The following is a 111,008-nucleotide window of genomic DNA, read 5'->3' as shown; positions in this document are numbered from 1 at the left end:
GCTGGCCCAGTGGGTCCCGGCGATCGGCTCGGCGCTCATCGCCGTCCCGGTCGTGTTCGCCGTCACCATCGCCGTCTCGATGGCGACCGAGGAACCGCCCGAGGACATCAAGCGCCTCGTCCGGCAGTGTCACAGCCCCGAGCCCATGCAGCAGATGGACTCGGCCGAGGACATCGTCGAGGGCGACGCCCCGGCGGACGACTGATTCACAATGTACGACAACATCCTGATCCCGACGGACGGAAGCGAACCGGCTCGCAGGTCGATACGGCACGGCGTCGACATCGCCGAGCGGTACGGGGCGACCGTACACGCGCTGTACGTCGTCGACCTGCAGGCGACCAACTACAGCCTCGGCACCGAGCAGGTCGAGCGCCTGCGCCAGGGGAAGCTATCCGAGATGCCGGAGGTACAGCAGAAGGCCGAGGAGGCGACTGCCGAGGTCGCCCGACAGGCGGCCGACGCGGGGCTGGAGGCGGTCGAACACGTCGCGGTCGGCAGCCCCCACGACGAGATCGTCGCGTACATCGCGGACAACGACATCGACCTGGCGGTGATGGGCTCCCACGGTCGCTCTGGCATCAGCCGGATGCTGCTCGGCAGCGTCACCGAACGGGTCGTCCGTACGGCGACGATCCCCGTGCTCGTCGTCGACGCGCGCGACGAGGAGGAGTAACCCGCGGCGGAAGCGAAACCCCCTAACCGCTCCCACGCGACCGTTCCCCCATGCAGGGGGAACCCGAGGTCGCCGTGCTGCGGCTCGGCCACCGGCCCGGTCGCGACGGGCGGATGACGACTCATGTCGGACTGACCGCCCGCGCGCTCGGAGCGGACCGCGTGCTCCTGACCTCGTCCACGCAGGCCAAGGAGACGATCGAGGACATCACCGGGCGGTTCGGCGGCCCCTTCTCGGCCGAACTCACCGACTCGCCAAAGGCGACGATCCGGGACTGGCCCGGCGTCGTCGTCCACCTGACCATGTACGGCGAGCGCGTCCAGGACGTGGAAGAAGAGATACGCGAAGCCCACGGGACCGACCCGGTGCTCGTCGTCGTCGGCGCGGAGAAGGTCCCCTTCGACGTGTACGAGGCCGCCGACTGGAACGTCGGCGTCACCAACCAGCCCCACTCGGAGGTCGCCGGGCTGGCCGTCTTCCTGGACCGGCTGTTCGAGGGCCGCGAACTCGACCGCGAGTGGGCCGACGCCGACCAGCGCGTGGTGCCGATGGCGACGGGCAAGCGGGTCGAGTCGGCCGACGACGAGTGAGGGCGGAGCCACGCGTGTCGCGACGGACGCCGGCGGAACGGGGGAAACGCTGACGGCGCTCCGGGCGAACATGCGACCATGTCCCCGAACCGGAACTCCGACTCCGGCGGCATGCCCGGCCGCTCCCGCCGGCGGTTTCTCGCGACCGTCGGCGTGGCGACCGCCGGGTCGCTTGCCGGCTGTGCCGCGGTCGACCTCCCCGGCGGCTCCGAGCGGGAGGGCGAGGGCGACACCGTCGAGATACTCGTCGAGAACAGGACGGCCGACCCCACGCGGATCGGCGTCCGGGTGGAGGACGACGACGGAGCCGCCCTGTTCAGCCGCGTCTACAGCCTTGAACCGGACCACCTCGACCAGTCCGCGGGCGTCGACGCCACGCCGGCGACGGTGCGGGCGTTCACGCCGGACGGCACGGCGGCGACGTGGGCCTATGCGCCCGACGACGACCTGGACTGCGAGGGGAAAGACGTCGGGATCACGCTGACGGAGGAGGGGTTCGAGTCGTGGTACGGCTGTTGAACGGCACGAAGTGAAGTTCCGGAGGTGAGCAGTCCCTCGGGACTGCGAGCCACGAATCACGAACGGAGTGAGTGATTCGGAGGTTTTAAACGCCTGACGGACGCCGTTATTACCAATGGCTTTTGAGGACCTGCTCGAGGACCCCGTCATTCAGAAGTACCTTCACGAGCTGGTCGGACCGAAGGGGATGCCGGTCGCCGCCGCCCCGCCGGACGGCGAGGTGACCGACGAGGAACTGGCCGAAGAGCTGGACCTCGAACTCAACGACGTGCGCCGGGCGCTGTTTATCCTCTACGAGAACGACCTGGCGACGTACCGCCGCCTGCGCGACGAGGACTCCGGGTGGCTCACCTACCTCTGGACGTTCCAGTACGAGAACATCCCGGAGAACTTAGAGGAGGAGATGCACCGGCTGCTGGAGGCCCTGGAGAACCGCGAGGAGTACGAGCGCAACCACGAGTTCTACCTCTGTGAGGTCGACTCCATCCGCTTCGAGTTCGGCGAGGCGATGGACTTCGGCTTCGAGTGTCCCGAGTGCGGCTCGCCGCTGGAGGCGATGGAGAACACCCGGCTCGTCGACTCGATGGAGGACCGCATCGCGGCGCTCCGCGACGAACTGAACGTCGAGGCATAATGGTCGTCCTCGCAACCAAGCTGTACGTGGCGGGCGACGCCCGGGAGCGCGCGGTCGACTCGCTGCGGTCGCTGGTCGACAACGCCCTGGGCGACCTGGACGTGAGCTACGAGGTCGGCGTCCGCCACGACGACTTCCCGTCGGTCACCGTCTCCGGCGAGGACGCCGTCGTCGCGCGGAACCTGCTGCGCGAGGAGTGGGGGGAGATCACCGGCGAGTTCGAGGCCGGCGAGACGTACGTGGGCACGCTGGAGCGGTGGGACGAGGACGGGTTCGTCCTCGACGCCGGCGAGTCGGTCCGGATCCCGGCGGACGAACTCGGCCTCGGTCAGGGCTCGCCCGAGCAGATCCGCGAGCGGTTCGGGCTGGTCCAGCACCTCCCGCTGCGCTTCGTGTACGGCGGCGAGGGGGACGGCGAGGCACACCGCCTCGCCGACGAGGAGCGCGACCGTCTCTACGAGTGGACCCGCGGCGACGGCCGCGTCAACGTCAACAGCGCGACCCGCGCCGAGGTGCGGGCGACGGTCAACCGCGCCGGCCACGCCCGGGACATCGTCACGGTTGAGCGGCTGGGTCTGCTCGAACAGTCGATCGTCTGCGGCGAGGGGACGGACCCGCCGGGGCTGCTCGCGAGCATCGGGGAGCACCTCCCCGCCGAACTCCGCTGTGTCGTCCCATGAACAGGCGACTCCTCGTCGGCGCGGCGCTGGTCGGCCTGCTTGCGGTCACGGCCGGCTGTAGCGTCGGACCGTTCGCCGACGACATCACCGACGAGGAGCTAGACGAGAACGCCGACTACGACTGGGAGACCGACGCCACCGTGACGATAACGATCGAGGGCGCGGAGTATCAGGCGGTGTACGACACCGCCAACCGCTCGCGGCTGTCGGTGTACCAGCAGGGCTTTGCCGGCAACGAGCCGGTGAACGTCCGCGCGGTCAAGTTCCGGTACGCGAACGGGACGTTCGTCAACGGTTCGGCCCTCGACGTCGAGAAGCAGGGCGGCGAGACGGTGATCGACCTCCCGGCCGAGAACGGGACGGTCGCCTACACCGCCGACACCCGGCCCAAGGAGTTCGGGTCGCCGGTGCTCGTCGAGGGGTCCCACGAGGTGATCCTCCCGCCGAACCACCGGACCGGGAACTTCCTCTTTAGCCACGTCAGCCCGGGTAACCCCGAGAAGGAAGTCGTCGACGGCCGCGTTCACCTGCGGTGGGACGACCCCGAGGGCAACGTGTTCGTCCGGTACTACCTCGACCGCGACATCTACATCTTCGGCGGCATCGTCGCCGTGCTCGGGGTCGTCATGGTCGCCGGCCTGATCTACTACCTCCGGCAGATCCGCGAACTGGAGCGCCGCCGCGAGGAGATGGGGCTGGACGTGGAGACGGACGACGACGAGTTCGACGACGAGCCGCCGCCGGGGATGCGGTAGCCCGCGAACTTTTACTCCCGCGGGCGCAATCGACGGCCATGAACGCCGCGGTGGTCACTGTCGGCGACGAACTCCTGTCGGGCGACACGACCAACACGAACGCGACCTGGCTCTGCGACCGACTGGACGGCCGCGGGGTGACGGTCGAGCGGGTGACCGTCGTCCCGGACCGGGAGGCGGACATCGCCCGGGTCGTCAACGAGTACCGCGCGGAGTACGACGCCGTCCTCGTCACCGGCGGGCTCGGCCCGACCCACGACGACGTGACGATGGAGGCGGTCGCGGCCGCCCTCGGCCGGGACGTGGTCGAACACGAGGCCGCCCTGGAGTGGCTCGCCGAGCACGGCGGCTACACCCGCGACGACCTCACCGAGGGGACCGCGGACCTCCCGCGGGGTGCCCGCGTGCTCCACAACGAGGTGGGCGTCGCCCCGGGCTGTGTCGTCGACTCCGTCTACGTCCTGCCGGGCGTCCCCGCAGAGATGGAGGCGATGTTCGAGCGCGTCGCCGACGAGTTCCAGGGGGCCGAAAAGCACGTGACGGTCGTCGAGGCCGACGAGCCGGAAAGCGCCCTGCTCTCGCGGGTCGACGACCTCCGGTCGCGGTTCGACGTGACCGTCGGCTGCTATCCGGGCGACTACGTGCGGGTGAAGATAAGCGGCGGCGACCCCGAGGAGGTGGCCGCCGCGGCCGACTGGATCCGGGAGCGGGTCGAACCGGTCGAGAACTAGCGGTACAGGTACGTGAGCCAGGCGACGGTGATGAGCAGGCTGACTCCCAGCACGCCGTAGCCGACGGCGTCCATCGGCAGCACGGTCTCGGCGAGGATCGTCGTCATACCCGGGCGTTCCGGGGCCGCGCTCTTAACTCTTGACGAACCGGCCGCGGTCGGACCGCTTTTGTCGCCGCGGCCGAACCACCGTCCATGCGACGCATCGGGGTCGTCGTCAACCCGGTCGCCGGTATGGGCGGTCGCGTCGGGCTGAAGGGGACCGACGGGAAGGTCGCGGAGGCCCGCGAGCGCGGCGCGGAGCCGCGCGCGCCGGACCGCGCCCGCGAGGCGCTCGACGCCCTCGCCGACCGGGCCGACGAGGTGGCACTGCTCGCCGCCGGCGGACGGATGGGCGCGGACGAAGCCGCGGCCGCGGGGTTCGACCCCGAAGTCGTCACCCGGCCCGGCGACGAGACGACCGCCGCGGACACCCGCGAGGCGGTCCGGGAGTTCGTCGACCGGGGCGTCGACCTCGTGCTGTTCGCCGGCGGCGACGGTACCGCGGTCGACGTGGCCGCGGCCCTGGACGAGCGCGGCAGCGACGTACCGATGCTGGGGATCCCGGCCGGCGTGAAGGTGTACTCCTCGGTGTTCGGCGTCTCGCCGCGGGACGCCGGCCGGATCGCCGCGACGTTCGAGGCCGCGGCCGACCGCGAGATAAACGACATCGACGAGGACGCCTACCGCGGCGGCGAGGTCGAGACGGAGCTGAAAGCCGTCAGGCCGGTGCCGGTCGCCGACGCGGTGCAGTCGAGCAAGCAGCTCGGCGGCGGCAGCGTCGAGGGGCTCGCCGAGGGCGTCGCCGCGGACGCGGAGCCGGGCACGACGTACGTGCTCGGCCCCGGCAGTACCGTCGGCGCGGTCAAGGCGGCGCTCGGCTTCGACGGGTCGCCGCTGGGCGTCGACGTGTGGCGGGACGGCGAGGTGCTCGTCCGGGACGCCACCGAGGCGGAGATACTCGACGCGCTCGGCGACCGCAACGTCGTCGTGGTCTCGCCGATCGGCGGCCAGGGGTTCGTCTTCGGGCGGGGCAACGACCAGATATCGCCGGCCGTCATCCGGCGCTCCGAGGTCGAGGTCGTCGCGTCGCGGGCCAAACTCGACACGGTCGGCGTCCTCCGGGTCGACACGGGCGACGAGGCCGTCGACGAGTCGCTGCGGGGCTGGCGGAAGGTCCGCGTGGGCCGCGTCGAGCGGCGGCTGTTGCAGGTCGTCTGAGCCGCCCTTCGGCCCCCACGAGTGGGGTTGGCATTATAATATCGTCTCAAGTGTTAATGGGCGTATAGTCAACGTTAAGGTATCCGCTCGCCATTGAACCGCCATGGAAACGCGTAAAGTGCAGCGGTTGGGGCCGTCCACGCTGGCGATGACGTTACCGGCGGAGTGGGCGCAGGAACACGACGTCGAGAAGGGCGACGAGGTGTCGCTCCGGATGGGCGGCAAGGGGACGCTCACCGTCATGCCGGAGTCGGTCAGCACGGGCGACTCGGAGGCGATCATCCACGCCGACGACCTGGACGCCGACGCCGTCGAGCGGGCGATCCTCGCGCAGTACGTGCTCGGGCGGCGGGTCATCCGCGTCGAGCAGTCCTCCGGCGCGCTCGACTCCGACCACATCAACGCCGTCTACAAGGCCGAGACCCAGCTCATGGGGCTTGGCGTCATCGAGGAGACGCCCGAGAGCATCTCGATCCGCTGTTCGGTCGACCCTGAGGACTTCACCCTCGACAACCTGCTCGAACGGCTCGAATCCACCGGCTCGACGATGCGCGGCGAGGCGATCAAGGCGCTGGCCCACGGTAACCCCGACCTCGCCCAGCGGGCCCTGAACCGGGAGCGGCAGGCCAACAAGATCTTCGTGCTCCTCCTGCGGCTGATCTTCACCGCCTACCAGAACCCCAACCTCGCCCGCGCGGTCGGCCTGGGCGACGGCTTCCCGCTCATCGGCTACCGCTCGATCGCCAAGAACCTCGAACTCACCGCGGACAACGCCGAGGACATCGCGGAGATCGTCCTCGAAACCGAGGGGCACAGCCTCGACATCGACAGCGGCACGATGCGACGCATCCGCGAGTTCACCGACGACGTCGACGAGATAACCGCGCTGGCCGTCGAGTCGGCGGTCAAGCGGGACTACGACCTCACCATCGAGGTCCGGAAGCTGTTCCACGACATCGGCGACCGCCAGCAGGAGATCCTCGACGACCTCCCCGAGATGGAAAACGACGCCCTGCTGGAGGTCCGCGAGGTGCTGGTCAGCCTCCAGCAGACCGCCGAGTTCGCCATGCGGAACGCCGAGATCGCCGCGAACCTCGCGCTGAACGAGGAGAGCGAGCACACCACCATCAAGTGAGCCGCGCCCGCCCGGCGCCGCCGGGCCGGCCGGTCCCGCCGCGACTGTTTTACCGCTGTCGTCCGTAATGAGGGACATGTCCGTCTACCGTCGGGAAACGCGGGTCGCCGCGCCGCTGTCGGAGGTGTGGGAGTTTCACTCCCGGGTGTCGGGGCTGGAGGCGCTGACGCCCGGCTTCGCCGGCCTCCGGATCGAGGCGGTCGCGGGGCCGGACGGCGAGCGCGACCCGGACGTGCTGGAAGCGGGGTCGCGGATCCGGATGTCCATGCAGCCGTTCGGCGTCGGCCCGCGCCAGCGCTGGACCTCCGTCATCACCGAGCGCGAGGAGGGGGAGGGGACCGCGACGTTCCGCGACGCCATGGAGGACGGCCCGTTCGACCGCTGGGTCCACACCCACCGCTTCTTCGCGGACGGCGACGAGACGGTCGTCCGCGACCGCGTCGAGTACGAACTCCCCGGCGGACGGCTGGGCGAGGCGGCCGGCCCGCTGGCGTACGTCGGGTTCGAGCCGATGTTCCGGTACCGCCACCGGGAGACGAAACGGCTGCTGGAGGACTGACCATGCCCGGGGGCGACGCCGGCGACGGGACCGCCCCGCCCGAGCGGCGCGCCGCGCTCGGCAACGCGGACGCCGCCCGGGTCGGGACGGTCAGCGGGGTCGACTACCTCACGCTCGTCGTCCACGTCCACGAGAACTGCGAGCGCGGCGACGTTCGCGCCGCGACGGCCGCCGCCCGGACCGTCGTCGAGGGGATGGGCGACCGCGTCGACGGGTACGGCCTCTCGTGGACGCTCGCCGTGCCGACGGCCTGGCCCGCCGACCGGGCGACGCTCCGGCGGGAGTGGCAGTCGGTGGTCGACTCCCGGGGCGGCGACGCGGTCCACCTGTTCCTGGTCAACGCCCCCGGCGACTACGGCAACGGCTACGGCCACCGCATCGAGCGCGTCGGGGACGGCGACGGTGCGACCGTGGCCAACGTCGGGGCCGCCCGGTACTGGGACGGGCCGGCGGTCGCCCGGAACATCGTCGTCCACGAGACCCTCCACGCGTTCGACGCCGACCACCGCGACGGGACGGTCGCCTACGAGAAGGGGGACGACGGGCCGGCGTACGCCGACGTGTCGCCGATGGCGACCGCCTACGTGCGGTACGCCGGCCCGGAGTGCGGCCGGGGCGTGCGGGCGTGTGCCGACACGACCTGGCCCGGGACAGGGCGGCTCCCGGAGGCGTTCTCGGGCGGGACGCCGAACGGGGAACCGGCCGCCGGCGTCCGGGGCCACACCGACCGCGTGGCCGACGCCGCGTGGGGGAGCGTCCGGACGTGGCTCGACGGCGTGCGCTGACCGGAACCGCAACCGGTAAGCGGGGCGAACGGAACCCTCGTGGCATGAGCGAGTCGGTCGCCGACCGCGTCCCGCCGATGGGTGCGCTCGCCGTCGCCGTGGTCGCGGTCAGCACGAGCGCCATCCTCGTCCGCTGGAGCGCGGCGAGCAGCGCCGTCATGGCGTTCTACCGCGTCCTCTTCACCGTGGCGCTCGTCGCGCCGGTCGCGGCGGCGCGCCACGCGGCCGACTTCCGGCGGTTATCGCTCCGGGACGGCGTCGCGGCGGTCGTCGCGGGGGTCGCGCTCGCGGTCCACTTCGCGTCGTGGTTCGAGAGCCTGAACCACACCAGCGTCGCCGCCTCGGTGACGCTGGTCCAGACCCAGCCCGTGTTCGTCGCCGCGGGCGCGGCCGTCCTCCTGAACGAACGCGTCTCCCGGCGGGTCGCCGGCGGCATCGGCGTCGCCGTGGTCGGCGCGGCCGCGATGTCGCTGACCGGCGGCGGGACGGCCGCGGTCGGCGGGCGCGCGACCTTCGGCAACGCCCTGGCGGTGCTCGGCGCGGTGACCGCCGCGGGCTACGTGCTCGCCGGCCGGTCGGTCCGCCAGCGGGTCGCGCTGTTCCCCTACGTCACCGTCGTGTACGCCGCCTGCGCCGCGACGCTGTTCGCGCTGGTCGCGGCGGGCGACGCGCCGCTCGTGGACTACCCACCCCGGGAGTGGTTGCTCTTCGTGGCCATGGCCGTCGGTCCGGGCGTGTTCGGGCACACGGTCGTCAACTGGGCGCTCGAACACGTCGAGTCGAGCGTCGTCAGCGTCTCCCTGCTCGGCGAACCGGTCGGGAGCACGCTGCTCGCCGCCCTCCTGCTCGCGGAGATCCCGTCGGCGGCGACGGCGCTCGGCGGCGCGGTCGTCCTCGCGGGGATCTACGTCACGACGACCGAACGGGCGGGGTCCGCGCCGTAGCGGTCAGTCGATCTGGTCCTGTAGCCGGTTTTTCGCCTCGGAGCGCTCCTTGCGGGTGATCGTCGGGGCGTCACAGGTCAGGTCGACGGTGATCTCGTCCAGCGTCCGGCGGTAGACGTTGGTCCGTCGCCCCTCCTCGGAGAGGTTGCGGCCCTCACACTCCAGTAGGCCGGCCTCGACAAGTTCCTCGATCCGCCGGTAACACGTCGCGATGGGCACGTCGAGTTCTTCGCTCAGCCGCTGAGCCGACGTCGGCGTCCGGGTCGCGTGGAGGATCTCGACGCTGTACTTGCTACCGAGTGCCGCGAGGAGGTCCCGCGACCCGATATCGTCCGTCTTCGTTCGGCTACTCGCCATCCTGTCGAAAGCGTTTCCAATTATCATAATTGAATCTTCCGGCCGACGGATGCGTCAGGCGGCCGTCAGGAGCCGTTGATCGAGTCCGCGTCCACCCAGAGCGCGCGCTCGCCGTCCGCGTCGACGACCCCCTCGACGTGGGGCACCGTGTTCGACGGCCGATCGACGGCCGCGACGTCGATGCGGACCGCGCTGTACACCTCGTCGACCAGCCATGCGTCGACCTCGCCGCCCGTCCGCGAGTCGAAGACGACGACGCGCTCGCCCGGTTCGATCTCCCCGCCGCGGTGGATCTCGACGCTCGCGCCGAACAGACGCTTCAGGTTTACGACCCGTATCGTCTGGCCGTCGGCGTCCAGTCGTCCGGCGACGACGCCGTCCGCGTCGTCCGCGTCGAGCGCGCCGCGTTCGAGGACGTTTCTGACCCTGTCTATCGCGACGCAGTAGCGCTCGTCGGCGAGGTCGAACGGCAGCATCCGGCGGTGTTCGCTCACGCCTTTCGGGTGCGAAGTCCGGCGACGTGAACCTTTCTCAACGGCGAGCGGTCGGCGGACCTCCCGGCGAGGGTGAACGTTTTTGTGCCTGTCCCCGAAAGGCGTCACAACGGATGTCCACCGATCTGCCGGACGAACTGCTCGACATCGACGACGTCGGGTTCGACGAGGAAAAGCGGGACCCGGAGGGCGGCGACGGGGACGACGAACCCGAGGAACAGGAGCGCGTGCTCGTGTTCCGCGTCGGGGACCGGACCTACGGGCTCGACGTGGGGGACGTCCGCAGCATCGTCGAACTCGGCGAGCGGACCCGCGTCCCGCGGTCCGGGGACGCCATCGACGGGATCATGGACCTGCGGGGCGACATCACGGCGCTCATCGACCCACGGAAGCTCCTCCCGGTCCCCGTCGGGACGGCGCCGGAGAACCAGCGGGTCATCGTGTTCGACCGGCCCGCCGACGACCAGAGCGCCGGCATCCGGGTGGACGCTATCGAGGGCGTCAGGTCGTATCCGGTGAGCCAGATACGGCGGGAGGACCCGTCGTTCGAGATGCCCGCGGGGAGCCTCGTGAAGGCCGTCGTCGAGGTGCCGGCCGAGGACGAGGACGCGGCCCCCGAGCGCACGTCGATACTCGACGTGGGGACGCTGCTGGCCGCGGCGAACTGACCGACCCGACGAACTGCCCGGGTCGACGCCCGGACGCCCCGGTTATCGGTTGTGATAACCGGGCGACAGCATTTATGGTCGTACTGCCTGTATCCGACCCTGGTGAAACAAATGTCGACAGGGGTCCTCATCGTGGACGACTCTCATTTTATGCGGAATCTACTGCGACAGATTCTCGAAGACGACTACCACATCGTCGGAGAGGCGTCCAACGGGGCTGAAGCGGTGAAACTGTACAAGGAGAAGAACCCGGACATCGTGATGATGGACATCGTGATGCCCAAATGCAACGGGATCAAGGCGACGGCCGCGATCAAGAAGCTCGACCCCGACTCGCGGGTCATCATGTGTACGAGCGTCGGCCAACGCGAGAAGATGAAGCTGGCGGTCAAGGCCGGCGCGGACGGCTACGTGACGAAACCGTTCGAGGAGCCAAGCGTCAGGAAGGCCCTCACGGACGTCGTTCCGGCATGACGAGCGTTCTCGTTGTCGACGACTCGGAGTTCGTGCGGACGGTGATCGGCAACGCGCTGTCGGACCACGGCTACGAGGTCCGCGAGGCGTCGGACGGCGAGAGCGCGGTCCGGGCGGTCGCCGAACACGACCCGGACCTGGTCACGATGGACGTCGTGATGCCGGGGATGGACGGCATCGAGGCCGTCGACCGCATCATGTCGGCCAACCCGACGCGGATCCTCATGCTGTCGGCCCACACGGAGGCGGGCGCGGACGCGACCCTCGAAGCACTCTCGAAGGGCGCGGTCGACTTCCTCGCCAAGAGCGGCGAGACGGTCCCCGGCGACGCGGGGACGCTGGCCGAGCGCGTCGTCGAGAAGCTTCGGGCGGTCGAGCGGGTCGACCTCTCCTCGGTCATCGCCCAGCGCGCGGCCGACCGCGCCGCGGCGGCCGCCCAGCAGACGGCGGCGGCCGCGTCGGGCGGCACAGCGACCGTCGACGCCCCGGCGGTCGACGGTCCGACGGTCGAACCGACGGCCGAACCGACGGCGTCGCCCCCCACCGTCGACGGCGACCTGTCTGCCGAACTGGCGGGGGACCGACCCGCGACGCCGCCGACCGTCGTCGTCGGGGCGTCGACCGGCGGGCCGAAAGTCGTCGAGCGGATCCTCCGCGAACTCCCGGCCGACCTCGATGCAAGGGTGCTGGTCGTCCAGCACATGCCCGCGAGCTTCACCGGCCGGCTCGCCGCGCGCCTCGACGACCTCTCGACGTACGACGTGCGCGAGGCGGCCCACGGCGACGTGGTCGGCCCCGGCGAGGCAGTCGTCGCGAAAGGCGAGTACCACATGCGCGTGGTCCCCACGGACGGCGACGACCTCCAGCTTCAACTCACCGAGGAAAAGCGCCGCCACGGCGTCCGGCCGGCCATCGACGTGACCATGGAGTCGGCGGCCGACGCGGTCGACGACGGCCTGGTCGGCGTCGCGCTCACCGGCATGGGCAGGGACGGCGCGGCCGGCATCGAAGCGATACACGCGGCCGGCGGGACCACGATAGCACAGGACGAGGCGTCGAGCCCCGTGTTCGGCATCCCACGGAAGGCGATCGAGACGGGGGCCGTCGACGCCGTCCTCGACGCGCGGTCGATGGCCGCCGGGATCGTCGACGCCGCGACAGCGGACGGTGATACCGATGGATGAGTACGTCAGGGACTTCGTACAGGAGAGCGAGGAAGGGATCACGACGCTGAACAACGCGTTGCTGGACCTGGAGAACGACCCGGACGACGACGCCGCGATGGACGAGATATTCCGGACCGCACACACGCTCAAGGGCAACTGCGGCGCGATGGGCTTTACCGACGCGAGCGACCTCGCCCACGCGATAGAGGACCTGCTCGACGCGGTCCGGGCCGGCGACGTGGAGGTCACCCCGACGCTGATGGACCGGGTGTTCGAGGGCGTCGACTCCCTCGAAGCGATGCTGGACGAGACCCGGCGACACGGCGAACCGCAGTCGGACCCGGGGCCGGTCATCGCGTCGCTCCGGGAGTACGTCCCCGAGGCCGGGATCGAAGCGCCGGACGACGACGCCGTGGAGTCGCTGCTCTCGGCGGTCGACGCGCCTGACGACGACGCACACGACGTGTACCACGCCCGCCTCGACATCGCGGGCGGGACCGACTCGGGCGACGGGGTCCTCGTCGTGGAGGCGCTCCGCGACGCCTTCGACCTGCTCGGCACGGACCCGTCCGAGGACGCCATCGCGGACGGCGACTACGACGGGACGTTCGACGCCGCCTTCGCCAGCCCCGTCGGCGAGACGGCGATAAGCGCCGCGCTCGACCCGGTCGGCGCCGTCGAGGCGGCGATCATCACCGACGCGACCGCGGTGGCCGACGACCTCGCCGAGACGGCGGAGCCGACCGACGCCGCACCGACTGCGGAAACCGAGCCCGAGGCGGGCGCGGACGCCGAGCCGGCGGCGGACCCGGAGGACGTGTCCGTCGACGAACTGCTGGACGACGACGAGGTCGACCAGTTCGACGACCTCGACTCGATGGTCGACGAGGTCGGCGAGGTCGAGGGGCTGGACGACCTTGGCGAGGCCGGCTCGTTCGAGGGGATCGACGCCGAACCGGAGGTGTCGACGCTCGACGAATCGGCCGGCGAGGCGGCCGCCGACGATGCAAGCGAAGCGGCCGACGAAGCGGTCGAACCCGCCGAGACGGCGGAGCCGGCGGGCGACGCCGGGACCGACGACGGCGACGACGAAGTCGAGGACGCGTCCTCGACGTTCGCGGAGCTACAGGACGAGGTCGACCCGGTCGGCTTCGACGAACTGCAGGACGAACTCGACGAACTGGAGTTCGACGAGTACGACGACGAGGACGAGGTCGGCTTCGACGAACTGCTCGGCGACGAGGCCGACGTCGACGACGACCCGTTCGAGGACGCGCTGGACGACGTCGACGCGGCGCTGGCCGAGGACGACGCGGCCGACGCGGACGACGGGCTCGAACCCGAGTCCGGCGCGTTCGACGACCTCGTCGACGACGCTTCCGGGGACGACACCGTCGACGCGGACGAAGGCGTCGCCGCGGACGACGCCGGTACCGCCGACCCGTTCGGCGACGCCGTCGCGGAGGCCGACGCCGAGGCGGCGGACGCCGGGAGCGGCGCCGGCACGGCGACCGCGGAGAGCGACGCCGGGGCGGACGCGGACGGCGCGTTCGACGACGTCGGCTTCGGCGACGACGAGGCAGAGACGGGGACCGCCGACACCGGCGGCTTCGGCGACGTCGACCTCGACACCGGGACGACCGTCGACACGGCGACCGACGTCGGCGAGTTCGAGGGGTTCGACGCGCCCGATACGGCCGAGGAGTCCGCGGAGGCCGAGGACGTGGCCGACGAAACCGCCGCGTCGGACGACGCTGCGGCGGCCGACGCCGCCGTGGCAGAGGAGCCGGAAACCGATGCCACCGCCGACGAAGCGGCGGCCGCGTCGACCGGGACCGCGGACGCCGACGCCGGGGACGGCCCCCGGTCGGCCGTCGACCAGAGCGGTCCGACGAGCGGCGGGGAGGAGATCCAGTCCGTCCGCGTCGACGTCGAGAAGGTCGACCGGCTGCTGAACCTCGTCGAGGGGATGGTCACGAGCCGCGTCCGGCTGCGCCGGGCGATAGAGCGGGGCGACTCGCTGGCGCTGCTTGACCAGGAACTGGACGAACTGGAGGACATCACGACGGAACTGCAAGACACCGTGATGGACATCCGGCTGGTGCCGCTGTCGACCGTCACCAACCGGCTCCCTCGGACGGTCCGGGACATCGCCCGCGAGCAGGGCAAACAGGTCGACTTCGAGCTGCTCGGGGGCGACGTGGAACTGGACCGCAGCGTCCTCAACGAGATCGGCGATCCGCTGGTCCACATCGTGCGCAACGCGGTCGACCACGGGGTCGAGCCGCCGGAGGAGCGCGAGGCCGCCGGCAAGGACCCCGAGGCGTCGGTGGAGCTCCGGGCGCGGCGCGAGCGCGACCGCGTCGTCATCGAGGTGGAGGACGACGGGCGCGGCCTCGACCCCGACCGCCTCCGCGAGACCGCCGTGGAGGAGGGGATCCGGACGCGCGAGGAGGTCGAGGGGATGGACGACGAGGCGGTGTACGACCTCGTCTTCACCGCCGGCTTCTCCACCTCCGAGGAGGTGACCGACGTCAGCGGTCGCGGCGTCGGCATGGACGTGGTCGCCAGCACCGTCGAGGAACTGGACGGCGACGTCACCGTCGAGAGCGACCCGGGCGAGGGGACGACGGTCCGGCTGTCGCTGCCGGTGAACGTCGCCATCGCCGACGTGCTGTTCGTCGCGGCCGGCGAGGAGGAGTACGGGATCCCGATCAAGGACGTACAGGAGATCGGGCCGCTCGACGACGTGGCGACGGTCGACGGCCAGCGGGTCGTCCGGCGCGACGGCGAGGAGTACCCGCTGTTGGACCTGGCCGAGGAACTCGACGTGCCGGGGCCGCGGCGGAGCGGGGAGCACATGCTCGTCCGGGTGCGCGACGACATCCGCCCGGTCGCGATAGAGTGCGACGAGGTCCGCGGCCAACAGGAGGTCGTGGTCAAACCCTACGAGGGCGTCCTCGGCGACATACCCGGCCTCTCGGGCGCGACGGTGCTCGGCGAGGGCGACGTGGTCAACATCCTGGACGTGGAGTCACTATGATCCGAGACAGACGGAGGCAACTATGAGCCTGATGGTCGACATCCGGAAGCTGAGCTTCATCAACGAGATGGCGAAGGTCGGGACGAACGGCGTCGCCGACAACATGAGCAAACTCACCGGCGAGGACGCCAAGATGGAGGTGACGAAGACGAACTTCGTCGACGTCGAGGACATCACGGCCCAACTGGACGAGGGCCGTCGCGTCGGCGTCCGCGTCAGGCTCATGGAGCCGCCCCACGGGCACATCCTCATCCTCTTCCCGGAGGCGAGCGCCAAGAAGATCACGGCGCTGATGCTGTCGGACATGGTCGACGACCTCTCGTCGGTCTCCGGCGAGATGGCCAGAAGCGCGGTCGAGGAGCTGGGCAACATGATGGCAAGCGGCTTCATCGACGGCTGGGCGGACGTACTCGGCCGCACGATAGACATCGCGACGCCCCAGCTCGTGTACGCCGAGGCCGACGAGGTCGTCGAGCGCACCGCCGGGCTGGGCGGGGAGGACCTCGCCCTGTTTTTCGACTCGCAGATGCATGTCCCGTCCTACGAGGTCGAGGCGGAGATATACGCGTTCCCGGACCTGGAGGAGTTCGTCGAAATGATCAACAGCATCGAGGCACAACCCGCATGAAGCTGGATGTCAACGCACTCGGCACGTTCTACCGCATGGCTCGCGAAGGGTCGGGGCTGGCCGCCGGCCGCCTGACCAGCATGACCGGCGTCGGCACCCGGGTCGGCGTCACGAAGCTGAACTTCATGCGCGGGTCGGAGATCCGCGCGGAGATAGACGACGGCCGCGAAAAGGTCGGCGTCCGGGTCGAGTTGAGCGCCGGGCTGGCCGGGCACTCGATCATCATCTTCGACAGGGAGGCCGCTGAGGAGATCACCCGGACGCTGCTGCAGGAGCAGGGGACCGGCGACTTCTCGGGGATGGACCAGAGCGCCGTCACCGAGGTCGGCCAGATCATGACCAACGGCTTCATCGACGGCTGGGCGGACGTGCTCGGCACGGTGATAGACGTCTCGACGCCGGAGTTCATCGAGGGGCGGACCGCCGAGCCGTTCTTCGGCGACCTCGACACCGCCCCGAGCGAGGAGGACCTGGCGCTCCTGTTCCGCAGCCAGATCGAGGCCGTCGACACGGAGATCGGCTACAAGCACTACCTGCTGCCCGAGCACGAGTCGATGGCGGAGATACTCGACCGGCAGAGCGACGGCGGCGGCATCGAGTACGACAAACTCGTCGGCTTCGACAAGCTCGCCCAGCAGGGGGCGACGGAGGTGGCAAACGCCGTGACGACGCTGACCGGCATCGAGACGGAGGTCGACATCCGCCGGCTCAACTTCGTCTCGCTGGAGACGATCCCCGAGGAGATATCCGACGAGCCGCTGGTCGGCGTCGCCTTCTCGTTCGACGGGACGCCATCGGGCTATCTCCTCTTCCTGTTCGACGAGTCCTCGGCCCGGGAGGTCGTCGAGGCGACCGTGCCGTCCCCGCCCGAGGACGAGTTCGGCGAGATGGGCACCTCCGCGATCAAGGAACTGGGCAACATCATGGCGAGTGGCTTCCTCGACGGCTGGGCGAACGTGCTCGACACGACGATAGACCACTCGACGCCCGAGTTCGTCCACGACGTCGGCCCGGCCGTCATCGACCCCGTGGTCATCGACCTCGGGGAGAACCAGGAGTACGCCTTCGTCTTCGACACGCAGATCGAGGCCGACGACCGCGAATTCGACTGCGACATCTACGCCATCCCCGACGAGGCGGACCTGGAGCGGGCGCTCAACGACCTCGACGTGGACCGGGTCGAGGACGCGAAGACGACCGCGGAGTTCCCGGTCGACGAGGCCGAGTCGCCATGAAGACCTACGGCAGCGAGCCGGGCGCGCCGACGACGGACCCCATCCAGGTCGGCATCTCGGAGTTCTACGTCACCGGGGAGGACGTGACGCTCAAGTCCTACGGGCTGGGGTCGTGTGTCGCGGTCGCGCTGTACGACGACGAGTCCGGCATCGGCGGGCTGGCACACGTCATGCTCCCGGACGGCGACGCCAACGAGACGAGCGGGGGGAACCCCGGCAAGTTCGCGGACACCGCGATCCGCGCGATGCTCCGCCAGATGGTCGAGTCCGGGGCCACCTACACCGGCGTGGAGGCGAAGCTGGCCGGCGGCAGCGACATGTTCGAGTTCGATAGCTTCGGCGAGGCCGTCGGCAAGCGCAACGTCGACGCGGCCCGCGAGGAACTCGACAAGCTCGGCGTGCCGATCGCCGCCGAGGAGGTCGGCGGCCAGCGCGGGCGCACCGTCGAGTTCGACACCGGCGACGGGACGTTACGCATCCGCACGTCCGACGAGGAAGCGGACGGCATCACCGAACTGTGAGCGCCGGGGACCAGTACGACCGCCTCGTCACCTTCGTCGAGGACGAGATGGGGTTCGCGACGAGCCACTACAACGACAGCTACCTCCAGCGCCGGCTCGCCTCGCGGATGCGCCGCACCGGCTGTGAGTCGTACGACGACTACCTGGGGGCGCTCCGCGGCGACCCGGAGGAACAGCAGGCGCTGCTCGATGCCCTGAGCATCAACGTCACAGGCTTCTTCCGCAACGAGGACGTCTGGGACGGGATCCGGGACGTGCTCCGGGAACTCACCGACGAGTCCGGTCAGACCTCCGTCTGGAGCGCCGCCTGCGCCGACGGCCGCGAGCCGTACTCGCTGTCGATGCTGGCCGCCGACGACCCCCGGATCGACGAGTCGTCGGTGTCGGTGCTGGCGACGGACATCAACGACGCGGCGCTGGCCGCCGCCCGGAAGGGCGTCTACGAGAGCAGCCGCACCGTCGACATCGACGAGCAGTTGAGCTACCTGTCGAACTACCACCGCTTCGTCGACCGGAGCGGCGACACGTTCGCGGTGCGGGACGAGGTCAAGCGCCGGGTCGCCTTCGAGCGCCACGACCTGATCAACGACGGGCCCAAGGAGGGCTTCGACCTCGTCGTCTGCCGGAACCTCTTCATCTACATCGACGACGAGTACAAGGAGCCGATCCTCCGCACGGTCGGCCGGTCGCTCCGGCCCGACGGCTATCTCGTCATCGGGAAAGCGGAGACGATACCGCCGCAGTTGAAGTCCGCCTTCGCCGTCCAGGACGGACGGCTCAGGATCTACCGGCGCGACTAGTCCTCGTTCGGCTCGTCCTGCACGAACGAGAACATGTCGTCCTCGTCGCCGTCGTCGTCGGTCGACTCGTCCTCGTCGTCCGCGCCGTCGTCGGCTTCCTCGGTCTCGGTCGCCTCGAACGACAGTCCGGTAGCGGCGTCGTCCGCGTCGTCGCCGGCGTCGTCGGTCCCGCCGAGCGCCAGCGGGTCCTCCCCGCCGCCCTCATCGGAGTCGTCGCCGGCGTCGTCAGCGCTCCCGAGCGCCAGCGAGTCGTCCCCGTCGGGGGCCTCACCGGAGTCGTCCGCCTCGTCGAGCGGGAACCCGTCGTCGGCCTCACCGGAGTCGTCCGCCCCGTCGAGCGGGAATCCGTCGTCCGCGTCGTCCCCGCCCGCCAGGTCGCCCGTCGGGATGTCGCTGCCGCTCTCGTCGGCCGGCGGCGCGAGCGGGTCGTCGTCATCGTCCGCGTCGTCGCCGGCTGCGAGCGGGTCGTCGCCCGCGGCCGCGTCTGCTTCGTCGTCGAACGAGGCCGCGTTGCCCCCGAGCGAGCCGTCGTCGGCACCGACGCCCTCCGGGAACTCGACGTCGGCGTCTTCGAGGCCGTCGACCCCGGACGCATCGTCCCCGTGGTCGACCCCGGCGGCCGACCCGCCGACGTCGCCGGCCGGCCCGTCGTCGGACACCGGATCGTCGCTGCTCAGCAGGTCGTCGTCGCCGGCTAACTCGTCGCCGGTCAGTTCGTCGTCAACCAGTTCGTCGTCGCTCAGCGGGTCGGCGGCCGCCTCGTCGCCCGACGCGGCCTCACCGGGCTCGTCGCCGAGGAGGTTCCCGGGGTCGCCCATCTCGAAGCTGGAGTCGGCGTCGGTGTCGAAGCGGTCCAGCGCCTCGGAGAGCCGCGACGCCTGCCCGGCGAGGTCGCTCGCGCTGCGCGACACCTCGGTCAGCGCGGTCGTCTGCTCCTCGGCGGCGGCCGCGACGTTCTCGGCCTCGGCGGTCGTCTCCTGGCTGATCGTCGCGGCCTCGTCGACCATGGCGACGACCTGCTGGGTGGAGGCGGCCTGCTGTTCGGTCGCCGCGCTGATCTCCTGAACGCCCGTGTTCGTCTCCTGGGCGTAGCCGGCGATCTCCTCCAGCGCGTCCACCGCGTTCTCCACGGAGTCCGTGTGTTCGGACACCTGGTCGCTGGCGTTCTGGACCTCCTCGGCGGTCCGTTCGGTCTGCTCGCGGATGCTGCCCAGCCGGTCCTCGATCTCCTCGGCGGCGTCTTTCGTGTCCTCGGCCAGGTCCTTGACCTCGCCCGCGACGACCGAGAAGCCCTCGCCGGACTCGCCCGACCGCGCGGCCTCGATGTTGGCGTTCAGCGCGAGCATGTTGGTCTGCTCGGCGATCTCCGCGATGAAGTCGATCAGCTCGTCGATCTGCTCCATCTCGGCCTCCAGGGCCTCGATCTCGGCGACGGCCTGCTCGGACTCGTCCTCGATCTGGCGCATCCCCTCGATGGCGGCCTCCGCGGCCTCGCGGCCCTCGCGGCCGGTCTCGGCGGTGCGCTCGGCGATGTCGGCGACCTCGTTCGACGAGGAGGCGATCTCCTCGACGGTCGTCGACAGCCCGGACATCTCGCTGGACACCGACTGGAGCTGGTCGTTCTGCCGCTCGGCCCCGTCGGAAATCTCCTGGATGGACTCGGTCACCTGCTCGCTGGCCGACCGGACCTCCTCGGAGCTTGCGGTCACTTCCTCGCTGGAGGTTGCGACCTCGTTCGCGAAGTTCTTGAGCTGCTCGGTCGTCTCCTCGATCTGGCCGATCATCTCGTTGAACTCCGCGGCGATGTCGTCCATCGCCTCGTTCGCCGGGTCCGGCTCCATCCGGCGGGTGAAGTCGCCCTCGGCGGCGTCCTGCATGACCTCGCTGTACTCGTCGGCCTTGGATTCGAGGTGCCGGTTCATCTCCTCCGCGCGGGCGCGGGCCTGCTCGGCCTCCTCGCGGGCCATCTGTGCCTCCTGGATCTGTTCTTTCAGGGCGTCGCGCATGTTCGCGAACCCCTGGTACAGCCGGCCGACGTTGTCGATCCGGCTCGTCTCGAACTCGACGTCCAGGTTCCCCTCCTCCATCTGCTCGGTCTTGGTCGTCAGGCGGTCGACCGACGCGGCCGTGTTGCGGCCCAGCACCGCGCCGACCAGACCGATGAGGAGGACGCCGCCGAACGTCGCGTAGGTCCCGTACTCCGAGACGTCGCCCGCGAACCCGTACGCGCTGTCGGTGGACTCGTGAGTGATCAGGACCCACTGGGTGTCGAGGTCGTCGACCTGCGCGTAGCCGACGACGTACTCGCCGCCGTCCATGTCGTAGACGCTAGACGGCCCCTCCTCGCCCCAGTCGATGACCTCGGAGTTCCCTCTCGTGGTCGCACTCGCGAGCAACGAGCCGTCCTCGGAGTACTGCTGGCCGAACGACTGGCCCATCGTGGCGTTGCTCGCGTCGTCGAAGAGGATGCGGTTGTCCTGGCTGGCGACGACGGTCAGCACGTCCTCGTCGTCAGCGCTCTGGAACCGCGTGGCGTAGCGGTCGAGGCTGAAGGTGTAGGCGATCACGTGGTCCGTGCTGAGGGGGACCGACCGGATGTACGTCACTACGCGCGTCGTATCGCCCGCGCCCGTTTGCCGGGTGTACACGTCGGAGATGAGAACGTCGCTCCCCATCCCCGGCGACGCCTCTCGGGTCCACGGCTCGTTTATCTCCGAGAACGTGGTGTTTCGCCGTTCGACGTTCGAACTCGCCTCGATGCGTTCGTCGACGGTGTCGACGTAGTCGATGCTGACGTCCTCACCGCCGACGCCCAAGCGGGTCGTGAGTTCCTGGTTGATGGTCCGCACCTCCCCGCTCTGGACGGCGTCGGACGACGCCGCCGACTCCGTCAGAATCTTGTTCCGCTCGTTCCAGTTCCGGAGGTTCGCCGCCTCCTGCTGGGCCGTGTCCGCGTAGTTCTCGTTGATGTTCTGGGTGATCTCGCCCTGTAGCTGTGCTGTCCCGACGTAACCGATTGCACCGACGGAAAGACCGAGTACCAGAAGCGCTATCCCGAACTTGAGCGCGTATCGCTTCCTGATAAAGGCCGGTACGATCCGACGAAGACCGCCTATCATACCTTCGAACCGATGCTACCTCCACATAAATCCTCACCGACCGTTATCATGTCTGATACCCGGGGACTAGACGCTGATTACAGGGACTGTCCGTGGGGAAAGAGCCGTTTCCGCACCCCATTCCCAGGTGCGACGCGCGGCCGCCACCGCGGGCGCCGGACGGCCGAAGCTATCGGCAGTCCGGGGGGAACGCTTTTGCTGTCCCGCGCCCCAGCAACCGGGGATGACGTTCGTCAACGGTTCGGACTGCCCCGACTGCGGAGCCGTCGTGGAGACGGCGAACGGCACCGACTACGAGTGTCCCGACTGTGGCAGGGCGTTCGACCACGCCGACCTGTTCTACCCGTAGCTTCTACTACGGGCGACCGAAAAGTGGGGACCGATGACCGAACCGGACCTCCGGGAACACGTCGAGCGGGCGCGGGCGGCGGTCGCCGACGCCGGCGACCTGTCGCTGCGAAACACGGAACTCCGGCTCGTGCAGCCGCTGCTCGCCGCCCTCGGCTGGGACGTCCACGGCCCCGCCGTGACGGCCGCGGTCGACGTCGCCGCCGACCGCGACCCCGTGAACTACGCCCTCTCGGTCGACGGCCGGCCGGCGGTGTTCGTCGACGTGGTCGCCTGCGGGGAGCCGCTGCGGGAGGCCGACGTCGACCGGCTCGACGCGGCGCTCGCCGCCGCCGGGGTCGACCGCGGCCTCCTCACGAACGGCCGGTCGTTCGTCTTCGTCGGCCGCGACGGGAGCCGCGAGGAGTGCCGGCTCGACGACCTGCCCGACCGGCCCGACGCGGTCGCGCCGTACACCCGTTCGGCCGCCGAGTCGCGCGTCGGGACCGCGGCCGACCGACGGGCGGCGGCCGACCGGATCGCGGCGCGGCGCGACGAGGTGGCCGCCGACGTGACCGACCGGCTCGTCGGGGCGGCCGACGGCGCGGCGGCCGACGACCTCGCCGCGGCCGTCGACCGGTTCCTCGACGACCTCCTGGCGGCGCTCGCCGGGGAGCGGCCCGACTCGGACGCGACCGACCGGGACGGACCCGCGACCGAGCGTCGCGGGAACGCGAACGGCTCCGAGCCGCCGGCCTCAGACGGGGCACCACAGCAGGGCGGGGAGCGCGTCGACGCCGCGTCAGGCAGCGACTCAGCGGCCGGCCCGACCGCCGACGACGACCGGCCGGACCCGGCGAGCGACGAGGATTCGGGGGAGTACGTGGTCCGGTTCTTCAGCGGTCGCACGTCCGTCGGCGCGGTCGGCACCGACACGCCCGTCGGGGCGACGGCGGCGGCAGTCGAGTACCTGATCGAGCGACACGCGCTGGCCGCGGGACTCACGCTCCCGTGGCGGCCGGACGCGGCGGACGACGACGGCCGCGCCGTGCTCAACCACGACCCGATGCATCCGAACGGCGCACCGATGGAGGCGACCGAGCAACTCGCGAACGGCTACCACCTGCTCGCGACGCTCGACGCCGCGTCGGCCCGGACGGTCGTCGCGGAACTCGCCGACGAGGCCGGCCTCCGCCCGATGTTTCAGGGCGACTGGTAGCTACGCCAGCGCGAGAACGAGGACCCCGAGCATCGGCGCGAGCAACAGGAGCACGCCGAGAACCGTTTTGAACCTGGGCATCGGTTTCCTACCCGGAACCGACACGCCCGCCGTAATTGTTACCCGACCTATAATTCTCTGATGCGGGGAGTAGCCGCCGGTTACCCGCCCAATTCGGCCGATTCGTCCGGCGGGCTACCGGCCGGGCGTGCCGTCGGCAGGGAGTATAACCGTCGCGAGCGCCAACTTCGGGTCATGAACATGCTCGTCGACGGCGAGTGGCGTACCGACGCCTACGAGTCCACGAACGAGGAGGGCGAGTTCGAGCGACAGGAGACCTCGTTCCGCGACTGGATCGAGGCCGACCCCGACGCCGAGTTCCCGGCCGAGGCGGGCCGCTACCACCTGTACGTCTCGTTGGCGTGCCCGTGGGCACACCGGACGCTCGTCACGCGCGCGCTGAAGGGACTTCACGACGCCGTTTCGGTGGACGTCGTCGACCCGCACCGGAGGAACGACGGCTGGGAGTTCGCGCCAGGAAAGGAGGGCTGTACGCCGGACTCGATCCACGGCTCGGACTACCTGCGCGAGGTGTACACCGCGGCCGACCCCGAGTTCACCGGCCGCGTGACGGTGCCGGTCCTCTGGGACCGCGAGCGCGAGACCGTGGTCAATAACGAGTCCGAGGAGATCATGCGGATGCTGGACGTCGCGTTCGACGAGTACGCGACCAACGACGTCGACCTCTACCCCGAAGGCTACCGCGAGGACGTCGACCGGATCATCGACGAGATATACGAGCCGATCAACAACGGGGTCTACCGCGCCGGCTTCGCGGGGTCCCAGGGCGCGTACGACGAGGCCGTCGCGGACCTGTTCGACGCGCTGGACCGCTGGGACGAGGTACTCGCCGACCAGCGTTACCTCGCCGGCGACCGCCTCACCGAGGCCGACGTGGCGATGTTCACCACGCTCGTCCGGTTCGACGCGGTCTACCACACCCACTTCAAGTGCAACGTCCGTCGGATCGCCGACTACGACAACCTCTGGCCGTACCTGCGCGAACTGTACCAGCTCCCCGGCGTCGCCGACACGGTGAACATGGCCCACATCACGGAACACTACTACCGGTCCCACACTGACCTCAATCCCTCGGGGCTCGTCCCCGCTGGTCCCGACGTGGATTTCACCGCCCCTCATGACCGCGACCGGCTGCCCGGCGGGCCGCCGGCTGCGCTGCGATAAACTCCTTCTCACGGGCTCTACGTTCATTACTGCCCGACGGTAGGTTTATTATACCGACTGTTGTTCTTCCCGTAAGAACAGGATATGAGGACAGGGAACGACTCCGGCGAGCGGGCCATCTCGAACACAGTCGGTATCGTGTTGCTGTTCGGGATGGTCGTGACGGGTGCGACGCTCGTCTTTCTCGTTGGCGGCATGGCGCTCAACGGGATCGAGGACCAGAGCGAGATGCGGTCCGCGGAGATGTCGATGCAGGAGGTCCGGTCCGACCTGTCCTCGCTCGCGGCCGACGGCGAGGGGTCGACCGAACTGCGGGTCGGTGAGGGCGACAACGTCTCGATCCGGACCGACGGGTCGATGTCGTTCAAGATACGCGGGCGGACCCCGGTCGGGGCGACCCGCACCTGCACGACGAACCTCACGCTCAGTGCATTCCGGTCCGAAAACGACGCCGGCGAACACGTCGCATACCAGGCCGGCGGCGTCTGGCGGACGAGCGGAAGCGGGAGCACGATGGTCTCGCCGCCCGCGCTCTCCTACCGAACCGAGGAGATAAACGGGACCGAACGCCGCACGTTCGATTTCAATATCGCGAACCTCTCCGGCAGGGTCGACGCCGGCGGAACGACCGCCTCGGTGAACCAGACGCGGTCGATGGAGCGCCGCAAGCAGATCGAACGGGAGATGTTCTGCCGGGACGACGCGGCCTCGAACGTCACGCAGGTCGACAGCCTCACCATCGTCGTCCGGGGCAGCACCTACTACGACGCCTGGGGCCGGTTCCTCGACGACCGGATGGGCGACGCCGGCACCGTGAACGTCTACGACGGGAATCAGACGGTGATCGCCCGTGACCTGCCGATGGGCCGGACCGTCGACAACCGGACCCGGGAAGAACCCGACAACCTGCTCGTGGCCGTCAACGACACCGCCGGGGCCGAGACCAGCCACAAACTGACGTTCGACGTCGGGGACGACAAGATAACCGGCAACACGCTCGAAGCGGTCGAGATCAAGTACGAGGAGGGCGAGACCGACCTGTCGAACATGGTCGGAAACGGCAAGGGCCAGATCAACCCCGAGCAGTCCAAGATCTACCGCGAGGACGGGGGCGTCGTCAACCTGAAGTCCAACCTCAGTAGCTACAACGTCGATACGAGCGACGGGACCATCGGCTTCCAGTTCGACGACTCCGTCGAGATCCGAACGAACGACACGCTCATGCTGGAGTACGGCAGCCAGACGCGGAACGGCAAGGACGGGAAAGTGACCAACCCCGGCGCGCCCGGCACGTACAACGTCACGGCGACGCTAAACGACGACAGCGACAACCGTCGGACCGGGCAACTGCCCATCGACGACGTGGCCGACGGCCTGTTGGCGAACCGCACCGACACCGACGAGGACGACGTCCCCGACTTCGCCGACCAGTGTCCCGGCACCGAGGGACAGGGCCGGTTCGGCTGTGGCGTCGTCTCCGAGGACGCGAACGCGCTGCGCGTGAACAGTTCCTCGGCGACGCTGGAACTCGTCGGCACCCAGGTCGCCGAGGAAGTGGTCGTCAACCGGACCGCCGGCGAGCGCCAGCCGCTGGACGTGATGTTCGTGCTGGACGAGTCCGGGTCGATGGACCAGGGTTACAGCGCATGGCAGGGGACGAGCGACTGGGAGGAAGTGCCGCGGGACGAAGTGGCGTGGGCGAACGTCGACGAGGGCGGGCCCAGCTGGTGGGACGATACGGAGTACACCGTCCCCAGCGGGAAGCAGGTCCGAGCTGAGACCATCTACGGGACCGTGGTCGCCAACCCCGGCCAGGAGGTGTCCGAGGACGCGATAGGCGACCCCGTCGAGATACGCGACGCCGAGTACGGCCCCGTCGGGAGCGACCCCGACGAGAAACGCGTCGACGCGGCCAAGAGCTTCATCGGCGCGCTCAACAACTCCGCGGCGTTGAACGAGTCCGAACAGGACCGCGCCGGGGCCGTCGAGTTCAACAGCGAGGCGACGCTCCGGGAGGAGCTCACGCACGACTTCAGCGATGTGAACGGAAGCCTCAGCGGAAACGCCAACGGCGGCACGGACATCGGCGCGGGCCTCTACGGGGCGCTCGACGAGTTCGATGACAGCCCCCGGCCGGCCGATGCCGAACGCGTCGTCGTGCTCCTGACCGACGGGAAAAACGACGGCGCGACCGACCAGAAGACCTACGACGCCGCGGAGGACGCGGCGGCGAACAACGTCACGGTGTACACGATCGGGCTCGGGGACGAGGCCGACGAGGAACTCCTCCAGGACGTCGCCAACACGACCGGCGGGCAGTACTTCTACGTCGAGGACGCCGACGACCTGGAGGAACGGTTCGACCAGATCGCCGGCGACGTGACGGAGGACCGCTTCCGGCAGGTCCAGCACAAGGACGTCTCGACGTCGGTCCGCATCGGCGGACAGAGCTACCCGCTCGACCCCGCCAGCTACAACGAGACGGTCAACGCGAACGACTCCCTGGACAGCGGCGCTACCGGCATCAACGACCCGAGGCAGAACACGTCGGTCGCCTTCAGAGTCGACAACGTCCCGGTCGGGTCGCTGGTCTCGTTCTCCGCGCAGTCGGTCGACTGTACGAACGGAACGTCGACGGGGGTCACGGAGGACCACGGCGGGGAGACGTACGCCCACACCACCTGTAACGGGACGACGACCCGGATAGACAGCACCGACAACAGTTCGGACAGCGACCACCGGATCTACACCGACGACGACGACCTGCCGGGGCCGGCCGAACTGAACACGGCGTGGTGGCAGCCCGGCATCAAGGACGTGCTCGACACCTACGACGAGGACCTGTACACGGGGAACAAGTTCGACCTGGACGAGAGCCAGGCGGTCGTGCTGGTCGAACTCGACAGCAGTGGGGGGAGTCACACCAACTACGCGGTGTTCCTGTACGACGCCGACGCCGGCGACCGGGGGGACTACGAGGACCCCGACGACCGGGCGGACGACACCAACCGGTACGTGATCGACATCTCGCCGACGCAGGTCGAGGTCGGCGACGAGGAGTAGCCGTCCGGTCCCGCGCCCGCTACTCGGTGACGATTATCGTGCCGACCATCCCGCTGTTCTCGTGGGGCAGACAGACGTAGTCGTACTCCCCGGCGACCTCGAAGGTGTGCTCGTACGTGTCGCCGGACGTGAGCACCCCCTCGTTTTGCTGCCAACCGTCCCGGGCGGCGTCCTCGGAGTCGAAGCCGCCGGAGGCGAAGTAGTCGGCGTCGTCGGGGATCTGATCCGCGTAGGCGGTGACGGTGTGGCCCTTCGAACTGGTGTTTTTCCAGGTGACGGTGTCGCCGACGCTCACCTCGTACTCCTGTGGGTCGAAGTCCACCGCGGTCATCCCGATGTCGCAGTTCCCGTCACAGGAGTCGCCGGCGGAGCCGAGACTCGCGAGACACCCGGAGAGGCCGGCCGCGCTCCCGGCGCTCAGGCCGGCGAGGTACGTGCGGCGCTTCATACCCCCGACTCGGGACGGCGGGGACAAATGCTCGCCGGTTCGGTCGCGGCGGCCGCGGTCGAACATAAAAACGTAAGGACGCCCCACGCAACCCCGGGCATATGCAACCCCGGTTCGTCGGGCGACTCAGCCTCGCCGACGCGGTGACCGTGACGAACGCGATGGTCGGGTTCGTCGCGGTGGTTGTCGCGCCGGGGGACCCCGAACTCGCGGCGCGGCTGGTGCTGCTCGCCGCCGTCGCGGACGGGCTCGACGGCGTCGTCGCCCGGTGGGCGGGCAGTTCCGCCGCCGGCGAATACCTCGACTCGCTGGCCGACGTCGCCTCCTTCGCCGTCGCCCCGGCGGTCGTCGTCGTCGCGGTCGTCGGGGAGGCGTGGGAGGTTTCCGTCGCCGACCCGACCGCGCGGACCGTTCTGGCGGTCGGGCTGCCGGCGCTGTTCGTCGCCATGGCGGTGACGCGGCTGGGGATGTACACCGCCTTCGACACCGCGGCGAAGCACACGGAGGGCGCGCCGAGCACGCTCGCGGCGACGATCCTCGCGTCGGCGGTACTCGCGGGGGTCGCGCAACCGCAGGTGCTGCTCGCCGGGACCGCAGTGTTCGTCTACCTCATGGTGTCGACCGTCCGGTACCCCGACCTGCTCGCCCGCGATGCCCTCCTGATGGGCGTCGTCCACTCGCTCGCGGTGCTGTTCCCGGAGTTCGCCGGGATGGCGTTCCCCTACGCCCTGCTCACGCTCGGGCTCGCGTACCTGACGCTCAGCCCGCGGTTCTACTGGCGCGAGGGCGACCCGGCCGCGAACGGAAACGCTTAGGGGGCGTAGGAACGGAGTTCGGACATATGAACCCGAGTGCGCCGACGGCGGTCGCCGCGCGCCGCGAATCCGGTCGGAACGAGACTCAGGAGGTGTCCCCATGAGCGACGACGGGGGCGACTCGGCCGACGAGGCCGCCGACGGGACCGAGGAGGTCACCGTCGACTCGCTCCGGGAGCGCCTCGAAGCGATCGGGGGCCGCCTCGACGACGCCGAGACGGAGGCCGAACTGGACGAGGTCGAGGCCGACATCGAGGACCTCGAAGCCGACCTCGACGCGGCCGACCTGCCCGAACCCGACGACGAGGACGAGGAGCCGCCGGCCGAGGAGCTGGCGAGCGAGAAGGAGGACCTCGAATCCCAGCTCGAGGAGGCCCGCGGCCCGTACGCCGAGGACGTCGTCGGCGAGATCGACGACGCCGAGTCCACGGTCGCCGACACCGAGTGGACCGACCGCGGCGAGGACGAGGTCGCCGAGGCCGTCGAGTCGTTCGTCGAGACCGTCGACGGGATCCTCGACGAGTCGCTCGCCGTCGACGACACCTCGATCGAGGGGCTGACCGCCGCGCTGGAGGACACCGGGGCGGCCGTCGAGACGGCCGACCTCGACCCCGACGACGACGCGGAGACGATCGCCGACCTGCTGGCGGCGACCGGCGAGCTGACCGACGACCTGGAGGCCGCCGAGACGTGGGACGACCTCTCCGTGCGCGAGCAGCTCCAGGCGCAGGGGTACTACGACGTGCTCGACCACCGGAAGGACTACCCGCCCGAGTGGGGCGCGATGAAGGTCTGGACGAAGCGCGGCCGCGCCGACATGGTGTTGCTCGCGCTGGAGACGTTCGACTCCGACTTCATGGAGGAGAACGCGCTCGACGCCCTGAAGCGGATGGCCCCGGAGGAGGCCGTCGACCCGATGCTCCAGCGGGCCGGCAAGCGCGACAAGGACGCCATCGAGATCCTCGGCAAGATCGGCAGCGACGAGGCCGTCGATACGCTCGTCGACTACGTCGACGACGAGGGCAACCCCGGGCTCCAGACGGTGACGATGAAGGCGCTCGGCGAGATCGGCAGCGAGGAGGCGACCCAGCCGATCGCCGACAACCTCGTCGCCGACGACGAGACGGTCCGGAGCCACGCCGCCCGCGCACTCGGCCTGCTTGGCGACACCCGCGCGGTCGAGCCGCTTGCGGACGTGCTGGAAGACGACGACTCGGACACGGTCCGTGCGAGCGCGGCGTGGGCGCTCAACCAGATCGGCACCGAGGCCGCCCTGGGCGTCGTCGCCGACTACGCCGACGACCGTGCGTACCGCGTGCAGTCCGAGGCAGAGAAAGCGGTCTGAGAATTCTACAGGTTTAAGTCCGAGGGGGCGGCCAGCCCCGCCGTGTTCCGCCGCGCGCTGGCCGTCGCGCTCGCCCTCGCGTTGCTCGCCCCGGCCAGCGGCGGCGCCGTCGCGGACGCGCACGCCACGAACTCGGACCGCCCGGCCGAGCCCCGCATCGTCGCCGTCTACCCGAACCCCGTCGCCGACGGCGACCGCGGCGAGTTCATCGTCGTGGAGTTCCCCGAGAGGACGGCCCTCGCGGGATGGTCGCTCGCGGACGACGACGCGACCGTCCCGCTCCCGAACCGCACCGTCTCCGGGCGGGTCGCGTTCAGTGCCGCTCCGGCCGCGGCGCGGAACGTGACCGACGTGCCCGTTCTCCCGCTCGCGGACGGGCTCGGCCTCGCCAACGGCGGCGAGACGGTCGCGCTCCGTCGCGGAAACGCCACCGTCGACAGCGCGAGGTACGCCGACGCGCCCGAGGGCGAGCGCTGGACCGGCGGCGAGTGGGTGCCGTTCGGCGCGACCGACCACGCGCCCGCCGGGGTCGGAGAGGCGTCGGTCGAGGCGTTCGCGCTCCCCGACTCGCCGGGGGTCCCCCGCCGGGCGCTGGCGGACGCCGACGACCGGATCCTGCTGGCGGGTTACACGCTCACCTCCGACCGCGTCGTCCGCGCTTTGCGGCGGGCGGCCGACCGCGGCGTCGACGTCCGAGTGCTGGTCGACGGCGGCCCGGTCGGCGGGACGTCGGCGCGGCAGGTGCGCGCGCTCGACCGCCTCGCCTCGAACGGCGTCGCCGTGCGGGCGGTCGGCGGCGACTACGCGCGCTACCGCTTCCACCACGCGAAGTACGCCGTCGTCGACGACCGGGCGCTGGTGCTGACGGAGAACTGGAAGCCGGCGGGAACCGGCGGCGGGTCAAGTCGCGGCTGGGGCGCGCTCGTCCGGGACGGCGAGTTCGCCGCCGAACTGGCGACGGTGTTCCGCAGCGACTGGGCGGCACGCGACGCGCGCCCGTGGCCCGACTACCGCGACGCCGTCGACCCGGTGGGGGGCGGAGCCGACCGTGCCGACTACCCCGAGCGGTTCGCGCCGCGGAACGTCACCGTCGACGGGGTTCGGCTGCTGACCGCGCCGGACAACGCCGAGTCGGGGATCACCGGCGAGATAGCGGCGGCCGAGGAGTCGGTGCTGGTCCAGCAGGTGACCCTCGGCGGGCGGGAGACCCCGCCCGTGCGGGCGACGGTCGCGGCCGCGCGCCGCGGCGTCCGCGTCCGCATCCTGCTCTCGGGCGCGTGGTACGCCCGCGAGGACAACCGCGCGCTGGTCCGCTGGCTGAACGACCTCGCGGACCGGGAGGGGCTGGACCTCGAAGCCCGGGTCGCCGACCCGCGGTCGCGCTACGGGAAAATCCACGCCAAGGGCGTCGTGGTCGACGGGCGGCGCGTGGTGCTCGGCAGCGTCAACTGGAACAACAACTCGCTGCGGGAGAACCGCGAGGTGGCGCTGGTGCTCGTCGGCGACGACGTCGGCGCGTACTACGCGCGGCTGTTCCGGGCGGACTGGCGCGGGGGCGCGTGGCGACTCCCGGTCGGCGTCGCCGGTGCAGTTGCGGCCGCGTCGGTCGCCGCGGCGCTGTACGCGCGGCGAAAAGTCGCGTTCGGTTAGTCGCGCTGCAGCGTGCTCGACAGCTCCTCGTCGATGTCCGCGGCGGCCATCTTCCCGACGAGCGAGTCGAGCACCTCCTCCCGGCGGCCCTGGACGAACTTGATCGAGCCGACGACCAGGTGGCCGCCGCCGCTGACGCCGCCGCCGACGATCCCCTCGTCGAGTTCGGAGACCATCGTCGGGATGTCGAGGCGGACGCCGTCCGAGCGTAGGACGGCGAAGTCGGGGCCGTAGCCGATGGTGATCACGGGGTCACCCGTCTCCTCGACCTTGCGGTCGTGGATCTCGCCCGTCGTCTTGCCCGGCGCGGGGTAGGTAAAGCGGTGGGCGTGGTTCTCCACGTCGATCCGGTAGAGGTGCGCGCCGTTGTCGAGTTCCTCGTGCTCGACGTGGGACATGGCGGCGTCGAGCTGGTCCTCGACGTCCTCGCGGGCGCGGTCGGCGAGGAAGTCGACGAGCTCGCGGTGGCGCTGCTCGTCGTCGCAGTCGACGTTCAGCACGTCGTTGATGAGGTGGCGGCCGTCGTCGTAGCGCAGCCAGTGGGCCTCGTAGTCGAGCGCCTCGCTGATGTCGCGCAGGGTGTCCTCGTCGTACCCCTCCTCGGCGGCCAGTTCGAGGTAGTCGTCCATCGCGTCGGCCTTCGAGCGGTCCGAGAGGCCGGCGACGGCGGGGACGTGGCGGAGTTCGTCCTCGATGTCGGGGTAGATCATCCGGGCGAGTTCGACGCACATCATGCCCGTCGTGATGCGGTAGTCCTCGTCGTGGAGGTACGGATTGACGTGGGCGTCGAGGAGGTCCTCGACGGCGTCGGGGTCGGGGTGGTGGTGGTCGACGACGGCGATGGGGATGTCGTAGTGCGCGAGGTTCTCGTAGGCGGGCACGTCCTCGGCGGTGCTACCGTTGTCCAGCATCAGGAGCAGCGGGAGCTTCTGACCGTGGCGGGAGCGGTCCTCCAGCGCGAAGTTGAGGTCGCGGGTGGCGTCCTCCATCTCGTAGAACGGGGCCTTGCTCGGCAGGCGCTTGAGGAGGTGCCGCGGGGCCTCGGGGTCCTCGTGGGTGTCCTCGATGAACCGCTCCAGCGCGTACTGGACGGGGACCGAGGCGCACATCCCGTCTCCGTCGGCGTGGTGGCGGACGCGGATCGGGCGGCTCTCCAGGACCGTCTCGCGGAGCAGTTGCGCGACCTCCCGCAGGTTCGGGCGGAGCTTCTCGAAGGCCGGCCAGTCGACGAGCGGCTCGGCGTCGTGGGGTTCGGCGCGCTCCGCCAGCGCGGCGTCGAGGCGGTCGCGGACGTCGGCGGCGTCGTCGCCGTCGAGTTCGTCCAGCGTGTCGACCTCCACCTGGATGGCGTCCTCGCGGCGCTCCACGTCGCCGCCGACGCGGACGAGGTCGTCGACGTCTATCTCGGGGTGGGCGCGGACGCCCGCCTCCTCGAACGCCGCGCAGGGGACGATGCCCGTCTCGTCGCGGACGTGGAAGATCGTCGGGCCGCCGGTCTGTTTGACCTGTACGACCTCGCCCTCCAGCGTGACCGTCTCGCCGACGCGGTCCTCCAGCGAGTCGGCGTCCGCGACGTCGTACTCGTGGCCGACGGACTCGACGTCGTACCCGTCGACGTCGACGGCGTCGAATGCCACGTCGCCGTTGTCGCGGACCTGATCGAGTTCGACGACGAGTTCGTCGCCGACGGCGTACGTCCCCGAGAGGTTCGACTCGTGGACGAGCCCGGAGACGTGGTCGGAGAGGTCGACGAAGACGCCGTAGTCGACCACGCCGTTGACGGTGGCGAGGTAGCGGTTCCCTTCCTCGACGTCCGCTATCGTACAGCCCGAATCGAGATCGTAGACGGTGGTGCCGGCGGGGTCGCCGGCGTCGTCGGTAGTCATCTTGCGTCAACGTTCGGAAGCGCCGGGTTTAACGCTTGTCAAGCATCACGACGGGCCCACGCCGCATCCGGAACGTTTAGCATCCGCAGTCCCCGAGTGGCGGACATGGGCCTGTTCGGGTCGCTGTTCCGGTCGAGCGAACTCCTCGGCATCGCGGCCGAGACGCTGGAGTTCGCGCTGGAGGCCTCGGAGGACGCGCACCCGAACGAGTACATGGGCTTTCTGCGGGGGATGGACGCCCGCGACCTCGGGCTGGACCGCGACGGCACGGTCATCACCGACGTCGTCGTGATCCCCGGTACCGAGTCGAACCCGGTGAGCGCGACCGTGAAGACGAGCATGAAGCCAAACGACGTGCAGTCGCTCGGGTCGGTCCACTCCCACCCCAACGGCGTCCTCCGGCCGAGCGACGCGGACCTGTCGACGTTCGGCTCCGGCGACGTCCACATCATCATCGGCGCGCCGTACGGCCGCGGCGACTGGCGCGCCTTCGACCGCTACGGCGACCCCCGGGACCTGGACGTGATCGACGTCCCCGTCCCGGACGCCGAGGACTTCTTCGATTTCACACAGATGGACATCGACGACGAACTCCGCGACGACGACTTGGGACGATGAACGCACACACGACGAGGGTGATCGCACAGGGCACGTTCGACGTTCTCCACCCGGGCCACGTCCACTACCTGCGGGAGGCGGCCGAACTCGGCGACGAACTCCACGTCATCGTCGCCCGGCGCGGGAACGTCACGCACAAGGCGCCGCCGGTGCTCCCCGACCGCCAGCGGCGGGACATGGTCGACGCGCTCGACGTCGTCGACCGCGCCCGCCTCGGCCACCGGGAGGACATCTTCGTCCCCATCGAGGAGATAGCGCCGGACTACATCGTGCTGGGCCACGACCAGCACCACGACGAGGACGCCATCGCCGACGAACTGGACCGCCGGGGGATCGACTGCGAACTCCGCAGGGCCTCGGCCCGCGAGCCGCGGTTCGAGGGCGAACTGCTCTCGACCGGCGACATCTTAGACCGGATCGTCGAGGAGCGCGGGTAAACTGCGGGCCGGCGGCGCGGGCGAACCGTTTTGTCGGTTCACGGAAACGTATGCAACATGACTGAACACGGCGACGGGGCGATGGTCGGGCGGCGACGACTCCTCTCGCTGTCCGGCGTCGGCCTCGTCGGGGGGCTCTCGGGGTGTCTCTCCGGATCGAACGATGAGGGGGCCGAACGGACGGCCGAGGAGGCGACGGTAACGGTCCGGATCAGGAACCTGGACCGCGTCGAGCGCGAGTTCGAGGTCGTCGTCCGGCGGGCCGGGCGCACGACGAACAGTTTCACGGGGGAACTCCCCGCGAACATGGCAGGGTCCGAGGAGATGGTCGCCACGGTCCGCGCGACCGACGAGCAACACGAGGTCGCCGTCAACACCCCGGCGGGACAGCGCGGCCGAACGTGGGACCCGCTGGAGTGTGGCGACTTCCTCGTGGAGGCGACGGTCGAGAACGGCGAACCCGCGTTCGAGGCGGACTGCCGGAGCGGGTGAGCCTCGCGGCGGCACGACCGGCGCGTTCTATTAGGCCCGCCCGACAGGGACCGATATGGACAAGCAGGAACTCCGCGAGCGCGTCTGGGACGACCTGGAGGAGAGCGGCGAGGCGCGGTTCCCGTTCCCGCCCCACGGCCGGATCCCCAACTTCGCCGGGGCGAAAGCGGCGGCCGAGCGGCTGACCGACCTGGACGCGTGGCAGGACGCCGACGCCATCAAGGCGAACCCCGACTCGCCGCAGCGGCCCGTCCGCCGCCGCGCGCTGGAGGCGGGCAAGACCGTCTATGTCGCGGTCCCGCGGCTGGCCGACGAGCGGCCCTTCCTCGAACTCGACCCCGAGCGGATCGACGACTACGACGAGGCGACGACCATCTCCGGCGCGGACGAACTCGGCGTGCAGGTCGCGCCCGAGGGGATGAGCGCGGTCGACCTGATCGTCTCCGGCAGCGTCGCCGTCGACGACCGCGGCGCGCGGATCGGGAAAGGCGAGGGGTACAGCGACCTGGAGTTCGCGCTGTTGCGCGAGGTCGGACTGGTCGGCGACGACACGACGGTCGTCACGACCGTCCACGAGCTACAGGTCGCCGACGAGGTCCTCCCCCACGACGCCCACGACGTGCCGATGGACCACGTCGTCACGCCCGAGCGGACGATAGCGACCGGAGGCGAGTACGAAAAACCGGACGGCGTCGACTGGGCGGCGCTGGACGACGAGAAGATCGACGAAATACCGATACTGCAGGCGAAGCGGCCCTGACGGCGGGTTGACGCCCGGACAGGGACCCACGCGCGGCGTTACAGGTAGCCGTCCGCGGACAACCGGTCGACGGCCTCGCGGAGCCGCTCCTTGCTGTTGGCGTAGGAGATGCGGGCGTAGCCCGGCGTGCCGAAGGCGCTGCCCGGCACCGTGGCGACGTGGGCGTCCTCGATGGCGCCCTCGCACCACGCGGTGTCGACGGTTTCACCGTCTCCAACTCGCTGCTCTTCCAGAGCAGCGCAGTCCTCGTCGACGGGCAGCATCATGTAGAACGCGCCGTCGGGCGTGGCCACGTCGACGCCGTGGTCGGCGAACAGGTCGACCAGCATGTCTCGGCGCTCCTCGAACGCCTCGGCCATCTCGGCGACGGCCTCGTCGGTGTTTGCCAGGGCCTCGACGCCAGCGTGCTGGACGAAGTTGGTCGCACACGAGACGGAGTGGGAGTGGAGCTTCCCGGCCTGGTCGATGAGGGCCTCCGGCGCGGCGACGTAGCCGAGCCGCCAGCCGGTCATCGAGTAGGCCTTGGAGAAGCCGTTCACCGTCACCGTGCGCTCGGCCATCCCGTCGAGGGTGCCGAGGCTGGTCGGCTCCGCGCCGTAGGTGATCTCGCGGTATATCTCGTCGGAGATGACCGTGAGGTCGTGCTCGACGGCCAGGTCGCGGACGCCCTCCAGCGCGGCGTCGGAGTACACCGCGCCGTGGGGGTTGCCCGGCGAGTTGACGACGAGCAGTTCGGTGTCGTCCGACACCGTCTCGGCCAGGTCGTCGAGCGCCGGCTCCAGCTGGAAGTCGTGGGAAGCGGTGTCGACGCGGGAGACGCTCCCGTCCGAGAGCTTCACCATCGCCTCGTAGGAGACCCACGCCGGGTCCAGCAGGACGACCTCGTCGCCGTCGTCGATCAGCGACTGGAACGTCTCGAACAGCGCCTGCTTGCCGCCGGGCGTGACGATGACGTTGTCGGCCTCGTAGCCAAGCCCGCAGTCGTCCCGCAGGTACTCGGCGATCGCCTCGCGGAGTTCGGGGATGCCCTTCGACGGCGTGTAGCCGGTGTGGCCCGCGTCCATCGCGGCCTGGCCGGCCTCGACGATGTTCTCTGGGGTCGGGAAGTCCGGTTCGCCGACGCTCAGGTCCACGACGTCGACGCCCTCTGCCTCCAGTTCGGACGCCTTGTCGCTGATCGCAAGCGTCGCGCTCGGTTCGACTCGTTCGACTCTGTTGGCGAAGTCCATGGTCATAGTTCCTCGGCGAGTTGGACGGCGCTCTCGACCGCCTTCGCGCCGTTGTCGGTACGCGCTCGGGCCTCGTCGGCGCTCATCCCGGGGCCGGATATCCCGAGGGTGACCGGCGTGTCGCGGTCGAGGCTCACGTCGGTGAGCCGGCCGTACGCCGCCTCGGCGATCACCTGGTCGTGGTCGGTGTCGCCGGTGATTATCGCGCCGACGACCGCGACGGCGTCGATCCCGTCGCGGCGGGCCAGCCGGTCGGCCGCCAGCGGCGAGTCGTACGCGCCGGGGACGTAGAGCGTCTCCGCGACCTCGGCGTCGGCCTCGTCGGCGGCCGCCCGCGCCGACCGCTCCATCTCCTCGGTGACCGGAGCGTTGAACTCCGCGACCACCAGTCCGAGCGTTACCATACCCGACGGTTCCGGGACCGCGAACATAAGGACTGCCGTTCGTGGCGACACTGGCGGCCGGTCGGAAGATAAAGAGTTTCAACCCGGGGCCACGGTGAGGGAACCGATGGCAGACGAATCCTCCGCCCGCGACCCGCGCCGCGACCGGACCGCGGCGGCGGTCGTCGGGCTCGCCGCCCTCGCGTTGCTGGTCCGGCTGGTCGGCCTCGGGTCCCGGGTCGCCCACTGGGACGAGGGTCGGATCGGCTACGCCGTCCTGCGGTACGCCGACACGGGCGCGTGGACGTACGACCCCGCGCTCCACGGCCCGTTCCTCTTTCACGTCAACGAGTTCCTGTTCGGCCTGCTCGGGCCGACGGACTTCGCGGCGCGGCTGGTCGTCGCGCTGGTCGGCGGGGCGCTCCCGCTCGCCGCCCTCCTCTTTCGCTCGCGGCTGGCCGACGACGAGACGGTCGCGTTCGCCCTCTTTCTCGCGCTGAACCCGGTCCTGCTGTACTACTCGCGGTTCATGCGAAACGACGTCCTCGTCGCCGGGTTCATGGTGTTCGCGCTGGGCTTTCTCGTCCGGGCGTACGACCGCGGGTCGGCGTGGCACCTCTACGCCGGCGCGCTCGCGCTGGGCCTCGGGCTGACGACGAAGGAGAACGCCCTCCTGTACCTGCTGGCGTGGGTCGGCGGCGGCCTGCTCCTGCTCGACGGCCGGGTCCTGCGCGCCACGGAGCCGGCGGCGTCGGCCGACGGGGGCGAACCGGCGGGCACCGAGGACGCGACGGCCGACGCGGACGGCGCGGCGACCGACCCGGTCGCCCGACTCCGGGAAGCCGTGACGACCCGCGCCGACGACCTGCGGTACTGGAGCGGCCCGGTCATGCTGGCGGCCGTCGAGGTCGTCCTCGTGCTCGTCCTGTTCTACGCGCCGCGGGGCGACGCGGGCGCGACGCTCGGGAACGCCCTCGCCGACCCGACGCTCCTGCCGGCGGTCGTCGATGCGGCGCTGGCCGACACCTGGGACCGGGTCGGGTTCTGGACGAGCGGGGCCCAGTTGAGCCACCCGTACATCTCGTGGCTGGTGTACTACGTCCGGACGCTCGCGGTCGCGGCCGCCCCGGTGACGGTGCTCGCCGTCGCCGGGTTCGTGGCGGACCGCTACGCCGACGACGGCCCCCGCGACCTGGTCGCGCTCGGCGCGTACTGGGCCGGGGCGAGCCTCGTGTTCTACCCCATCGTCAGCGCGACGAAGGCGGCCTGGACGCTCGTCCACGTCGTCGTCCCGCTCGCGCTGCCGGCCGCGGTCGGCCTCGCGCTGGTGTACCGCTGGGGCGCGACGTCGCTCGCCGAGGACAGCCCGCTGCGGACGGCGGTCGCCGCCATCCTGATCGTGGCGGTCGTCCTCGGGACGGTCGGTGCCGGCGTCCAGTACGCCCACGTCGCCCCGCAGTCCGCCGACAACCCGATGGTCCAGTACGGCCAGCCCGCCGGCGAACTGCGCGGGACGCTCGACGACGCGACCGCGGCCGCCGGCGGGAGCGACGGCGTCGGGGTGCTCTACTACGGCGAGTTCTTCCACGTCGACAACGAGAGCCGGGCGGCCAGCCTCCCCGTGCGGAACGTGACCGACGACAACGGGGTCATGGTGGAGAACAACGGCAACTGGTACCACCGCCTGCCGCTCCCGTGGTACTTCGAGGCGGCCGGGGCGGAGTCGGCCAGCGTCGCCGGGACGGCGGCGTTCAACGAGACGCTCGCCGAGGAGTCGCCGCCGGTCGTCGTCGCCCGCGCGAACGCGACCGACGCCATCGAGGGCTCCCTCGACGGGTACGACGCCCACACGCACGAACTCACCGCGCCGGGGACGGAGATCGTCGTCTACGTCGACCGCGCGGCGCTGAACGAATCGACGTAGTTAAACGACGACGCGGGAAACGCCCGCTCACATGACACCACCGCTGTCGACGCCCGGACCGACGCTCGGCGTGGTCGGCGGCGGCCAGCTCGGCCGGATGCTCGCCGAGGCCGCGTCGCCGCTCGGCGTCGAGCTGGTCGTCCTCGACCCGACGCCGGACTGCCCCGCGTCGCCGGTCGTCCGCGACCAGATCGTCGCCGAATTCGACGACGAGGCGGCCGTCCGCGAGCTCGCGGAGCGGTCGGACTTCCTCACCTTCGAGATAGAACTCGCGGACCCGGACCTGCTCGAATCGGCGGGCGAGGCGGCCGGCGCCCCCGTCCACCCGGACCCGGACACGCTGCGGACGATCCAGGACAAGCTCGTCCAGAAGCGGGCGCTCGCCGACGCCGGGATCCCCGTCCCGCCGTTCCGCGCCGTCGACGACGCCGCGGAACTGCGCGACGCGCTCGACGACCTCGGGACGCCCGCGATGGTGAAAGCCCGCACCGGCGGCTACGACGGCCGCGGCAACGCGCCGATAACCGACCCCGCCGACGCCGAGTCGGTGCTGGAGGCAGTCGGCGCCGGGGACGGCGGCGCGATGGTCGAGTCGTTCGTCGACTTCGAGCGCGAGGTGTCGGTCATCGGCGTCAAGGGCGACGGCGAGGTCGCCACGTTCCCCGTCGGGGAGAACGTCCACGAGGAGGAGATCCTCCGGGAGACGGTCGTGCCGGCCCGGACGACCGACGCCGTCCGCGAACGCGCGCAGACGGTCGCCCGCGACGTGCTCGACCTGCTCGACGGGCGCGGGACCTACGGGATCGAACTGTTCGAGACCCCCGACGGCGACATCTCGGTCAACGAGATCGCGCCGCGGCCCCACAACTCCGGCCACTGGACGATCGAGGGGGCGCTGGCCTCGCAGTTCGAGCAGCACGTCCGGGCGGTCACGGGCCGCCCCCTCGGTGCCACCGACCTGCGTGCACCGACGGCGATGGCGAACGTGCTGGGCGACGTCGACGAGCGCCGGTCGGCGGCGCTGGCGGGCGTCGACGAAGCGCTCGCGGCGCCGGGCGTCGGCTTCCACTGGTACGGCAAGCGCGAGGTGTACCCGCTCCGGAAGATGGGCCACGTGACCGCCGTCGGCGACGACGCGCTCTCCCGGGCCCGCGCGGCCCGCGACGAACTGACGTTCGAGTAGCACACCATGACACAGGCAGACTCCGTCTCCGACCTGATCGCATCGCTCGAAGCCGAGGCCGAACGGGACCGGGACCCCGCCGAGACCCCCGACGTGGGGATCGTGATGGGGAGCGACTCCGACCTCGACGTGATGATGGGCACTGACGACGACCCCGGCGCGTACGACGCGCTCCGGGAACTGGGCTTCGAGGAGGTGACCGACTACGACGACCCCCCGGAGGTGCGGTTCACCTTCGAGACGTACGTCGTCTCCGCCCACCGGACGCCGGAACTGATGTACGCGTACGCGGAAACGGCCGCGGACCGCGGCGTCGACGTGATCATCGCGGGGGCCGGCGGGAAATCCGCAGACCTCCCGAACATGACCGCCTCCATCGCCTACCCGGTTCCGACTATCGGCGTCCCCGTCCAGGAGAAGTCAGTCGACTCGGTCATCGGGATGCCGACCGGCGCGCCGCTGGTCGCCGTCGACGCGGGGAAGTCGTTCAACGCCGCGCTGTCCGCAGTACAGATCCTCGCGCGCGAGCACGAGGTGCTCCGGGACCGGCTGGTCGCCTACCACGACGGCCTCCAGCAGGACGTCGGCGAAGTCTCCCGGGACCTCCACGAACTCGGGACGCCCGGCTTCCGCGAGCGGTAGCGGACGGGCGCGGTTCGCGCCGGCCGCCCGCAACACCCGGATCGAACCGACTGGAACCGCGGCGGAATCGAATACCGGCAAAACGGCAAGAATCAACCCTTATATGGGTGCGTTTCTAACCTGCGCACGTTACGGAGAATGAACCAGTGGATAGCAGTCGGCGCGCTAGGTCTGGTGGGACTCCTCATTCCGCTCGGAATGATGGCGGTGTCGAGTCTCCTCCGGCCGAGCGTCCCGGAAGACAGCAAACGCGCCACCTACGAGAGCGGCGAGATCCCGACGGGGGGCACCAAGATCCGGTTCAACATCCAGTACTACATGGTCGCCCTGCTGTTTCTCGTCTTCGACATCGAGACCGTCCTCATCTTCCCGTGGACGGTCATGTACCGCTCGGCGCTGGAGAACGGGGCGAGTCTGATGCAGGTGCTCGCACCGATGCTCGTGTTCGTCGGCGTTCTCGTCGTCGCACTCGCGTGGGCGTGGCGCAACGGCGCAGTCGAGTGGGCACGGAGCCCGCAGCAAACACGGAGGGTAACCAATGAGCAGCGATAACCCGCGGGAGTCGATCGTCGACAGTACAGCCCCACAGACCAAGACGCGCGAGGCCCGCATGGGCGAGGGCGTCGACGACCGCTTCAACTCGAAGCTGCGCGAGGCGTTCGGCGCGTCCCCGTTCATCCTCACGAAGTTCGACAAGTTCATGAACTGGGTGCGGGGGTCGTCGATGTTCATGCTGCAGTTCGGGATCGCCTGCTGCAGCATCGAGATGATGCATACCTACGCGGTCAAGCACGACCTGGACCGGTTCGGGTCGGGCGTCCCGCGCGCCTCGCCGCGCCAGGCCGACGTGATGATCGTTCCGGGCACCATCGTCTCGAAGTTCTCGCCCCGGATGAAGCGCGTCTACGACCAGATGCCCGAGCCGAAGTTCGTCGTCGGCATGGGCTCGTGTACCATCTCCGGCGGCCCGTTCCAGGAGGGGTACAACGTCGTGAAGGGGGCCGAGGAGGTCATCCCGGTCGACATCCACGTCCCGGGCTGCCCGCCCCGCCCCGAGGCGCTCGTCTACGGCGTCGTCAAGCTTCAGGAGCGGATCGCCAACGGCGAGTCCGCGCCGGTGACGGTCAAGCCCTACGAACTGGAGCAGTTCGCCGACCTCGAACGGGACGAGATCGTCGACGAACTGGCAAAGGAGATAGACGAGGAGACGCTGGTCATGCGCTACAACTGGGCTGATTCACCATGAGCACGCAGGAGGAATCCCCCGCCCCGGTCACCGAGGGCGTCGACTACGACGCGCTCGCGGAACTGCTGGGCGAGACGGCGATCGGCCGCGAGTCCCACAAGAACGCCGACGGGTTCGTCGTCCGGCCCGACGAGGTGCAGGACGCCCTGTCGACGCTCCGGGACGAGGCCGGCTTCGACCACCTGGCCTGCCTCACCGCCCAGGAGTACGAGGACCGCTACGAGTCGATCTACCACCTGCGGAAGTACGACGACCCGACCGAGGAGGTCAGCGTCGTCGTGCCGACGCCGCGGGACCAGCCGGTCAGCGAGTCCGCCGAGCCGGTGTTCCGCACGGCGGACTGGCACGAGCGGGAGGCCTACGACCTCGTCGGGATCGAGTACGACGACCACCCCGACCTGCGGCGCATCCTGCTCCCCGAGACGTGGCAGGGCCACCCGATGGGCCGTGACTACGACCAGGACAAGCCCCAGATCGTCCCCTTCCAGGAACACGCCAACCCCCTGGAGGAGGACCACATGGACGCCGAGTCCGACACGATGTTCGTCAACATCGGGCCGCACCACCCGGCGACCCACGGCGTCCTCCACCTGGAGGCGACCCTCGACGGCGAGACCGTCGCGGACGTGGAGCCCGACATCGGCTACCTCCACCGCTGCGAGGAGCAGATGGCCCAGCAGGGCACCTACCGCCACCAGATCATGCCGTACCCCGACCGCTGGGACTACGCCTCGGCGGGCCTGCTGAACGAGTGGGCGTACGCGCGCACGGCGGAGGACCTGGCTGACCTCGACGTGCCGGAGTACGCGCAGGTCATCCGGACGATGGGCGCGGAACTGTGTCGCATCGCCGCCCACATGCTCGCGGTCGGTACGTTCGCACTCGACGTGTACGGCGACTTCACCGCCGTGTTCATGTACGCCATGCGCGACCGGGAGCGGACCCAGTCGATCCTGGAGGACCTGACCGGCCAGCGCATGATGTTCAACTACTTCCGGCTCGGCGGCGTCGCCTGGGACCTGCCGGAACCACGCGACGAGTTCTTCGAGAAGACCCGGGACTTCCTCGACGAGCTGCCGACGGCCCTGGAGGAGTACCACGACCTGCTGACGGGCAACGAGATCTTCCAGTCGCGCTGTCTCGACACCGGCGTCCTCGAACCCGAGGTGGCGAAGCAGTACGGCGCGACCGGGCCGGTCGCCCGCGGTTCGGGCATCGACTACGACCTGCGCCGCGACGACCCGTACGGCTACTACGACGAGCTCGACTGGGACGTCGTCACCGAGGACGGCTGCGACAACTACTCCCGCGTGCTCGTCCGCCTGCAGGAGGTCGAGGAGTCCGCGAAGATCATCGAGCAGTGTGTCGACCTGCTCGAGGACTGGCCGGAGGACGACCGCGAGATCCAGAGCAACGTCCCGCGGACGCTCAAGCCGGACCCCGACACGGAGATCTACCGCGCCGTCGAGGGCGCGAAGGGCGAGCTCGGCATCTATATCCGGAGCGACGGGACGGACAAGCCCGGCCGGTTCAAGATCCGCAGCCCCTGTTTCCACAACCTCTCGGTGCTGCCGGAGATGGCAAACGGCGAGTACATCGCCGACATGATCGCCTCGCTGGGTAGCCTCGACATCATCCTCGGGGAGGTGGACCGCTGATGAGCGCGGTCGCACAGGTGGGCGGCGGCCCGCTGCTTCCCCAGCGCATCAGCGACATGCTCGGCTTCGGCGGCTACGGCGTCGCCGGCGAGCTCGTCGCGGCGCTGCTGGCCGCCGCGCTGGTCAGCGTCCTGATGCTGACGAACGCGGCCGTCGCCGGCCCGTGGGCGAAGCGGAAGATCACCGCCGCGTTCACGGACCGCATCGCCGTCAACCGCATCGGGCCGTTCGGCCTGTTCATCATCGTAGCCGACGCGGTCCGCCTGCTGTCGAAGGAACTGATCGTCCCCGAGAACGTCGACCGCCCGGCGTGGGACCTGGCTCCCATCGTCGTCGCGTCGTCGGCGCTGCTGGGCTTTGCCGTCATCCCGATGGGGAGCGGCGTCCAGCTGGCCGACCCCGAGGTCGGCCTCGCGTACGTGTTCGCCGTCGCCGGCATCGCGAGCGTCGGGCTGGCGATGGGCGGGTACGCGTCGGCGAACAAGTTCTCGCTGCTCGGCGGCCTGCGCGCGATCGCGCAGAACGTCGCCTACGAGATCCCGCTGGTCATCACCGCGGCCTCGGTCGTCATCTTCACCGGCTCGCTCCAGCTGTCGACCATCGTCGAACAGCAGGCCGAGCCGCTGGTGACGCTCGCCGGGGTCACGATCCCGTCGTGGTTCGCCTTCGTCAACCCGTTCGCGTTCGTGCTGTTCGTGGTGGCGAACCTCGCGGAGGTCGGCCGCAACCCGTTCGACACGCCGGAAGCGCCGACGGAGATCGTCGCCGGGTACCAGACGGAGTACTCCTCCGTCTACTTCGTCCTGTTCTACCTGGGCGAGTTCCTGCACATCTTCCTCGGCGGCGCCATCATCGCGACGGTGTTCCTCGGCGGTCCCGCCGGTCCCGTGCTGCCGGGGCTGGTCTGGTTCATCGTCAAGATCTGGGCCGTCTTCCTGTTCACCCAGTGGTGTCGCTCGGCGATCCCGCGCGTTCGTATCGACCAGCTCATCGAGATCGGCTGGAAGGGGATGCTCGTGCTCTCCTTCGCTAACCTGGTGCTCACGGCCATCATCGTGGGAGTGATAGCATGATCGGACTGCTCAAATCGATGGCGACGACGATGAAACACGCGCTCGACGGCAACACGTTCACCGTCGAGTACCCCGAGACCGCACCCGAGGTCAGCCCGCGGTTCCGGGGCGTCCACAAGTTCAGTCAGGAGCGGTGCATCTGGTGCCGGCAGTGCGAGAACGTCTGCCCGAACGACACGATCCAGATCGTCACCGACGACCAGCGCAACGGCGAGCAGTACAACCTCCACATCGGCCAGTGCATCTACTGCCGGCTGTGCGAGGAGGTCTGCCCCGTCGACGCCATCCTGCTGACCCAGAACTTCGAGTTCACGGGCGACACCAAGGACGACCTGGTGTACAACAAGGAACAGCTGAAGAACGTCCCGTGGTACAAGGACATCGACCCGCTCGAATCCCGGGAACCGGACCGCGGTGCGTGGATCGGCGAGGGCGAAGGCGAACTGGACTACCAGTAACCGTCACCGTCTCGCAGGTCCGCTCCTGTGATTCCCGGGACCGAACGAAGTGAGGTCCCGTTTTTTCGCCCACGTTTTTGCGCGAGTGGTTCGCCGGAGGCGAACCCGAGCGGAAAAAGGTGGTGGATACCGACCCGCTCGAATCCCGCGAACCGGACCGCGGTGCGTGGATCGGCGAGGGCGAAGGCGAACTGGACTACCAGTAGGCCGTTCCGTTCTGCGGCTTCGGTTCTTTCGACCGGCGTATCCGTTGTTGCCGTGACGCCGCTTATCCTCAGTACCGGACTGTTAGCCGGCTGTACGCCCGTACGCACAGGGAACGAATACGTTCGGGTCGGCTATTGGTACCACATAACACGAACTGGACGTACGCCGGGAGGCCGCTCCCGGATCCGGCCTGCTGTCTCGTCGCTGTCTCGAAATCTTGAAAGGGCGCCCGGCAAGAGAGTGTACCAATGGCACCTTACGAGACCATCGCGTTCGCGCTGTTTGCCGCCATCACGGTGGCGAGCAGTCTCGGCGTCGTGCTGATGCGGGACGTGTGGCATTCCGCACTGCTGCTCGGCGTCGCGCTGCTCAGCGTCGCGGTGCATTACGTGATGCTGCAGGCCGAGTTCCTCGCAGCGATGCAGGTCCTCGTCTACGTGGGCGGGGTCCTCATCCTCGTCACGTTCGCCGTGATGTTCACGCGCGACACCGACGCCCAGGAGGTGGTCGAGACATGACCAGCAAGCCGAAGTTACGCCTCGGCAGGGAACTCCTGCCGGGGCTCGGGGCCGTCGCGCTGTTCGCCGTCTTCGCGTACACGTTCGTCACCGCGGAGTTCGGCGACTCGGCGGGGTTCCCGGGCGGCGAGAGCATCACGGAGAACATCGGGCTCGCGATGTTCGACATGGCGTCGCTCCAGACGATCCCGGCCGAGGGCTTTCTGGTCTCGTTTATCGTGATCGCCATCGCGCTCGACGCCGCCCTCGAAGGCGCGGTCATGCTCGCCAAGCGCGAGGAGGACGGCGCGGTGGTCAACCCGCTCAAATCGGACGCCGAGGAGGAACCGACGGCCGCCGACGGCGGCCGTCCGGGGGGTGAGGACTGATGGCGGTGGCCGTCGAGTACTACCTGCTGCTGTCGGCCGCGGTGTTCTGTATCGGCCTCTTCGGGATCCTCACGCGGCGGAACGCGCTGCTGTTCCTGATGTCGGTCGAGCTCATGCTCAACGCCGCCAACATCAACTTCATCGCGTTCTCGCACTACCACGGCAACCTCACGGGCCAGGTGTTCAGCCTGTTCACGATGGCGCTTGCCGCCGCCGAGGTCGCCGTCGGCATCGGCATCATCCTCGTCCTCTACCGGAACTTCCGGGACGTGGACGTCACGAAGGCGACGACGATGAGGTGGTAACAGCATGTACGAATACGCACCCGCGATCTCCCTGCTTCCGTTCGCATCGTTCCTGATCGCCCTGTCGGTCGGGAAGTACATGCCCAAGAAGGGCGCGTTCGCCGGGATCGCCGCGACGGGCGGCTCCCTGCTGCTGTCCATCTGGGCGTTCGTCACCGTCTCGGGCGGCGAGGTGTACAACGAACCGGACCTGTACACCTGGGTCGCCGCCGACGGCATCAGCCTCCAGTTCGGCATCCTCGTCGACCCGCTGTCGGCGATGATGCTCGTCATCGTCAGCCTGGTCGCGCTGCTCGTCCACGTGTTCAGCCTGGGCTACATGAACGACGAGGGCGAGACCGGCCTGCCGCGCTACTACGCCGAGCTGGGCCTGTTCACGTTCAGCATGCTCTCGTTCGTGTACGCCAGCAACCTGCTGATGGCGTTCATGTTCTTCGAGCTGGTCGGGCTCTGCTCGTACCTGCTCATCGGCTTCTGGTTCCGCACCGAGAGCGCGGCCAGCGCCGCCAAGAAGGCGTTCCTGGTCACGCGCTTCGGCGACTACTTCTTCCTGGTCGGCGTCGTCGGGGTCATCGCCACGTTCGGCACGGCGCAGTTCGCCGGGCCGGAGTCGTTCCCCGTCATGGCCGAACACGTCCTCGTCGAGGGCGAGGGCTCCTTCACCACGTTCCTCGGCCTGAGCGAGCAGAACTGGGTGACGGTGCTCGGGCTGCTCGTGCTGGGCGGCGTCATCGGTAAGTCCGCCCAGTACCCGCTGCACACCTGGCTGCCCGACGCGATGGAGGGTCCGACCACCGTCTCCGCGCTCATCCACGCGGCGACGATGGTCGCGGCCGGCGTCTACCTCGTCGCGCGGATGTACGGCTTCTACGCGCTCTCGCCGACCGCGCTGGCGCTCATCGCCTTCGTCGGCGGCTTCACGGCGCTGTTCGCGGCGTCGATGGGCGTCGTCAAGGACGACATCAAGCAGGTGCTCGCGTACTCGACCATCTCGCAGTACGGCTACATGATGCTCGGGCTCGGCGCGGGCGGCTTCGTCGCCGGGACCTTCCACCTGATGAACCACGCGTTCTTCAAGGCGCTGCTGTTCCTCGGTGCCGGTTCGGTCATCGTCCTGATGCACCACGAGCAGGACATGTGGAAGATGGGCGGCCTGAAGTCGAAAGCGCCCGTCACCTACTACACGTTCCTCGCGGGCGCACTCGCGCTCGCCGGCATCGTCCCGTTCTCCGGGTTCTGGAGCAAGGACGAGATACTGTTCGAGGCGCTCCACTACGGCCTCGGCAACCAGCCGCTCCTGCTCGGCGCGTACGCGATGGGACTTATCGCCGTGTTCTTCACCGGCTTCTACACCTTCCGGATGGTGTTCCTGACGTTCCACGGCGAGCCGCGGAGCGACACCGCGCGCGACCCGCACCCGGTCGGCTGGTCGATCAAGCTACCGCTGGTCGTGCTCGGCCTGCTGGCGACGTTCATCGGCTTCGTCAACATGGTGCCCGTCGCCGACCTGCTCGGCGCGGACATCGAGTTCCTCCACCAGTGGCTCGACGGGCCCGAGGAGACGATCACCTCGGTCCACCACTACGAGGAACTGATCCACGAGGCGGCCCACTACGAGGCCGGCAGTATCGGCCCGTACCTGCCCGCGGCGATCTCGCTGGGGCTGGCGCTTGCCGGTGCCGGGCTGGCCTACCGCCTGTACAACGTTCCGGACCCCGAGCCCCACACCGAGAAGCTCGGGGGCATCAAGACGCTGCTCGCGCACAACTACTACCAGGACGAGTACCAGGTGTGGCTCGCCGAGGGCGTCACGCAGCCCATCGCCCGCGCCGCCAACAAGTTCGACCAGACGGTCGTCGACGGCGCGGTCAACGGCATCAGCCGCGTCAGCCTCGCCAGCGGGAGCCGCGTGAAGCGGATCCAGACGGGGGTCGTGTCGAACTACGCGGCCCTGATAACGCTGGGGCTCGTGGCGCTGCTCGTCATCGTCGGTCTCCAAGGAGGGTGGTTCTGACATGTTGATAGAGACGCTCATGGCGGTCACGTTCGTCGGGTCGCTGGTCGCTTTCGTCGCGCCGAACCGCTACGCCGGCGAGCTGGCGGCGGCGATCAGCGTGCTCCCCCTGGTCGGGAGCCTCGTGATGTACAGCCGCTTCGACGGGTCGGGCAACGCCCTGCTTGAGGGCGGGTCGCTCGCCTTCGAGAACTCGGCCGAGTGGATCACGCTCGGCTCGTACTCGCTCAACTGGCACGTCGGGCTGGACGGCATCAGCATGCCGCTCATCGTCCTGACGACGGTGCTGACGACGCTTGCCATCGTCTCGGCGTGGACCCCCATCGACGAGCGCCAGTCCCAGTTCTACGGGCTGGTGCTGTTCATGGAGGCGGGCCTGCTCGGCGTGTTCGCCGCGCTGGACTTCTTCGTCTGGTTCGTCTTCTGGGAGGCCGTGCTGGTCCCGCTGTACCTGCTCATCGGCGTCTGGGGCGGCCCGCGCCGGAAGTACGCGGCGATCAAGGTGTTCGTCTACACCAACGTCGCCAGCCTGGCGATGTTCATCGGCTTCGTCGCGCTCGTCTTCAACCTGCCAGTCGACACGTTCGACCTGCCGACGGTCGCCCAGTCGCTCAACGCGGGCGAACTGACGGCGCCGAGCTGGACGAGCGTGAGCACGCTCAAGAACGCCGCGTTCCTCGTGATGTTCGCCGGGTTCGCGGTGAAGGTGCCCGTCGTCCCGTTCCACACGTGGCTGCCGGACGCCCACGTCGAGGCCCCGACGCCCGTGTCGGTGCTTCTGGCCGGCGTCCTGCTGAAGATGGGGACGTACGCGCTGCTGCGGTTCAACTTCACGATGCTGTCGGACGTGGCCGCCGCCAACGCCGAACTCATCGCCATCTTCGCCGTGGTGAGCGTCATCTACGGCGCGCTGCTGGCGCTGGCCCAGCAGGACCTGAAACGCATCGTCGCGTACTCCTCGGTCTCCTCGATGGGGTACGTGATACTGGGCCTCGTCGCGTACACGACGTACGGCGTCGGCGGCGCGACGTTCCAGATGATCTCCCACGGCCTCATCTCGGGGCTGATGTTCATGGCGGTCGGCGTCATCTACAACACGACCCACACCCGGATGGTGACGGACATGTCCGGGCTGGCCGACCGCATGCCGGTGACGGTCGGCATCCTCATCGGCGGCGCCTTCGGCTACATGGGCCTGCCGCTGATGTCCGGCTTCGCCGCCGAGTTCTTCGTGTTCCTCGGCGCGTTCCGCTCGGGCACGCTCTCGGGCGCGCCGGTGTTCACGGCGGTGGCGATGTTCGGCATCGTCATCGTGGCGGGCTACCTGCTGTTCGCGATGCAGCGGACGCTGTTCGGTCCCTTCCGGCTGGACACCGACTACGAGGTGACGCGCGCGCCGCTGCACGACGTCGCCCCGCTGTTCGCGCTACTGCTGCTCGTCATCGCGCTCGGCGTCGCGCCGGATCTCTTCTTCGAGATGATCCGGGACGCCGTCAACCAGATGCCCCTCGTTGAAGCGGGCCTCGGAGGTGGTCACTGATGGCTGCATACGAACTCCCGACCTGGGCCGCGCTCGCGCCGGCGCTGATCCTGGCCGCGACGTCGCTGGTCCTGCTCGTCGTCGACAGCATCGACCCCGACTCGTCGAACCGCCCGGCGCTCGCCGGCACCGCGACCGCCGGGAGCCTGCTCGCGCTCGCGGTCACGGGCTGGTATCTCATGGCCGGCGTCGGCGATCCGAACGGTCGCGGCGTCATCGAGCTGTTCGGCGGCCAGCTGGTCGTCGACCAGGCCAGCCTGCTGTTCACGTTCATCTTCACGAGCGTGACGTCGATGGTGACCGTCGCGAGCTACGACTACCTGCGCGACCACAGCTACCAGGCGGAGTACTACTCGCTCATCATGCTCGCGGCGACGGGCATGGCGACGATGGCGAGCGCGACGAGCCTGGCGACCGTGTTCGTCAGCTTCGAACTGCTCAGCCTCTCGTCGTACGCGCTGGTCGCGTTCCTGAAGGAGAACCGCGGGAGCGTCGAGGCGGGGCTGAAGTACTTCCTCGTCGGCGCGCTCTCCTCGGCGGTGTTCGTCTACGGCATCAGCCTCGTGTACGCCGTCACCGGCTCGCTCGAACTGGCGGCCGTCGCGGAGGCCGCCGCCGGCACGGAACTGGTCGGCGTGCTCGGCGTCGGCGTGTTGCTGGTGCTGGGCGGGATCGCGTTCAAGACCGCCAGCGTGCCGTTCCACTTCTGGGCGCCGGAGGCATACGAGGGCGCGCCAGCGCCGATCAGCGCGTTCCTCTCCTCGGCGTCGAAGGCCGCCGGCTTCGTCGTCGCGTTCCGCGTGTTCACGGTCGCGTTCCCGGTCGACGCGTTCCTCGACATGGGGATCGACTGGGTGTTCGCGATCCAGATCCTCGCGGTGGTGACGATGACGCTGGGCAACTTCGCGGCGGCGACCCAGGACGAGGTCAAGCGCATGCTCGCGTACTCCTCGGTCGGGCACGCCGGCTACGCGCTCATCGGGCTCGCGGCGATCACCGGGCCGAACAGCGAACTCGTGCTCGGGGCCGGGATGATGCACCTGCTCGTCTACGGCTTCATGAACACCGGCGCGTTCCTGTTCATCGCGCTGACCGAATACTGGGACGTGGGCCGCACGTTCGAGGACTTCAACGGACTGGCCGCCCGCGCGCCGGTCGCCTCGCTCGCGATGACGGTGTTCATGTTCAGCCTCGCCGGCCTGCCGCCCTTCGGCGGCTTCGCCAGCAAGTACATCCTGTTCATGGGCGCGGTCAACGCCGGCTTCTGGTGGCTGGCCGCTATCGGCGCGATAAACAGCGCGCTGTCGCTGTACTACTACTCGCGGGTCGTCAAGGCCCTCTGGATCGAGGACCCCGGCGACGACGTCGCGAGCATCGGCATCCGGAGTCAGCCGGTCGGGCTGTACGCGGCCATCGTGGTCGCGGCCGTCGTGACGGTCGCGCTGCTGCCCGCGTTCGGCCCCGTCTCCTCGACGGCGGTCGACGCGGCGACGACGCTGCTGCCCTGACCGGTCCGTCGACCCGTTTCGACCCGCGTTGACCCGGTTTCCGCTTCTCGCATCGCCGCCCGCCCGTAGCGCTACGTTTTAACCGTCGGAGCCGAGAGTGAGCGTATGGTATCCCGGCTACTGCTGGGGTGTGGGTCCGTCGGGCGGCGTCTCATCGAGTCGGTGGCGGACCGGGACGGGGAGCTGAACGTCGTCTGTTCCGACCGCGACCACGTGCAGACGCTCCGCGAGGACGGCGTCCCGGCGCGGCGGGCGGACCCGACCGACGCGGCGGCCGTCTCCGAGATCGCGCCCGAGGCGGACACCGTCGTCGTCGCCGGCGACGACCCGCGGAGGAACGTCGCGGCGGCGGAACTCGCACGGGAGCTGTACCCCGACGCGTTCCGGCTGGCCTACGTCGGGGTCGGCGCGACGCCGGCGGACAGGGCGGCCATCGAGGCGGCCGTCGACTCGGTCGTCGACCCCGGGACGGCGACGGCGGCGCACGTCGTTGACCTCGTCGCCAGCGAGGCGGGCGTCCAGTCGCGCCGCCTGCGGCGGACGCTCCGGCGGATCGACGGGACGCTCGCAGTCGTCATGCACGACAACCCGGACCCCGACGCCATCGCCAGCGCGGTCGCGCTGTCCCGGATCGCGGCCGCCGTCGGCGTCGAGACGGTGGTCTGTTACTACGGCGAGATAAGCCACCAGGAGAACCGGGCGCTCGTGAACCTGCTCGAACTCGACCTGCGGCAACTCGGCCCCGGGGACGACGTCTCCGTGTTCGGCGGGATCGCCCTGGTCGACCACTCCCAGCCGGGGGTCAACGACCAGCTCCCGGAGGGGACGCCCGTCGACGTGGTCATCGACCACCACCCGCCCCGCGCGCCGGTCGAGGCGAAGTTCGTCGACCTGCGGAGCGACGTGGGCGCGACCAGCACGCTGCTGACCGGCTACCTCCGGCAGTTCGGCGTGGGGATCGACCGGACGGTCGCGACGGCGCTCCTGTACGGCATCCGGATCGACACCGCCGACTTCAGCAGGGAGGTGTCGGCCGCGGACTTCGAGGCGGCGGCGGCGCTGTTGCCCCACGCGGACGACGGCGTGCTGGAGCGCGTCGAGTCGCCGAGCGTCGACCCGGAGACGTTCGAGACGGTCGCCGCCGCGATCCGCAACCGCGAGGTCGACGACGGCGTCCTCTGCTCCTGCGTCGGCGAAGTCGCCGAGCGCGACGCGCTCGCCCAGGCCGCCGACAGGCTGCTGGACATGGACGGCGTCCACACCACCGTCGTCTACGGGTACGACGGCGGCGTCGTCTACGTCTCGGCCCGCACCCGCGGCTCGGACCTGGACCTCGGGGCGACGCTCCGGACGGCGTTCGACCGGATCGGGAGCGCGGGCGGGCACGCCGACATGGCCGGCGCCCAGATTCCGCTCGGCGTCATCGGCGAGGTGGAGGGCGACGAGCGGCTGGAGGCCGTCGTCCGCGACGTGGTCACCGACCGGTTCTTCGACGCGGTGCGCGAACGGCGGCTCGACCGCGAGAGCTCGTTTCTCCCCGACGTGGACGCGGCGTTCCCGTACGTCGGCGACGGCGAGGCCGAACCGCCGGACGACGCCGACCCCTGAGCGGGCGGAGCCGGGGCGGCGCGACCGCCCAACGCGGGGTTTTTGGGCCGCGCGACCCTCCGGTCCGTCATGAGCGACGCCGAGGGCAGGGCCCGAGTGCGGGAGTACATGACCCGCGACGTGGCGACGGTATCGCCCGACGACTCCGTCGGGACCGTCTCCGAGCGGATCGCGGCGAGCGACGAACACTCCGGGTTCCCGGTGACGGACCGCCGGCGGGTCGAGGGGTTCATCACCGCGCGGGACCTCCTGCTGGCGGACGACGACGCCCCCATCTTCACGGTGATGACCGACGACCTCATCGTCGCCCATCCGGAGATGAAGGTGACCGACGCCGCCCGCGTCATCCTGCGGTCGGGCATCCAGAAGCTCCCGGTCGTCGACGACGCCGGCAACCTCGTCGGCATCATCAGCAACGCCGACGTGATCCGAAGCCACATCGAGCGGGCGACGCCGGAGAAGGTGGGCAAGCTCCGGCGGACCCTGGAGAACATCCACGGCATCGACCTCCGGGAGGAGCGCCGCGAGGTCCCGCTCGACGAACTGGTCCCGACGCAGGGCCGGGTGTACGCCGACGAACTGGAGGGGCGGCGCTACGAACTGGAGCGTGGCCTCGCGGAGCCGCTCGTCGTCATCGACAACAACGGGACGCTCCTGCTTGCCGACGGCCACCACCGCGTGCTCGCGGCCGACCGGCTCGACCTCGGCGAGATGGACGCGTACGTCATCGTCGTCGACGACGACGTGACGCTCGGCATGGAGCGTACCGCCGACGAGGAGGGCCTCGAGAGCCTCTCGGACGTGGAGGTGGTCGACTACGCCCGCCACCCGCTCGTCGAGACGACCGAGCGACTGCAGTAATCAGGGTCCAGCCACTTTGACAACCGACGCTGCCCCATCGAGCAGGAGCTCCAGCCTGTCGTCGTCGAGTTCCACGTCGACGCGGACCCGGACGGGGTCCTCGCTCACGACGACGCCGTTTTCGGCGGTCAGAAACTCCAGATCGAGGTAGCTCCGGTCGCGGATGTCGACGCCCCGGTCGTAGTAGAAGGCGACGACCGCGGGGTGCTCGACGACACAGGCCGCTGCAGGGACACAAAACACCATCCCGCAGTCGGCACACGACAGCCGCGCGAAGACCTGCTCGGACTCGCTCTCCGGCGGCTCGGCCGGCATCGTCGTCGACACGTCCCCCCAGCAGTGGACGCAGGCCCCGCGTCGCGCGCGTTCAAGGTCGTGGCGGGCCTTCATGTCGGCCAGCGCGAGCACCGTCGACGGGTCGCGGTCGGCGACCGCGCCGCCGGGGACGCTGTTGGCGAAGACGGTGCCGTGGTCCGGGCAGGTGACCAGAAGCGTCCCGCGGCGGTACTCCGCGACGAGACCGCTCCCGCAGGCGGGACACGCCCGGTCGAGTTCCTCCCGAAACCGCCTGCTCTCGGTGTAAGTCCCCGCCCGGACGGCCCCGGCGACCTCCATAGCGGCCGTGGTCGCCACGTACTCGTCGCCCTCCTTCACCACGAACGTGTCGCGCAACTCGTCCAGGTGGTAGTTGAACCGGCCGGCGTCCCGCACGCCGACGGCCTTCCGGAGGTCGCTAAACGAGAGGCCGACCCACTCCCAGTTCCGTCGCCGGTGGTCGGCGAGCGCCTCGACTATCGTCAGTCGGGTCCCGTCGCCGAGGGCGTCGAACGCGTCTGTCGGGTCCGTTTTCGCCGGGCCGTCGTCGGCCCGCCCACGTTCGTCGTCCGCGTCGGCGCCACCTGTCGCGTCTTCGGCCATGGCCGGGCGAACGGCCGCCCCGAACATGTCGGTACCGGATCGCCGAACGTGTCAGAAGATTAACTGAAAGACCGTTCCGGAAAGCGTTAATGAGCGGCCCCCGCCAGTGAGGTGCATGTCGAGCGAAGCAACGTCCCCGCGGGCCGACGACGGAAGCGACGCGGACGGGAGCGGCGGGGCGGACCCCGACGGCACCCCCGCAGTCTCGGTGCGGAACCTGACGAAGGTGTACGGCGACGGCGGGTCGACGGTCCGGGCCGTCGACGGGATCGACCTCGACGTCGCCCCCGGGACCGCCGTCGGGATCCTCGGGCCGAACGGGGCCGGCAAGACGACCGCGATCAAGTCGATGCTCGGGCTGATAGAGCCGACCGACGGCACGGTCAGGCTCTCCGGACACGACGTGGCCGCGAACCCCCGCGCCGCCTACCGCACCGCCGGCGCGATGCTGGAGGGCGCGCGCAACGTGTACTGGCGGCTCACCGTCCGGGAGAACCTCCGGTTTTTCGCCGCCCTCGGTGGCCAGCGTCCCGACGCGCTCGCCGACCGGCACGACGCCCTGCTGGAGCAGTTCGGCCTCGCCGACAAGGCCGACGAGGCCGTCCGGGACCTCTCGCGTGGGATGAAACAGAAGACGTCGCTGGCGGCGACGCTCGCCCGCGGCGGCGACGTGGTGTTTCTGGACGAGCCGACCCTCGGCCTCGACGTCGAGAGTTCGGTCGAACTCCGGCGGGAACTGCGCCGGCTGGTCGACGGCGAGGGGACGACCGTCGTCCTCTCGAGCCACGACATGGACGTGGTCCAGGCCGTCTGCGACCGGGTCGTCATCATGAACGAGGGCGGGATCGTCGCCGACGACACCGTCGAGAACCTGCTCGACCTGTTCCGGACCCGCGCCTACGAGGTCACCGTCGACGACGCGCTCCCGGAGCCGCTCCGCCGCGAGATCCGCCGGCAGTTCGGTGGCGAGGAGTTCCGACGTGCGGGCGACCGAGAGCGGTTCGTCACGCGGGTGACCGGCGACGAGTTCTACGACCTCGTCGACGCGCTGCGGGCGGCCGACTGCACGGTGGCCTCCTGGAACGCGGTCGAGCCGGACCTGGAGGACGTGTTCCTGCACGTCACCGACGGGGACCGGCCGACGGACGGCGCGACCGGGGGTGACCGGTCGTGAGCACGCCCCCGGCGGACGGCGGGACGGCGGGACGGCTCACGCTCCTCCGCGCGGTGGTCTACAAGAAGGCCCTCCTGCTGGTCCGGTACCCTGTGAACACGCTGTCGCAGATCGTTTCGGTGTATCTCTTTTTCGCGGTCATCTTCTTCGGCGGGCGGGCCGCCGCGTCGAGCGTCGGCGGCGTCGGGAGCCTGTCGTCGACGCTCGACGGCCTCGTCGTGGGCTGGTTCCTCTGGACGATGTCGTTGACCGCCTACTTCGGGCTCGCCATGAACGTCACGCGGGAGTCCCAGTGGGGGACGCTCGAACAGCTGTACATGTCCCCCTACGGCTTCGGGAGCGTCATGGGCGCGAAGGTCGTGGCGAACGTCCTCGAAAGCCTCGTCTGGGGCGGGATCGTGCTCGCACTAATGTTGCTGACGACGGACCGGAGCCTCGCGGTCGACCTGCTGACGGTCGTCCCGATCAGCGTGTTCGCGGTCGCCTCCGTCGTCGGCGTCGGCTTCGTCTTCGCCGGGCTGGCGATGGTGTACAAGCGCGTCGAGAACGTCACGCAACTGATGCAGTTCGTGCTGATCGCGCTCATCGCCGCGCCGGTCTCCGAAGTCGCGGTCGTCCGCCTCCTGCCGCTGTCCCAGGGGAGTGCGATGCTCCAGTTGGCGATGCGGGACGGCGTCCACCTCTGGGAGTTCTCGGCCGCGAACCTCGCACTCCTCGTCGGGACCGGCGTCGGCTACGCCGCCCTCGGCTACGCCGTCTTCGCGTACTGTACCGGCGTCGCCCGTCGGCGCGGGGTGATGGGCGACTACTGACCCGGCCGGACCCGCATCATTAATGACCGTGCCGGCAATATTTACGTTCATGTACGACGATGACGATCTCGCGGCCATCCGCGAGGCCCGGGAGGAGTGGGAGGCGGAGACGCTGGACCCGACCCTGGAGCGACACGGCGAGCGGCGCGACCGCTTCGCGACGGTGTCGAACATGGACGTCGACCGCCTGTACACCCCCGAGGACGTCGCCGACGTCGACTACGAGGACGATCTGGGCTTCCCGGGCGAACCGCCCTTCACCCGCGGCCCCTACCCGACGATGTACCGCGGCCGGACGTGGACGATGCGGCAGTTCGCCGGCTTCGGCACCGCCGAGGAGACCAACGAGCGGTTCCACTACCTCACCGACGAGGGCCAGACCGGGCTGTCGACGGCGTTCGACATGCCGACGCTGATGGGGAAGGACTCCGACGACCCCCTCTCGGACGGGGAGGTCGGCAAGGAGGGCGTCGCCGTCGACACGCTCCGGGACATGGAGATACTGTTCGACGGCATCGATCTGGGCGAGGTGTCGACCTCCTTCACGATCAACCCCTCCGCGCCCGTCATCTACGCGATGTACGTCGCGCTGGCCGACCAGCAGGGCGTCCCCCGCGAGGAGATCCGTGGCACGCTCCAGAACGACATGCTGAAGGAGTTCATCGCGCAGAAGGAGTGGGTCGTCCCGCCGGAGCCCAGTCTGGACGTGGTGACCGACACCATCGAGTTCGCCGTCGACGAGACGCCGAAATTCAAGCCGATCTCGGTGTCGGGCTACCACATCCGTGAGGCCGGGTCCACGGCCGTCCAGGAACTCGCCTTCACCCTCGCGGACGGCTTCGCGTACGTCGAGGACTGCCTGGACCGCGGGCTGGACGTCGACGAGTTCGCCCCGCAACTGTCCTTTTTCTTCAACGCCCACAACTCCATCTTCGAGGAGGTCGCGAAGTTCCGCGCCGCCCGGCGCATCTACGCCCGCGTGATGAAGGAGTGGTACGGCGCGGAGGCCGACGCTTCCCGACAGCTCAAGTTCCACACGCAGACGGCCGGCCAGTCGCTGACGGCCCAACAGCCCATGAACAACGTCGTCCGCGTCACGATCCAGGCGCTGGCGGGCGTGCTCGGCGGCACGCAGAGCCTCCACACCAACAGCTTCGACGAGGCGCTGGCGCTGCCGAGCGAGGAGGCCGTCCGCGTCGCCCTGCGGACCCAGCAGATCATCGCCGAGGAGAGCGGCGCGGCCGACATCGTCGACCCGCTCGGCGGGAGCTTCGCCGTCGAGAGCCTCACCGACGACGTCGAGGCGGCGGCGATGGAGTACATCGAGGAGATCCGCGAGATGGGCGACGGCTCGGTCCGCGACGGCGTGCTCGCGGGTATCGAACGGGGGTACTTCCACCGGGAGATCCAGGACGCCTCCTACGAGTACCAGGAACGCGTCGAGTCGGGCGAGGAGGTCGTCGTCGGCGTCAACGAGTACGAGATAGAGGAGGACACCCGCCCGGAGATCCTCAAGGTCGACGAGACGGTCCAGGAGCGCCAGCGTGACCGGCTTGCGGCGGTCAAGGAGGAGCGCGACGACGAGGCCGTCGAGGCCGCGCTGGCCGCCGTCGACGAGGCGATCGGAAGCGGCGAGAACGTGATGCCGCCGATCGTCCGGGCGGTGAAGGCCTACGCCACGATGGGCGAGATCATGGACGTGTTCGAGGCCCGCCACGGCTCCTACCGGGAGACAGTCGGGACGGCCTGACGCGAACCGACGCCTCCGTGGTCCGACGGGGTGTAGATCTCCGGGTGCGGCCGCGCGCGTCGCCCACCCGCGACGGAGGTTCCCAACGGGCGAGAATATCAAAAACATCTATTATGTTTTCGGCCGTGCTGTGAACCGCGATGGAGAAGCCACTGCTAGTTACTGACTTCCTCGACCGGGCGCGCCGGCACTACGGCCAGCAGGAAGCCGTCGTCGCGACCACCGGGGAGCGGTACAGCTACGACGAACTGGGCGAACGGGCCGACCGGTTCGCCGCCTTCCTGCAGGACCGGGGGATCGAGAAGGGCGACCGCGTGGCCGTGCTCGACCCGAACACCCATTACCACCTCGAAGCGGCGTTCGGGAGCATGCAGGTCGGGGCCGTCCACACGCCGCTGAACTACCGGCTGGTGCCGGACGACTTCGAGTACATCCTCTCGGACGCGGGCGTCGACGCCGTCTACGCCGACTACGAGTACGCCGACCGGATCGAGGCAGTCCGGGACGACGTGCCCACGGAGACGTTCGTCACCAACGACGCCGGGGCCGTCGACGGCGACTGGGAGGCGTTCGACGACGTCATCGAGGCGGCCGGCACCGACTACGACCGGCCGGAGATGAGCGAGGACGACGACATCACCATCAACTACACCTCCGGGACGACCGGCGACCCGAAGGGCGTCGTCCGGACCCACCGGAACGAGGTGCTGCACGCCTACCTCGTCTCCGTCCACCAGGAACTCCGGGACGACGACGTCTACCTCTGGACCCTGCCGATGTTCCACGTCAACGGCTGGGGGCACATCTACGCCGTCACCGGGATGGGCGCGACCCACGTCTGCACCCGCGGCGTCGACGCCGAGTGGATCTTCGACACCGTCGCCGCGGAGGACGTCTCCTACCTCTGTGGCGCGCCGACCGTGTTGAACATGCTGAGCGACCACTACGACGCGCGCGACGGCGACGTCGAGACGACCGGCGACAACGACGTGCGGATCGCGACTGCCGGCAGCGCCCCGCCGGAGGCGACCATCCGCACGGTCGAGGACGAGTTTGGCTGGCGGCTCAAGCACGTCTACGGCGCGACCGAGACGGGACCGCTCATCACCACCTCCGACGCCCGTCGGCTGTTCGACGGGGACAGCGACGCCCGATTCAAGATCAAAAAGCGACAGGGGATGGGCTATCTCGGCACCGAGGTGCGCGTCGTCGACGAGAACGGCGCGGACGTCGCCCGCGACGACGCGTCGGTCGGCGAGATAGTCGTGCGGGGCAACCAGGTGATGGACCGCTACTGGAACAAGCCCGAGGCGACCGAGGAGGCGTTCACGGACCGGGTCGAGGGCTACTACCACACCGGCGACCTGGCGACCGTCGACGACAACGGCATGATCGCCATCCAGGACCGGAAGAAGGACATCATCATCTCCGGCGGGGAGAACATCTCGAGCATCGAACTCGAGGACACGCTCTACGACCACGACGCGGTCCAGCAGGTCGCGGTCATCCCCGCCCCCAGCGAGCAGTGGGGCGAGACGCCCAAGGCGTTCGTCGTCCCGTCGAACGGCGACCCCGACGACCCGCCGGTCTCGCCGGACGAACTCAAGGAGTTCTGCGAGTCGCGGCTGGCGGGGTACAAGGTCGTCCGCCGGTTCGAGTTCGTCGAGGAACTCCCGACGACGGCGACCGGCAAGGTCCAGAAGTACGAACTACGCGAGGAGGAGTGGGACGACGAGGAGGGGATGGTCGGCCAGGGCTAGGCGTCCGGGTAGCGGTTCGACACGGCCCACATCAGAAGCAGGAGGACCCCGAGGACGACGGCGATGTTCACGGCCCCGTACACCGCGAAGTTCAGCGGGTTAATCTCGAAGACGAACGGGCCGAAGCCGGCCGTCTCCGGCGCGTTCTCCTTCGCCGGGAGCACCAGCCCGACCATCGCGCCGAAGACGGCGGCGAGCGCGACGATGGCGGCGTAGATGCCAAGCACCATCCGCTTCCCGCCGACCGAGGCGTCCGTGATCGTCGACATGCACCGACGTAGGGGCGGGAACGGTTAGGCTTTTGCGCTCTCCGTCCGTACCGCGGGTATGAGCGAGAAGGAACTGCTGGGGCTCGTCCTCGGGGGGATCGTCGTGCTGATGTTCGTGATGGGGATCGTCCTCGTCATGGGGTAAGGCGGCGAAAAACGGGTCGGCGGTCGGACCGCCCGGACGAACGAACCGCGGTTAGTTTTCGGCGGCGGACGCCGTCAGGAGTCGTCGGTCGGCTCCTGCCCGCCGTCGGGGAGCGTCTCCGTCTCGTCGCCGCCGTCCATGAGCGTCGTGCTTATCTTCCGGTCGAACCAGGTCCACTCGCGGGTGTGGACGCCGTTCTCCTCCAGGTTCCACGGGTCGCCGTCCTCGATCTTCCGCCCGTCGATCCAGGAGCTCACCATGTTCCAGACGAAGATGACCTGCCCGATGAGCAGGATGAACGCGCCGACGGTGGCGAGCTGGTGGAGCACGGTGATGGTCTCGACCGGCCCGACGGTGAGCCCGCCGTAGGTGGCGTAGCGGCGCGTGAAGCCGGCGTAGCCCAGCAGGATCATGGTGAAGAACGTCAGGTTCGTGCCGATCATCGACAGCCAGAAGTGCCACTTCCCGAGCGTCCGCTGGTACATCCGCCCGGTGTACATCGGGTACCAGTAGTACAGCCCGGCGAAGCCGGCGAAGGCGATGGCGCCCATCACGACGTAGTGGAAGTGCCCGACGACGTAGTACGTGTCGTGGAGCACGAGGTCGACCGGGATGGCCGCGAGGAACACGCCCGTGACCCCGCCGATGATGAAGTTCGAGATGAACCCGATGCAGAACAGCATCGGCGTCGTCAGCCGGATGTTGCCGTTCCACATCGTCGTGATCCAGTTGAACGTCTTGACCGCGCTCGGTATGGCGATGGCCAGCGACACCGCCATGAAGCTAGCGCGGAGGCGCGGGTCGATGCCCGTCGTGAACATGTGGTGGGCCCAGACGCCGAACGAGAGCACGCCGATGGCCAGCGTGGAGTAGACGACGAACTTGAACCCGAACAGCTTCCGCCCGGCGAACCGTGGGAGGACGTAGCTGACGATCCCCATCGGCGGGAGGACGAGGATGTACACCTCGGGGTGGCCGAAGAACCAGAACAGGTGTTGCCAGAGTATCGTCCCGCCGCCCTCCACGGCGAAGAACATCGTGTCGAAGTTCCGGTCGAGCAGCAGCATCACGATCGCGCTGCCCAGAAGCGGGAAGGCAAACAGGATGAGCCCGGACTGGGTGAGGATCGTCCACGAGAAGATGTCGAGGTTCGACCAGCCGACCTCCTCGCCGCGCTCGGTGAAGATGGTGGCGATGAAGTTGATCGCCCCCATGGTCGCCGAGACTCCCGTCAGGTGGAGACCGAGCAGCATGAGGTCGACCGTGGGGTTGGTCTGCTCGACCGACAGCGGCGGGTACATGGTCCACGACGTCGCGGCGGCGTTCGACACCGCGTCGGTGAAAGGCGCGATGAAGAAGCCGCCCCAGATGAGCAACGCGCCGGGCGGGAGCAGCCAGAACGCGATGGCGTTGATCCGCGGGAACGCCATGTCGTCCGCGTCGATGAGCAGCGGGACGAGGTAGTTCGCGAACGCCGCGATGATCGGCGTCCCGAACAGGAACAGCATCGTGATCCCGTGGCTCGTCAGCAGGGCGTTGTACACCTGCGTGTTGCCCAACAGCGCGATGTTCTCCGTCGTGAGTTCGGCCCGCATGAGGACGGCGGCGAGGCCGCCCCAGACGAACGCGACGAGCGCGTACGTCCCGTACAGCAGGCCGATGTCCTTGTGGTCGACCGTCGTGAGCCAGCGGATGAGGCCGCCGGGCTTTTCCTGATGTGCGTGGCCTGTCTCGTCGCCGACGGCTCCCCCGCCCGCGAGCGGCGTGTACGAGCGCCAGTTCTCGAGGCGCGTGAGCCAGACGGCGACCCCCACGAGCAAGGCCCCCATCAGCACCGTCAGCGCTAACTGCCCTTCGATTGCCATAGGCGTTCGTCGGGATTGCAGGATTAAGAAAGATTCGGGTCCGGCTTTCGGCGGACGGTTCGGTGCCTTCCCTTACCAGTCCACTCCCGTACACGTTCGGGCCGCCGCCCCGGCCGCGAGGGGCGGAGCGTGCCTACCTACTCCGCGTCCTCGCCGGCGGCCTCGCGGGCCATCTCGTCCTCGGAGATGAGTTTGCCCGAGTAGTAGGTGAGAAACGCCAGCAACACGATCATCGAGCCGACGATGGCGAACTGGAGCGACGAGTAGGTGGCGTCCCAGCCGAAGGGGTTCGCGAACGTGAACGCGCCGATGAAAAACACCAGGATCCCCAGCGGGATGACGTTCACCGTGAGGTCCAACAGCGTCTCCCTGTCGAAAACCTTCTCTGACATGTTGGCCGCTAGTTCGTGGCCGGACGGAAATAGGTTGTCGGTTCGCCGCGGACCCGGGGCGGCGCCGACCGGGTCAGACCCGCGGCTCGGCGTTTGCCGTCGTCCAGTACTTCCCGACGACGGCCCCGACGAGCGCCAGCACGCCGGCGGCGGCGATTGCGACCCCGCGGAGGCCGATGCTGCCCGCCGTCCGCAGGCTCTCGGTGACGCTGTTGACGGCGAACGCGCCGCCGCTGTACAGGAACAGCCCGACGCCGATGGCGAGGAGCGCGACGGCAAAGCCGGACAGCAGCGGCCACGGGCTGGCGACGTAGCCGGCCTCCCGGAGGATGCCGACGACGCTCCCGACGAACATGAGGAGGCCCCCGACCGCGAGCGGGGCCAGCGGCCAGACGATGCCGACCTCCGCGATAGCGAGTCCGAACGCGATGAGAACGGGCCACGGGCTGGACATCCGATACTGGTCGCTGAGTCCCGGCTGCTCGTCCATGCGCCCGCCTAGGGGCGCGCCCGTATAGAAACCCAACGGAACGACCGCGCGGGCGGTCCGGCCCGATCCCTTTAGCCCGTGGGTCGTCTACGTGGCACCATGACAGGGGTACGCGTCGCGGGCGTCGGACTGACGGAGTTCGGAGAAACCCCCGAGCGGACGGGGCGAGACCTGTTCGGGACGGCGGCCGACCGGGCGTTCGCGGACGCGGGCGTCCCGCGGGCGGACGTCGAGTCGCTCCGGTACGGCAACTTCATGGGCGAACTCTCCGAGCGTCAGGGACACCAGGGGCCGCTGATGGCCGAGGCGGCGGGCGTCCGCGCGCCGGCGACGCGCTACGAGAGCGCCTGCGCGTCCTCGTCGGCCGCGCTCCGGGCGGCGGTCCGGGACGTCCGCAACGGCGAGGAGGAGGTCGTCCTCGTCGGCGGGGCCGAGCGGATGACCAACCTCGGGACCGCGGGCGCGACCGAGGCGCTCGCCATCGCCGCCGACGAACTGTGGGAGGTCCGGGCCGGGATGACGTTCCCGGGGGCGTACGCGCTGATGGCGCGGGCGTACTTCGAGGAGTACGGCGGCGACCGCGAGGACCTGGCCGCCATCGCCGTGAAGAACCACGCCAACGCCGTCGGCAACGACCTCGCGCAGTACCAGCGGGAGATCACGGTCGCGGACGTGCTGGACGCGCCGCCGGTGGCCGAGCCGCTCGGGCTGTACGACTCCTGCCCGATCAGCGACGGCGCGAGCGCGCTGGTGCTGGTCAGCGACGAGTACGCGGAGCGGACGGGCGTGGACGCACCGGTCGCGGTCACGGGCACGGGCCAGGGCGGCGACGGGATGGCCCTGCAGGACCGCGACTACCTCGCGCGCACGCCGGCCGCCGACGAGGCCGCCGCGGAGGCGTACGACGACGCCGGCGTCGGGCCGGGGGACGTCGACTTCGCGGAGGTCCACGACTGCTTCACCATCGCGGAGGCGCTGGCGCTGGAGTCGCTCGACCTCTACGAGACCGGCGAGGCGATCGGGGCGGCCCGGCGCGGCGAGACGACCCGGGACGGCGAACTCCCGGTGAACCTATCGGGCGGCCTGAAGGCGAAGGGCCACCCCGTCGGCGCGACGGGCGTCTCGCAGGTCGCCGAGGTGACCCAGTTGCTCCGGGGCGACCACGTCAACAGCGACGCGGTCGCGGACGCGGAGGTCGCCGTCGCGCACAACGCGGGCGGGACGGTGGCGAGTTGCATCGTCCACGTGCTGGAGGTGGCCGCATGAGCGAGCCGAGCGAGCGAACGCGGGTACGCCGGGGCTTCGCCCCGGAGGTGGCCGCATGAGCGACGACCCGACCGGCGCGCGCGACGCCGGCTACGACGACTTCCTCGACGCCGCGGAGGCCGGAGAGGCGTACTACCTGTCGTGTCCCGAGGGCCACGGCTCGCTGCCGCCGCGGACGGTGTGTCCCGACTGCGGGGACCCGGACCTGGCCGAGGAGCCGCTGCCGGCGGCCGGCGAGGTGGAGACGTTCACCGTCGCGCACGTCGCGACGCCGGCGTTCGCCGACGACGCGCCCTACGTCACGGCCATCGCGCGGTTCGGCCCGGTCCGGCTGACCGGCCAGCTACGGGGCGTCGACCCCGACGAGGCGGAGGCGGGCCTGCCGGTCGAACTCGCCGTCGAGGCGTCGGAGACGACGGGGCGGCGCTTACTCGCCTTCCGCCCGCGGTAGCTCCCGCGCGACCGCGTCGAGGAACTCGTCGGGGTGTTCGGCGTGCGGGAGCAGTCGCGCGTAGTCGATTACGACGAGCCGCGCGTCCGCCTCGTCGGCGAGGTCGCGGCCCTCCGACAGCGGCGTGATGTCGCTCTCGCGGCCCCAGACGAGCGTGACCGGGACGTCGAGGTCGGCGACCGCCTCGCTCAGGTCCAGATCCGGGTCGAGGAAGCCGCTGATGAACGACGCCGGCGCGTACCGCGCGCCGGGCTGGTGGGCGCTTTGCCACTGGTAGTCGAGTTTCTCGTCGGAGAGGTTGTCGGTGTCGTAGTAGCCGTGGTCGGCGCTGAAATAGCGGATGGAGGACTTGCTGGCGACCAGGTTGAACAGCGCCGTGCCGACCAGCGGCGACCGGAACAGGGTCCGGAGCCACACCCGCCGCCCGGGCATCGACGAGGCGGAGGGACAGACCAGCACGAGGCGCTCGAAGTCGACCGTCTCGGCGGCGGCGACCGCGTACGACCCCGTCAGCGACGACGCGACGCAGACGGCGTCCTCGGTGACGTCGCCGGCGAAGTCGGCCACGAACGACTCGTACAGCGACGCCGAGTACAGCAGCGGCGGCCGGCCGGAGCGGCCGAACCCGGGGAGGTCGGGCGCGATCACGTGGTACTCGGCGGCCAGGTCCTCGAACACCGGCGCGAACTCCATGCTCGTGCCGGCGGCGTTGACGCCGTGGAGGAGCAGCAGGTCGGGGTCCTCGGGGTCGCCGGCCTCGGTGTACGACACGTCCAGCCCGCGCCAGCGGTACGTCCCTTCGTCGCCGGGGAGAGGGGCGTCGAGCGGGTCCGCGCGCCGCGCAAGCGCCGCGTTGGCGAGCGCCGTCGCGCCGAGCCCGCCGGCCGCGGCGGCCGCGATGTTCCGGAGTCTCATGCGCCGAGGTACGGCGGCCAGCGACTTAAGCCGACCCGTCGCGGTCGGCCAGACACGCCTCGATCGGCTCGACGATCTCGTCGGCGATGGCGTACGGGTCGGTCTCGCCGTCCCGGACGGCCGCCACGAGATCGTCGATCCCCCCACGGCGGTCGAGTTCGCGCTCCAGCAGGCCGCCCGCGTCCTCGCGGAGCAGCAGGCGGATCTCCTCGGCGACCCGGCCCCGGGCCTTCTCGTCGAGCCGGCCGCTCTCGACCATGTGCTCGCGGTGGGCGGCGAGCGCCCCGATCAGATCGTCGACGCCTTCGCCGCTCGTGGCGACGGTCTCGACGACGCTCGGCGTCCAGCCGTCGCCGGCCCGGTCGGCCGTCGCGTCGCCGAGCGCGTGCTGGTCGGGACCGTGATGGCCGGCGGCCGGCGCGCCCGTGTCGCCGGCTAGCTGGATCATCTCCTTTAGCTCCTGGACCGTGCGGTCCGCGCCGGCCACGTCGGCCTTGTTGACCACGAACACGTCGCCGATCTCCAGGATGCCGGCCTTCAGCGTCTGGACCTCGTCGCCGTTACCGGGCGGCACGAGGACGGCGACGGTGTCGGCGGTGCGGACGATGTCGATCTCGTTCTGTCCGGCCCCGACCGTCTCGACGATGATCCGGTCCTTGCCGAACGCGTCCAGAGCCTTCACCGCGTCCGCGGTGGCGGCGGAGATGCCCCCGAGGTTGCCCCGCGCGCTCATCGAGCGGAAGAACACGTCCATGTCGCCGACGTTCGAGGCCATCCGGATGCGGTCGCCAAGCACCGCGCCGCCGGTGTACGGCGACGACGGGTCGACCGCGATGACGCCGACCGTGTCGCCGTCCTCGCGGAACCGCTCGGTAAGCTTGTCGACCAGCGTCGACTTGCCCGCGCCGGGGCTGCCGGTGACGCCGATCACCTCGGCGTCGCCGGTGTGCTCGTACAGCGCGGAGACGAGTTCCCGGTAGCCCGGCTCCCGGTTCTCGATCTTCGTGATGGTCCGGGCGAGCGCGCGCTGCTCCCCGGCCAGCAGCCCGTCGACGAGCGACGCCACGTCCGCGCTCATCGCTCCCGGACGTTCGCGCGGACGAACTCGATGGTCTCCTCCATCTTGGTGCCCGGCCCGAACACCTCGGCCACGCCGAGTTCCTTCAGGTGGGCCTCGTCCTCGTCGGGGATCACCCCGCCGACGAGCACGAGCGTGTCCTCGAAGGCGTCGTACTCCTTCAGCCCGTCTATCACCTTCGGGACGAGCGTGTTGTGCGCGCCCGACAGAATGGAGATACCGAGGACGTCGACGTCCTCCTGGACGGCGGCCTGGACGATCTCGTCGGGGGCCTTGTGGAGCCCGGAGTAGATCACCTCGAAGCCGGCGTCCCTGAACGCCCGCGCGATGACGTGCGCGCCCCGGTCGTGCCCGTCCAGTCCGACCTTGGCGACGAGGCATCGGATGGACCGCTGGGTCTGGCTCATGCCCCGACGTTCGACGCCCGACAGTTTGACTCTAACGGAAGTTCCTGAGGGACGGCGGGCGTCGCGGACGGAAGCCGACCGAATGGTTGACTCCGGGCGTAGTAATTATTCAACCGCCGATGCGGGTCGTGTTAACAGGTAACATTATAGTGCCGGGCGTCCAGGCGCGATGTAAGACGGCGGATCGCCGGCCGACCCGACGGGGGGCGACCGTCGAGGGAGGTGCACATGAACGGCACGACCGCGGAACTCGTAAACGAACTCGACGCGTTCGACAACGACCCGTCCCCGGACCGGTGGGACGGACTGCTCCGGGCGCTCTCGCACCGGGACCGCCGCCGCGCGCTCCGTGAACTCCGGGAGCGCGGGCGGCCGCTCGCGCTCGGGGAACTCGCGGCCGCGGTCGCCGCCCACGAAGCCGGGACGTCCGCGCCCTCTACCGACCGGGTCCGCCGCGTCGAGATCGCCCTGCACCACGTCCACGTACCGAAACTGCGGGCGGTCGGGCTGGTGACGTACGACGCCGACCGGAACGTCGTCGGACTGGCCGGCGACGGGCCGGTCTGATCAGTCGGTCCGGGGGATCGCGGCCGCGCCGACCGCGAAGGCGACGGCGGCGAGGGCGGCGAGGACCGCGAGGTCCAGCGCCGGCGACGTGCCGTAGTACGTCGCCGCGCGGACGCCCCGGGAGAAGTACGTCAGCGGCAGGAGGTCGACCAGCGGCAGGGCGTACGCCGGCAGCAGGTCCGGCGTGACGAACGTCTCCGCGAGGAACAGCATCGGCAGGGCGATGGAGTTGCTCGCGGCGATCACGCCGTCCTGCGAGTCGGCGACCCGGCCGAGCGCCGCGCCGATGCCGCAGAACAGCACCACGCCGAGCGCCACCAGCGGCACGAGCCACGGGGACGGGCGGACCGTCGCGTCGGTGATCGCGACGATGATGCCCAGCAGGAGGACGCTCGCCGCGCCGATGATCGCGACGTTGACCGCCGCGTGGGCGGCCAGCCACTCCGTCCGGGTGAGCGGCGTCGTGGCGAGTTTCTCGAAGCGGTTGCCCTCCCGATGGCGCGCGACGGTGCTCCCGACCCGCGACAGCGGCGTAAACAGGACGACGACGGCGAGATACCCCGGCACGTAGTACCCCGCCGGCTCCGTGAACAGCCCCGTCCCGGTCGGGTCGGTCCGCACCAGGGCCCCGAAGATGAGGATGATGATCACGGGGAAGAAAAACGTGAAGAAGACGGCCGTCCGCCGCCGGACGAACGAGCGCCAGGCGGCCCCGGCCTCGGCGCCGACCCGCGCGACGCGCCCCATCAGGCGTCACCCCCGGTCGCCGCGGCCGCGGCGGGGCGGACGGCCTCGCGGTCGCCGGTCAGTTCGAGGTAGACGTCCTCCAGGTCGGGTCTGGTCCAGGTCAGTTCGCCGTAGTCGACGCCCGCCGCCTCCAGCGCGTCGACGACGCCGCCGATCCCCTCGGGGTTGACGCCGTGGACGACGAGTTCGCCGTCCCGCGCCGTCACGGGGCGGTCCACGGCGACGGCGTCCGGGTCGGCGTCGGTCCGCACGACGAGGCGGCGCTCCCCGCCGTGGTCCGCGACGAGGTCGGCCGGCGACCCGACGGCGACGAGTTCGCCGTCCGCCAGGAAGCCGACGCGGTCGGCGACGCGCTCGGCCTCGGTCATGTCGTGGGTCGTGAGGAAGACGGTCGCGCCGCCGGCGGCGAGGTCGGCGATGCGCTCCTGTACCGTCCGCCGGCCGGCCGGGTCGATCCCGGTCGTCGGCTCGTCGAGGAAGAGCACGTCCGGGTCGTTGACCAGCGTGATCCCCAGACAGGTCCGGCGCTGCTGGCCGCCCGAGAGGTTCTCGTAGCGGGTGTCGGCCGCGTCGGCGACGCCGACGTCGGCCAGTACGGCGTCCGGGTCCCGCGACTCGTCGTACAGTCCGGCGTAGTAGGCGACGAGTTCGCGCGCGGTCAGGCGCGCCGGCGGGGAGAACGACTGCGGCAGGACCCCTAGCCGCGACCTGTCGACGGCCGTCGGGGAGTCGCCCAGCACCGACGCCTCGCCCGCGCTCGGCTCCGTGGTGCCCGTGAGCGCCCGGACGAGCGTCGTCTTCCCCGCGCCGTTCGGCCCGACCAGCGCGAACACTTCCCCCGCCGCGACCGACAGCGAGACGCCGTCGACCGCGACGGTCTCGCCGTACCGCTTCTCGATGCCTTCGGCGACGAGCGCGTCCATATCGGGAGCAGACGCGGGCGGGAAGTAAGGGGTTCGATCGCCGCACGGGGCGTCCGGGCGTCCCTCGGCCCGCTCCGCCGTACCTCACGCGATCCCGGCGTCCCGCAGGAGGTCAGCGACGACGTGGGCGTACACGACGACCGCCGCGAAGACGGCGAGCGGGGGGGAGACGAGCGCCAGCGCCGCCGTCAGCGCGCCGCCGACGAGCGCATGGGAGAGCAGGCGCTCCAGTTGGATCTGCTGTTCGGGGATCCCCGCGAACACCTCGTCCTGCTCGGTGAACGCGAACACGGGGTCCCGGACGCAGGCCCGCAGGTGCGACCAGTCGCCGGCGTGGCGGCGCGCGACGAGGAAGTGGTCCAGGTCGATGAACACCGACAGCAACACGCCGGCCGCGAACAGCGCCGCCAGCACGGGGACGGAAAAGGTCCCGCGCAGCGCCGCGACGCCCGCCGCCGAGACGGCCGCACCGATGAGGAGGTGTTCCCGCGAATACATCGTCTTACCGACCGAACGGTCGCCAGTACAATAACGCGACCGTGAGGACGAACACCACGGTCGACAGCTCGTGGGACCAGTTCTGGACGGCGAGCGCGAGCGCGGAGGACCCCCCGAGCAGCCCCGTCGCCAGCGACGTCAGGACCGGCCAGGTGCAACTGACACAGGAGAGCAGCCCGAGCACGCCCGAGACGGCCGCGCCGGCGGCGTCCAGCACGGTCGCGTACACGAGGTACGCGAGCGCGAGGTAGCCGACCAGCTTGTACGGCTGGAGCGAGACGGTCACCAGTTCGCCGCCGTACTGCAGCGCCGGCCCCCACCCCGGCAGCAGCCAGGCGACCCGCGGGCCGGTCGGCGGCACGTCGACCGGTGTGAACGTGGTGCCCAGCGTCACCAGCCCGCCGACGTACAGCAACACCGCGAAGTAGCCCCCGGCGACAGCCAGCGCGGTCCGGCGCTGGCCGGGCGACGCGGGCGCGGGCTCGGTCCGCAGAATCGTCCACACGCCGACGTTGATCCAGACGAGCGCGAGGGCGACGTACAGCCACCCCTCGGCGGTGAGGCGGTTGACGCCGGGGTAGAGGAGGACGGCCATCAGTTCCGTGTTGAGGACGAGCGCGGCGTACAGCAACGTTTTGCCGGCCGGAAGCGACGGGAGCGAGAGGCGGGCGTTCATAGCGCGAGCGAGTCCACGACGACCGCGATCAGCAGGACGCCGAGGTAGGCGTTCGAGGCGTGGAACGACCGCATCGCCGCGGCCTCGGTCCGCTCGCGGTGGAGCGTGATGACGGTCCGGAGGAACACCGCGCCGAAGGCGACGCTCGCCAGCGCGTACAGCAGGCCCAGGTCGCTCACCGCGGTCAGGACCGCCGCGCCCACGAGCGTCGCGGCGAGGTAGTAGACGATCTGTTTCCGCGTCTCCGCCTCGCCGCGCACCACCGGCATCATCGGGAAGCCGCCGCGGGCGTAGTCCTCCTTGTACGCCAGCGCGAGGTTGTAGAAGTGCGCGGGCGTCCACAGGAAGATGACGCCGGCGAGCGCCAGCCCGGGCACGCCGATCGAACCGGTGACCGCCGCCCAGCCGATCACCGCCGGGAGCGCGCCGGCCGCGCCGCCGATGACCGTGTTCTGGACGGTGTTTGGCTTCAACACGAGCGTGTACACGACGCTGTAAAACAGGATGGCCGTCAGCCCGAGCCCCGCCGCGAGCAGGTTCACCTGCAGGAAGGCGGTCAGCGACAGGAGCGTCAGCAGGCCGCCGAAGGCCAGCGCGTTCCGGACCGACACCACGTCGGTCGCGATGGGGCGGTCGGCGGTACGGTTCATCTTCCGGTCGATGTCGCGTTCGAGGACGTGGTTGAACGTGCCGCTCGCGCCGATGGCGAGGACGCCGCCGAGCAGGGTGAGGACGACCGTCCGGACCGTGAGCGCGGGGCCGGCCGCAAGCGCCATCCCCGCGGCGGCGACGAGACACAGCAGCCACATCAGCCGCGGCTTCATCAGCCGGAAGTAGGCGCTCCCGTACGCCTTCGCGCGTGCGAGCGGCGCGTCGGGGAGCGACGGCCGCTCGGGGTCGGGCGCGGCATCGTCGTCGATGGGGTTCGGCACGTCGACCGGCTCGCGGTCGATGTCGGTCGCCGTCTGGTCCTCCAGCAGCCAGGCGACGCCGACGACGAGGCTGCCGAAGATGAGCGTCCCGAGCGTCAGGTGGACGGCCGACACCAGGGCGGTCGCGCCGGCGACGGCTGCGACCGCGCCGACCGCGACCTGCACGGAGTAGGCGAGCGCCGCGACGGACAGCGCCGCCCGGACGCGCCGCGGCGGGTCGCCGAGCCAGGCGGCGACGCCGGTCGCGAGCACGAGCAGCCCCACCAGGAGGGCGGCGACGCGGTGGCCCCACGCGACCGCCAGCTTCGGGTCGCCGAAGTCGACGAGCCAGCCGCCCTCGCAGGCCGGCCACGTCGTGCACGCGGCGGCCGCGTCGGTGATGGCGGTCGTCGCGCCGACGATGATGAGCAGGTAGACTCCCATCGCCGTCCCGGCGACCAGCCCGGTGAAGCGGTCGCCGGTGCGGATCGGCTCCGGATACCCCTCCGATTCCACGTCCATTCTCCCTTCGGGGTTCCGGTTCCGCGTACTTAGGCTCGCCGCTTTCGCGGGACGGTCGCGGCGACGGCGGGCGGGCGACCGGGTCGCCCGACGGGGACGCGGGCGGCCGAAAAGTCAGCAGTTATTTAACCGCGAGTTCCTAAACTGCCGGCTGTAATGAAGCAAAAGCGGATTGCCGCCATGACGCTATTCGGGGTGGCGTTGCTGGCGCTGGCCGCCCAGCCCGCAGCGGCCGCGGACTCGACGACGGACGATCTCATCAGCTCGCTGAACCAGGAGCTGCTGTACGTCGCGGTCCCGATCACGCTGCTGGTCGAGGGTATCCTCATCTACACGGTCGTTCGCTTCAAGGACAACGACGAGGCGAAGCCGACCCGGGAGAACCGCCGGCTGGAGATCACCTGGACGATCGCGACCGCGGTGATCCTCCTGTTCGTCGGCGTGGGCGCGTACAACGTCATGGGGTCGGGCGACGTGATCGCGACCGAGGAGATACAGCCCAGCGAGAACGACGAGGTGATCAACGTCACCGCCGAGCGGTACCGGTGGACGTTCACGTACGAGCGTCACAACGTGACTCTCGGCTCCAGTCCGGGGCCCGACGTCTCTGAGGGGCCGTTACTGATACCGGCCGACGAGCAGGTGTACCTGAAGATCGGGACGAAAGACTGGCTCCACGCGTTCCACGTGCCCGAACTCGGGCTGAAACAGGACGCCGTGCCCGGCCAGCAACACATCATCCGGACCGAGGCGACCAACCCCGGGAACACGTATCAGGGCTACTGTGCGGAGTACTGCGGACAGGGCCACTCCCAGATGATGTTCGAGGTCGAGGTCGTCAGCCAGGAGGAGTTCGAGGAACGGATGTCCGAGTACCAGTCCGGCGGCAACGAGTCGAGCGGTAACTAGTCGGTCGCGGCCTAACTCCGGTTTCTACGCGTTGCGGGCCCGGCGCGGGGGCGGTTTGCCACCCGCGGTGCAGTTGGATGGATTTTTGGTAGTCCACACGAAAGGGGCCGAGTATGACCGTAGCGGACGATACGGCGGACGACCACGGGCACCACCTGCCCGCGGTGGAGGACTGGCCGCGGGGATTCGGCGAGGCCAGCTGGTGGCCATTCATCACAGCACTGGGCGCCGGCGGCTTCTACGTGGCGGCGGCGCTGTACCTGCTCGGCGGCGACGCCGGGCTGGTCGGCTCCGACGTCGGACCGTACGCCTTCGTCGCGAGCACGTTCGTGTTCCTGCTCGGCCTGTACGGCTGGGTGTACCACGCGTTCGTGAAGGCGTTCTGGGAGCGCGGCGCCGACCACCAGAGCGAGAGCAAACTCCGGTGGGGGATGATCGCCTTCCTCGGCTCCGAGATAGCGACGTTCGGCGCCGGCTTCGTCTACTACTTCTTCATCCGCGTGGGCGAGTGGCCGCCGGGCGAGGTGCCCGGCCTGACCGGCCTCGTGCTGGCGAACACCGTCATCCTGGTGATAAGCAGCGTCACGCTCCACTTCGCCCACGTCGCGCTCCGGAAGAACAACCGCGGCCGCTTCATCGGCCTGCTCGGCCTGACGCTCCTGCTCGGCCTGATCTTCATCGGGGGGCAGGCCTACGAGTACTACGAGTTCATCCTCGTCGAGGGCCACACGCTGACCGGCGGCATCTACTGGAACGCGTTCTACGGCCTGACCGGCCTCCACGGGCTCCACGTCTCGCTTGGCGCGGTGATGCTCGGCATCGTGTTCGCCCGCGGGCTGACGGGGCAGTACTCCGCCGAACGGCACACCTCCGTCAGCACCGTCTCGATGTACTGGCACTTCGTCGACGCCGTCTGGATCTTCCTCGTCGTCGTCCTGTACGCCGGGGCGGCCTGAGGACCCCTTCTCACCATGGGACGCATCGTGACCGCCCGACTCCGGAGCGTCGCGGCGGCCGTCGCGCTCGCCGCGGTGGCGCTGTCCGGCCGCGCGGCGGCCCACGGCGGCGCGCTCCGCTCGTCGAGCGAGTCGCTGTCGGTCCCGACGTGGCTGTTCCTGGCGACCGGCGGCGGCGTCGTCGGGGCCTCGTTCCTCCTCGCGAGCCTCGTCACCGACCGGCGGCTCGTCGACCGGATCGACGGGTACGGACCGTCGCTCTCGGTCGGTCGCTCCAGAGTCTTCGAGGTCGCCGGCTCGCTGTTCGGGCTCGCGGGCCTCGCGACGGTGCTGTACTTCGGTCTGACCGGTCCCCCGGACCCGTTTCGCAACCTCGCCGTGTTGCTCGTCTGGGCCGCCTGGTGGGCCGGCTACGTGATGTCGGTGTACCTCGTCGGGAACACCTGGCCGGCGATCAACCCGTTCCGGACGCTGGTCGAACTGCTGCCGTCGCTCGACCTGTCGTACCCGGCGCGGCTGGGCGCGTGGCCGAGCGTCGCCGGCCTGATCGCCCTCATCTGGGTCGAGGTGGTGAGCCCGCTCGCCGACGACCCGCGGCTGCTCGCGGCGGTCGTAGCCGCCTACGGCGTCGTCACCGTGCTGGGCGGCGTCGCGTTCGGCGCGGAGCGGTGGTTCTCGACGGTCGACCCCGTCTCGCGCGTGTTCGACTACTACGGCCGGGTCGCCGTCGCCGCGCGGACCGGCGACGGGATCGACCTCCGGCTGCCCGGGATGGCGCTGACCGACGCCGACGGCGTCGACGGCGCGGACGAGGTGGCGTTCGTCGTCGCCCTGCTGTGGGTGACGACGTACGACGGGCTGGTGACGACGCCGGCCTGGGACGACGCGGCGCGAGCGGTCGTCGGCGCGGGCGTCCCGCCGGTCGCGGCGTACGTCGCCGGCCTGCTCGGCGGGTTCGGCCTGTTCTACGGCGCGTACGTCACCGCGTCGCGCGCTTCCCGGCGGCTGGCCGAGACGTTCCTCCCCGCCGGCGCGCTCGCCCGGCGGTTCGCGCCGCCGCTGCTGGCCATCGCGGCGGGCTACCACCTCGCGCACTTCCTCGGGTACTTCGTCTCGCTGCTCGCGCCGCTGTCGGCCGCGCTGGCCGCGCCGCTCTCCCCGCCGGCCAACCCCGAACTGTACGTCCTGCCGTCGTGGTTCGGCGGCCTCGAACTCGGCTTCGTGCTGGTCGGCCACCTGCTCGCCATCTGGGTAGCCCACGCCGCCGCCTACGACACGTTCCCGAGCCGCCTGCAGGCGATCCGGAGCCAGTACCCGTTCATCCTCGTGATGGTGCTGTACACGGTCGTCAGCATGTGGATCGTCTCCGAACCGGACCTCACGCCACCGTACCTATGACCGCAGACACAGCCACCGAGACCCGCGACGCCGACGTCCCGCCCGGCGAGCCGACACACGACTGCCCGTACTGTGGGCGGCCGTTCGCCCGCGAGGAGTACCGCACGCTCCACGTCGGGCTGGACCACCCCGACGCGTGCACCGACGCGGAGGTTGCGGCGTTCCGGGAGGCCTACCGCGAGGAGAGCGAGGACCTGCGGCTGTTCCGGCTGAAGGCGGTCGGCGGGCTCGTCCTGCTGTACTTCGGCTTCCTCTTTACGTACTCGCTGGTCACCTGACCGGCCGCCGACCGCGGAAACCGACAGGTTCGATTACCGGCGGTCCGTAGCGGGGGTATGACCGAGACGGCGACCGCGAACGGGGTCACCGCCCGCTACTACGAGACCGACACCGAGCGCGTCCTGGAGTTCGAACGCGACGGCCGCACCGCGGCGGTCGCACAGAACAGCGAGGGGTACGCCATGCTGAAGGTCCGCCCGAGCGCCGACGGCGACGAACTGGAGCGCTACTACGGCTTCGACATGGCGATCGACCACGCCGCGGAACTGCTGGGCGCGTCGCCGAATGACCTCCCGGTGCCCGACGGCGCGAGCGACATGGGGATGTAGTGCTTGCCCGGCGGCCGAAACGCAACGCCTGTGTCGCGGGCGACCGTTCGCCCGCCCATGAGCAAGTGGCTCCAGAGCGGGACGCGCCGGGACCTGTGTGCGCTGCTGTACGGCGAGGAACTGCGCGGCCAGGAGCTGAAGTCGGCGATAGAGGCCCATTACGACGGCCGCCTCCGTCCCGACCGGTTCTACGGCGCGATGGAGAAGTTAGAGCGGGCCGGCTACGTCGAGGAGCGGACCGAGGGGTTACACGACGTGTACTCGCTCACCGAGGCGGGCGAGCGCGCGGTGCGGGACCACCACGAGTGGCTGGCCGACCAGGTGGAGTGAGGGGCCGCGCTCAGTCGAGCAACTGGTCGCCGATCGTGTTGCGCAGCACCTCGCTGGTGCCCTCGTAGATCTCGTTTAGCTTCGCGTCGCGGTAGAACCGCTCGGCGGGGAAGTCCTTCGTGTAGCCGTAGCCGCCGTGGATCTGGATCCCCTCGTTGGCGACCTCGCGGCTGATCTCGCTGGCGTACAGCTTCGCCTGCGCGGCCTCCTTGATGAAGTCCTCGCCGCGGATCTTCCGGTCGGCGGCGCGGTGCATCAGCATGCGGGCGGCCTGGAGCTTCGTGTCCATGTCGGCGAGCTTGTGCTTTATCGACTGGAACTCCGCGATCGGCTGGTCGAACTGCTCGCGCTGCTGGGCGTACTCCAGGGCCTGGTCCAACGCCGCCTGCGCGATGCCGACGCCGCGGGCCGCGATGGTGATCCGGCCGCCGTTCAGCGTCTTGAGCGCGTGGACGAACCCGTCGCCCTCCTCGCCGAGGCGGCGGTCGGCGGGGATCCGACAGCCGTCGAAGCGGAGTTCGGCGGTGGGACAGCCCTTGTCGCCGAGTTTCTCCTCGGTGCCCTCGACGACGAAGCCGTCGTCCTCCTCCGGGCGGACGATGAACGAGGAGATGCCCTTCCGGCCGGCGTCGGGGTCGGTCTTTGCGAAGACCGTGACCGTGTCCGCGACGGAGCCGTTCGAGATCCACAGCTTCCCGCCGTCGAGAATGTACTCGTCGCCGTCCCGTTCGGCGGTCGTCTCCATGGCGGGCACGTCGCTGCCCGCCCCGGCCTCCGAGAGCGCGAACGCGCCGATGTCCTCGCCGGTGTTCAGCGGCGTGAGGTAGCGCTCCTTCTGGGCCTCGTCGCCGAACGCGTACAGCATGTTCCCGGCGAGGCTGGTGTGGGCGGCCACGACCGTGCCGAGGCCGCCGCTCCCGCGGCTGATCTCCTGTAAGCCGATGGCGTAGGAGTGGTAGTCCAGCCCGGCGCCGCCGTACTCCTCGGGGAACGGCATCCCCATGAGCCCCAGTTCGGCCATCTCGTCGACTAGGTCGGCCGGGAACTCGTCCTCGTGGTCGATTTCGGCCGCCCGGGGGACGACCTCGTCGTCGACGAACTCGGCGACCATGTCGCGGATCTGCCTCTGTTCCGCGGTGAGGCTGAAGTCCATGGGCGTATCTTGGATCGTCGCCGCATTAGTTTTCCCCCTCTCGTCGCGTCGCGAACGCGTTCCCGGACGCTTTTACTTCGGGGGTACATATGTGGATCGAGTGGAATGCATTCGGGCCGTAGCACGCGGACGGTCGACGAGAACCTCCAGTGGTGCCACGACGCCGTACAGGGGGTCTCGCGGACGTTCGCGATCACGATCGACGCGCTGAAAGAGCCGATGTCGTCGCGGATCTGCGTCGGCTACCTCCTGTGTCGGATCGCCGACACCGTCGAGGACGCCGGCCACGTGCCGGCCGCCGAGAAAGCCGATCTGTTGCGGCGGTACGACCGGGTGCTCGCGCCGACCGACCCGACGACCGTCGAGTCGTTCCGCGCGGCGGTCGACCCGTGGCTCCCCGACGAGCGGAGCAACGACTGGGACGTGGTCGCGGCGGCCCCCCGCGTCACGAGCACGTACGCCTCGCTCCCCGGCGAGACCCGCGACGCCCTCCGCGACCCGGTCCGGGAACTCGTCGGCGGGATGGCGACGTTCGTCGAGCGCCACGCCGACACCGGCGGCCTCCGCATCGGGACCGTCGAGGAACTGGAGGAGTACTGCTGGTATGCCGCCGGCACGGTCGGCGACCTGATCACGAACCTGCTGGTCGAGAGCGCCGACGCCGAGCGCGCGGCGACCCTGGAGGACAACGCCCGGTCGTTCGCGCTGTTGCTCCAGTTGGTCAACGTCGCCAAGGACGTCTCCGCGGACTACGACGAGGAGAACAACGTGTACCTGCCGGCGACGTGGCTCGCTGACGAGGGCCTCGCCGCCGACGAGGTGTCGGACCCCGACCGCGCCGACGACGTGGCCCGAGTCGTCGAGCGCGTCACCGAGCACGCCGCCGGATACCTCGACGACGCGCAGGCGTACCTCGAAGCGCTCCCGGAGACCGACGGCAACACGCTGGCCGCGTGGGCGATCCCGTACCTGCTTGCGGTGGCGACGATCCGCGAACTCCGCGACCGCCCGACCGACGTGGTCACGGAGGGGACGGTGAAGGTGCCACGCGCGGAGGTCCACGCCCTGATACAGCGCTTCGAGTCCGGCGCGGTCGCGGCCGACGACGTCGGCGACCTGCGCGCCCGGATGGCCGCGGCGCCGCTACATGAGACGGACCGCTAGTCGTACTCGTAGAACCCCTCGCCCGTCTTCTTCCCGAGGTCGCCCGCCTCGACTTTCCGCTTGAGCAGGTACGCCGGCTTGTAGCGGTCGCCCAGTTCCTCGTGGAGCGTCTCGGTGGCGTGGAGGCAGACGTCCAGCCCGACGTGGTCGGCCAGTTCCAGCGGCCCCATCGGGACGTTCGTGCCGAGTTTCATCCCGCGGTCGATGTCCCCCTTCGTCGCGACGCCCTCGTCGTAGGCGCGGATCCCCTCGTTTATCCACGGCATGAGGATGCGGTTGGAGACGAAGCCGGGCTTGTCGTCGGCCTCCCATGTGGTCTTGCCAAGCGACTCGGAGAACTCGTGGGCCAGCGCCAGGGTGTCCTCGCCCGTCTTCTCCCCGTCGACGACCTCCACGCCCTCCATGACCGGCACGGGGTTCATGAAGTGGATCCCGACGACCGCTTCCGGGCGGTCGGTGGCGGCCGCTATCGTCGTGATCGACAGCGTCGAGGTGTTCGTCGCCAGTACGACGTCGTCGTCGGTCACGTCGTCCAGGTCCCCGAAGATATCCCGCTTTATCTCCATCTCCTCGACGGCCGCCTCGACGACGAGGTCGCAGTCCGCCAGGTCGTTGAGGTCGGTCGTCCCGTCGATCCGGTCGCGTGCCGCGTCGGCCTCGGCCTCGGAGAGCGTCTCCCGCTCGACGAGGCGGCCGAGGCTGTCGTCGATCGAGTCGAAGCCCCGGTCGACGAACGCCCGTTCGACGTCGCGCATCGTCACGTCGTAGCCGCTCGTCGCGGCGACCTGTGCGATGCCGCTGCCCATCGTCCCTGCACCTACGACGCCGACGCGCTCGATGGAGTCGAGTCCGCGAACCATGGAGGCAATTCTTGCGACCCCGCCCTAATAGTTCGGGTTCCGTCGCCAGGCCGGGTCGTCGGAAACTCCCCGTCGGCCGCGCCCCGCCGGTTCCCGGAAAGTTTCAAGGGGGAGGGGTGAAACCTTCGGACAGAGCGGTGACGAACGTGACCCAAGAGGAGACGGCCGACGGGAGCGAGGACCGCACCGACCTGCTGTACGTCGGCGAGGCGACCGCGGCGGCGATGGCCGAGGCGGGCATCGACGCGGCCGACGTGCGGCGGAAGTCGGTGTCGTACCGGGGGTTGGTCGACGCCGGCGTCAACCCGGGCGTCGCGACGAAGATCCGCCGCGAGCACTCGCTCCACTGGAGCCTGGACGAGCAGGGCGCGGACCTGGACGACCGCTCCCGGACCGTCCGCGGCCTGCGCGACGGCGAGCGCGACTGGGTCGCCGCCAGCGGCGTCGACCTGGGCGACAGTTCCGACGAGGGGACGGACGCGGCCGGCGACTGGACGCCCTCGGAGCGCGACGCGTCGGCCGCGTCGACCGACGACGGCTCCGCCCTGACCGACGGCGACTGGACGCCGACGGGGGACGTGCCCGAGGAACGCACGGACCCGGCCGGCGACTGGTCGCCCGCGGCCGACGCCGAACCGGCGGAGCCCGCGGAGACCGACGGGAGCGGCGCGGCCGAGGCGGCCGAGTCAGCGTGGCGCGAGCGTTCCCGGCCCGACCCCCTGACGGAACTGCCGTCGGTCGACGAGGACGACGCCGACCGACTCGGCGAGGCCGGCGTCACCTCGGTCCGGCGGCTCGCCACGGCGGACCCGGAACACGTCGCCGACGTGCTCGACATGGACGAGGCGGTGGTCACCGAGTGGCACGCCGCGGCCACCGACCGGCTCGGCGAATGAATTTACTATTCGAGTAGTAAGATATTGGTGCCCCGGGATACCGGGTGAGGACCGGCTAACGCCCGTCTGTATCTCTCTGAGACGATATCCGAGCGATCGCCCCCGTGCGCAACGCTTATATTCGAGTTCATTGGATTTCGTAACAGATGATCCCGCTGACCGACGAGGCGATCACCCGGGACGGGAACGTACTGATCCTCGCGATGGACCACGGCCTCGAACACGGGCCGACGGACTTCGAGGCGGTGCCGGAGACGCTGGACCCGGAGACGGTGTTCGACATCGCGACGCACGACGCCGTCACGTCGCTCGCCGTTCAGAAGGGCGTCGCCGAGACGTACTACCCCTCCTACGAGGACGACGTGAACCTGCTCGCCAAGTTGAACGGGACGAGCAACCTCTGGATGGGCGAACCGTACTCCCCGAAGAACTGGACCGTGGAGAACGCGATCGACCTGGGCGCGGACGCGGTCGGCTACACCGTCTACTCCGGGTCGAACCACGAACCGGAGATGTACGAGGACTTCCGCGATGTCCAGGAGGCCGCCCACGACCGCGACCTCCCGGTCGTCATGTGGTCGTACCCGCGCGGCCAGGGGCTGAAAAACGACACCAAGGGCGAGGTGATCGCGTACGGCACGCGGATCGCGCTCGAACTCGGGGCCGACGTGGCGAAGGTGAAATACCCCGGCAGCAAGGAGGCGATGGAGTGGGCGGTCGACGCCGCGGGCGAGGCGAAAGTCGTGATGAGCGGCGGCTCGAAGACCTCCGACTACGAGTTCCTGAGCAGCGTCGAGGCGGTGATGGACGCCGGCGGCGCGGGCCTGGCCGTCGGTCGCAACGTCTGGCAGCGCGATGACCCCGAGGCGATCCTGGACGCGCTCGAACAGGTGATATTCGAGGGCGCGTCCGCCGAGGAAGCCATAGAATGAGCACGATACAGCGCGAATCCGTGACCGACGAGGTACTGGACGCCGTCTCCGAGGCGGTGCCGCAGGTCCGGGAGGGCCTGCGCGGCCGGCGCGAGACGGTCGGCTCCGAGAACGCGACCGGCGACGACCAGAAGGCCGCCGACGTGTGGGCCGACCGCCACCTCGCCGACCGGATCACCGAGATAGAGGGCGTCGGCCAGTTCGTCAGCGAGGAGCGCGACGCGCCGGTCGACTGCGGGAGCGGACTCGCCGTCGCCCTCGACCCGCTCGACGGCTCGTCGAACCTGGAGTCGAACAACCTGATGGGCACCATCGTCGCCGTCTACGAGGACGAACTCCCCGCGCGGGGCCGCTCGCTCGTCGGCGCGGCGTACGTGCTGTACGGGCCGATCGCGACGATGGTGTCGGCCGTCGACGGGACGGTGACCGAACACGAGATCGTCGACGGCGAGCGCCGCCCGATCGAGCGCGACATGGCGATCCCGGACGACCCGACGGTGTACGGCTTCGGCGGCCGCACCCCGGAGTGGCCCCCCGAGTTCGCCGAGTATGCCGGCGAGATCGAGTCCGAACTGAAACTCCGCTACGGCGGGTCGCTGGTCGGCGACGTGAACCAAGTGATCGGCTACGGCGGCGTGTTCTCCTACCCGGCGCTGCAGTCCCGGCCGGAGGGGAAACTGCGGCTCCAGTTCGAGGGCAACCCGATGGCGTACATCGTCGAATCGGCCGGCGGCCGCTCCTCGGACGGCGAGCAGTCGCTGCTGGACGTCGAACCCGAGCGGATCCACCAGCGAGTCCCGCTGCACATCGGCAACGAGGAACTGATCGACCGGCTGGAGTCGAAGGTCGAGCGCTGACCGGCGGTAGCCTCTTTTCGCGGGGGAGCGGATCGGGGACCATGCTCTCCGAGGGCGGAACCGCGCCGGACTTCGCGCTGCCCGGCGTCGACGGACGGAACCCCGCGACGTACGAACTGGTGCGGTCCATCGAGGACGCCGCCGCGACGGTGCTCGCGTTCGTCCCGTCGGCCCACGCGCCCGTCTGCGAGGACGACCTGCGCGCGCTCGGGGCGTCGGGGTGGGCCAACCGGGACGACCTCCTCGTCTGGGCGGTCACCGGCGACACGGTGTTCGCCAACGCGGCCGCCGGTGACCGCCTTGGTCTGGACTTCCCGCTTCTCAGCGACCGCCGCGGGTCGATCGCCGACGCGTACGGCGTCCGCCTCGACGACTGGCACGCCCACCGCGACCTGCCGGGCCGCGCGCTGTTCGTGGTGGCGCCGGACTGGACTGTCCGCCACGCCCGGTCGCTCGACCCCTTCGAGACGCCCGCCGGGTCGCCGTTCGACGGCGTCGCCGCGGCGCTTGCGGCCCTCGGAGTCGACGTCGACGCGCCGTCCGTCGAGTACAGCGTCGACGGTTGAGGTTGTCTGCGCGCTTGACCGCCGCCGGAAGCGGTCGCGCGCGCCCCTGTCGACGGCCGCGCCGGGCCGGCAAATATTGTAAATGGAAAACTGTTTCAAATGACCCGTCGCACGGACAGGTATGAAAGTCCGCATCGGCGAGGCGGCGAGCGACGAGGAGGCCTCGGCCATCGCGGCGGCGCTGGCCGAGCACGTCCGGGACGACGTGGAAGTGTACGTCGGCGACGCCGACGAGCCGGCGGCCACCCACGCGGTCGCCGCCGGCGGGGACCGGCCCGCGCCGGACGACCTCGGCCCGACCGAGCGCGAGGAGCGGCTCCGCGAGGAGATCGCCGACATCGAGGCGGGCGGCCCCGAGAAGTACCGCGACCGCCTGGAGGAGCAGGGGAAGCTGTTCGTCCGCGACCGGCTCGACCTCTGGTTCGGCGAGGACGGGATCGCCTTCGAGGACGGCCGCTTCGCCAACTTCGACAGCTGGCACCCGGACGGGCTGAACGCCGACGAGGACACGGACGACCGCCTGCCGGGCGACGGCCTGCTGACGGGGGCGGCCGAGTTCGACGGCCGCGACGTCCACTTCATGGCCAACGACTTCACCGTGAAGGCCGGCAGCATGGCCGAGAAGGGCGTCGAGAAGTTCCTCCGGATGCAACAGCGCGCGCTCAAAAGCGGGCAGCCGGTGCTCTACCTGATGGACTCCTCGGGCGCGCGGATCGACCAGCAGCGCGGCTTCTTCGCCAACCGCGAGGGGATCGGGAAGTACTACTACAACCACTCGATGCTCTCCGGGCGCGTCCCGCAGATCTGCGTGCTCTACGGCCCCTGCATCGCCGGCGCGGCGTACACGCCCGTCTTCTCCGATTTTACCGTCATGGTCGAGGGGATCAGCGCGATGGCGATCGCCAGCCCCCGGATGGTGAAGATGGTCACCGGCGAGGACATCGACATGCAGGACCTGGGCGGCGCGCGGGTCCACGCCGAACACTCCGGCAGCGCCGACCTGGTCGCCCGGGACGAGGAGCACGCCCGCGAACTCGTCTCGCAGCTGGTCACCTACCTGCCGGACAGCGCGGACGACGACCCGCCGCGGGCCGAGCCACGAGCGCCGGCGGCGTCGCCCGCCGGGATCGACTCGGTGGTGCCCGAGAGTCCGAACAAGGGCTACGACATGGAGGACGTCATCGAGCGCGTCGTCGACGGCGGCTCGTACTTCCCGCTCCAGCCCGACTACGGCTCGGAGATCATCACCGCCTTCGCCCGCGTCGACGGCCGGCCGGTCGGCATCGTCGCCAACCAGCCGGCCCAGCGCGCCGGCGCGATCTTCCCCGACGCCGCGGGGAAGGCGGCGGAGTTCATCTGGAAGTGCGACGCCTACGGGATCCCGCTGCTGTACCTCTGTGACACCCCCGGCTTCATGGCCGGCTCCGGCGTCGAGAAGGAGGGCATCCTCGAACAGGGCAAGAAGTTCATCTACGCCACCTCGTCGGCCACGGTGCCCAAACAGACCGTCGTCGTCCGGAAGGCCTACGGCGCGGGCATCTACGCGATGGGGGGGCCCGCCTACGACCCCGAGAGTACCATCGCCCTCCCGAGCGGCGAGATCGCCGTAATGGGTCCGGAAGCCGCCATCAACGCCGTCTACCGCCGGAAGATAGACGAGATCGACGACGAGGACGAGCGGGAGCGCTTCGTCGAGGAGAAGCGCGCGGAGTACCGCCGCGACATCGACGTCCACCGGATGGCCAGCGAGGTCGTCATCGACGAGATCGTGCCGCCGAGCGAACTCCGCGAGGAGTTAGCTGCCCGCTTCGCGTTCTACGAGGACGTCGAGAAGGACCTGCCCGACAAGAAACACGGGACGGTGCTGTAGCGGGTCACTCCCGCCGGAGCGACGCAGCCAGCACCGCCCACGCGAGCCCCGCCAGTCCCACGTCCCGGATCAGCACGTCGACGAACAGCCCGTCGTGGGTGACCGCGACGACGGCGAGGTACCCCACGGTCGCGGTGAGCGAGACGGCGGCCACCGCCGCGGCGACCGCCGTGTAGCGGTCCGCGAGGATCGCCGCGCCGAAGCCGACTTCGAGGACGCCGTTTATCAGCATGAACGTCACCGGCGAGACGACGAGCCACGGCGCGAGCCAGTCGACGACGTACAGCGCCCACGCCTCGGGCGCGAGCAGCTTGTGGACCCCGGCGAGCAGTATCATCGACCCGAGGCCCGCCCGCGATATCGCCGCCGCGGACGGCCCCCGCGTCGCCGCGCGCCCGGCCGCCGTCGCGATCCGCTCCCGCACGGTCACTCCGGCCGCTTCTCCGACAGCACGGTCCGGTCGAACTCACAGACCAGTTCGTCGTCCCGGTTGACCGCGAACGCCTCGACGTGCATCGTGACGACGCCGCGCTCGCGGTCGCTGGTCTCGCGCTTGTCCGTCACGGTCGACTGCGCGCGGATCGTGTCGCCGTGGAACACCGGCGCGGGGTGTTCGACCTCGTCGTAGGACAGGTTGGCGACGATGGTGCCGTCGGTCGTCTCGGGGATCGACATCCCGACCGCGAGGCTCATCGTGTACAGCCCGTTGACGAGGCGCTCGCCGAACTGCGTGTCGGCGGCGAAGTCGGCGTCCAGGTGGAGCGGCTGCTGGTTCATCGTCATGTCGCAAAAGGCCTGGTTGTCCCGCTCGGTCACCGTGCGGCGCGTCTCGTGCTCGATCGTCTCCCCGACCGCGAACTCCTCGTAGTAGCGCCCGGTCATGGGTCCGACCGACGGCGACCGGGGGGAAAAGCGCGTCGGCTTCCGGGGTCGTCAGTCGGCGGTGACGGTGACGTAGTTCACGCTCAGGTGGAGGTGGGTGATGTACGGGATCGACTCGTCCTCGGGCACCGGCCTGACGCCGGTCAGCGCCTCGTCGAAGTGGAGCTGCCCGTCGTTGCCGACGTTCGCGTCGCCGCCGCCGACGACGCCGCCGTACATGTTCGCGTGCCCGTCGATGTTGACGTTGTTGCTGCCGGGGGCGTACACGACGCCGGTGAAGCTGGCGTGGTTGCTGAACGTCGTCGTGGTCCCGTCGGTTCCGTACACCCACAGCCGCGGGGCCTTGTCGCCCGGCACGTGCGTCCGCGCGTCGGTCCCCATCGTGAAGTCGTCCTCGACGAATATCCGCGCGGTGTTGTTCCCGACGACGGTGATGTTCGCGTCGCTGTCGAGCGAGAGGCTCTGACGGATGCCGAGACGGACGTTCCCCTTCGTCGTGTTCAGGATCAGTTTGTCGCTGCCGTCCATGTCCAGCCCGTTCTCGATGTAGTAGTCCTTCCCCTCGGGCCCGCCGTGGAGGACGATGGTTCCGTTGCCGTTGTGGGTGAAGACCGTGCTGTTGCCCTGCAGTTCCGGCTCGTCGGCGTTGTCGGAATCGCTCTCGATCCGCGCGAACGTCGACGTGACGTAGTTCCTGATCGAAGGGGTGGAGACGACGGAAGCGTTGTTGGCCGTCCACTCGCCCTGGAACGCGCCGTTGTTGATGTAGGTGTCGCCGGCGTTGCCGTAGGAGATGTTCCCGGTGACGAGGCCGTGTTTCTTCTGCACCTGCACGTAGCCGCCCGCCACGATGTCGCCGTACACCTTCCCCTTGTTGTTGATCACGACGTTGCCGGCGGTGGTGATTGTTCCGTTCTCGCCGTTCACGGCCTTCGAATCGTCGTAGGGATTCCAATACCCCGTGGAGTTGTAGCTGTCGACAACCGCCTTGTTGCTGAACACGAGGTCGGAGTCGGCGCCGGTCTGGAGCAGGGCCTTGCTCACCACTTCCCGGTCGGCGGGGGTGATGAGCGCTATCGACACCTCGTTGTTCTCGTGGTCGTACTCCGCGGCCCCGTCGGTCAGGTCGGCGAAGTACGCGCCCCAGGCCTTGTAATACTCGCTCTGGACGGTGACGTTGACCTGGGTGTTCGACGTGATCGGGTTCGTCCGGTTCTCGTTGCCGCTGATCGGGTATCTGAGGTCCGTCCCGGCGTCCGACAGCGTGAGTTCGTTGCCGCTCCCGGCGGTCCCGCCGATGATGGTGAGCGGGACCGTCACCGTCGGCTGGTCGGCCTCGTCGTTGCGGTAGTGGACGTCGGGGCGCGAGAGCATCCGGCTACTGTTCTCGCCGGTCTTTCGCCAGACGCCGCCGCCCTGGAACGCCACGCGTTCCCCGTCGAGTTCGTAGACGATCCGCCCGAGGGAGTCGTTGAGCAACACGTCGACATCGTCGCCCGTCGTCTGGTTGACGAGCGTGATCTTCACCCTGCCCATGCCGGGCTGGACCTCCGTCGTGCCGCTGCCCCCGCTGCCGACGACCACCTGCTCCGTGTTGTTCGTGCCGAGCGCGACGCGGTTCGCCTTCGCGTTCACCTGCGCGAGGTCGTTCTCGGCGCTCTGTATGTCGGCCTGCTGTTGCCCGTCGTCGAGCGCGACCGACCCCACGAGCACGACGGTCGCCGCGCCCACGAAGGTCAGCCCGACGAGGAGCACGATCGCGAGGACGCTCGACTGCGCGCGGTCGGCACGACCGTCCGCAGCGGCGCTGTCCCCTCCCGCCGTCGACGAGTTCGTGGTCCGGTCAGTCATAGTATGTGGGGCCCCCGCAGTTACACCGCTCTTCTGATAGGAAAGGTTCGCGACAGTCTTAAGGGTTGCTACGGGCGGGAACACTAAAGCCCCCGCCGGACCGAACGGCGGTATGGCTCGGAGATCCGTCCTGTTCAGCCCCGGCGACGAACCGGCGATGCTCCGGAAGGCGGGCGACACGTCGGCCGACGTGGTCGCGTTCGACCTCGAGGACGCCGTCGCCCCGGAGCGGAAAGCCGACGCCCGGGAGTCGGTGCGCTCGGTGCTTGCCGACCCGTCGTTCGATCCGGCGGCGGAGGTGTGTGTCCGCGTCAACCCCGTCGGCGTCGCCGCCGCGGCGGACGTCGAGGCCGTGTTCTCGGACGACGCGGCCGCGGCGACCGTCGACAGCGTCATGCTCCCGAAGGTCGGCGACGCCGACGACGTGCGGACGCTGTGGCGACTCCTCGGCGAGCGCGACCTGTCGGTGCCGGTGCTCGCGCTCGTCGAGTCGGCCGCGGGCGTGTTGCACGCGGAAGCGATCGCCGAGGCCGCCCCGACCGACGCGCTCGTGTTCGGGGCCGAGGACCTCGCGGCCGACCTCGGCGCGACCCGGACCGACGAGGGGACCGAGGTGCTGTACGCCCGCGAGCACGCGGTGCTCGCGGCCAGCGCGGCGGGCGTCGACGCCGTCGACACCGTGTTCACGGACATCGAGGACGTCGCCGGCCTCCGCGACGCGACGGCCTTTGCCACCGAACTGGGGTACGACGGCAAGATGGCGATCCATCCCGGGCAGGTCGACCCGATAAACGAGGCGTTCACGCCCGACGCGGAGCGGATCGAGTGGGCGCAGTCGGTGCTGGCGGCGAAGGAGCGCGCCGACGAGGAGGGGCGGGGCGTGTTCCGCGTCGACGGGGAGATGGTCGACGCCCCGCTGGTCGCACAGGCCGAGCGCGTCGTCGAGCGGGCGCGGGCGGCCGGCGAGCTATCCTAATACGCAGCACGTGTTCCTAATACTCTATGCATAAATTTACAGCATAATAATACACTTCCGTGAAGGTTTTCGGTAGGATTTTTACCCGGAGTGACCGACCGTCCGCGTATGGCAGAGGAGGCGAACCCGTTCGAGAGCTTGCAACAGCAGGTCGACGAGGCCGCCGAGTATCTCGACATCGACGAGGGGGTGTTGACGCGGCTGAAACGACCCGAGCGCGTCCTCGAGACGAACCTCTCGGTCGAACTCGACGACGGCTCCGTCGAGGTGTTCAAGGCGTTCCGGTCGCAGTTCAACGGCGACCGTGGCCCGTACAAGGGCGGGATCCGCTACCACCCCGGCGTCAGCCGCGACGAGGTCAAGGCCCTCTCCGGGTGGATGGTGTACAAGTGCGCGACCGTCGGCATCCCGCTCGGCGGCGGCAAGGGCGGCATCGTCGTCGACCCCGCGGAGTACAGCGACGGCGAACTGGAGCGCCTGACGCGCTCGTTCGCCACCGAGTTGACCCCCATCATCGGCGAGGACAAGGACATCCCCGCGCCGGACGTCAACACCGGCCAGCGGGAGATGAACTGGATCAAGGACACCTACGAGACGCTTGAGGACACGACCGCGCCGGGCGTCATCACCGGCAAGGACATCTCCAGCGGCGGGAGCGCCGGGCGCGTCGAGGCGACCGGTCGGTCGACGGTGCTGGCCGCCCGCGAGGCATTCGACTACCTCGACAAGGACCTGGAGGGCGCGACCGTCGCCGTCCAGGGGTACGGCAACGCCGGCTGGGTCTCCGCGAAGCTGATAGACGAGATGGGCGCGACGGTCGTCGCCGTCTCCGACTCCAGCGGCGGCATCTACGCCCAGGACGGGCTCGACCCTGTCGCCACGAAGGACCACAAGCGCGAGACCGGCAGCGTCGTCGGCTACGGGGCCGCCGACGAGGAGATCACCAACGACGACCTGCTCACCCTCGACGTCGACCTGCTGATCCCCGCCGCGCTGGAAAACGCCATCGACGAGGACCTGGCCCGGGACGTCGACGCCGACGTCGTCTCGGAGGCCGCCAACGGCCCGATCACCCCCGACGGCGACGACGTGCTGGAGGACAAGGACGTGCTGGTCGTCCCGGACATCCTCGCGAACGCGGGCGGCGTCACCGTCTCGTACTTCGAGTGGGTGCAGAACCGCCAGCGGTTCTACTGGTCCGAGGAGAAGGTCAACGACGAACTCGAACGGCGGATCGTCTCCCAGTTCGACACCCTCACCGACGCCTTCGAGGAACACGACCTGCCGAGCTTCCGGGTCGCCGCCTACGTCGTCGCGATCCAGCGCGTGCTGGACGCGTACGAGCAGGCCGGCGACTGGCCATAGTTTCCCGCGTTCTCGGATACTCCCTCACCGCCACGAACTCCACCCGGTCTTTTTCGACGTCGTTCTGTGGGCCGTACCGCCGGTTCCGCGACCGGCGCGGCGATCGGTGCGGCGACCGGTTCGGTAACCACATCGGTCACGACCGAACCGGACCGGTCCGACGTTCCGGATCGCCGTCCTGTCGGGGAACCCCGCCAAGCGGTTAACCCGCTGCTCGTGGTCCGCCGTGTGGACGATGAGCGAATCGAGACAGCACATCGAGACGCTGGAGGGACTGTTCGAGTACCAGTTGGAGGGGATCTACGACGTGGAGACGACGCTCGTGAGCGAACTGGACGAGATGGCGATGGCGACGACCAACGACCACCTGCAGAGCGGTTTCAGCAAACACCGCGGGGAGACCGAGACCCACGTCGAGCGCGTCGAACGCGCCTTCCGCGAGTACGGGGTCGAACCGCGCCGGCGCAACGACGCGGTCGTCGACGCCCTGGCGAAGGAACGCCGGCAGTTCGCGGGGATGGTCCGGGACGACGACCTGAAGAACCTCCACCTCCTCGACGGGGCGATAAAGGCCGAGCGGCTGGAGATAAGCAGCTACGAGTCGGTGCTGACGGTCGCGAACAGGCTGGACCTCGACAGCGATGTGACGGACCCGCTGGAGGCGAACCTGGAGGAGGAGACCGAGACCCTGCGGAAGTTGGAGGGGCTCTCGTCGGGGTCCGAGATGACGTCGCTCTGGGACCGGCTGACGGGCGGCTGACCGCGGGCCGTCGCCCCCACGCATCCGCCCGGTCGGGCGAAAGCCGTCCTTACTGGCCGTTACGGGCCGTCGATCGGGGGAACGGGACGGATAACAAAGACCGGAGCGCCCACACGAGTTGGCATGGCGACCCGCCGGTACGTCCAGCGGACCCGGGCGCGGATGCTCGCCGCGTCGCTCGGCAGGTACGGGCTCGTCGTGGCGTTCACCGGCGTCGAGACGCTCGCGCTCGTCGTCTGGTTGGCGTTCGTCGAGGACGCGGTGGTCGCCTCCCGGGGCGTCGCCGCCGGCTTCGCCGTCCTCGCGCTCGGACTGCTCCTGACGCGGTACCTGACGGTGATCGCGGTCAACGGGATCGACGGCGCGCGGCTTGCCGCGGCGGACGTGGCGGTCAGCGTCTCGGAGACGGCGCTGTGGGGCGCGTGGCTCGTCGTCGCCGAGTGGGTCGGCGGCCTCGGCGGGGTGCTCGGGGCCGGCGTCGTCCTCGCAGTCCTGCTGGTGCCACAGCACACCATCGCGGACAACGCGCTCCGCGGGTGCGGCCCGTTCTCGACCCTCGCCGACCTGCAGACGCTCGGGTTCAGCGTCGTGCAGGCGGGCGGCGCGACGCTGTGGCTCCTCGCGGCCCGGCGCGGCGACCTGGTGGCCCCGTTCCTGGCGGAGTTGGGGGTGGGAACCGTCGAGCCAGCGGTCGCCGGTGCCGCCGCGCTGGCGGCCGCGCTGCTGGTCACGCACGTCTGTGCGGTCGCGTTCGCGCGGCGGTAGAAAAGCGCTCGTGCCGGCCTACAGGCCGAGTTCGCGGCCGATGACGAGGTGCTGGATCTCGCTGGTCCCCTCGCCGATCTCCATCAGCTTGGCGTCGCGGTAGAACCGCTGGGGCGCGAAGTCGGTCGTGTAGCCGTAGCCGCCGAGCGTCTGGACCGCCTCCTCGGCGACCTCGCGGGCCGCCTCGCTGGCGTCCAGTTTGGCGAGCGCGCTCGCCTTCGTGACGGACTCGCCCCGGTCGTACTTCCAGGCGGCCTTGCGGGTGAGCAGCCGAGCGCGCTCGGTCTTGCGCTCCATCGCCACGACCTTGTCGCGGACGGCGTCGAACTTCGAGATGGGCTGACCGAACTGCTCGCGCTCCGTCGAGTACTCCTTCGCCGCCTCGTAGGCTCCCTGTGCCAGTCCGACGGAGAGCGCGGCGATGGAGATGCGGCCGCCGTCAAGGGTCTTTTTCGTCTGGTCCCAGCCGTCGCCTTCCTCGCCCAGCAGACGGTCCTCGGGGAGGCGCACGTCGTCGAGCTGGATCTCGCAGGTCGGCGAGGCGTTCAGCCCCATCTTGTCCCACACCGTCGTCACCTCGAACCCGTCGTCCTCGCGCGGGTCGACGATGAACGTGGAGATGCCGTCGTAGCCGGCGTCGGGGTCCGTGACGGCCTTCACGAGGACGCTGCCGGCCTCGCTGGCGTTGGTGATGAACTGCTTGGTGCCGTTCAGCACCCACTCGTCGCCGTCCCGCTCGGCGACGGTGTCCATGTCGCTGGCGTCGCTCCCGCTTTCCGGCTCCGTCAGCGCCCACCCGCCGACGTACTCGCCCTCGGCGAGCGGGCGGAGCCAGCGCTCCTTTTGCTCCTCGGTGCCGAACAGTTCGATGGGCTTGGTGGCGAGGCTGACGTGGGCGGCGTAGGAGAGGCCGACGGAGCCGGACACCCGGCCCAGTTCCTCGGTGACGAGCGAGTACATGAGCTGGTCGCCGCCGAGCCCGCCGTACTCCTCGGCGACGGGGACGCCCATCACGTCCAGGTCGGCGAGCTGGTCGAACACCTCCGCGGGGAACCGGTGTTCGTCCTCGATTTCCTGGGCGATGGGGGCGATCTCCGCCTCGCAGAACTCCCGGACGCTGTCCCGGATCATCCGGTGCTCGTCGGGCAGATCGAACTCCATACGCAATACTTGCCGAACCCGAAGATAAAACCATGGGAGATACGGCGGCGACCCGACCGGGGCCGCCGGCGGGCGGTGGAAGACTTCATCGACGCTACCGTATTCGGTACATAGCGACGTCGGTGCGGTACGTATCAACCCGACTTCTATATACGCCCAATATACAGTTTCATCACGTCGCCTGACACGTTTCGCCCGTGAGGCGACGAACCTTCCTCGCCACGCTCGCCGCCGCCTCCGCAGGCGGGACGGCCAGCGCGGCGCTCGATACGACGGCGTCCCGATACGCAACCACCATCGCCGACCTCGCGTTCGACTCGACCGGTTCGCTGCTGAACGGCAGCGAGCAACCGCTCACCGACGACTCGGTGGTCGCGGTGTGGGCCGAGGACGCGGCGTCGATATCCGACGCCGACGGCAACGGCGACGCGGTCAGCTACCCCGACGGCACGCCTATCCCGCTGGTCGGCGTCGACGGGTCGGTCGCCGGCTTCGGCACGATGCTGGTCGACGACGACCAGGACTTCGCGACCGGGAACGAGGAGTTCGTCCTGAACGTCTGGGACGACCTGGCCGGCAGCGGGACGGTGCTCTGGGACGAGGGCCACGGCCAGTTCTACGACCTCGCGTCGTTCGGGCAGTTCGAGTCCTACGCCGAGTCGAACGGCTACGACGTGCAGGCGACCGGCGACCTGACGGCCGACCTCGACGGGGCGAGCGCGGTCGTGATCACGTCGCCCTCCAACGCCTTCTCCGACGCTGAAATCGACGCGCTCACGTCGTTCGCCAGCGGCGGCGGGGCCGTCTTCCTCCACCACCAGTCCGACTTCGACAACTACGACGAGACGGCGAACATCAACGCCGTCGCCTCGGCGCTCGGCGTCCCCTTCCGGTTCAACGACGCGCAGGTCGTCGACGGGACGAACAACGCCGGCGTCGAGTACGTCCCCACGACCGGCCAGTTCAACGATAGCTTCCCGTACTTCGAGGACCGCGAGGGGATCGCGACGGGGCCGGGGCTCGACCCGAGCCAGCGCTACACCGTCGACGTCGTCTCGGTCGCCGACGGCGACACGTTCGACGTCGAGTTCGAGGACGGCACGCAGGAGACGGTCCGCGTGCTCGGGGTCGACACGCCGGAGTCGGCCAGCGCGGCGAGCGCGGAGCGCCCCGAGGAGTGGGAGGGACTGAGCTACGACGAGACGACGAGCGGCGTCCGTCCCGTCTCCGCGCTGTCGTTTTACTCCGGGACGAGCCTGATCGCCCCCGACGGGTCGCCCTACACCGACGGAGCGACGACGGCGGTGCTGGCCCCCGAGGGATCGACGATCAGCGACGCCGACGGCAACGGCGACGCCGTCAGCTACCCGGACGCCGACGTCCCGCTGGCCGCCGTCGACGGGAGCGTCGCGGCGGTCGGCTCCTTCCTCGTCAACAACGACGGTCTGGATTCGGACGGCTCGAACTTCGTCCTGAACGTCTGGGACGACCTGACCGGGGGCGACGCGACGGTCGCCTGGTACGACAACGGCCAGTTCGACGGCTTCGACAGCTTCTCGGACTTCGTGAGCAACGCCGAAGGGGCCGGCTACTCGGTCTCGGCGGTCGACTCGCTTGACGGCACCCTCTCCGACGTCGACCTCGTCGCCTGCAGCCAGCCACAGCAGCCCTCGGACGCCGAACTCGACGCGCTCGCGTCGTTCGTCGACGACGGCGGGGCCGTCTACGTGACGGGGAAGTCCGACTTCGATGACCACGACAAAACCGCGGCGTCGAACGCAATCCTCGAAGCGGCCGGCGCGCCGTTCCGGTTCAACGACGCGCAGGTCGTCGACGGGAGCGGGAACTTCCAGTTCGATACCTCGCGGTTCGACACCTCGTTCCCGTACTTCGGCGGGGGCGGCGGCTCCGACGTCGAGTACCCCTACCTCGTCGAGTGGGCCAACGAGGCGACGTCGTTCGCCGAGTCGGCGCTCTCCGGCGCGACCGTCGACATCTACTTCGACGAGAACGAGGGACTCACCGACCCGTACGGTCGCGTGCTCGCGTACGCCGACTACGACGCGTCCGGCGACGGCAACCGCGACACGACCTACAACGCCCGGCTGATCGAGGACGGGCTGGCCCGGTCGTACGGCTCGACGCTCGCGCGCCACGACGAGTTCTGGCAACTGGAGAACGCGGCTCGGACCGCGGGGCGCGGCCTCTGGGCCGAGAGCGACATCTCGAAAGCGGCCACGGTCCGCAACGGCCCCGTCGACGAACTCTTTTTCCCCGACGCCGCTGCGGTGGCGAGCGCGGACGGGTCGCTCGACGGCCGCGCGCCGGTCGCCGCGGGGGACGGCACCCCGCTGGTCGGCGTCGACGACGCCGCGAACGTCGCGCTCGTCGGCTCGCCGTTCGTCGACGAGAGCTACGAGGCCGCGGAGGGCTTCGCCGTCGACACCAGCGGCTACGGGAACTTCGCGTTCCTGTCGAACCTCATCGACCACCTCTCCGAGCGCTCGGGCGACGTGTTGATCGACGGCGGGCACGGCCAGTTCGGCGTCGACTACGCGCTCTCCGGCGAGGACGCCGCCTACTACCAGCGCTACCTGGAGGGCGTCGGCCTGAACCTCGAACAGGTCAACGATTCGTACGAGTCCCGGCTGGCCGACGCCCGGGCGGTCCTCGTCACGACGCCCGCGTCGGCGTTCGCCGCCGAGGACGTGACGACGCTCACCGAGTTCGCCGCCGACGGCGGGGCCGTGATCCTGCTCGGGAGCGCCGCCGCGCCGAGCGAGGCGACGGCCAACCTCGACGACCTGGCGTCGGGCCTCGGCACCGACCTCCGCCTCGGCGGCGGCGTCACGGACAGCGGTTCGAACGTCAACGGGGAGCCGTCGATCCCCGTCACCTCCAACTTCGATAGCTCCTTCGGCCTGTTCGACTCCTACGACCCGAGCACCGGCGGCGACGGCGGGTCGACGCCGACGCTGTCGGTGACGTTCCCCGAGAACGGGGGCGTCGGCGGGACCGTGCCCGCCGAGCTATCCCTGTCGAACGCGCCCGAGGGCCTCGCCGGGTTCGACGTGACGGTGACCGTCGACGACACCGGCGTCGCCGCCATTGAGGACGCGACCCTGGCCGACGCGTTCCGGGCCGACGTGAGCGAGGTGTCGGTCGCGGACGACGGCTCGTCGGTGACGCTGGCGGCCTCCGACATCGACGACCAGGTCGAGAGCGGCGCGAGCGACGTGGGACTGGCGACGCTCACCGTCGCGCTCAACGCCGAGGGGTCGACCGGCGTGACGCTGCAAACGGACGCGCTCGACGCTGACGGCGGCGCGGCCATCGATGCGGCGACCGACACCGGGACCGTGACGGTGTCGTCCGTCGGCCGCGTCGGCGACAACGACCTGCCGACGGACCCGGACGGCGACGGGAAGTACGAGGACCTGAACGGCAACGGCGAACTCGACTTCGACGACGTGGTCGTGTTCTTCGACCACCGCGACGACGACGCCGTCGCGAACAACCCCGGCGCGTTCGACTTCAACGGCAACGGACGGGTCGACTTCGACGACATCAACTCGCTCTTCGATGAGGTCTGAACGCTCGACCCGCCGCGGTAGTCGGCCCGCCCGGCGCTGGCTGGTCGTCGCGATGGCGCTCGGAGCGGTCGCCGCCGCGCTCGTCGCCCCGGTCGGGGCCGCGAGCGGCCCGACCGTCGTGGCCGACGACGCGACCGTCGAACGCGGCGAGCGGGCGACCGTCGGCGTCTCGCTGACGGGCACGCCGGACGGCGTCGCCGGGTTCGAGGTGATCGTCCGGGTCGCCGACGGCGACGCCGCGACGATCACGGGCGCGGAGACCGGCGACGCGTTCGGGTTCGGCGAGACCGAAGTCATCGACGGCGGCGACGCCGTCCGGATCAAGGCGGCCGACGTGAACGAGACCGTCGGTCCCGGGGACGGCGCGGTCGCGCTCGGGTCCGTCACCCTCCGCGGGGAGGACGTCGGCGACGCCGCCCTCTCCGTCCGGGTCAGCCGGATCGACGACGACGGGGGCGAGCGGGTCGCCCCCGACACGGAGTCCGGCACGCTCTCGGTCGAACGGGACGGCGAGCGCGGCGGCGACGACCCGACGTCGCCCTCGGACGGCCGGTCGTCGACCACGGACGCGCCGACGACCCCCACTACGGATCGGCCGACCGACGACGGACCGTCCACGACCGTCCCGGCGTCCCCGACCGACTCGGAGACTCCGACCGACGGGGCCGGGACCACCGAACCGACGACGACGGCGAGCACGTCCGCGACCGTCGCCGACGGCGGGACGACCGCCGAGACGGCGACCGGGACGGGCGACGGAACGGCCGACGGCGGCGGCGAGAGCGACGGCGGCGGCATGGACGGGTTCACCGCCCTCGTCGCGGTCGCGGCGGCGGTCGTCGCCCTCGCAACCCGGCGACGGTAGCCCGACCCGGCGGCCGTCCGCGGACATTTATGCCGGTGGGTCGCCTTCGAACCGCCATGGAAGTGCGCGACCTCGTCCGCGGGACCGTCGACTGGGAGGCCACGGAGGCGGTCGCCCGCGAGATCGCCACCCGCGCCGGTCGCGACGAGGTCCGCATCGAGTTCCTCGACGCCGACAACTGGCTGTCGACGCCCTGCGTCGTCGACGAGGAGTGGTTCGTGAAGATCGTCTCCAAGCAGAACGCCTTCGTCCACGCCGTGTTCACGACCGGGCGCAACCTCGGCGCGGTCACCAGCGGCCGCGAGGGGTTTTTCGACCACGTCGGCAGCCCCCTGGAGATGGCCCAGCGGGAACTCGCCGCGACCGAGCGCATGCGGGAGATCGGCGTCCGCGCGCCCGAGCCCGTCGAGGCGTTCGAGGTCGACGGCCTCGGCGTCCTCGTGCTGGAGTACCTGGAGGACTTCCGGACGTTCGACGACCTGGACGCCGCGGCGGCCCGCCGGCTGACGCCGGACCTCTTCGACAACCTGCGGCGCATGCACGACGACGGGCTGGCCCACGGCGACCTCCGCGGCGAGAACGTCCTCGTCAAGGACGACGAGGTGTACTTCATCGACGCCACGAGCGTCCGCGAGGACGGCATCGCCGACGCGCGGGCCTACGACCTGGCCTCGGCGCTGGCGACGCTCGAACCGACCCTCGGTACCCGGACGGTCGTCGAACTGGCGCTGGAGGCGTACTCGCCGGGCGACCTGCTCGCCGCCCGGGAGTTCCTCGACTTCGTCAACGTCCGCCCCGACCACGACTTCGACGCCGAGCGCCTGAAAGGGGAGATAGAGCGGGTGGCCGAGGCGAGCGGGTGAACGCCGCCCGTCGCCCGCCGACCGGCGTCCGGCGGCGCGGGGGTCGACCCGCGGCCGGTCACCCGGCGGCGGACTAGATGATTTTTTAATTGTGGCCCTTCCAATTTTTGCCAGGCATGAGTCACCAGACCGACGGCGGCACCTACCGCCACTACATCGCCGGCGAGTGGACCGACGGCGAGGGCACGGAGACGTTCGAGAGCACGAATCCCGCGACGGGCGACACGTTGGGCGAGTTCCGGCGGGGCACAGAAACCGACGTCGACCGGGCGATGGCCGCCGCCGACGACGCCTTCGAGGAGTGGCGCGAACTCTCCCGCATCGACCGCGCCGAGTACCTCTGGGACATCTACCACGAACTCCGCGACCGACACGACGAACTCGGCCAAATCGTCACCAAAGAATGCGGCAAGGAGATCAGTGAGGGCAAGGCCGACGTCACCGAGGCGTGGCACATGGTCGAGTGGGCCGCCGGCGACGCACGCCACCCCAAGGGCGACGTCGTCCCCAGCGAGATCCCCGAAAAGGACGCCTACATGCGCCGCAAGCCCCGCGGCGTCGTCGGCTGCATCACCCCCTGGAACTTCCCCGTCGCCATCCCCTTCTGGCACATGGCCGTTACCCTCGTCGAAGGAAACACGGTCGTCTGGAAGCCCGCCGAGCAGACCCCCTGGTGCGGTCAGGTCATCGCCGAAATGTTCGAGGACGCCGGCATCCCCGACGGCGTGTTCAACATGGTCCAGGGCTTCGGCGACGCCGGCAACGCCATCGTCCAGGACGACCGCACCGACACCGTCCTCTTTACCGGCTCCGCGGAGGTCGGCCACCAGATCGCTGATACCGTCGGCGGCACCCCCGGCAAACTCGCCGCCTGCGAAATGGGCGGCAAAAACGGCATCATCGTCACCGAACAGGCTGACCTCGACATCGCCGTCCATTCGGCCGTCATGTCCAGCTTCAAAACCACCGGTCAGCGCTGCGTCTCCTCCGAGCGCCTCATCGTCCACACGGACGTCTACGACGAGTTCAAGGAGCGCTTCGTCGAGATCGCCGAAGAGGTCGCCGTCGGCGATCCCCTCGACGAGGAGACGTTCATGGGACCGGCTATCGAACCCGACCACGTCGAGAAGATCCACAAATACAACGACCTCGCACAGCAGGAGGGCGCGAACGTGCTCGTCGACCGCGCCGAACTCGACGACGACGAAATTCCGGAGGGCCACGCGGAGGGCAACTGGGTTGGCCCGTTCGTCTACGAGGTCGACTACGACGAGGACCTGCGCTGCCTCAAAGAGGAGGTGTTCGGCCCCCACGTCGCCTTAGTCGAGTACGAGGGCGACATCGAGCGGGCGGTGGAGATCCACAACGACACGCCGTACGGCCTTGCTGGCGCGGTCATCAGCGAGGACTACCGCCAGATCAACTACTACCGCGACCACGCGGAAGTGGGACTGGCGTACGGTAACCTGCCGTGTATCGGTGCCGAAGTCCAGTTGCCGTTCGGCGGCGTCAAGAAGTCCGGCAACGGCTACCCGAGCGCCCGCGAAGTGATCGAGGCCGTCACCGAGCGCACCGCCTGGACGCTCAACAACTCCACCGACATCGAGATGGCCCAGGGCCTCTCTGCCGACATCACCACTCAGGACGACTGAGCGGCTATCTTCCCGTGGGCGGCCCTCGGTGCGGTCGGCGTCAGCGCGGTCGGCGGCCCACGGTCGAGTACGCTGTCGACCCGTACCGGTCGGCCGACTCGGGGAACCAACGCCGAAACCGCTGGACGAGACGCGGAGCCACCGCTCGGGCGAACTGGGTCGGAAAGGACGAGGACGGAAATACGGTCGGGACGCCCCGGACCGGAACCGCCCGGGCGGTTCCGGATGTGATGTGGACGCGGACGCGAGCGCGACGGGTTTTGCCAGCGCGACGTGAAAAGCGTCGGCCGCTGGCGTTCGTCGTTACGACGCGGAGACGAATAAAGCCACCGGGCGCGGCCCGGCCGCCCTACCGCCGGCGGTCCCGCAGCGCGGGGAACTCCTCGCGGACCGCCGCGACCGTCTCGGCGTCGACCTCAGCGGTGACCAGCGCGGCGTCGTCGTCGCTGCTCGACAGCGGCGTCCCCCACGGGTCGTAGACGGTCGAGCGGCCGAGCAGTTCCGCGTCGTCGAAGCGCCCGCTGCCGTTTATCGTGGCGACGTAGAACTGGTTCTCGACGGCGCGGGCCCGCGAGAGCGTCTGCCAGTGTTCGACCCGCGGGTAGGGCCAGGCCGACGGGACGAGCGCGAGCGTCACGTCCTCGGCGAACGCCCGGTACAGTTCGGGGAACCGGAGGTCGTAGCAGGTCGTGACGGCGACGGTGTGGCCGTCGAACTCGGCGGTCGGGACGCGCTCGCCGGGGACGAGTAGCTCGTTCTCCGCGGACTCGTAGCCGAACAGGTGGTGCTTGCGGTAGACGAGCCGGCGCTCGCCCGACCGGTCGAACAGGACGGCGGTGTTTGCCAGCCCCTCGTCGGCCGGCGTCGGCGCGCGCTCGGTCTCGCCCAGGTCCTCAACGATGCTCCCGGCGAGGACGCCGACCCCGTGTTCGGCGGCGGCGTCGGCCATCCGGGTCAGCGTCTCGCCGCCGAGCGGTTCGGCGCGCCGGTGGTACAGGTCGAACGCGAAGTAGCCGACGTTGAACACCTCGGGGAGCGCGACCAGGTCCGCGCCCGCCGCCGCGGCCGACGCGACGGCGCGCTCGGCCCGCTGGACGTTCCCCTCGACGTCGCCGGCCTCGATCCGGATCTGGGCCAGCGCGACCTTCACGCCTCGACCCCCAGGTCGGCCCGGAGCGACGCTTCGAGGTTGTCGAGTTCAGTGTCCAGGTTGCGCTTGAAGAAGCGCTCGACGCCGGGGAGGCGGCCGTCGACGACGAACGTGTTGTGCAGCTCGCAGCCGGTCTCGGTCTCGCGGATCTCGTGTTCGCCCGTGACCCGCATGACCTTCGACCGGCCGACGAACTTCACGAACCGCGGCGGGTCGCGCTCGACGTCCTCGGTCCGGACCGTCGCGGTCCTGTCGAGCAGCGGGACCGGCAGGTCGACGTGCCAGGTCGCCTCGGTGCCGTCCTCGCTCTCGAGTTCGAAGTCCGAGACGACGCTGATCGAGCGGGCGCGTTTCTCCGGGTCGGAGATGAACTCCCAGACGCGCTCCGGCGGCACGGCGAACTCGAACGTACGCTGGACCCGGACTGTCATGCTACGAACTCCGACCCGGGAGAGTAAAAGTCCGATGGAACGCCACCCACCGGGTAAACGCGTTGCCGCGGCGACGCGAGCGACTGGCGGCGGTGGCGGCCGCGGTTAGCTCCGCGTGACCTTCCACGTCGTCGAGCGTGCGCGGCCCCACTTCTCGATGTCGACCTCGTCGCTCTTCTCGGCGAGCCGGGGGAGACGGACGCCGACCTGTTTCGCCGAGAGCTCGATGGCGTCGGCGATGTTTTTGGCCCGGAAGTACTGCTCGCCCCGGGAGACGCTCTCGCTGAGGTACGCGAGGATGCGTCGTTCCTCCTCTGTGTAGTCAGTCATCGTCTTCGGGCGTGTATACGGCGCTGACACGTATAACCATTTCCGTGGACGGGGCGAGCTTACCAGTACACGTGGATGTACGCGACGGCCAGCGAGGCGAACAGCACGGCCGCCCCGAAGCCCCACGCGGCGGCCCGCCCGGGCGCGCCGAGGTACATCCCGACCGTGCCCGCCACGGCCAGCAGCGAGAACAGCATCGCGAACCCGATCCCCTTGTCCGACGCGACGGCGTCAGTTGCCATACCCCGTGATTCCCGCGGCGGGGACTTATATCGTTCGTGTCCCGGGCCGCCGCCAGCGCTAAGCCGGAGCCGACCGTTCCCCCGGCCGATGGACGGGCAACGCGTCAAGGCGGCACTGGTCGGCAGCAAGCTACGGATCGTCGCGACGGCGCTCGGCGCGCTGGTCGTCGCCGTCGGGGCGGCCGTCGCGCTCGGCGTCGTCGGCGTCCCGACCGTCGAGAGCGTCGACAACGAGTTCGGCGAGGTCAACGACACGACGACGGTCGTCGTCACCGACCTCACGGTGCACAACCCGAACCCCGTCGGAACCGGCTTCCTCGACGCCTCGGCGACGTACACGGTCCGGATGAACGACGTGCGGATGGCGGAAGGGGAGAAACGGAACCTGAACGTGCGGCCCGGCGAGAACGAGATCCGGCTGGAGACGTACATGGACAACCGGCGGATCCCCGACTGGTGGGTGAGCCACATCCGCAACGGCGAGCGGACCGAGGTGGCGATAGACGCCCGGATCCGGTCGGGAATCGTCGGGCGGAGCGTCCCGGTCGAGCAAACGCAGTCGATCAACACGAGCATGATAGCCCGGTTCAACTCGACGGAGACCCGGGAGATCGATGGCGACAGCCCGGTGCTGTCCGACCCGATGCTGTACGTCAACGAGACGCGCGGCTCGTGGGGCAACGTCACGGAGGCCGAGACGCCCGTAAACACCGCGTTCGTCGCGTACAACCCGAAGCGCGTCCCCTACACCGTCACGCAGATCCGCTACGAGATCACGATGAACGGCGTCACCGTCGGCGAGGGGACCAGCGACCGCGAGTACGTCATCGAGCCGGGGACGTCCGAGGAGATAGCGACCCGCACCGCGATCCAAAACGACCGGCTCGACGACTGGTGGGTCACCCACCTGCGGAACGACGAGCGGACCGAACTTCGTATCGAGTTCGCGGCGACGGTCGAGGCCGAGGACCCCACCTCGCTGACGGGCGAGACGGTGTCGCTCGACGTGCCGCTGAACGCCATCACCCACGAGGAGACCATCGAGACGGACATCCTCGGGAGCGAAAACGAAAGCGCGGCCTGACGCCGACAGAGTTTTGAGGGTGCCGTCACCATGTACGGCTACATGACACGGAGTACCCAGGCTCCTGATCGAGTTCTTCTCCGGCGATGAGGTAACGGTATCGACGACGCAGGGCGGCCAGTCGGTCGTAGTGCAGGTCGACGGCGACGAACACGAGCTAACCCGTAGCGACGCGGTTGCGCTGCGCGAGGCCATCAGCGACGCCGTGACCGAGACCCGGGAGTTCTTCCGGACGGCCGGCACGTACCGCGAGGACGGCTCCTACGAGGTGAGCCGCCGCGGCGCGGACTCGTCGGGCAACGCCAAGGTGTTCGACAGCTTCGACGCCGTGTGCCGCCTGTACGACCGCCTGCCCGGAACGTTCTCCGCGGACGACGTGGAGCACACGGGCATCACGGGGTCGCGAAAACACATGCTGGTCCGGCACTTCGCCGAACACCCCGCGTTCGACTGCGAGATCGAATCGCGGAGCCCGCTGACCGCGACCAAGGTCGGCGACGACGCGGAGCCGCCGGACGAGCGCGCCGAAGCCACAGGGCCGAGCGCGACGGCCGACTGACGCCGTCCCGCTCCCGGTTCGAACCACCCACAGCCGCGGAACCGACAGCCACGGATCCGCCGGCCGCCGTCCGCACTCAGTCGCGACGGCGCGCACGAAGCCGTCGCGCCGGCGGTGCGGCCGTTCTACTTGAGCCGTTCCTGGAGGAACGACGGGTGGGCGGCCGTCACGCCGTCGATGGCGAGGATGTCGTCGCTGATGATCGTCCCCAGTTCGTCGCCGTCGGCGGCCCGGACCTCGGCCATCAGCATGTGGTCGCCGCTGGAGGTAAACAGCGCCTCGACCGCCGGCAGGTCCTGCAGTTGCTGGGTCGCCTCGACGTAGCGCTCGCTCTCGACGTCGATGCCGACCATCGCGATGCTCTGGCTGGAGAGCTTCTTCGGGTCGACGTCGGCGGAGTAGCCGACGATGACGCCCTCCGACTCCAGTTTGTCGATGTACTTCCGGACGGTCGGTTTGGAGACCTCCGCCCGGTCCGCGATCTCCGCATACGAGGCCTGAGCGTCCTCCTCCAGAACGGAGAGAATACGGTCTTCCGTGGACTGCGTACTCATGGGAATATGTTTTGGTCCAACTGAAAAATATCTTTTGAACCCGAAAAGGGTCTGTGGGCGGACATCACTTCGGTGAAATAAAGGCAAGAAACGCGCGACAGCGGCGGGTCGCCGCGGTCACCCGGTCGCCGTCGGCGGGCGGCCGGGCGGTTCGTTCACTTGTGGCGCTCGAGCAGGTCCGCGCTGCGCTCCCACTCGTAGCTGTCGTCGAAGTACCGCTCGGCGAGGGGTTCCTCGGGCATCTCGCCGATGGCCTGCTTTTCCTCCTGGTAGGACGGGCGGTCCTCGTCGACGTAGTACCGGCCGGTGAGCACCGTACCCTCGTAGAGGAGGTCCTCGGTCTCGTGCATCATCTCGGCCGCCTCGCGACGGTCCGTCACGTCGTGGTCGTAGTCGTCGCTGTCCTGGATGTCGACGTACGGGACGTACTGCTTTGCGTCCTTGTTCCAGGTCGGACACTGCGTGAGGAAGTCGATGTGCGCGAAGCCGTCGTGTTCGATGGCCTCCGCGATGATCTCCTTTGCCTGGTTCGGGTTGACGGCGGCCGTCCGGGCGACGTAGGACGCGCCGGAGGTCAGGCTGAGCGACAGCGGTCGGATCGGCGACTTGGCGCTGCCCGAGGGCTGGGTCTTGGACTTGTGACCCTTCGGGCTGGTGGGCGAGGTCTGGCCCTTCGTCAGCCCGAAGATCTCGTTGTTGAACACGATGTAGGTCATGTCGTGGTTCTCCCGGGCGGTGTGCATGAAGTGGTTCCCGCCGATGCCGTAGCCGTCGCCGTCGCCGCCGGCGGCGATGACCTCGACGCCGGGGTTGGCGAGCTTGGCCGCGCGAGCCACGGGCAGCGAGCGACCGTGGATCGTGTGGAAGCCGTACGTGTCCAGGTAGCTGTTCAGCTTGCCCGAGCAGCCGATGCCCGTACAGACGAGCGTCTCGTCGGGCGTGCGGCCGACCTCCGGGAGCGCCTGCTTCAGCGCCTTCAGGACGCCGAAGTCGCCGCATCCCGGGCACCACGTCGGCTGCGGTTCGAGGCCGGGCGTGTACTCGTCTCGGTCGATCTCGCGGTCGTCACCGATCGCGTTGAATGCGCTCATTGTTTAGTCACCTGCTGCGGGTTCGATCCGGGTACCGGTCGCCAGGTCCTGGCCGCCCTCGTCGATCTGCGACTGGAAGCCCTGAACGATCTCGGCCGGCTCGAACGGGTTGCCGTTGTACTTGAGGAGGCTGGTCATCTTGTCGCCGTAGAGGCCCAGTTCCTTCTGGGTGAGCCCGCGGAACTGCGCCGTGGCGTTCATCTCGACGACGAGCGCCTCGTCGACGCTCTCGAGGAACTCGGTCATCTCGGCCTCGGGGTACGGCATCATGTCGCTGACGCCGACCGACTTGACGGAGTAGCCGGAGTCGTTCAGCCGGTCGACGGCCTCCTCGACCGCGCCCTGCTGGCTCCCCCAGGTGATGATCCCGTAGTCGGCGTCGTCGGGACCGTGGTACGTCTGCTGGGAGTCGTGTTCCTCGTTGAGTTCCTCCCGGATGGATTCGAGCTTCTGCATCCGTCGGTCCATCTGGAAGACGCGGTTCTCGGGGTCCTCGCTGATGTGGCCCGGCGGGTTGTGCTCGTTGCCGGTCGCGAGGTAGCGGCCGCCCTTCTGTCCGGGCAGGGAGCGCGGGCTGACGCCGTTGTCGGTCTCGTGCTGGAAGCGGTGGAACTTGCCCGAGGCGTCGTGGGCCGCCTCCGCGATCTCCTCCTCGGTCAGGACGCTGCCGGGGTCCGGGTTCGGCTCGCGGTCGAAGAAGCTCGCGTCGAGGTTCGTGTTCTCGCCGGAGAGCTTCTGGTCGAAGATGACGATGGCCGGGATCTGGTAGTCGTAGGCCATCTTGAACGCCATCCGCGTCTGGTCGTACGCCTCGGCGACGGTGCCGGGGGCGAAGACGACGCGGTTGGAGTCGCCCTGGCTGCTGTAGAGGACGTGTTCGAGGTCGCCCTGCTCGGGCTTGGTCGGCATCCCGGTCGAGGGGCCGGCCCGCATCGCCTCGACGAGGACGATCGGCGTCTCGGTCATCTCGGCGAGGCCCAGTGGCTCGCTCATCAGGGCGAAGCCGCCGCCGGAGGAGCCCGACATCGACTTCACGCCGGCGTGGCTCGCGCCGACCGCGAGCGCCGCCGCCGCGATCTCGTCCTCGACCTGCTCGGAGATGCCGCCGAACTTCGGCAGGTTCTGGGACATGATCGTGAACACGTCGGTCCACGGCGTCATGGGGTAGCCGGAGATGAACCGGCAGCCCTCGTCGAGCGCGCCGTAGGCGATCGCGTTCGACCCGGAGAGAAGCACCTGCTCCTCCTCGTGGTCGCCCGTGGGGACGCGCAGGTCGTGTTCGAACTCGTACTCGTCCTTGACGTGGTCGTAGGCGTCCTGCAGGATCTGGAGGTTCTGTTCGAGGATGTCGCCGCCCATGGCGTCCTCCATCAGGTCCTCGATGTGCTCCAGGTCCATGTCGAGCAGCGCCGCGGTGACGCCGACGCCGGCCGTGTTCCGCATGACCTCGCGGCCGTGTTCCTTGGCCATGCCGCGCAGGTCGATGTCGAACACGTGCCAGTCGTTCTCCTCGACGCGCTCCTGGAAGTCGGGGATCTCCTCCTCGGCGTCGAGGAGGCCGGCGTCGTACACGATGATACCACCCTCGCGGAGTTCGTCCAGGTTCTCCGTCAGCGGCTTCGTCTCCTCGTTGCCGTAGTAGGCGTTCTCCTGCGGGTTCCGTGCGAAGGAGTCGCCGAGCGCGAGCAGACAGTTGTAGCCGTCGCCGCGGGATTTCACCTCGTCTTCCGCGGCCCGGATCTCGACGTACGTGTGGCCGCCGCGGATGCGCGAGGGGTAGTGGCGATGCGTGAATACGTTCAGCCCCGAGCGCATCAGGGCCTTCGCGAAGTTCTGGCTCGTCGAGTCGATCCCGTCTCCGGAACCGCCAGCGATTCGCCAGATGAGTTCGTTGTCAGTCATAGTTGCAGGTCCCGGGCCCTGTGGGTGTGGGCCACGACTATTGCAACATTTGGCTACACCCGGACTAAAGCCTTTGCTATCCATTAACAAGGAACTATTGTGAGGAACCGCCGTACAGAGTAGTCGTCCCGTGGGCGACATAGTCGTACCGATCCCGGAACTGTCGACCGGCGAACGACGATACACGTCGCCGAATACTGACGGGGTAGTCAGCCGTCCCCGACGTCGAGACGAGACCTCGTCGGGAGGGGAACCACCGCCCGCCAGATACTATTATCACCCACCGGTTCGTTGGTCGGCCCAGAGATGGACGAACACGAATTCGACGAGATGGTCTCGTCGCTGACCCCCCACGAGTCGGCCGACGGGGTGACGACCTACCGCAACACGGTGAGCATCACCTGTCCCGCCTGCGACGAGCCGTTCGACGACCTGGTCGTCTGCGAGGACGAACTGAACAGCCTCGAACTCAGCATGCTGCTTGACCTCTGTGTGACGACCCACGAGGGCGACGTGTTGCTGTTCACGCACAAGCACTGAGCGGTCGACGGTCCTCTTCTCGCGGTCAGTCGGTCCCTCGCCGAACCGCCGGTTCCCCGGCCCGTTCGACTACCGAACCCGCTCGCGCACCTCGCGGACGATGGCGTCGACGTCGAACTCGTCGTCGGCCTTGTCGAACACCATCTCGCCGTCGACGTCGACGCGGAACACGCCGTGGTCGCCGGTGCGCAGCGTGACGGCGTCCAGTCGCTCCCCCAGCGAGGTCAGGAGCGCGTGCTGGACGTCCTCCGCGCGGTCGAGGAAGCCACAGGGGACGCAGTACTCTATCTCGACGTGTGTCATGCGCGGCGGTACGACCCGCCGACGGAAAACGGTGCCCGTCGCGGCTCCGGCAGGGGTGCCGGCTCCGGCCCGGTCGGCGTCCCGAACTACTCGTTGCCGGGGTACTCCGCGGCGAGGGCGTCGAGTTGCGGGTGGCGCTCGACGGAGTGGGGCGCGGTGAGCGGCGAGACGCTGACCCGCCCCTCGGCCACGGCGCGGCGGTCGGTCCCCTCGGGGTCCGGCACGTCGCCCTCGGCCATCCGCTCCCAGATCCGGTCGTGGAGGGTGACGACGCCGTCGTCGCGGGTGGCGTCCATGTCGTACACGTGCGACGGGCGCGTGACCTCCATCGGCGCGGGTTCCCCGTCGGGCATCGGGGCGTTCACGTTGAGGTAGTCGGCCGCCTCGAACACCCCCGCCCCGAGCGCCGCCTCGGCGAGGTGCGTGGTCGCGCGGACTGCCTCGGCGTAGTCCCCCGGGTCCGGTTCGAACTCCCCCCACGTGACGTCGCCGACCGGGACGTACAGCGACGCGGCGATGGCGGGGACGCCGAAGAAGGCCGCCTCGACGGCGGCGCTGACCGTGCCCGACCGTCCGAGGACGTACGCGCCGAGGTTCGCGCCGGTGTTACAGCCCGACACCACCAGATCCGGGTACGGGCCGAGCGACTGGAGGCCGGCGACGACGCAGTCGGCGGGCGTCCCCTCGACGGCGTAGCCGAGTTCGTGCTCGGTCACGCCGACCTCGTCCGACATCGCGCGGCCGACCGCGCTCTGGTCCGTCGCGGGGGCGACGCCGGTGACGTTGCCGACCTCCGACAGCGCGTCGTGGAGCGCGCGGAACCCGGGGCTGTCGATGCCGTCGTCGTTCGTCAGGAGTATCTCGGGCCGGTTGTCCATGCTCCCCGACTAGCAGGCCCGGACGAAAAGCCCACCGCTTGGCGTGGAACCTCCCCGCAAGCGCGGGGCTGGACGCTACGGGGGGACCCGGTCGACGGTCGTCTCCTCGTCGACGACGAGGTTGTACGCGCCCTCGTCGTCGTTCCACAGCGCCAGCGCGCCCTCGAACACGAGCAGGTCGCCGTAGTCGGCGGTCCCGAGGTCGGCGTTCAGCGCCGTCTCCCGGGTCAACACGGCGTAGTGGTCGACGGCCTCGCTCCCGTCGCCGACGCGGAACAGCGGGTTGGCGTCGCCGTCGCTCAGGTCGTGGCTGAGTTTGACGGCGACCAGGTCGATGCGGTTGGGGACGTGCCGGTCCATCTCCGCCATCTTCGCGAACCGGTCGGGGTCCGGCGAGAAGTCGTACCGGCGCTTCCCGTCGGGCCGGAGGACCGCGTAGGAGAACTGCACGTCGACGTTGACGAACTCGCCCGGCGAGGCGTCGGGACCCGTCGCGGCGTCGTCGAGGCGGCGCTGGAACGGCGGGACGGCGAGGTCGGGCTTCACCGTGAACGACCAGCCCTCGTCGCTCGGCTCCTCGCCGGGCCACAGCCGCACCGTCGGCGAGAACACGGTCGCCCGGTCGGTCAGCGAGCGCTCGACTTCGCGGAGCCCGATGCTCGTGTTCCGGTCGGCCGGCGCGAGGGCGACGAGCGACCCGTCCGCGGCCAGCGCGTCGAGGTAGCGCCGCGCGACGGCCGCGGGGTCGTCGAGTTCGGAGAGCACGTTGCCGAACAGCACCAGGTCGAACTCGCCGTCGGGGTCGAACGCCTCCGCCCGCTCGCGGTGGACGGTCGCGCGGAAGTTCCGCCCCGTCCCGTCGAGCAGGCGCTCCAGCACGTCGGCGGCGTCGCTCGGCTCGACGGCGTGGTACGCCACGCGCGCGTCGTCGGGCAGGAAATCGTGGAGGCCGAGCGCCGGGCCGCCGACGCCGGCACCGACGTCGAGCACGCGGAGCGTCCGGGGGAGCAGGCTCGCCTCGGCGAGTTCGGCGAGCACGTACTGGACGGCGGCGTAGTAGTCCGGCAGGTGGTATATCGCGTAGCCCAGCGCCGCCGTCTCGTCGTACTCGACGGGGTGTTGCCGGAAGTAGGCGTCCTTCAGCCGCCGGATCGTCTCCCGGAGCTCGTCGCCGCTCTCGCCGGCGTGCCAGTCCGCCCCGTGGCGCTCGACGAGCAGGTCCTCCAGCGTCCGGGCGTACCGCTCGGGGAACGCCTCGACGCCGTGGAACGGCGGCCGGACCGATCCCTCGTCGACCGGGACGAACGTCCCGTCCTCGCGCTCGACGAGGCCGAGGTCGAACGCCTCCTCGCGGAGGATCCGCCGGACGACCGC

114 protein-coding genes and 1 pseudogene (2 of these 115 cut by a window edge) are annotated in these 111,008 nt (G+C 69.7%); 79 read left to right on the top strand and 36 right to left on the bottom strand.

Annotated elements, in window-relative coordinates; translation table 11 throughout:
- From EYW40_RS02820 to EYW40_RS02760, 13 genes are all read left to right on the top strand, one after another.
- Positions 1-205, top strand: partial view of a sodium:solute symporter family transporter gene (locus tag EYW40_RS02820; protein ID WP_135820102.1) — the 3' portion only. The gene continues 1,436 nt to the left of window position 1, outside the view; 205 of the gene's 1,641 nt are visible here — the last part of the coding sequence; its start codon lies off the left edge, out of view; its stop codon occupies positions 203-205.
- A 6-nt stretch (positions 206-211) separates the two neighbouring features.
- Positions 212-676 carry a universal stress protein gene (locus EYW40_RS02815; RefSeq protein ID WP_135820101.1) on the top strand — a complete coding sequence of 155 codons (465 nt, stop codon included), beginning with the start codon at positions 212-214 and terminating at the stop codon, positions 674-676.
- 50 nt (positions 677-726) lie between these two features.
- Positions 727-1,266: a tRNA (cytidine(56)-2'-O)-methyltransferase gene (locus EYW40_RS02810; protein WP_135820100.1), complete on the top strand. Its 540-nt coding sequence runs from the start codon at positions 727-729 to the stop codon at positions 1,264-1,266.
- 78 nt (positions 1,267-1,344) lie between these two features.
- Positions 1,345-1,785 (top strand): hypothetical protein, encoded by a 441-nt coding sequence (locus tag EYW40_RS02805; protein WP_135820099.1) that lies wholly within the window; start codon positions 1,345-1,347, stop codon positions 1,783-1,785.
- Positions 1,786-1,900: 115 nt separating this feature from the next.
- Positions 1,901-2,419 carry a transcription factor gene (locus tag EYW40_RS02800; RefSeq protein WP_135820098.1) on the top strand — a complete coding sequence of 173 codons (519 nt, stop codon included), beginning with the start codon at positions 1,901-1,903 and terminating at the stop codon, positions 2,417-2,419.
- Positions 2,419-3,099 (top strand): DUF2110 family protein, encoded by a 681-nt coding sequence (locus tag EYW40_RS02795; RefSeq protein ID WP_135820097.1) that lies wholly within the window; start codon positions 2,419-2,421, stop codon positions 3,097-3,099. Before EYW40_RS02800 ends, EYW40_RS02795 begins: the two co-directional genes overlap by 1 nt.
- Positions 3,096-3,854 carry a DUF5803 family protein gene (locus EYW40_RS02790; RefSeq protein WP_135820096.1) on the top strand — a complete coding sequence of 253 codons (759 nt, stop codon included), beginning with the start codon at positions 3,096-3,098 and terminating at the stop codon, positions 3,852-3,854. Before EYW40_RS02795 ends, EYW40_RS02790 begins: the two co-directional genes overlap by 4 nt.
- 38 nt (positions 3,855-3,892) lie before the next feature.
- Positions 3,893-4,585: a competence/damage-inducible protein A gene (locus EYW40_RS02785; RefSeq protein WP_135820095.1), complete on the top strand. Its 693-nt coding sequence runs from the start codon at positions 3,893-3,895 to the stop codon at positions 4,583-4,585.
- A gap of 194 nt (positions 4,586-4,779) precedes the next feature.
- Positions 4,780-5,844, top strand: a complete 1,065-nt coding sequence (locus EYW40_RS02780) for an ATP-NAD kinase family protein (protein ID WP_135820094.1) — start codon at positions 4,780-4,782, stop codon at positions 5,842-5,844.
- Between the two features lie 103 nt (positions 5,845-5,947).
- Entirely contained in the window at positions 5,948-6,979 is a 1,032-nt protein-coding gene (locus tag EYW40_RS02775) for a phosphate signaling complex PhoU family protein (RefSeq protein WP_135820093.1), read from the top strand.
- A 76-nt stretch (positions 6,980-7,055) separates the two neighbouring features.
- Positions 7,056-7,538, top strand: coding sequence for an SRPBCC family protein (locus EYW40_RS02770; protein WP_135820092.1), 483 nt, complete (start codon positions 7,056-7,058; stop codon positions 7,536-7,538).
- Between the two features lie 2 nt (positions 7,539-7,540).
- Positions 7,541-8,323, top strand: a complete 783-nt coding sequence (locus EYW40_RS02765; protein WP_135820091.1) for a hypothetical protein — start codon at positions 7,541-7,543, stop codon at positions 8,321-8,323.
- A gap of 44 nt (positions 8,324-8,367) precedes the next feature.
- Entirely contained in the window at positions 8,368-9,267 is a 900-nt protein-coding gene (locus EYW40_RS02760; RefSeq protein ID WP_135820090.1) for a DMT family transporter, read from the top strand.
- A gap of 3 nt (positions 9,268-9,270) precedes the next feature.
- Here the strand turns inward: EYW40_RS02760 and EYW40_RS02755 are convergent, their stop codons facing one another.
- Together EYW40_RS02755 and EYW40_RS02750 are read right to left on the bottom strand one after the other, a co-directional pair.
- A complete protein-coding gene (locus EYW40_RS02755) occupies positions 9,271-9,624 on the bottom strand; it encodes a helix-turn-helix domain-containing protein (protein ID WP_135820089.1) in 354 nt (117 codons plus the stop codon).
- A 65-nt stretch (positions 9,625-9,689) separates the two neighbouring features.
- Positions 9,690-10,118 carry a chemotaxis protein CheW gene (locus EYW40_RS02750; protein ID WP_135820088.1) on the bottom strand — a complete coding sequence of 143 codons (429 nt, stop codon included), beginning with the start codon at positions 10,116-10,118 and terminating at the stop codon, positions 9,690-9,692.
- Between the two features lie 113 nt (positions 10,119-10,231).
- Between EYW40_RS02750 and EYW40_RS02745 the strand changes: the two genes are divergently transcribed.
- From EYW40_RS02745 to EYW40_RS02710, 8 genes are all read left to right on the top strand, one after another.
- A complete protein-coding gene (locus EYW40_RS02745; protein WP_135820087.1) occupies positions 10,232-10,786 on the top strand; it encodes a chemotaxis protein CheW in 555 nt (184 codons plus the stop codon).
- A 111-nt stretch (positions 10,787-10,897) separates the two neighbouring features.
- On the top strand, positions 10,898-11,260 hold the full coding sequence (gene cheY, locus EYW40_RS02740; protein ID WP_135820086.1) for a chemotaxis protein CheY: 363 nt from the start codon (positions 10,898-10,900) through the stop codon (positions 11,258-11,260).
- Positions 11,257-12,444, top strand: a complete 1,188-nt coding sequence (gene cheB / locus EYW40_RS02735) for a chemotaxis-specific protein-glutamate methyltransferase CheB (RefSeq protein WP_135820085.1) — start codon at positions 11,257-11,259, stop codon at positions 12,442-12,444. Before cheY ends, cheB begins: the two co-directional genes overlap by 4 nt.
- Positions 12,437-15,469, top strand: coding sequence for a chemotaxis protein CheA (locus EYW40_RS02730; RefSeq protein WP_135820084.1), 3,033 nt, complete (start codon positions 12,437-12,439; stop codon positions 15,467-15,469). The genes cheB and EYW40_RS02730 overlap by 8 nt, the downstream gene beginning before the upstream one ends.
- A gap of 22 nt (positions 15,470-15,491) precedes the next feature.
- Positions 15,492-16,097 (top strand): chemotaxis protein CheC, encoded by a 606-nt coding sequence (locus EYW40_RS02725; protein ID WP_135820083.1) that lies wholly within the window; start codon positions 15,492-15,494, stop codon positions 16,095-16,097.
- Positions 16,094-17,332: a chemotaxis protein CheC gene (locus tag EYW40_RS02720; RefSeq protein WP_135820082.1), complete on the top strand. Its 1,239-nt coding sequence runs from the start codon at positions 16,094-16,096 to the stop codon at positions 17,330-17,332. The genes EYW40_RS02725 and EYW40_RS02720 overlap by 4 nt, the downstream gene beginning before the upstream one ends.
- Positions 17,329-17,853: a chemotaxis protein CheD gene (locus EYW40_RS02715; protein ID WP_135820081.1), complete on the top strand. Its 525-nt coding sequence runs from the start codon at positions 17,329-17,331 to the stop codon at positions 17,851-17,853. Before EYW40_RS02720 ends, EYW40_RS02715 begins: the two co-directional genes overlap by 4 nt.
- The gene (locus EYW40_RS02710) at positions 17,850-18,653 is read left to right on the top strand and encodes a CheR family methyltransferase (protein ID WP_202614412.1); all 804 of its coding nucleotides are present in this window, start codon (positions 17,850-17,852) and stop codon (positions 18,651-18,653) included. Before EYW40_RS02715 ends, EYW40_RS02710 begins: the two co-directional genes overlap by 4 nt.
- On the opposite strand, the gene EYW40_RS02705 is transcribed toward EYW40_RS02710, so the two are convergent.
- Positions 18,650-21,772 carry a methyl-accepting chemotaxis protein gene (locus tag EYW40_RS02705; protein ID WP_202614411.1) on the bottom strand — a complete coding sequence of 1,041 codons (3,123 nt, stop codon included), beginning with the start codon at positions 21,770-21,772 and terminating at the stop codon, positions 18,650-18,652. The genes EYW40_RS02710 and EYW40_RS02705 overlap by 4 nt on opposite strands.
- Before the next feature lie 223 nt (positions 21,773-21,995).
- Between EYW40_RS02705 and EYW40_RS20280 the strand changes: the two genes are divergently transcribed.
- From EYW40_RS20280 to EYW40_RS02690, 4 genes are all read left to right on the top strand, one after another.
- Positions 21,996-22,121, top strand: coding sequence for a C2H2-type zinc finger protein (locus tag EYW40_RS20280; protein WP_259370021.1), 126 nt, complete (start codon positions 21,996-21,998; stop codon positions 22,119-22,121).
- A gap of 33 nt (positions 22,122-22,154) precedes the next feature.
- The gene (locus EYW40_RS02700) at positions 22,155-23,318 is read left to right on the top strand and encodes a hypothetical protein (RefSeq protein WP_135820080.1); all 1,164 of its coding nucleotides are present in this window, start codon (positions 22,155-22,157) and stop codon (positions 23,316-23,318) included.
- A 255-nt stretch (positions 23,319-23,573) separates the two neighbouring features.
- A complete protein-coding gene (locus EYW40_RS02695) occupies positions 23,574-24,563 on the top strand; it encodes a glutathione S-transferase family protein (RefSeq protein ID WP_135820079.1) in 990 nt (329 codons plus the stop codon).
- Between the two features lie 84 nt (positions 24,564-24,647).
- Positions 24,648-27,626: a vWA domain-containing protein gene (locus EYW40_RS02690; RefSeq protein ID WP_135820078.1), complete on the top strand. Its 2,979-nt coding sequence runs from the start codon at positions 24,648-24,650 to the stop codon at positions 27,624-27,626.
- A gap of 19 nt (positions 27,627-27,645) precedes the next feature.
- Here the strand turns inward: EYW40_RS02690 and EYW40_RS02685 are convergent, their stop codons facing one another.
- Positions 27,646-28,074, bottom strand: coding sequence for a plastocyanin/azurin family copper-binding protein (locus EYW40_RS02685; RefSeq protein ID WP_135820077.1), 429 nt, complete (start codon positions 28,072-28,074; stop codon positions 27,646-27,648).
- 101 nt (positions 28,075-28,175) lie between these two features.
- On the opposite strand from EYW40_RS02685, the gene EYW40_RS02680 reads away from it, so the two are divergent.
- The 3 genes from EYW40_RS02680 to EYW40_RS02670 all read left to right on the top strand — a co-directional run bounded on the left by EYW40_RS02680 (position 28,176) and on the right by EYW40_RS02670 (position 31,884).
- On the top strand, positions 28,176-28,889 hold the full coding sequence (locus EYW40_RS02680) for a protein sorting system archaetidylserine synthase (RefSeq protein WP_135820076.1): 714 nt from the start codon (positions 28,176-28,178) through the stop codon (positions 28,887-28,889).
- 100 nt (positions 28,890-28,989) lie between these two features.
- Positions 28,990-30,234 (top strand): HEAT repeat domain-containing protein, encoded by a 1,245-nt coding sequence (locus EYW40_RS02675; RefSeq protein WP_135820075.1) that lies wholly within the window; start codon positions 28,990-28,992, stop codon positions 30,232-30,234.
- 42 nt (positions 30,235-30,276) lie between these two features.
- The gene (locus EYW40_RS02670) at positions 30,277-31,884 is read left to right on the top strand and encodes a phospholipase D-like domain-containing protein (protein ID WP_135820074.1); all 1,608 of its coding nucleotides are present in this window, start codon (positions 30,277-30,279) and stop codon (positions 31,882-31,884) included.
- Here the strand turns inward: EYW40_RS02670 and EYW40_RS02665 are convergent.
- Entirely contained in the window at positions 31,881-33,770 is a 1,890-nt protein-coding gene (locus tag EYW40_RS02665) for a Hef-associated nuclease (RefSeq protein WP_135820073.1), read from the bottom strand. The genes EYW40_RS02670 and EYW40_RS02665 overlap by 4 nt on opposite strands.
- Before the next feature lie 105 nt (positions 33,771-33,875).
- Here EYW40_RS02665 and EYW40_RS02660 point away from each other — a divergent pair, with 105 nt between their 5' ends.
- The 4 genes from EYW40_RS02660 to EYW40_RS02645 are packed head-to-tail and all read left to right on the top strand — an operon-like array spanning position 33,876 to position 36,077.
- Positions 33,876-34,388: a Mov34/MPN/PAD-1 family protein gene (locus tag EYW40_RS02660; RefSeq protein ID WP_135820072.1), complete on the top strand. Its 513-nt coding sequence runs from the start codon at positions 33,876-33,878 to the stop codon at positions 34,386-34,388.
- Entirely contained in the window at positions 34,385-34,825 is a 441-nt protein-coding gene (locus tag EYW40_RS02655) for an FAD synthase family protein (RefSeq protein ID WP_135820071.1), read from the top strand. Before EYW40_RS02660 ends, EYW40_RS02655 begins: the two co-directional genes overlap by 4 nt.
- A gap of 57 nt (positions 34,826-34,882) precedes the next feature.
- Positions 34,883-35,317, top strand: coding sequence for a hypothetical protein (locus EYW40_RS02650; protein WP_135820070.1), 435 nt, complete (start codon positions 34,883-34,885; stop codon positions 35,315-35,317).
- Positions 35,318-35,372: 55 nt separating this feature from the next.
- Positions 35,373-36,077 (top strand): 5-formyltetrahydrofolate cyclo-ligase, encoded by a 705-nt coding sequence (locus EYW40_RS02645; protein ID WP_135820069.1) that lies wholly within the window; start codon positions 35,373-35,375, stop codon positions 36,075-36,077.
- Between the two features lie 38 nt (positions 36,078-36,115).
- On the opposite strand, the gene EYW40_RS02640 is transcribed toward EYW40_RS02645, so the two are convergent.
- Together EYW40_RS02640 and ribH are read right to left on the bottom strand one after the other, a co-directional pair.
- Positions 36,116-37,312, bottom strand: a complete 1,197-nt coding sequence (locus EYW40_RS02640; RefSeq protein WP_135820068.1) for a pyridoxal phosphate-dependent aminotransferase — start codon at positions 37,310-37,312, stop codon at positions 36,116-36,118.
- Positions 37,309-37,710, bottom strand: a complete 402-nt coding sequence (gene ribH, locus EYW40_RS02635; RefSeq protein ID WP_135820067.1) for a 6,7-dimethyl-8-ribityllumazine synthase — start codon at positions 37,708-37,710, stop codon at positions 37,309-37,311. Before ribH ends, EYW40_RS02640 begins: the two co-directional genes overlap by 4 nt.
- 106 nt (positions 37,711-37,816) lie before the next feature.
- Between ribH and EYW40_RS02630 the strand changes: the two genes are divergently transcribed.
- The 17 genes and pseudogenes from EYW40_RS02630 to EYW40_RS02550 all read left to right on the top strand — a co-directional run bounded on the left by EYW40_RS02630 (position 37,817) and on the right by EYW40_RS02550 (position 54,802).
- Positions 37,817-39,613 (top strand): flippase activity-associated protein Agl23, encoded by a 1,797-nt coding sequence (locus EYW40_RS02630; protein WP_135820066.1) that lies wholly within the window; start codon positions 37,817-37,819, stop codon positions 39,611-39,613.
- A gap of 31 nt (positions 39,614-39,644) precedes the next feature.
- Positions 39,645-40,796, top strand: coding sequence for a 5-(carboxyamino)imidazole ribonucleotide synthase (locus EYW40_RS02625; protein ID WP_135820065.1), 1,152 nt, complete (start codon positions 39,645-39,647; stop codon positions 40,794-40,796).
- A 6-nt stretch (positions 40,797-40,802) separates the two neighbouring features.
- Entirely contained in the window at positions 40,803-41,438 is a 636-nt protein-coding gene (locus tag EYW40_RS02620; RefSeq protein ID WP_135820064.1) for an AIR carboxylase family protein, read from the top strand.
- Between the two features lie 138 nt (positions 41,439-41,576).
- Positions 41,577-41,990, top strand: a complete 414-nt coding sequence (locus EYW40_RS02615) for an NADH-quinone oxidoreductase subunit A (RefSeq protein WP_135820063.1) — start codon at positions 41,577-41,579, stop codon at positions 41,988-41,990.
- A complete protein-coding gene (locus EYW40_RS02610) occupies positions 41,977-42,684 on the top strand; it encodes an NADH-quinone oxidoreductase subunit B (protein WP_135820062.1) in 708 nt (235 codons plus the stop codon). Before EYW40_RS02615 ends, EYW40_RS02610 begins: the two co-directional genes overlap by 14 nt.
- Entirely contained in the window at positions 42,681-44,342 is a 1,662-nt protein-coding gene (locus tag EYW40_RS02605) for an NADH-quinone oxidoreductase subunit D (protein WP_135820061.1), read from the top strand. The genes EYW40_RS02610 and EYW40_RS02605 overlap by 4 nt, the downstream gene beginning before the upstream one ends.
- On the top strand, positions 44,342-45,415 hold the full coding sequence (locus tag EYW40_RS02600; protein ID WP_135820060.1) for a complex I subunit 1/NuoH family protein: 1,074 nt from the start codon (positions 44,342-44,344) through the stop codon (positions 45,413-45,415). Before EYW40_RS02605 ends, EYW40_RS02600 begins: the two co-directional genes overlap by 1 nt.
- Positions 45,412-45,873 (top strand): NuoI/complex I 23 kDa subunit family protein, encoded by a 462-nt coding sequence (locus tag EYW40_RS02595; RefSeq protein ID WP_135535564.1) that lies wholly within the window; start codon positions 45,412-45,414, stop codon positions 45,871-45,873. Before EYW40_RS02600 ends, EYW40_RS02595 begins: the two co-directional genes overlap by 4 nt.
- Positions 45,874-45,998: 125 nt before the next feature.
- Positions 45,999-46,079 (top strand): annotated as a pseudogene (locus EYW40_RS02590) (NuoI/complex I 23 kDa subunit family protein); the annotation flags it as partial.
- A gap of 249 nt (positions 46,080-46,328) precedes the next feature.
- On the top strand, positions 46,329-46,598 hold the full coding sequence (locus EYW40_RS02585; RefSeq protein WP_135820059.1) for an NADH-quinone oxidoreductase subunit J: 270 nt from the start codon (positions 46,329-46,331) through the stop codon (positions 46,596-46,598).
- The gene (locus EYW40_RS02580; protein ID WP_135820058.1) at positions 46,595-46,966 is read left to right on the top strand and encodes an NADH-quinone oxidoreductase subunit J; all 372 of its coding nucleotides are present in this window, start codon (positions 46,595-46,597) and stop codon (positions 46,964-46,966) included. Before EYW40_RS02585 ends, EYW40_RS02580 begins: the two co-directional genes overlap by 4 nt.
- On the top strand, positions 46,966-47,271 hold the full coding sequence (gene nuoK / locus EYW40_RS02575; protein ID WP_135820057.1) for an NADH-quinone oxidoreductase subunit NuoK: 306 nt from the start codon (positions 46,966-46,968) through the stop codon (positions 47,269-47,271). The genes EYW40_RS02580 and nuoK overlap by 1 nt, the downstream gene beginning before the upstream one ends.
- A 4-nt stretch (positions 47,272-47,275) precedes the next feature.
- A complete protein-coding gene (nuoL, locus tag EYW40_RS02570) occupies positions 47,276-49,285 on the top strand; it encodes an NADH-quinone oxidoreductase subunit L (RefSeq protein WP_135820056.1) in 2,010 nt (669 codons plus the stop codon).
- 1 nt (position 49,286) lies between these two features.
- A complete protein-coding gene (locus EYW40_RS02565; protein WP_135820055.1) occupies positions 49,287-50,825 on the top strand; it encodes a complex I subunit 4 family protein in 1,539 nt (512 codons plus the stop codon).
- Complete coding sequence (locus EYW40_RS02560; protein WP_135820054.1) at positions 50,825-52,333, top strand: NADH-quinone oxidoreductase subunit N; 1,509 nt, start codon at positions 50,825-50,827, stop codon at positions 52,331-52,333. The genes EYW40_RS02565 and EYW40_RS02560 overlap by 1 nt, the downstream gene beginning before the upstream one ends.
- Positions 52,334-52,438: 105 nt before the next feature.
- Positions 52,439-53,941, top strand: coding sequence for a DHH family phosphoesterase (locus EYW40_RS02555; RefSeq protein WP_135820053.1), 1,503 nt, complete (start codon positions 52,439-52,441; stop codon positions 53,939-53,941).
- Positions 53,942-54,010: 69 nt separating this feature from the next.
- The gene (locus EYW40_RS02550; protein ID WP_135820052.1) at positions 54,011-54,802 is read left to right on the top strand and encodes a CBS domain-containing protein; all 792 of its coding nucleotides are present in this window, start codon (positions 54,011-54,013) and stop codon (positions 54,800-54,802) included.
- Here EYW40_RS02550 and EYW40_RS02545 read toward each other — a convergent pair whose 3' ends face one another.
- Positions 54,803-55,720, bottom strand: coding sequence for a winged helix-turn-helix domain-containing protein (locus tag EYW40_RS02545; protein WP_135820051.1), 918 nt, complete (start codon positions 55,718-55,720; stop codon positions 54,803-54,805).
- A gap of 115 nt (positions 55,721-55,835) precedes the next feature.
- Between EYW40_RS02545 and EYW40_RS02540 the strand changes: the two genes are divergently transcribed.
- The 4 genes from EYW40_RS02540 to EYW40_RS02525 all read left to right on the top strand — a co-directional run bounded on the left by EYW40_RS02540 (position 55,836) and on the right by EYW40_RS02525 (position 61,216).
- Positions 55,836-56,894, top strand: a complete 1,059-nt coding sequence (locus EYW40_RS02540) for an ABC transporter ATP-binding protein (RefSeq protein WP_135820050.1) — start codon at positions 55,836-55,838, stop codon at positions 56,892-56,894.
- Positions 56,891-57,706 (top strand): ABC transporter permease, encoded by an 816-nt coding sequence (locus tag EYW40_RS02535; RefSeq protein ID WP_135820049.1) that lies wholly within the window; start codon positions 56,891-56,893, stop codon positions 57,704-57,706. The genes EYW40_RS02540 and EYW40_RS02535 overlap by 4 nt, the downstream gene beginning before the upstream one ends.
- Positions 57,707-57,755: 49 nt before the next feature.
- Positions 57,756-59,456: an acyl-CoA mutase large subunit family protein gene (locus EYW40_RS02530; protein ID WP_135820048.1), complete on the top strand. Its 1,701-nt coding sequence runs from the start codon at positions 57,756-57,758 to the stop codon at positions 59,454-59,456.
- A 140-nt stretch (positions 59,457-59,596) separates the two neighbouring features.
- Positions 59,597-61,216 (top strand): long-chain-fatty-acid--CoA ligase, encoded by a 1,620-nt coding sequence (locus tag EYW40_RS02525; protein WP_135820047.1) that lies wholly within the window; start codon positions 59,597-59,599, stop codon positions 61,214-61,216.
- Here EYW40_RS02525 and EYW40_RS02520 read toward each other — a convergent pair.
- The 4 genes from EYW40_RS02520 to EYW40_RS02505 all read right to left on the bottom strand — a co-directional run bounded on the left by EYW40_RS02520 (position 61,213) and on the right by EYW40_RS02505 (position 64,377).
- Positions 61,213-61,485: a DUF7520 family protein gene (locus EYW40_RS02520; RefSeq protein ID WP_135820046.1), complete on the bottom strand. Its 273-nt coding sequence runs from the start codon at positions 61,483-61,485 to the stop codon at positions 61,213-61,215. The two genes, EYW40_RS02525 and EYW40_RS02520, sit on opposite strands and share 4 nt — an antisense overlap.
- A 219-nt stretch (positions 61,486-61,704) precedes the next feature.
- The gene (locus EYW40_RS02515) at positions 61,705-63,459 is read right to left on the bottom strand and encodes a cbb3-type cytochrome c oxidase subunit I (protein ID WP_135820611.1); all 1,755 of its coding nucleotides are present in this window, start codon (positions 63,457-63,459) and stop codon (positions 61,705-61,707) included.
- A gap of 173 nt (positions 63,460-63,632) precedes the next feature.
- On the bottom strand, positions 63,633-63,887 hold the full coding sequence (locus EYW40_RS02510; protein ID WP_135820045.1) for a DUF6684 family protein: 255 nt from the start codon (positions 63,885-63,887) through the stop codon (positions 63,633-63,635).
- 73 nt (positions 63,888-63,960) lie between these two features.
- A complete protein-coding gene (locus EYW40_RS02505) occupies positions 63,961-64,377 on the bottom strand; it encodes a DUF7541 family protein (protein WP_135820044.1) in 417 nt (138 codons plus the stop codon).
- 99 nt (positions 64,378-64,476) lie between these two features.
- On the opposite strand from EYW40_RS02505, the gene EYW40_RS02500 reads away from it, so the two are divergent.
- Both EYW40_RS02500 and EYW40_RS02495 read left to right on the top strand, forming a co-directional pair.
- Positions 64,477-65,643: a thiolase C-terminal domain-containing protein gene (locus EYW40_RS02500; RefSeq protein WP_135820043.1), complete on the top strand. Its 1,167-nt coding sequence runs from the start codon at positions 64,477-64,479 to the stop codon at positions 65,641-65,643.
- Between the two features lie 55 nt (positions 65,644-65,698).
- Positions 65,699-66,094, top strand: coding sequence for a Zn-ribbon domain-containing OB-fold protein (locus EYW40_RS02495; RefSeq protein ID WP_135820042.1), 396 nt, complete (start codon positions 65,699-65,701; stop codon positions 66,092-66,094).
- Here EYW40_RS02495 and EYW40_RS02490 read toward each other — a convergent pair.
- The 3 genes from EYW40_RS02490 to EYW40_RS02480 are packed head-to-tail and all read right to left on the bottom strand — an operon-like array spanning position 66,071 to position 68,494.
- Positions 66,071-67,009 (bottom strand): alpha/beta fold hydrolase, encoded by a 939-nt coding sequence (locus EYW40_RS02490; protein ID WP_135820041.1) that lies wholly within the window; start codon positions 67,007-67,009, stop codon positions 66,071-66,073. The genes EYW40_RS02495 and EYW40_RS02490 overlap by 24 nt on opposite strands.
- 25 nt (positions 67,010-67,034) lie before the next feature.
- On the bottom strand, positions 67,035-68,087 hold the full coding sequence (meaB, locus tag EYW40_RS02485; RefSeq protein WP_135820040.1) for a methylmalonyl Co-A mutase-associated GTPase MeaB: 1,053 nt from the start codon (positions 68,085-68,087) through the stop codon (positions 67,035-67,037).
- The gene (locus EYW40_RS02480) at positions 68,084-68,494 is read right to left on the bottom strand and encodes a cobalamin B12-binding domain-containing protein (RefSeq protein ID WP_135820039.1); all 411 of its coding nucleotides are present in this window, start codon (positions 68,492-68,494) and stop codon (positions 68,084-68,086) included. The genes meaB and EYW40_RS02480 overlap by 4 nt, the downstream gene beginning before the upstream one ends.
- 228 nt (positions 68,495-68,722) lie before the next feature.
- Between EYW40_RS02480 and EYW40_RS02475 the strand changes: the two genes are divergently transcribed.
- The gene (locus EYW40_RS02475) at positions 68,723-69,061 is read left to right on the top strand and encodes a DUF7344 domain-containing protein (protein ID WP_135820038.1); all 339 of its coding nucleotides are present in this window, start codon (positions 68,723-68,725) and stop codon (positions 69,059-69,061) included.
- On the opposite strand, the gene EYW40_RS02470 is transcribed toward EYW40_RS02475, so the two are convergent.
- From EYW40_RS02470 to EYW40_RS02450, 5 genes are all read right to left on the bottom strand, one after another.
- The gene (locus EYW40_RS02470; protein ID WP_135820037.1) at positions 69,062-69,808 is read right to left on the bottom strand and encodes an ABC transporter permease; all 747 of its coding nucleotides are present in this window, start codon (positions 69,806-69,808) and stop codon (positions 69,062-69,064) included. It lies immediately after the preceding gene.
- Complete coding sequence (locus EYW40_RS02465) at positions 69,808-70,731, bottom strand: ABC transporter ATP-binding protein (RefSeq protein ID WP_135820036.1); 924 nt, start codon at positions 70,729-70,731, stop codon at positions 69,808-69,810. The genes EYW40_RS02470 and EYW40_RS02465 overlap by 1 nt, the downstream gene beginning before the upstream one ends.
- An 84-nt stretch (positions 70,732-70,815) precedes the next feature.
- Positions 70,816-71,229 (bottom strand): hypothetical protein, encoded by a 414-nt coding sequence (locus EYW40_RS02460; RefSeq protein ID WP_135820035.1) that lies wholly within the window; start codon positions 71,227-71,229, stop codon positions 70,816-70,818.
- 4 nt (positions 71,230-71,233) lie between these two features.
- Positions 71,234-71,905 carry a DUF7546 family protein gene (locus EYW40_RS02455; protein ID WP_135820034.1) on the bottom strand — a complete coding sequence of 224 codons (672 nt, stop codon included), beginning with the start codon at positions 71,903-71,905 and terminating at the stop codon, positions 71,234-71,236.
- The gene (locus EYW40_RS02450) at positions 71,902-73,338 is read right to left on the bottom strand and encodes a heme o synthase (protein ID WP_135820033.1); all 1,437 of its coding nucleotides are present in this window, start codon (positions 73,336-73,338) and stop codon (positions 71,902-71,904) included. The genes EYW40_RS02455 and EYW40_RS02450 overlap by 4 nt, the downstream gene beginning before the upstream one ends.
- A 156-nt stretch (positions 73,339-73,494) precedes the next feature.
- Here EYW40_RS02450 and coxB point away from each other — a divergent pair, with 156 nt between their 5' ends.
- The 6 genes from coxB to EYW40_RS02420 all read left to right on the top strand — a co-directional run bounded on the left by coxB (position 73,495) and on the right by EYW40_RS02420 (position 77,539).
- Positions 73,495-74,247, top strand: coding sequence for a cytochrome c oxidase subunit II (gene coxB, locus EYW40_RS02445; protein WP_135820032.1), 753 nt, complete (start codon positions 73,495-73,497; stop codon positions 74,245-74,247).
- Positions 74,248-74,360: 113 nt separating this feature from the next.
- On the top strand, positions 74,361-75,203 hold the full coding sequence (locus EYW40_RS02440; RefSeq protein WP_135820031.1) for a cytochrome c oxidase subunit 3: 843 nt from the start codon (positions 74,361-74,363) through the stop codon (positions 75,201-75,203).
- Positions 75,204-75,218: 15 nt separating this feature from the next.
- Positions 75,219-76,601, top strand: coding sequence for a hypothetical protein (locus EYW40_RS02435; protein WP_135820030.1), 1,383 nt, complete (start codon positions 75,219-75,221; stop codon positions 76,599-76,601).
- Positions 76,598-76,879 carry a DUF7410 domain-containing protein gene (locus EYW40_RS02430; protein ID WP_135820029.1) on the top strand — a complete coding sequence of 94 codons (282 nt, stop codon included), beginning with the start codon at positions 76,598-76,600 and terminating at the stop codon, positions 76,877-76,879. The genes EYW40_RS02435 and EYW40_RS02430 overlap by 4 nt, the downstream gene beginning before the upstream one ends.
- 57 nt (positions 76,880-76,936) lie before the next feature.
- Positions 76,937-77,209: a DUF7111 family protein gene (locus EYW40_RS02425; RefSeq protein WP_135820028.1), complete on the top strand. Its 273-nt coding sequence runs from the start codon at positions 76,937-76,939 to the stop codon at positions 77,207-77,209.
- A 57-nt stretch (positions 77,210-77,266) separates the two neighbouring features.
- Entirely contained in the window at positions 77,267-77,539 is a 273-nt protein-coding gene (locus EYW40_RS02420) for a PadR family transcriptional regulator (RefSeq protein WP_135820027.1), read from the top strand.
- Positions 77,540-77,549: 10 nt separating this feature from the next.
- Here the strand turns inward: EYW40_RS02420 and EYW40_RS02415 are convergent, their stop codons facing one another.
- Positions 77,550-78,692 (bottom strand): acyl-CoA dehydrogenase, encoded by a 1,143-nt coding sequence (locus tag EYW40_RS02415; RefSeq protein WP_135820026.1) that lies wholly within the window; start codon positions 78,690-78,692, stop codon positions 77,550-77,552.
- A 105-nt stretch (positions 78,693-78,797) separates the two neighbouring features.
- Between EYW40_RS02415 and EYW40_RS02410 the strand changes: the two genes are divergently transcribed.
- Positions 78,798-79,856 carry a phytoene/squalene synthase family protein gene (locus EYW40_RS02410; protein WP_135820025.1) on the top strand — a complete coding sequence of 353 codons (1,059 nt, stop codon included), beginning with the start codon at positions 78,798-78,800 and terminating at the stop codon, positions 79,854-79,856.
- Here EYW40_RS02410 and EYW40_RS02405 read toward each other — a convergent pair.
- Positions 79,853-80,716 carry a 3-hydroxyacyl-CoA dehydrogenase family protein gene (locus EYW40_RS02405; protein WP_135820024.1) on the bottom strand — a complete coding sequence of 288 codons (864 nt, stop codon included), beginning with the start codon at positions 80,714-80,716 and terminating at the stop codon, positions 79,853-79,855. The two genes, EYW40_RS02410 and EYW40_RS02405, sit on opposite strands and share 4 nt — an antisense overlap.
- Positions 80,717-80,862: 146 nt before the next feature.
- Here EYW40_RS02405 and EYW40_RS02400 point away from each other — a divergent pair, with 146 nt between their 5' ends.
- From EYW40_RS02400 to EYW40_RS02380, 5 genes are all read left to right on the top strand, one after another.
- Positions 80,863-81,612, top strand: a complete 750-nt coding sequence (locus EYW40_RS02400) for a DUF7409 domain-containing protein (RefSeq protein WP_135820023.1) — start codon at positions 80,863-80,865, stop codon at positions 81,610-81,612.
- A gap of 146 nt (positions 81,613-81,758) precedes the next feature.
- Complete coding sequence (locus EYW40_RS02395) at positions 81,759-82,544, top strand: class I fructose-bisphosphate aldolase (protein ID WP_135820022.1); 786 nt, start codon at positions 81,759-81,761, stop codon at positions 82,542-82,544.
- The gene (locus tag EYW40_RS02390; RefSeq protein ID WP_135820021.1) at positions 82,541-83,401 is read left to right on the top strand and encodes a class 1 fructose-bisphosphatase; all 861 of its coding nucleotides are present in this window, start codon (positions 82,541-82,543) and stop codon (positions 83,399-83,401) included. The genes EYW40_RS02395 and EYW40_RS02390 overlap by 4 nt, the downstream gene beginning before the upstream one ends.
- Before the next feature lie 41 nt (positions 83,402-83,442).
- Positions 83,443-83,967: a redoxin domain-containing protein gene (locus EYW40_RS02385; RefSeq protein ID WP_135820020.1), complete on the top strand. Its 525-nt coding sequence runs from the start codon at positions 83,443-83,445 to the stop codon at positions 83,965-83,967.
- A 121-nt stretch (positions 83,968-84,088) separates the two neighbouring features.
- Complete coding sequence (locus EYW40_RS02380; protein WP_135820019.1) at positions 84,089-85,837, top strand: acyl-CoA carboxylase subunit beta; 1,749 nt, start codon at positions 84,089-84,091, stop codon at positions 85,835-85,837.
- 4 nt (positions 85,838-85,841) lie between these two features.
- Here the strand turns inward: EYW40_RS02380 and EYW40_RS02375 are convergent, their stop codons facing one another.
- The 3 genes from EYW40_RS02375 to EYW40_RS02365 are packed head-to-tail and all read right to left on the bottom strand — an operon-like array spanning position 85,842 to position 88,570.
- Positions 85,842-86,249 (bottom strand): DoxX family membrane protein, encoded by a 408-nt coding sequence (locus EYW40_RS02375; protein ID WP_375137145.1) that lies wholly within the window; start codon positions 86,247-86,249, stop codon positions 85,842-85,844.
- A 14-nt stretch (positions 86,250-86,263) separates the two neighbouring features.
- The gene (locus EYW40_RS02370; protein WP_135820017.1) at positions 86,264-86,719 is read right to left on the bottom strand and encodes a MaoC family dehydratase; all 456 of its coding nucleotides are present in this window, start codon (positions 86,717-86,719) and stop codon (positions 86,264-86,266) included.
- A gap of 51 nt (positions 86,720-86,770) precedes the next feature.
- Positions 86,771-88,570, bottom strand: coding sequence for a polymer-forming cytoskeletal protein (locus EYW40_RS02365; protein ID WP_135820016.1), 1,800 nt, complete (start codon positions 88,568-88,570; stop codon positions 86,771-86,773).
- A gap of 112 nt (positions 88,571-88,682) precedes the next feature.
- Here EYW40_RS02365 and EYW40_RS02360 point away from each other — a divergent pair, with 112 nt between their 5' ends.
- From EYW40_RS02360 to EYW40_RS02345, 4 genes are all read left to right on the top strand, one after another.
- On the top strand, positions 88,683-89,546 hold the full coding sequence (locus EYW40_RS02360; protein WP_135820015.1) for an HpcH/HpaI aldolase/citrate lyase family protein: 864 nt from the start codon (positions 88,683-88,685) through the stop codon (positions 89,544-89,546).
- Positions 89,547-89,654: 108 nt separating this feature from the next.
- Positions 89,655-90,911, top strand: a complete 1,257-nt coding sequence (locus tag EYW40_RS02355) for a Glu/Leu/Phe/Val family dehydrogenase (RefSeq protein WP_135820014.1) — start codon at positions 89,655-89,657, stop codon at positions 90,909-90,911.
- 235 nt (positions 90,912-91,146) lie between these two features.
- Positions 91,147-91,671, top strand: a complete 525-nt coding sequence (locus EYW40_RS02350) for a YciE/YciF ferroxidase family protein (RefSeq protein WP_135820013.1) — start codon at positions 91,147-91,149, stop codon at positions 91,669-91,671.
- A 123-nt stretch (positions 91,672-91,794) separates the two neighbouring features.
- Entirely contained in the window at positions 91,795-92,436 is a 642-nt protein-coding gene (locus EYW40_RS02345; protein WP_135820012.1) for a hypothetical protein, read from the top strand.
- Between the two features lie 18 nt (positions 92,437-92,454).
- Here EYW40_RS02345 and EYW40_RS02340 read toward each other — a convergent pair whose 3' ends face one another.
- Positions 92,455-93,597: an acyl-CoA dehydrogenase family protein gene (locus tag EYW40_RS02340; protein WP_135820011.1), complete on the bottom strand. Its 1,143-nt coding sequence runs from the start codon at positions 93,595-93,597 to the stop codon at positions 92,455-92,457.
- Positions 93,598-93,794: 197 nt separating this feature from the next.
- Here EYW40_RS02340 and EYW40_RS02335 point away from each other — a divergent pair, with 197 nt between their 5' ends.
- The 4 genes from EYW40_RS02335 (at position 93,795) to EYW40_RS02325 (ending at position 100,570) form a co-directional block, all read left to right on the top strand.
- Entirely contained in the window at positions 93,795-97,190 is a 3,396-nt protein-coding gene (locus EYW40_RS02335; protein ID WP_135820010.1) for a thermonuclease family protein, read from the top strand.
- Positions 97,191-97,242: 52 nt separating this feature from the next.
- Entirely contained in the window at positions 97,243-98,055 is an 813-nt protein-coding gene (locus EYW40_RS19485) for a hypothetical protein (protein WP_161973148.1), read from the top strand.
- 56 nt (positions 98,056-98,111) lie between these two features.
- Positions 98,112-98,918 carry an RIO1 family regulatory kinase/ATPase domain-containing protein gene (locus EYW40_RS02330; protein WP_135820009.1) on the top strand — a complete coding sequence of 269 codons (807 nt, stop codon included), beginning with the start codon at positions 98,112-98,114 and terminating at the stop codon, positions 98,916-98,918.
- Positions 98,919-99,034: 116 nt separating this feature from the next.
- The gene (locus EYW40_RS02325) at positions 99,035-100,570 is read left to right on the top strand and encodes an aldehyde dehydrogenase family protein (protein WP_135820008.1); all 1,536 of its coding nucleotides are present in this window, start codon (positions 99,035-99,037) and stop codon (positions 100,568-100,570) included.
- A gap of 349 nt (positions 100,571-100,919) precedes the next feature.
- Here EYW40_RS02325 and EYW40_RS02320 read toward each other — a convergent pair whose 3' ends face one another.
- The 4 genes from EYW40_RS02320 to EYW40_RS02305 form a co-directional block, all read right to left on the bottom strand.
- Positions 100,920-101,720, bottom strand: a complete 801-nt coding sequence (locus tag EYW40_RS02320) for a nitrilase-related carbon-nitrogen hydrolase (protein WP_135820007.1) — start codon at positions 101,718-101,720, stop codon at positions 100,920-100,922.
- Positions 101,717-102,151, bottom strand: coding sequence for an SRPBCC family protein (locus tag EYW40_RS02315; protein ID WP_135820006.1), 435 nt, complete (start codon positions 102,149-102,151; stop codon positions 101,717-101,719). The genes EYW40_RS02320 and EYW40_RS02315 overlap by 4 nt, the downstream gene beginning before the upstream one ends.
- Before the next feature lie 105 nt (positions 102,152-102,256).
- On the bottom strand, positions 102,257-102,481 hold the full coding sequence (locus tag EYW40_RS02310; RefSeq protein ID WP_121822064.1) for a DUF7123 family protein: 225 nt from the start codon (positions 102,479-102,481) through the stop codon (positions 102,257-102,259).
- A 59-nt stretch (positions 102,482-102,540) separates the two neighbouring features.
- Entirely contained in the window at positions 102,541-102,723 is a 183-nt protein-coding gene (locus EYW40_RS02305) for a DUF7525 family protein (RefSeq protein WP_135820005.1), read from the bottom strand.
- A gap of 88 nt (positions 102,724-102,811) precedes the next feature.
- Here EYW40_RS02305 and EYW40_RS02300 point away from each other — a divergent pair, with 88 nt between their 5' ends.
- Both EYW40_RS02300 and EYW40_RS02295 read left to right on the top strand, forming a co-directional pair.
- Positions 102,812-103,807, top strand: a complete 996-nt coding sequence (locus EYW40_RS02300; protein ID WP_135820004.1) for an LEA/WHy family protein — start codon at positions 102,812-102,814, stop codon at positions 103,805-103,807.
- A gap of 130 nt (positions 103,808-103,937) precedes the next feature.
- Positions 103,938-104,366: a DUF7528 family protein gene (locus EYW40_RS02295; protein ID WP_135820003.1), complete on the top strand. Its 429-nt coding sequence runs from the start codon at positions 103,938-103,940 to the stop codon at positions 104,364-104,366.
- 125 nt (positions 104,367-104,491) lie between these two features.
- Here the strand turns inward: EYW40_RS02295 and lrpA1 are convergent, their stop codons facing one another.
- The 3 genes from lrpA1 to EYW40_RS02280 all read right to left on the bottom strand — a co-directional run bounded on the left by lrpA1 (position 104,492) and on the right by EYW40_RS02280 (position 107,913).
- Positions 104,492-104,920, bottom strand: a complete 429-nt coding sequence (lrpA1, locus tag EYW40_RS02290; RefSeq protein ID WP_135820002.1) for an HTH-type transcriptional regulator LrpA1 — start codon at positions 104,918-104,920, stop codon at positions 104,492-104,494.
- 155 nt (positions 104,921-105,075) lie between these two features.
- Positions 105,076-106,011 (bottom strand): thiamine pyrophosphate-dependent enzyme, encoded by a 936-nt coding sequence (locus EYW40_RS02285; protein ID WP_135820001.1) that lies wholly within the window; start codon positions 106,009-106,011, stop codon positions 105,076-105,078.
- A gap of 3 nt (positions 106,012-106,014) precedes the next feature.
- Positions 106,015-107,913, bottom strand: coding sequence for a 2-oxoacid:acceptor oxidoreductase subunit alpha (locus EYW40_RS02280; RefSeq protein ID WP_135820000.1), 1,899 nt, complete (start codon positions 107,911-107,913; stop codon positions 106,015-106,017).
- A gap of 306 nt (positions 107,914-108,219) precedes the next feature.
- Between EYW40_RS02280 and EYW40_RS02275 the strand changes: the two genes are divergently transcribed.
- A complete protein-coding gene (locus tag EYW40_RS02275) occupies positions 108,220-108,453 on the top strand; it encodes a DUF7385 family protein (RefSeq protein WP_135819999.1) in 234 nt (77 codons plus the stop codon).
- A gap of 69 nt (positions 108,454-108,522) precedes the next feature.
- On the opposite strand, the gene EYW40_RS02270 is transcribed toward EYW40_RS02275, so the two are convergent.
- From EYW40_RS02270 to EYW40_RS02260, 3 genes are all read right to left on the bottom strand, one after another.
- Positions 108,523-108,756, bottom strand: a complete 234-nt coding sequence (locus EYW40_RS02270) for an Rdx family protein (RefSeq protein WP_135819998.1) — start codon at positions 108,754-108,756, stop codon at positions 108,523-108,525.
- An 86-nt stretch (positions 108,757-108,842) separates the two neighbouring features.
- The gene (gene surE, locus EYW40_RS02265; RefSeq protein WP_135819997.1) at positions 108,843-109,634 is read right to left on the bottom strand and encodes a 5'/3'-nucleotidase SurE; all 792 of its coding nucleotides are present in this window, start codon (positions 109,632-109,634) and stop codon (positions 108,843-108,845) included.
- Positions 109,635-109,709: 75 nt separating this feature from the next.
- Positions 109,710-111,008, bottom strand: the 3' portion of a protein-coding gene (locus EYW40_RS02260) for a small ribosomal subunit Rsm22 family protein (protein WP_135819996.1). Its footprint extends 108 nt past the window's final position; only the last 1,299 of its 1,407 coding nucleotides appear in the window; the start codon falls outside the window, past its right edge; its stop codon occupies positions 109,710-109,712.

Origin of the sequence: Halostella litorea (assembly GCF_004785955.1) — an archaeon.
Taxonomy (GTDB): Archaea; Halobacteriota; Halobacteria; order Halobacteriales; family Natronoarchaeaceae; genus Halostella; species Halostella litorea.
Note: the sequence above shows the minus strand (reverse complement) of the source record. Positions and strands in the feature narration are given on the sequence as shown.

Bases quoted from the DNA above. Each gene is read 5' to 3' on its own strand.
- EYW40_RS02815 (WP_135820101.1), top strand. From the start codon at position 212: ATGTACGACAACATCCTGATCCCGACGGACGGAAGCGAACCGGCTCGC.
- EYW40_RS02810 (WP_135820100.1), top strand. From the start codon at position 727: ATGCAGGGGGAACCCGAGGTCGCCGTGCTGCGGCTCGGCCACCGGCCC.
- EYW40_RS02805 (WP_135820099.1), top strand. From the start codon at position 1,345: ATGTCCCCGAACCGGAACTCCGACTCCGGCGGCATGCCCGGCCGCTCC.
- EYW40_RS02800 (WP_135820098.1), top strand. From the start codon at position 1,901: ATGGCTTTTGAGGACCTGCTCGAGGACCCCGTCATTCAGAAGTACCTT.
- EYW40_RS02795 (WP_135820097.1), top strand. From the start codon at position 2,419: ATGGTCGTCCTCGCAACCAAGCTGTACGTGGCGGGCGACGCCCGGGAG.
- EYW40_RS02790 (WP_135820096.1), top strand. From the start codon at position 3,096: ATGAACAGGCGACTCCTCGTCGGCGCGGCGCTGGTCGGCCTGCTTGCG.
- EYW40_RS02785 (WP_135820095.1), top strand. From the start codon at position 3,893: ATGAACGCCGCGGTGGTCACTGTCGGCGACGAACTCCTGTCGGGCGAC.
- EYW40_RS02780 (WP_135820094.1), top strand. From the start codon at position 4,780: ATGCGACGCATCGGGGTCGTCGTCAACCCGGTCGCCGGTATGGGCGGT.
- EYW40_RS02775 (WP_135820093.1), top strand. From the start codon at position 5,948: ATGGAAACGCGTAAAGTGCAGCGGTTGGGGCCGTCCACGCTGGCGATG.
- EYW40_RS02770 (WP_135820092.1), top strand. From the start codon at position 7,056: ATGTCCGTCTACCGTCGGGAAACGCGGGTCGCCGCGCCGCTGTCGGAG.
- EYW40_RS02765 (WP_135820091.1), top strand. From the start codon at position 7,541: ATGCCCGGGGGCGACGCCGGCGACGGGACCGCCCCGCCCGAGCGGCGC.
- EYW40_RS02760 (WP_135820090.1), top strand. From the start codon at position 8,368: ATGAGCGAGTCGGTCGCCGACCGCGTCCCGCCGATGGGTGCGCTCGCC.
- EYW40_RS02755 (WP_135820089.1), bottom strand. From the start codon at position 9,624: ATGGCGAGTAGCCGAACGAAGACGGACGATATCGGGTCGCGGGACCTC.
- EYW40_RS02745 (WP_135820087.1), top strand. From the start codon at position 10,232: ATGTCCACCGATCTGCCGGACGAACTGCTCGACATCGACGACGTCGGG.
- cheY (WP_135820086.1), top strand. From the start codon at position 10,898: ATGTCGACAGGGGTCCTCATCGTGGACGACTCTCATTTTATGCGGAAT.
- cheB (WP_135820085.1), top strand. From the start codon at position 11,257: ATGACGAGCGTTCTCGTTGTCGACGACTCGGAGTTCGTGCGGACGGTG.
- EYW40_RS02730 (WP_135820084.1), top strand. From the start codon at position 12,437: ATGGATGAGTACGTCAGGGACTTCGTACAGGAGAGCGAGGAAGGGATC.
- EYW40_RS02725 (WP_135820083.1), top strand. From the start codon at position 15,492: ATGAGCCTGATGGTCGACATCCGGAAGCTGAGCTTCATCAACGAGATG.
- EYW40_RS02720 (WP_135820082.1), top strand. From the start codon at position 16,094: ATGAAGCTGGATGTCAACGCACTCGGCACGTTCTACCGCATGGCTCGC.
- EYW40_RS02715 (WP_135820081.1), top strand. From the start codon at position 17,329: ATGAAGACCTACGGCAGCGAGCCGGGCGCGCCGACGACGGACCCCATC.
- EYW40_RS02705 (WP_202614411.1), bottom strand. From the start codon at position 21,772: ATGATAGGCGGTCTTCGTCGGATCGTACCGGCCTTTATCAGGAAGCGA.
- EYW40_RS20280 (WP_259370021.1), top strand. From the start codon at position 21,996: ATGACGTTCGTCAACGGTTCGGACTGCCCCGACTGCGGAGCCGTCGTG.
- EYW40_RS02700 (WP_135820080.1), top strand. From the start codon at position 22,155: ATGACCGAACCGGACCTCCGGGAACACGTCGAGCGGGCGCGGGCGGCG.
- EYW40_RS02695 (WP_135820079.1), top strand. From the start codon at position 23,574: ATGAACATGCTCGTCGACGGCGAGTGGCGTACCGACGCCTACGAGTCC.
- EYW40_RS02690 (WP_135820078.1), top strand. From the start codon at position 24,648: ATGAGGACAGGGAACGACTCCGGCGAGCGGGCCATCTCGAACACAGTC.
- EYW40_RS02685 (WP_135820077.1), bottom strand. From the start codon at position 28,074: ATGAAGCGCCGCACGTACCTCGCCGGCCTGAGCGCCGGGAGCGCGGCC.
- EYW40_RS02680 (WP_135820076.1), top strand. From the start codon at position 28,176: ATGCAACCCCGGTTCGTCGGGCGACTCAGCCTCGCCGACGCGGTGACC.
- EYW40_RS02675 (WP_135820075.1), top strand. From the start codon at position 28,990: ATGAGCGACGACGGGGGCGACTCGGCCGACGAGGCCGCCGACGGGACC.
- EYW40_RS02665 (WP_135820073.1), bottom strand. From the start codon at position 33,770: ATGACTACCGACGACGCCGGCGACCCCGCCGGCACCACCGTCTACGAT.
- EYW40_RS02660 (WP_135820072.1), top strand. From the start codon at position 33,876: ATGGGCCTGTTCGGGTCGCTGTTCCGGTCGAGCGAACTCCTCGGCATC.
- EYW40_RS02655 (WP_135820071.1), top strand. From the start codon at position 34,385: ATGAACGCACACACGACGAGGGTGATCGCACAGGGCACGTTCGACGTT.
- EYW40_RS02650 (WP_135820070.1), top strand. From the start codon at position 34,883: ATGACTGAACACGGCGACGGGGCGATGGTCGGGCGGCGACGACTCCTC.
- EYW40_RS02645 (WP_135820069.1), top strand. From the start codon at position 35,373: ATGGACAAGCAGGAACTCCGCGAGCGCGTCTGGGACGACCTGGAGGAG.
- EYW40_RS02640 (WP_135820068.1), bottom strand. From the start codon at position 37,312: ATGACCATGGACTTCGCCAACAGAGTCGAACGAGTCGAACCGAGCGCG.
- ribH (WP_135820067.1), bottom strand. From the start codon at position 37,710: ATGGTAACGCTCGGACTGGTGGTCGCGGAGTTCAACGCTCCGGTCACC.
- EYW40_RS02630 (WP_135820066.1), top strand. From the start codon at position 37,817: ATGGCAGACGAATCCTCCGCCCGCGACCCGCGCCGCGACCGGACCGCG.
- EYW40_RS02625 (WP_135820065.1), top strand. From the start codon at position 39,645: ATGACACCACCGCTGTCGACGCCCGGACCGACGCTCGGCGTGGTCGGC.
- EYW40_RS02620 (WP_135820064.1), top strand. From the start codon at position 40,803: ATGACACAGGCAGACTCCGTCTCCGACCTGATCGCATCGCTCGAAGCC.
- EYW40_RS02615 (WP_135820063.1), top strand. From the start codon at position 41,577: ATGAACCAGTGGATAGCAGTCGGCGCGCTAGGTCTGGTGGGACTCCTC.
- EYW40_RS02610 (WP_135820062.1), top strand. From the start codon at position 41,977: ATGAGCAGCGATAACCCGCGGGAGTCGATCGTCGACAGTACAGCCCCA.
- EYW40_RS02605 (WP_135820061.1), top strand. From the start codon at position 42,681: ATGAGCACGCAGGAGGAATCCCCCGCCCCGGTCACCGAGGGCGTCGAC.
- EYW40_RS02600 (WP_135820060.1), top strand. From the start codon at position 44,342: ATGAGCGCGGTCGCACAGGTGGGCGGCGGCCCGCTGCTTCCCCAGCGC.
- EYW40_RS02595 (WP_135535564.1), top strand. From the start codon at position 45,412: ATGATCGGACTGCTCAAATCGATGGCGACGACGATGAAACACGCGCTC.
- EYW40_RS02585 (WP_135820059.1), top strand. From the start codon at position 46,329: ATGGCACCTTACGAGACCATCGCGTTCGCGCTGTTTGCCGCCATCACG.
- EYW40_RS02580 (WP_135820058.1), top strand. From the start codon at position 46,595: ATGACCAGCAAGCCGAAGTTACGCCTCGGCAGGGAACTCCTGCCGGGG.
- nuoK (WP_135820057.1), top strand. From the start codon at position 46,966: ATGGCGGTGGCCGTCGAGTACTACCTGCTGCTGTCGGCCGCGGTGTTC.
- nuoL (WP_135820056.1), top strand. From the start codon at position 47,276: ATGTACGAATACGCACCCGCGATCTCCCTGCTTCCGTTCGCATCGTTC.
- EYW40_RS02565 (WP_135820055.1), top strand. From the start codon at position 49,287: ATGTTGATAGAGACGCTCATGGCGGTCACGTTCGTCGGGTCGCTGGTC.
- EYW40_RS02560 (WP_135820054.1), top strand. From the start codon at position 50,825: ATGGCTGCATACGAACTCCCGACCTGGGCCGCGCTCGCGCCGGCGCTG.
- EYW40_RS02555 (WP_135820053.1), top strand. From the start codon at position 52,439: ATGGTATCCCGGCTACTGCTGGGGTGTGGGTCCGTCGGGCGGCGTCTC.
- EYW40_RS02550 (WP_135820052.1), top strand. From the start codon at position 54,011: ATGAGCGACGCCGAGGGCAGGGCCCGAGTGCGGGAGTACATGACCCGC.
- EYW40_RS02545 (WP_135820051.1), bottom strand. From the start codon at position 55,720: ATGGCCGAAGACGCGACAGGTGGCGCCGACGCGGACGACGAACGTGGG.
- EYW40_RS02540 (WP_135820050.1), top strand. From the start codon at position 55,836: ATGTCGAGCGAAGCAACGTCCCCGCGGGCCGACGACGGAAGCGACGCG.
- EYW40_RS02530 (WP_135820048.1), top strand. From the start codon at position 57,756: ATGTACGACGATGACGATCTCGCGGCCATCCGCGAGGCCCGGGAGGAG.
- EYW40_RS02525 (WP_135820047.1), top strand. From the start codon at position 59,597: ATGGAGAAGCCACTGCTAGTTACTGACTTCCTCGACCGGGCGCGCCGG.
- EYW40_RS02520 (WP_135820046.1), bottom strand. From the start codon at position 61,485: ATGTCGACGATCACGGACGCCTCGGTCGGCGGGAAGCGGATGGTGCTT.
- EYW40_RS02515 (WP_135820611.1), bottom strand. From the start codon at position 63,459: ATGGGGGCCTTGCTCGTGGGGGTCGCCGTCTGGCTCACGCGCCTCGAG.
- EYW40_RS02510 (WP_135820045.1), bottom strand. From the start codon at position 63,887: ATGTCAGAGAAGGTTTTCGACAGGGAGACGCTGTTGGACCTCACGGTG.
- EYW40_RS02505 (WP_135820044.1), bottom strand. From the start codon at position 64,377: ATGGACGAGCAGCCGGGACTCAGCGACCAGTATCGGATGTCCAGCCCG.
- EYW40_RS02500 (WP_135820043.1), top strand. From the start codon at position 64,477: ATGACAGGGGTACGCGTCGCGGGCGTCGGACTGACGGAGTTCGGAGAA.
- EYW40_RS02495 (WP_135820042.1), top strand. From the start codon at position 65,699: ATGAGCGACGACCCGACCGGCGCGCGCGACGCCGGCTACGACGACTTC.
- EYW40_RS02490 (WP_135820041.1), bottom strand. From the start codon at position 67,009: ATGAGACTCCGGAACATCGCGGCCGCCGCGGCCGGCGGGCTCGGCGCG.
- meaB (WP_135820040.1), bottom strand. From the start codon at position 68,087: ATGAGCGCGGACGTGGCGTCGCTCGTCGACGGGCTGCTGGCCGGGGAG.
- EYW40_RS02480 (WP_135820039.1), bottom strand. From the start codon at position 68,494: ATGAGCCAGACCCAGCGGTCCATCCGATGCCTCGTCGCCAAGGTCGGA.
- EYW40_RS02475 (WP_135820038.1), top strand. From the start codon at position 68,723: ATGAACGGCACGACCGCGGAACTCGTAAACGAACTCGACGCGTTCGAC.
- EYW40_RS02470 (WP_135820037.1), bottom strand. From the start codon at position 69,808: ATGGGGCGCGTCGCGCGGGTCGGCGCCGAGGCCGGGGCCGCCTGGCGC.
- EYW40_RS02465 (WP_135820036.1), bottom strand. From the start codon at position 70,731: ATGGACGCGCTCGTCGCCGAAGGCATCGAGAAGCGGTACGGCGAGACC.
- EYW40_RS02460 (WP_135820035.1), bottom strand. From the start codon at position 71,229: ATGTATTCGCGGGAACACCTCCTCATCGGTGCGGCCGTCTCGGCGGCG.
- EYW40_RS02455 (WP_135820034.1), bottom strand. From the start codon at position 71,905: ATGAACGCCCGCCTCTCGCTCCCGTCGCTTCCGGCCGGCAAAACGTTG.
- EYW40_RS02450 (WP_135820033.1), bottom strand. From the start codon at position 73,338: ATGGACGTGGAATCGGAGGGGTATCCGGAGCCGATCCGCACCGGCGAC.
- coxB (WP_135820032.1), top strand. From the start codon at position 73,495: ATGAAGCAAAAGCGGATTGCCGCCATGACGCTATTCGGGGTGGCGTTG.
- EYW40_RS02440 (WP_135820031.1), top strand. From the start codon at position 74,361: ATGACCGTAGCGGACGATACGGCGGACGACCACGGGCACCACCTGCCC.
- EYW40_RS02435 (WP_135820030.1), top strand. From the start codon at position 75,219: ATGGGACGCATCGTGACCGCCCGACTCCGGAGCGTCGCGGCGGCCGTC.
- EYW40_RS02430 (WP_135820029.1), top strand. From the start codon at position 76,598: ATGACCGCAGACACAGCCACCGAGACCCGCGACGCCGACGTCCCGCCC.
- EYW40_RS02425 (WP_135820028.1), top strand. From the start codon at position 76,937: ATGACCGAGACGGCGACCGCGAACGGGGTCACCGCCCGCTACTACGAG.
- EYW40_RS02420 (WP_135820027.1), top strand. From the start codon at position 77,267: ATGAGCAAGTGGCTCCAGAGCGGGACGCGCCGGGACCTGTGTGCGCTG.
- EYW40_RS02415 (WP_135820026.1), bottom strand. From the start codon at position 78,692: ATGGACTTCAGCCTCACCGCGGAACAGAGGCAGATCCGCGACATGGTC.
- EYW40_RS02410 (WP_135820025.1), top strand. From the start codon at position 78,798: ATGCATTCGGGCCGTAGCACGCGGACGGTCGACGAGAACCTCCAGTGG.
- EYW40_RS02405 (WP_135820024.1), bottom strand. From the start codon at position 80,716: ATGGTTCGCGGACTCGACTCCATCGAGCGCGTCGGCGTCGTAGGTGCA.
- EYW40_RS02395 (WP_135820022.1), top strand. From the start codon at position 81,759: ATGATCCCGCTGACCGACGAGGCGATCACCCGGGACGGGAACGTACTG.
- EYW40_RS02390 (WP_135820021.1), top strand. From the start codon at position 82,541: ATGAGCACGATACAGCGCGAATCCGTGACCGACGAGGTACTGGACGCC.
- EYW40_RS02385 (WP_135820020.1), top strand. From the start codon at position 83,443: ATGCTCTCCGAGGGCGGAACCGCGCCGGACTTCGCGCTGCCCGGCGTC.
- EYW40_RS02380 (WP_135820019.1), top strand. From the start codon at position 84,089: ATGAAAGTCCGCATCGGCGAGGCGGCGAGCGACGAGGAGGCCTCGGCC.
- EYW40_RS02370 (WP_135820017.1), bottom strand. From the start codon at position 86,719: ATGACCGGGCGCTACTACGAGGAGTTCGCGGTCGGGGAGACGATCGAG.
- EYW40_RS02365 (WP_135820016.1), bottom strand. From the start codon at position 88,570: ATGACTGACCGGACCACGAACTCGTCGACGGCGGGAGGGGACAGCGCC.
- EYW40_RS02360 (WP_135820015.1), top strand. From the start codon at position 88,683: ATGGCTCGGAGATCCGTCCTGTTCAGCCCCGGCGACGAACCGGCGATG.
- EYW40_RS02355 (WP_135820014.1), top strand. From the start codon at position 89,655: ATGGCAGAGGAGGCGAACCCGTTCGAGAGCTTGCAACAGCAGGTCGAC.
- EYW40_RS02350 (WP_135820013.1), top strand. From the start codon at position 91,147: ATGAGCGAATCGAGACAGCACATCGAGACGCTGGAGGGACTGTTCGAG.
- EYW40_RS02345 (WP_135820012.1), top strand. From the start codon at position 91,795: ATGGCGACCCGCCGGTACGTCCAGCGGACCCGGGCGCGGATGCTCGCC.
- EYW40_RS02340 (WP_135820011.1), bottom strand. From the start codon at position 93,597: ATGGAGTTCGATCTGCCCGACGAGCACCGGATGATCCGGGACAGCGTC.
- EYW40_RS19485 (WP_161973148.1), top strand. From the start codon at position 97,243: ATGGCGCTCGGAGCGGTCGCCGCCGCGCTCGTCGCCCCGGTCGGGGCC.
- EYW40_RS02330 (WP_135820009.1), top strand. From the start codon at position 98,112: ATGGAAGTGCGCGACCTCGTCCGCGGGACCGTCGACTGGGAGGCCACG.
- EYW40_RS02325 (WP_135820008.1), top strand. From the start codon at position 99,035: ATGAGTCACCAGACCGACGGCGGCACCTACCGCCACTACATCGCCGGC.
- EYW40_RS02315 (WP_135820006.1), bottom strand. From the start codon at position 102,151: ATGACAGTCCGGGTCCAGCGTACGTTCGAGTTCGCCGTGCCGCCGGAG.
- EYW40_RS02310 (WP_121822064.1), bottom strand. From the start codon at position 102,481: ATGACTGACTACACAGAGGAGGAACGACGCATCCTCGCGTACCTCAGC.
- EYW40_RS02305 (WP_135820005.1), bottom strand. From the start codon at position 102,723: ATGGCAACTGACGCCGTCGCGTCGGACAAGGGGATCGGGTTCGCGATG.
- EYW40_RS02300 (WP_135820004.1), top strand. From the start codon at position 102,812: ATGGACGGGCAACGCGTCAAGGCGGCACTGGTCGGCAGCAAGCTACGG.
- lrpA1 (WP_135820002.1), bottom strand. From the start codon at position 104,920: ATGAGTACGCAGTCCACGGAAGACCGTATTCTCTCCGTTCTGGAGGAG.
- EYW40_RS02285 (WP_135820001.1), bottom strand. From the start codon at position 106,011: ATGAGCGCATTCAACGCGATCGGTGACGACCGCGAGATCGACCGAGAC.
- EYW40_RS02280 (WP_135820000.1), bottom strand. From the start codon at position 107,913: ATGACTGACAACGAACTCATCTGGCGAATCGCTGGCGGTTCCGGAGAC.
- EYW40_RS02275 (WP_135819999.1), top strand. From the start codon at position 108,220: ATGGACGAACACGAATTCGACGAGATGGTCTCGTCGCTGACCCCCCAC.
- EYW40_RS02270 (WP_135819998.1), bottom strand. From the start codon at position 108,756: ATGACACACGTCGAGATAGAGTACTGCGTCCCCTGTGGCTTCCTCGAC.
- surE (WP_135819997.1), bottom strand. From the start codon at position 109,634: ATGGACAACCGGCCCGAGATACTCCTGACGAACGACGACGGCATCGAC.